Here is a 96,477-nt window from a genome sequence, read left to right as displayed (position 1 = left end):
CCTGCGCCGGCCGCGCTGGCCCTGCCGCCCGCGCCGGGCCTGCCGCCCGCACCGCCTGCACCGTCTGCGCCCGCACCGCCGGCACCGCCCGCCCCCGCCGCCGGGGGAGTGGCCGTCAGCACGGCGTCACGCGCCGCGTTGCGGAACTCGGCGTAGCCCGAGAACCCCAGCGCCGTCGCGATGCGCGTGACCGTGGGCTGGCTGACGCCCGCCGCCTCGGCCATGTCGATGGTCGACGCGAAGGCCACCTGCGGCAGCGAGTCGAGCATGTGCTGCACCACACGGCGTTGAGTGGGCGACAGCCGGTGCTGGTGCACCAGGTCGATCAGCCAGCCGCGGACGCCGTCGAGCTGGTGGTCGTCCAGATGCGGCGTGCTCACGGGTGGGGCCTCTCGGTGGGGTGCTCGCCACGGTAGCGGCGCACGGGGCCGGAACCGCGCCTCCTGAACATCATTAAACACAACCGTCACACAGCGCATGGAACAATTCACGCAAGCATCGTCACGCCAGCACGCCAGCACGCCAGCACGCCAGCACGCCAGCACGCCAGCACGCCAGCACTACAAGCACGTCCCGCGCACCCGACCCGAGGAGAACCGTGACCACACCGACCCGCCCGATCTGGCTGCGATACCTCTCGGGGCCCGACATCGACTCCCTCGACATCCCCTCGGCGGCGATCGTCGACGCGATCGACTCGGTCGTCGCCGCCCACGGTCGCGGCGAGACGGTCTTCGAGCCGCGCATGCACCTCGTGCCCGACAACGGCGGGGTGGGTCACTTCAACGTGCTGCGTGGGCACGTGTCGACCCTCGGCGAGCGGGGCGTCAGCGGCGTCAAGGTCGTCGGCGACTTCGTGCCGAACTACCTCGAGGGGCTGCCGAGCGAGATGGCCATGGCGACCCTCTTCGACCCCTACAACGGCACGCCGCTCGCCGTGATGGACGCCACGTTCGTCACCGAGGCCCGCACCGGTGCGATGACGGCCGTCGGCGCCCGGTACCTCGCCCGCCCCGATTCGAAGGTGCTGGCCCACGCCGGCGCCCGCGGCACCGCGTTCTCGAACGTCACCATGCTCGACGGCCTGTTCGACCTCGACGAGATCCGGGTCACGAGCCGTCGCGTCGAGTCGCGCGAGGCGTTCGGCGAGCAGCTGCGGGCCGTGACCGAGACGCCCGTGGTCGTCGTCGAGGCCGCCGACGAGGCGTTCGACGGGGCCGACATCATCGTCGAGGCGACGCGGCTGACCGAACCCGCGCCGCTCCTCCGGCGCGAGCACATCCGACCCGGCGCGTTCGTGGTGCCCTACGGCACGGTCAGCGCGGTCGAGCCCGAACTGCTCGACGTGATCGACAAGGTCGTGGTCGACGACTGGGCCGAGTCGCGGTCGGGCCGGTTCGGTGCCCTGCGGCACCACGTCGACACCGGGCTGCTCAGCCCCGAGACGCTCTGGGCGCAGCTCGGCGAGATCGCCTCGGGCGCGAAGGCCGGGCGCGAGTCCGCCGACGAGCGGATCCTCTTCTGGCACCGCGGCCTGTCGATCCTCGACGTCGCGCTCGCGCACCTCGTGCTGCGCACCGCCGAAGAGGCCGAGGTCGGCACGATGCTGCGGTACCGCTGACGTGGCTGCGGAACCGCTCGCATCGGCCGCACCGCTCGAACCGCGTCGATCGGTCGGACCGCTGGTCGTCGACCGGCCGACCGATCTCGACGCCGCCGCCGTCCTCGAGGTGGCCGACGGCCGCGAGCTGCGCCTCACCGACCGTCTCGTGGCCGAGCTCGACGCCGCGCGCGTCGAGACCCTCGCCGCCCTCGACGCCGGCGGTCCCGTCTACGGAGTCACCACCGGCATGGGCGCCGCCAGCACCATCGCCCTGGACGAGGAGGCGCGGGCCGGTCACCAGGCGCGCCTCCTGATCGCGCGCGCCACGGGATCGGAGCCCTGGCTCGCTCGACGCGAGGTGCGGGCGTCGCTCGCGGTGCGCCTCCGGACGTTCCTGTCGGGCGACGCGGGGGTCTCGTCGGCCCTCTGCCTGCGGCTGGTCGACGTGCTGCGGCTCGACCTCGTGCCCGCCGTCCCGGCCACGCGACTCGGCACCGCCGGCGAGATCGTGCCGCTCGCACACCTCGGCGCCGCCGCGACGGGTGCCGCCACCGGCGAGCTGCTGACGGCGGAGGGCGCGGTGGTGCCCGCCCAGGAGGCGCTGGTCGCGTCGGGACTCGACCCGCACCTCCTCGGCCCGAAAGAGGGTGTCGCCCTGATCGAGGGCGTGCCGGTCACGACCGCGCGCGCGATCGTGCTGGCCGACTGCGCACGACGGGTGGCCGACCAGGCGCTCGCCGTGCTCGCGGCGGAGCTCGAGCTGGTGGGGGCGAACCGCGATCCGTTCCGGGTGTCGACGGCTCGGGCGGACGACGCGCTCGCGGCCGTGCTGAGGCGGCTCGACGGGCTGCTGGGGCCCGAGCGGGAGTCGGCGGCGTTGCAGTCGCCGGTGTCGTTCCGGGTGAGCGGGCCGGCGTTGGCGCATCTCGCCAGGGTGCTCGAGGCGCTCGACGCGGCGGTGCTGCGGGCCCTCGACGGCGTGACGGACTCGCCCGCGCGACTCGACGGCGCGTTCGTGGGCACGGCGGGGTTCGACGGCTTCGACTTCGCGGCATCGCTCGACGCGGTCCGTTTCGCGGTGCTGCACCTGGCCGAGCTGGGCGCCGCTCGGCTGCACCGGCTGCTCGACGGGGCGGTGTCGGGGCTGCCGCGGCAGCTGTCGTCGGCACCGGGTGTCCAGGCCGGCATGGTGACGGTGCACAAGCGCGCGGTGGGCACGGTGCACGGGCTGCTGACGGCCGCCCGACCCGCGTCGCTGGGCATCATCGAGACGTCGCTCGGACAGGAGGACGCCCAGTCGTTCTCGCTCGAGGCCGCCGAGCTGCTGGCGGGGGCGCTCGACGGGGCGACCGACGTCGCGGCGTGCGAGCTGCTCGCGGTGCTGCACGCGCGGCGGTTGCGCGGGGTGCTGGCGGGTGCTGGTGCGGGGGCCGGTGCTGGTGCGAGTGGGGGTTCGGGTGCCGGTGCTGCTGTGACGCCGCTCGACGACGAGCTCGCCGGCGCGGATGCGCTGCTGCCGCCCGGTGTGGTCGACCGGCCCTTCGGACGCGACGTCGCGACGCTGGTGCGGACGCTCGAGGCGGGGTCGTTCTCGAGGAGGACATCGGCCGTCTAGAGAGTGATCCGTCGCTCGCGGGCACGTCGGCGCGGCCATCGACGGTCATGCTGACCTCATGAGGAGAACCGTCGGATCCGCACTCGCCTGGTGGGCGGTCGCCGTCGTCGTGGGGCTGCTGCTCGGCGGTGCGACCTCGTTCGGGCAGCAGCACCTGCCCGACGGGCTCAGGTCGTTCGCCAACTCGAACAGCGGGTGGACGCTGCTCGCGTTCGCGGTGACCGTCGTCTGCACCCGGTGGGCGAGCGCCCGACGCTGGTGGATCGCGGCGGGAATGGGGCTGCTCGTCTTCCACGCCCTGCTCCAGGGATACGTCGTCGTGTCGACGCTGCGGGGGTTCCCCGACTCGTACGGGCCGGGCGACCTCTACTTCACCATCGCGACGCTGGCCGGCCCGGTGACCGGACTCGCCGGGCTGTGGTGGCGGGCCGAGCGACGGCTGCTGCGGGCCGTGGGGGTCGCGGTGTTCGCGGCCGTGATGATCGGCGACGGCGTCTCGGGCCTGCTGCGGGTCGTCGAGACGACGGGCTGGCTGTACTGGACGATCAGCATCGCGATCGGCGTCGGCGTGCTGGGGTGGGTCCTGATCCGGCGTCTCGATCGACCGCGGGAGCGCGTGGTGGCGACGGCGCTGACGGCGGTCGGTGCGGGTGCGTTCGCCGGGCTGTTCGGGGTCCTGTCCGGCGGGGTGTGACCCGGCTCGGTGCGGCCTGGCCGACTGCGACCGTGACCGTCGGGGCACCCCGCCCGGCCGGTGCCGGGTGGAGTGCCCCGAGGGCGAAGACCTCTAGTCGCGGTCGTCGTCCTTGCCGCTGCCGGGGACGGCGCCCTCCGCGACGGTGGCGTCGTCGTCGGAACCTTCGGAGGCCTCCGACGCCTCGGCCGCGTCGGCCTCGGCGGCCGCGTACGACGCGCTCAGACCCTCGTCGGCGTCGTGCTCGACCCAGGCGAGGTCGTCCTTCGAGTGGTCGTACGCGGCCGGCACGAGCGCGAAGTCGTCGCCGAACTCCTCGAGGCCGTTGCGCACGCTGTGGCGCACGACGCGCTCGGCGTACTGGTCGCGGAGGATGAGCGGATCGCGCCGCAGGTCCTTCAGGAACGCGATCATGATGAACGCCATGATGATCGCGAACGGCAGCGCCGCGATGATCGTCACGTTCTGCAGCGCGCTCAGCCCCGCGCCGTCCTCACCACCGGCGACGAGCAGCACCGCGGCGATCGCGCCGACGAGCACACCCCAGGTCACGGTGACCCACCGCGACGGCTCGGGGCGGCCCTGCTGCGACAGCGTGCCCATGACCAGCGAGGCCGAGTCCGCACCCGTGACGAAGAAGATCGCGACGAGCACGGCGGCGATGACCGTGGTGACCCCGGCCAGAGGCAGGCTGCCCAGCATGCCGAACAGCACCTCCTCGGGCGGGCTGCTGGGCAGCGGGGCGTCGTTCATCCGCTGGTCGATCGCCGTCACCCCGAAGATCGCGAACCAGATGAACGAGACGATCGACGGGACGACCACGACGACCGAGACGAACTGGCGCAGCGTGCGGCCGCGCGAGATCTTGGCGATGAACATGCCGACGAAGGGGGACCACGAGATCCACCACGCCCAGTAGAAGATCGTCCAGCTCGACAGGAAGGCCTGCGCCTCCTCGCCCTGCGAGCCGGAGCGCCCGATCATCATCGGCAGGTCGCCGACGAACTGGGCGGCCACCGACGGGATCACGTTGAGGATCAGCATCGACGGGCCGACGAAGAACACGAAGAGCGCCAGCAGGAGCGCCACGACCGTGTTGATGTTCGAGAGGGCCTGGATGCCGCGCGAGACCCCCGAGACCGCGGAGATGATGAAGGCGATGGTCAGCACGGTGATGACCCCGACGAGCAGGGCGTTGCCGGCCTGGCCGATGCCGCTGATCAGCTCGACTCCGTGGCCGATCTGCAGGGCGCCGAGGCCGAGCGAGGCCGCCGTGCCGAAGAGCGTCACGATGATGGCGAAGATGTCGATGGTCTTGCCGAGGGGCCCCTGGGTGCGGCCCTCGCCCAGCAGCGACGCGAAGATCGACGAGATGAGCGGGGTGCGGCCGCGGCGATACGCGCCGTAGGCGATCGCGCCGCCGATGAGGGCGTAGAACGACCACGCCTGAGGCCCCCAGTGGTAGAGGACCTGCGTCAGGGCGGTGTGCATCGCCTCGACGGTCTCGGCCTCGTCTGTGCCGGGGGGCGGGCTCTCGAAGAAGGTCAGCGGTTCGGCGGCGCCCCAGAAGACGAGGCCGATGCCCATGCCGGCGGCGAAGAGCATCGAGATCCACGAGAACATCGAGAACTCGGGCGCCTCGTCGTCGCGCCCGAGGCGGATGCGCCCGAAGCGGCCGAAACCGACCCAGAGCATGAAGACCATGATCACGGTCGCGATCGAGGTGAAGAACCAGCCGGTGTACTCGATCACCCAGGCGAGGACCGCCGAGGCGGTGGAGGCGAGGCTCCCGCCGCCGAGGACGCCCCACGCCAGGAACGCGACCGCGAAGAGGATCGCGACGCCGAAGACGGTTCTATCCGTTCGGAACACACGGCCGGTCTGCTCGACTCCGAGGCCGGGGATCAGCGCCGGGTGCACACCGCTGGGCGGTGGTTCGGTGAAGTCGCGGACGAGGCGCCTGGCACCGCCTGGGGTGCGATCGTGCTGCGGATCGCCGGACGGCTCGGTCGATCGGGGGCCCTGCTCGTTTCCTTGCATGGGAAGCAATTGTCTGATGATTGCCGGGAAAGGTCCAATCAGAGGCCCATCATGCGACGCCGTCAGCTCGACGGATCGAGGAACCCGTCCGTCTCCGCGGCGATCCGCGGCGACTGCGTGTGGTGCAGGTAGTGGTCTCCCTCGAGCGGGACGACCCGGCCGCGCTCGACGCTCGCCGCCTGGCGTTCGTGGAGCCCGATCCAGCCGTCGACGTCCGAGTCGTCCTGCACGACGAAGAGGAGCACCGGGAGGTCCGCCGGGAACGTCGCTCCGCTGACCGAGGCGAAGTTGCTCGGGGTGCGCTCCATCTCGTCGAGCAGCGTCGGCGCCGTCGAGTTCTTCGTCGTGAGGAGGCGCATCTGCTCTTTGGTTCCCTCGTCGTAGGGCATCCCCTCGTACGGGTCGCCGGCGAGGGCGGACGCCACCCGGAGAAGACCCAGGTCGCGGAGCTGGACGAGCCCGTCGGTCGGCACGGGTTCATCCCACCCCGGCTGATCGGGGACGCTGCTGTCGATGCCGATGAACGCCGTGAGCTCGCCCGGGTGGAGTCGGCTCAGCTCGAGGGCGTAGACGCCGGCGATGGAGTGCCCCATGACCGCGTAGCGATCGACGCCCAGACTCTGCAACGCCTGGTGCGCCTCCTCGGCGATGTTCTCCGCGGTGCGTGGAGCATCGGTCTGGTCGCTCAGCCCGGTGCCGAAGGGCTCGAGGGCGATCACGCGATGGGTGTCGTCGAGCTCGGAGATGAGCGGCTGGAAGTCGAGACCCGGGGCCGCCGTGCCGAGACCGGGCAGCAGGACGATCGTGTCGTCGCCCGTGCCGCTGACGACGGCGTTCATCTCCCTGCCGTCGACGGGAACGCGCTGCCCGTAGGGCGTGATGGCGGCGAGGTCCGACTCGGTGGCGACCACGTTGACGATCGACGTCGTGGCCAGTGCGAGAGCGGGCAGGGCGACCAGGGCGCCGACCACCCACAGCGTCGCTTTCAGGGGCTTGCGCATGGAGTCCTCTCGGTGCGGCTCGGGGCCCGCACGGTCTCCGAGAAGCACACCAGAGGTCGGCGGTCACGAGAAGTGCCGACGCGTCACCTGTCGCCCGTTACGGATGTCATGACCGCCCCGTCCGGCCATCGTCGAGCGGTAGGAGGCGCGCGAGATCCGGTCGGTCGCCCCGGCACGACCTGCTCAGTCGACCGGTCCGCTCGGTCGCCCCGGTCCGCTCAGTCGTCCGTCGCAGGAGGCGCGGGGCGGGGATGCCGGATCGTCGCGACCGTCCCGACGACGCAGACAGCAGTCGCGATCACGAGGGCCCCGATCACCAGGCCGCCGAGGACGGACGTACCCCCGTCTCGCACCGCGACGTAGAGACTCTGTGCGATGCAGGACAACCAGAAGACCGCGCCGATGCCCCACCCCACGGAGGACCCGCGGAAGGTCGGCCACTGAAGTCGCAGCCTGCCCCGCTGCTCTTTCCCGTTCTCCTCCATGCTCACCCCTTCGTCGTCGTCGACCTCTTCACCGTACGTCGAGGTCGAGGAGGACTCAAGGAGCTCGGCCTCGTCGGCCCGCTCTCGAGTCTGAGTGCGAGCCCCGGAGGGTGACGGACGGCAGGTATATCGTTCGGGTATCGCTCGACCCTCGACAGGAGATCATCATGGGCACCTCGCGTACACCCGGTTCTTTCACCGTCGACCTCGACGGGATGTGGCAGGCGATGGACCAGCTTCGCTCGACGTTCGACCGTCGCGACGGCTCGCGCGCCCCGCGCGGCGAGATCCGCACCGCCATCCTCGCGCTGCTCGCCGAGCGGCCGATGCACGGCTACCAGGTCATCCACGAGATCGACGAACGCAGCGGCGGCGACTGGAAGCCCAGCGCCGGCTCGGTCTACCCGACCCTGCAGCTGCTCGCCGACGAGGGCCTGATCGAGGCCGAAGAGACCGAGGGCCGCAAGGTCTACTCGCTCACCGACGCGGGTCGCGCCGCCGCCGGCATCGACTCCGCCGACCCGTGGGCGCCCTCCCGCTCGACCGGCGACCGCCGGACTGCCCTGCCCAAGGCCGGCATCGACCTCGCCCGTGCGACCGCCCAGGTCGGCCGCACCGGCACCTCCGCGCAGGTCGACGAGGCGGTGGCGGTGCTCGACGACGCCCGTCGACGCATCTACTCGATCCTCGCTCGAGACTGACGCGGGTGGCGTCGCCCCGTCTCGACGAGGCCCACCCCGCGGTGCGCGACCGGGCCGGTCGTGCCCGCTACCGCCGCATCCTGCGGTTCGCGTCCCGTCACCTCGCCGTGACCTGGTGGTTCGAGCTCGTGCTGCCCCGGTTCGGCCTGCGCTGGGTCGCCGAGCGCACCCGCGCGAAGCGGATGCAGCGCTTCGCCCGGGGCTTCCACGCGCTCGCGCTCGATCTGGGCGGCCTGATGATCAAGGTCGGCCAGTACCTGTCGTCGCGCCTCGACGTGCTGCCGCCCGAGATCACGAAGGAGCTGGAGGGGCTCCAAGACGAGGTCACGCCCGTCCCGTTCCCCGAGATCCGGGCGCTCGCCGAAGCCGAGCTCGGCATGCCGCTCGACCGCGTATTCACGTCGGTCTCGCCCGAACCGATCGCCGCCGCCTCCCTCGGTCAGGCGCACCGGGCGACGCTCGGCCCCGTCGACTCGGCCGACACGGGGCTCGTCGACGTCGTGCTGAAGGTGCAGCGACCCGGCATCGACCTTATCGTCGACGTCGACCTCGCCGCCCTCCGCAAGGTCGGCGGCTGGCTCAGCCACGTGCGACTCGTCTACGACCGCGTCGACGCCCCCGCGCTCGTCGAGGAGTTCGCGCGCACCAGCCTGGAGGAGATCGACTACCTCAACGAGGCCGCCAACTCGGCGCGCTTCGCCGCGGACTTCGCCGACGACGACCGCGTGGGGGTGCCCGACGTCGTCTGGGAGCGCTCGACCCGTCGCGTGCTCGTGCTCGAAGACGTCTCGGCGATCAAGATCACCGACGTCGAGGGTCTGCGCGGCGCCGGCATCGACCCCGCCGAGGTCGCGCCGGTCTTCGCCGCCGTGATGTTCGACCAGCTCTTCACCAACGGGTTCTTCCATGCCGATCCGCACCCGGGCAACATCTTCGTCACGCCGATCGCGGCGGCCGAGGGCGAGCGACCGTGGCGTCTCACGTTCATCGACTTCGGGATGATGGGCGAGGTGCCGACGGGCACGCGCAACGGCCTCCGGCAGCTGCTGATCGCGGCGGCTTCGCGCGACGGCAGCGGCATGGTCGGGGCGATGCGCGACCTCGGGGTGCTGCTGCCCAGCGCCGACACCAACGAGCTCGAACGCGCGGTGAGCGCCACGTTCGCCCGATTCGGCGGCATGGGCTTCGCCGAGTTGCGGCAGGTCGACCCTCGGGAGTACCGCGAGTTCGCGGGTCAGTTCGGCGACCTCATCCGCTCGCTGCCGTTCCAGCTGCCCGAGGACTTCCTGCTCGTCCTGCGGGCGGTGACCCTCACCTCCGGCGTGTCCAGCGCCCTCGACCCCGTCTTCAACCTGTGGGACTCCGTCGAGCCCTACGCCGCGCAGCTGGTGCGCGACGAGCGGGGCAACGCCGTGCAGGACGTCGCCCGTCGGGCGCTCGGAGCCGCGGAGGTGGCGGTCCGGTTGCCGGGACGCCTCGACCACCTGGTCGGTCGCCTCGAAGACGGGACCCTCGAGGTGGGCAGCCCGCGCATCGAGAAGCAGCTGGGGCGCATCGAGCGGACGGCCCGTCGGGTGCTGGCCGCGGTGATCTTCGGCGCGCTGCTCGTCGCGGGGGCGGTGCTGCGCGCCGACGACGACGGGCTCGGCACCGCGCTGATGATCGCGTCGGCGCTGCCGCTGCTGTACGCGCTCTTCGCGGGCCGCCGGCCCTAGCCGCGCGGCGCTGGGCGCGCCACGCCTTGCACGGGTGTGGCGGGTTCCTGTCATCCGCGGCGGGTCAGCGCTGACCCGCCCCCGATGACGGGAACCCGCCGCAGCTGGCGGTGGCCGCGCTGGCGTCCATCCGGCCGGGCGTTCAGGGGCGGTAGTCAGCCCGCTCGTCGCCCGTGGGCTGAGGCCCGGGATGCGGCTTGTTCCCCAGCAACGCGCCCATGGCCGTGAGGCCCGCCGCGATTCCCGTCGCGACGTGCTTCAGCACGCTCGCAGCGACCGATCTCGATGTCATGGGGTCCTCTCGGGTTCGGCGATCGTCGCGTCGTCGCCGCGCGACCGCCGACGTCCGCGGTCCTCCGCGCGCAGGACGACGCAGAGCCCGACGAAGCCGGCCCCGAGGAGGAGCGGCGCGAGATAGTAGATCACCCTCATAGTGTGTCGCGGCGAGGGTCTGTGGCCAAGCGATCAGCGGCGGAGAGGCACCGGGCCGCCTGGTTCGGCGGGTTCCTGTCATCCGCGGCGGGTCAGCGCTGACCCGCCCCCGATGACGGGAACCCGCCGCAGTCCTACTCGGCGGCGCTCGGGGCGCTCGGGTCGGGGGCGCCGAGCTCGAGGGCGAGCTCCATGCACCTCCAGCGGGCGGGGGAGTAGTCGTAGGGCATCTTGCTGATCGCCTCGGCGACGCTCATGCGCCTCGGCCCCGCACCGCGACCGTCGGCCTCGACCGCGCCGCCGACCGCGTCGTCCGCGGCAGGGTGCAGCTCGTCCCAGGCGTCGAGGATCGCGTCGTCCTCCGCGTCCTGGCCGGACGCCTCGATGGCGGCCTGCAGCGCCTCCTCGAAGGCGTGACGTTCGGCCGCGACCTGCGCCACCCGGGGGTCGTCGACCGCGACCGTGTCGTCGAGGGCCTCCTCGGCGGCGTCGACGCGGTCCGACCCCTCGCGCAGCACGGGGTGGGTGGCCAGGGCGACGAAGCGACCCGCCTGCATCGCGGCGGCGAGCGGACCGAGCATCCGCTCCGTGACCAGCAGGGTGTCCAGATCGTCTCGGCGCACCGAGCCCTCGGGCAGGGACTCGAGACGACCGGCGACGATGTCGTCGAGCAGGCCGAGTCGGCTGCCCCGGGTCCGCATGCGCTGCACCGCGGCCCGTTGCCGCCGCAGCTCCGCCTCCTTGGCGACGAGAGTCGACTCGAGCCTGTCCAGCACCCGCGTGACCTGCGGATCGATGGGAGCACGGTCCCCGTCCGCGCCGCCGTCACCGCCGGCACCGCCGTTCCCGGCGGCATCAGCGTCCCCGCCCGCATCGTCGGCGAAGGCCCCGCGGATGTCCTCCAGGGCGACCCCGGCGTCGGCCATCTTGCGGATCCAGAGCAGCCGGATCATCGCGTCGTATCCGTAGCGTCGTCGGCCGTCCGAGCCGCGCTCGGGCTCGGGCAGCACTCCGATGTCGTGGTAGTGCCTGATCGCCCGGGGGGTGGTGCCGGCGAACGCGGCGGCGTCCCCGATCTTGACCTGACGCGGCGAGACGAACGACGAGAACATGAGCTGAGCCTTCTTCGGTGGGTGGGAGGTGAGTCCACCAGACCACATGACGCTACGGCACCTGCAAGTCGCGCTCGCCGTCCACGCCGCCACCGACTCGACACGCCGCCACCGGATCGGGTGGCGGCATGTCGAGAACGTGGCGGGATGGCGAGCTCAGCCGGCGGGCGAGGCGAGCTCAGCCGGCGTGCGAGGCGAGCTCAGCCGCCGGGCGCAGCCGTCGACCCGCGCGGCATGAACACCGGCCGGAACGTCTGCCGCCGCGCCCCGCCGTCGAGCTCGTCCCCCGGGGTGTGCAGCGCGTCGACGGCGGCGTCGACGATGGCCGCCTCGTCCCACGCGAACGTGCTGAGCTGCGGCTCGACGAGCGGCGCCATCGCGCTGTCGTCGTAGCCCAGCACCGACAGCTCGCGCGGCACCTCGAGTCCGACCCGCCGGGCCGCCGCGTAGGCGCCGAACGCGATCGAGTCGCTGAGGCAGAGCAGCGCGGTGGGTCGCGACGTCGAGCGCAGCAGTCGCTCCGTCGCGTCGGCCGCCTCGCCGACCGCGGCGGGCGTCGCGGTCACGGTCACGTCGAGGCCGAGCTCCGAGCCGAGCGAGGTCGCGAGCATCTCGGCCGGTCGCCCGGGGGTGGCGGGCAGCGCGGGGGCGAGCACGCCGACCGTCTGATGGCCGAGCCCGGCGAGGTGCCGCAGACCCGTGCCGACGCCGGACGCGTTGTCGAACAGCACGACGGGGGAGTCGGGGCGGTGGGTGAGCGCGTCGCCGATCGACACCACGCGGATCTCGTCGGGCACGTCGGCCCAGTACTCCGCCGACGGGTCGACCGGCAAGACGACCACGCCGTCGACCTGGCGGCTGTTCAGGGCCGCGAGCACCGCCTCCTCGCGGGTGGGCGACGCGTCGACGTCGGCGATCGAGGCGTTCAGCGCGAGGCGGCCGAGCGCGCGGCTGAGCATCACGGCGAGATCCTGCTGCCAGAGGTCGCGGAGCGTGCCGACGATCACGACGTTGCTGCTGCGCCCGCCGGCCAGCGCCCGGGCCACCGGGTCGACCGTGTAGCCGAGCTCGGCCGCGACCCGCAGCACCCGGGCCTGCGTCTCGGTCGAGCCGCGCAGCCCGCGCAGCGCGTACGACGTCGCGGACTTCGACAGGCCGGCCGCGTCGGCGACGTCCTGGAGCGTACGACGACGAGGCTCCTTCACCCGCACAGCATACGTGGCAGGGGGTCGCCGCCCCGGGTCGCGCCTCGATCGTTCGCAGAACGGCCAGCGTGCCGCCGCCTTGACAAAACGCGCTGTGAACCGGTTCACTACTCACATGAGTGAACCGGTTCACAGCGAGATGGCCACCGAGGAGGCGCGGGTCGGCGACCCCGCACCCGTCGCGTCGTCCGCCGCCCCGGCTCCGTCGTCGCGGGTCGCCGTCTCGCGCCGCATCGCCTCCGGCCGCACCGACACCCACCAGCACGTCTGGCCCGCCGCCTTCGTCGAGGCCCTGCGCGCCCGCACGACCGAGCCGCGCCTCGTCGACGACTGGACGTTGCTCACCGCCGGCGAGGCCCCCTACGCCGTCGACCCGGCCGCCCACGACGTCGAGCGCCGCCGGGCGCGCGAGATCGCCGAGGGCAAGGACGACGTGCTCGTGTCGCTGTCGAGCCCGCTCGGCATCGAGCATCTGCCGGGCGCCGAGGCCCGCGAGCTGATCGACGTCTGGCACCGTTCCGCCCTCGGTCTCGGCGACCCCTTCCGCGTCTGGGCGGCGACGCCCGTCGTCGAGCACGACCTCGTCGGGCTGTCGGAGATCCTGCGCGACGACCGGGTGGTCGGGCTGCAGCTGCCGGCCACGTGCCTCCTCGATCCCGCCGCCGTGCAGCGGATGGCCCCCGTGCTCGACGTCGTCGCCGTCTCGGGCAAGCCCGTCATGGTGCACCCCGGGCCGGCCCCGGCCGTCGCCGACACCCCCGCCTGGTGGCCCGCCGTCGTGCCCTACGTGAGTCAGCTGCAGTCGGCCTGGTTCGCCTGGCACCAGGGCGGCCGCGCCGCGCACCCGACCCTGCGCATCGTCTTCGTCGCCCTCGCCGGTCTCGCGCCGCTGCACCACGAGCGCCTCGTCGCCCGTGGCGGCGAGTTCGGCTCGGTCGACCCCAACGTGTTCTACGAGACCTCGTCGTACGACACCCGCGCCATCGACGCCGTCGTGCGCGTCGTGGGCGTCGACCCCGTCGTGCACGGCTCCGACAGGCCGTACGCCCAGCCGCGCGACCCCGGGCTCGGTCACGCCTTCACCCACGCCCATGTCCACGCGAACCCCCGCGCCCTGCTGACCGGAGAACCCCGATGACCGTCACCGCTCCCGACTCGACGACCCGCTCCTCCTCTGCTCCGCTCGACGGTGCCGGTGCCGCCGACGCGTCCGCAGTGCTCGACGCGTCCGCACTGCTCGCCGCGCCCGCCGCACCCGCCCTGCCCGCGCTGCCGGGCCGCGACCTCACCCGCCCCGAGCTGAAGGCGTGGGTCGACGAGATGGCGACCCGCCCCGAGGCCTGGCGCCACCTCGTGCAGCACGGCGGCGGCCAGCGGCACTTCGCCTCGCTGTACCGCGACAGCCACATCGACGTCTGGCTGCTCTGCTGGGATACCACCGACGACACCGGCTGGCACGACCACGACATCTCGTCGGGGGCTGTCGCCGTCGTGGAGGGCGCGGTGAACGAGGCGAACCCCCGCATGGGCGGCGAGGCGGTCAGCCGCGTGGTCGAGGCGGGGCGCTCGTTCCACTTCGGGCCCGACCACATCCACCGCATGGGCGGGAACGTCGACGGGTCGGTCTCGATCCACGCGTACTCGCCGCCGCTCTGGCGCATGGGGCAGTACTCGATCGGCTCGAACGGCGTGATGCGCCGCCAGTCGGTCAGCTACGCCGACGAGCTGCGCCCGATGGACGACATCAGCGTGATCGAGCAGTACCGCGACGAGCAGGCCGCGGCCGACGCGCTCGCCGCCCGCGACGCCTAGAGCCCCAGCCGCCCGAGCCCACGCTCGTCGCATCGAGTGGTCCGAAGATGCTCTTCCCCGCTCGAGGAAGAGCATCTTCCGACCACTCGATCCGCGAGGAGGGGCGGCGCGGATGCGCTCGGCCCTACGCGGGGCAGTCGCGGAGGGCCGCCCCGAGCGTCGGCAGCTCGGCCTCCATCCGGGCGATGTCGGCTCCGAGCGGCCGGTCGTCCGTCGACGGGTCGATCAGGGCGACGAGTCGCTCGAACACCGGCCGGAGGCGCGTGCCGGCCACCCGGTCGGGCGCCATCTGCAGGGCGCGCACCGCGGCGAACAGCTCCACCGCGAGCACCGCGCCCGACGAGCGCACCAGGCTGGTCAGGAGGCGCGTGCTCTGGATCGCGAAGCTCGCGTGCTCCTCGAGGCCGAGCGACACGCTGATGCTGGCGTTCGTGACCGGCGTCGCGTCGATGCGCATGTGGGCGAGGGCGTCCTGGGCGACGTACTCGACGATCATCAGGCCCGAGCTCGTCGCGTTCCGCCGCGCGTCGGCGAGGAACGGCGGCAACCCGGTCATGTCGGCCCGCATCAGCAGCCCGAGTCGACTCGTCGACAGGCTGAACACGGGGTGCAGCCCCATGCGGGCCGCGTCGAGCGACCACGCGAGCGTCGCGAGGTGGAACTGCCCGTGGTGCCGCACGCCGTCGTCGACGACGAGCGGGTTCTCGGCCGGGCCGCCGAGCTCGCGGTCGAGAGCGTCGAGCAGCACCCCGAGCGCGGTGCGGGCCGGCGCGTGCACCTGCGGCGAGGCCCTCAGTCCGAAGGGATCCTGGAGGCGCGCCACCGGAAGCGGGTCGCCCTCGACCGCCTCGGTCAGCCAGCGCAGGCGGGCGGCCTCGCGCACCTGCCCGGGATGAGGTCGTGCGGCGTGCACCTGGGCGTCGAACGCCTCGGGCGACCCGCGCAGCGCCCTGAAGCTGAGAGCCGCGACGACCGTGGCGGCGTCGAGCTGGCGGGCGGCGACGTCGGCCGCGAGCGCTGTGGTCGCGAGGGTCACGGCGCTCGAGCTCATGAACGGCAGGGAGTCGGTCTCGGCGAACACCACGGGCGGCACGCCGCCGCTCCGCCACGGGAACTCGCCGATGAGGGTGAGTGCCAGCTCGGCCAGCGCGGTCAGGTCTCCGGTGCCGATCGAACCGGTGCGGTGCAGGGTCGGCAGCGAGTCGTTCCGCACCGCGGCGAGCAGACCCTGCACGACGCCCGGGCTGATGCCCGATCCGCCGGCCAGCAGCTGATTCAGTCGGACGACCAGGGCGGCCCGGGTGACGCGGTCGTCCTCCACCTCGCCGATGCCCGACGCGTGGCTGCGCAGCAGGCGCAGCCCGTGGGCCGCTTGCTCGCGGTGCTCCTCCTCCGGGGTGAGGTCGACGGCGTCGTCGACGACCGAGATCCCGCGGTTCGCACCGACACCCGTGTTGGCGCCGTAGACGATGCCGGAGTCGCGCGCGGCGAGCAGGGTGCGATGCGATTCCTCCACCGTCGCCAGGGCGTATCCGGGCACCGACACGCGGGCGCGACGGTCCGCGAGGGCCACGAGATCGGCCACTCGTAACGGAGTGCCGTCTAGGGTGACCGGGGGAAGGTCGTCGCTGGCGTGCATGTCGGTCACTGTGCCTCCCTCGTGTTTCGGTCTCGTAAACAGGCCGTAGCGCTTATTGACGAAGTATTCATCGATTCCGCATGATGAATCAACTTATTCACGAATCGCCGGGAGCGCGCTCCTCAGAGCCCGGCATCGCGACAGGAGAACGCCCCATGATCACCTTCGACGGCGTCAGCAAGGTCTACCCCGACGGGACGGTGGCCGTCGACGGTCTCGACCTCGAACTGCCCACCGGCGAACTGACCGTGTTCGTGGGTCCGTCGGGCTGCGGCAAGACGACGTCGCTGCGGATGATCAACCGCATGGTGGAGCCCACGAAGGGCCGCGTCCTGATCGACGGGAAGGACGTCGCGACCGGCGACGCGGCGTCGCTCCGCCGCGGGATCGGCTACGTCATCCAGGCCGCGGGGCTGTTCCCGCACCGCACGATCGTCGAGAACATCATGACCGTGCCCGGCCTCGTCGGCACGAGCAAGAAGAAGGCGCGCTCGACGGCCGTCGAGCTCATGGAGCGCGTCGGGCTCTCCGAGTCGATGGCCGACCGCTACCCCGTGCAGCTCTCGGGTGGCCAGCAGCAGCGCGTCGGCGTCGCCCGGGCGCTCGCCGCCGACCCGCCCGTGATGATCATGGACGAGCCGTTCAGCGCCGTCGACCCCATCGTGCGCGAGGGTCTGCAGGCCGAGTTCCTCCGTCTGCAGCGCGACCTGGGCAAGACCATCGCCATGGTCACCCACGACATCGACGAGGCCATCAAGATGGGCGACCGGGTCGCCGTCTTCCGTGAGGGCGGGCACCTCGCCCAGTTCGCCACACCGCGCGAGCTGCTCTCGAACCCCGCCGACGACTTCGTGGCCGGCTTCGTCGGTCGCGACCGCGGGTTCCGCAGCCTGTCGTTCGACTCCGCCGCCGGTCTCGAGGTCGAGCCGGTCTCCGTGGCGCAGGCCGGGCCCGAGCGCCTCGTGCTCGACGACGCCGGTCGACCGATCGGCTGGACGGGCCCCGGCCTCGGCTCCGAGACCGCTCCCACGCACCCGGGCGGCTGGTACACCAGCACCGACTCGCTGCGACTCGTCACCGACCTGGCGATCACGTCGCCGGTCGGCATCGTCATCCGCGTCGACGAGCACGGGGTCGTCGACGGCGTGATCCGTCACACCAGCCTGATGAAGCAGCTGGAGGCGCGCCGTCGTCGCGAGGTGGACGTCGCGTGATCCAGTACCTCCAGAACAACGGGCCGGTCATCCAGGCCGCCCTGTCGCAGCACGTGTACCTCGCGCTGCTGCCCGTGCTGCTCGGCATCGTGGTGTCGCTGCCGATCGGCTATCTGGCCGTGCGCTTCAACTTCCTGTACCACCCGCTGCTCAACCTCAGCGGCATCCTCTACGCCGTCCCGTCGCTGGCGCTGATCGTGCTGGTGCCGTCCGTCCTCGGCATCCGCATCCTCGACCCGCTCAACATCATCGTCGCGCTGACCGTCTACACGGTCGCCCTGCTCGTCAGGGTCGTCGCCGACGGTCTCAAGTCGGTCGACCCGCTGGTCGCCGAGGCGGCCTCGGCGATGGGCTACCGGCGCCTGCGTCGTCTCGTCAGCGTCGAGCTACCGATCGCGCTGCCGGTCATGCTGGCCGGCCTCCGGGTCGCGACCGTCGCCAACGTCAGCCTCGTCAGCGTCGGCGCCCTGATCGGCGTCGGCGGTCTCGGCACGCTCTTCACCCGCGGGCAGCAGCTCAACTACGCTCCGCCGATCATCGTCGGCATCGTGCTCTCGGTCGTGCTCGCCGCGATCCTCGACGGCATCATCGTGCTGATCCAGCGTCGTGCGACGCCCTGGGTCCGAGCGGCGGGGAGGATCGCCTCGTGAACGACGGACTCCTCTCGTACCTGCTCGACGGCGACAACTGGCAGTTCGGCGCCACCGGGTCCATCCCGTCGCTGATCCTCACGCACCTCTGGTACACGATCCAGGCGGTCGCCGTGGCCGCGGCCATCGCCCTCCCGCTCGGTCTGTACATCGGGCACACCGGCAAGCTCTCGTTCATCGCGATCAACGCGGCGAACGCCGGCCGGTCGCTGCCGACCCTGGGTCTGATCATCCTGCTGGTCGTGCTGATGGGGCGCGGGTTCCTGCCCGTGCTGATCGCCCTGGTGATCCTGGCCATCCCGCCCATCCTCACGACGACCTACGCCGGCATCCGCGCCGTCGATCCGGCGGCCATCGACGCGGCCAAGGGCATGGGCATGCGCCCGATGCAGGTGCTCTTCAAGCTCGAGGTGCCGATGGCGCTGCCGCTCATCTCGAGCGGTCTGCGCAACGCGCTCCTCCAGGTGATCGCCACGTCGACCGTCGCTGCCTACGTCGGCATCGGCGGCCTCGGCCGTCTGCTCGTCGACGGCATCGCCCTGAACGCCTACGAGCGCGTCGTCGCCGGCGCCGTCGTCGTCGCGGCGCTCGCCATCGTCGTCGACCTGATCGCCGCGGTGATCCAGCGCTCCGTCATCTCGCCCGGCCTCACCGGCCGACGCGTCACCCGCCGTACCACCAAGACCGTCCCCGCACCCTCCACCTCACCCGCCCCGACCGGACAGCCCGGTCCCGGCACCCGAACGAAAGCCCCCACATCATGAAGAAGAAGAACCTCCTCGGCGCCGTCGGCGTCCTCGGCGTCGGCATGCTCGTGCTCGCCGGCTGCTCCGACCCCACCGAGTCGACCGGCGGCTCGGCCTCCGGCGACAGCGAGACGATCACCGTCGGCTCCGCGAACTTCCCCGAGAGCGAGCTGCTCGCCGAGATGTACGCGCAGGTCCTCGAGGCCAACGGCGTCGACGTCGAGCGCAGCTTCAACATCGGCGCCCGCGAGGTCTACCTCCAGGCCCTCGAAGACGGCTCGATCGACCTCCTCCCCGAGTACAACGGCGCCCTGCTCGCCGCGCTCTCCGACGACGGCGCGCCCGAGGGCGTCACTTCGCCCGACGACGTCTACGACGCTCTGCAGGATGTCCTCCCCGAGGGCATCGTCTCGCTGCCGCAGTCCGACGCCGAAGACAAGGACACGCTCAGCGTGACCAGCGAGACCGCCGACGAGTACGACCTCGAGACCATCGAGGACCTCGAGCCCGTCGCCGACCAGCTCCGCATCGCGGCCGGCCCCGAGTTCGCCGAGCGCATCCAGGGCATCAAGGGCCTCGAGTCCGAGTACGGCCTGACCTTCAAGGAGTTCGTGCCCCTCGACGCCGGCGGACCCCTGACCCTCGCCGCCCTGACCGACGGCGACGTCGAGGTCGCGAACATCTTCTCGACCGACTCGGCCATCGAGACGAACGACCTCGTCACCCTCGAGGACACCAAGCAGCTGTTCCTCTCGGAGAACATCCTCCCGATCGTCCGCGAGGACAAGAGCGACGACACCGTCGAGGACGCCCTCAACTCCGTGTCCGAGGCGCTGACCACCGAGAACCTGACCGAGTACCTCGCCAAGGTCCAGGTCGACAAGCAGGACTCGGCGAGCGTCGCCAAGGAGTTCCTCACCGAGTACGACCTCCTCTAGGTCGTCCCGCCGGCGACCGGGCACCCGCCCGGTCGCCGGCACCGCACCACGGCACCACCTGCATCACGGCACCATCCGCATCACCCGCAGCACCCGCACCACCGCACGACCACAACCGAACAGCCCCGACCGGTGCCCCTCAGCGGGCACGCGGCGACTCGTCGCGCCCGCACGGCGTGCCGCGCGACGTCGCCGCCTCCTCCTGAACCGCAGATCGACCTCGAACGGAAGCCCCCTCGTGACCCTCGACACCGAGACCACCGGCACCACCGCCTCCTCCACCACCGGCACCGACGCGACCGACACCGACGCGACCGGCGCCGCCGACGCGACCCGCGCCTCCTCGGGGCCCCGCCCGGTCCGGGCCCCGCGCGGAACCGAGCTCAGCTGCCTCGGCTGGCAGCAGGAGGCCGCGCTGCGCATGCTGATGAACAACCTCGACCCCGAGGTCGCCGAGCACCCCGACGACCTCGTCGTCTACGGCGGCACGGGCAAGGCCGCCCGCAGCTGGGAGGCGTTCGACGCGATGGTCGAGACGCTGAAGACCCTGAAGGACGACGAGACGATGCTCGTGCAGTCGGGCAAGCCGGTCGGCGTGTTCCGCACGAACGAGTGGTCGCCGCGCGTGCTGATCGCGAACTCGAACCTGGTGGGCGACTGGGCCAACTGGGAGGACTTCCGCAAGCTCGACGCCATGGGCCTGATGATGTACGGCCAGATGACGGCCGGCTCGTGGATCTACATCGGCACGCAGGGCATCCTCCAGGGCACCTACGAGACGTTCTCGGCGGTCGCGAACGCCGACTTCGGCGGCACCCTGGCCGGCACGATCACGCTGACCGCGGGCGTCGGGGGCATGGGAGGCGCGCAGCCGCTGGCCGTGACGATGAACGACGGCGTCGCGATCTGCATCGACGTCGACCGCACGCGCATCGACCGCCGGGTCGAGCACCGATACCTCGACGTCGCCGCGTCGAGCCTCGACGAGGCGCTCGAGCTGGCGATCGCCGCCCGCGACGAGAAGCGCCCCCTGTCGATCGGCGTGGTCGGGAACGCCGCCGAGATGGTGCCCGAGCTGCTGGCCCGCAAGGCCCCGATCGACATCGTCACCGACCAGACCTCGGCGCACGACCCCCTGTCGTACCTGCCGATCGGCACCCGCTTCGAGGACATGGCCGCCGAGGCCGCCGCCGACCCCGCCGACTTCACCCGCCGCTCGCAGGCCGCCATGCGCGCCCACGTCGAGGCGATGGTCGGGTTCCAGGACGCCGGGGCGGTCGTCTTCGACTACGGCAACAGCATCCGCGGCGAGGCCCGCACGGCCGGCTACGACCGCGCCTTCGCGTTCCCCGGCTTCGTGCCCGCCTACATCCGCCCGCTGTTCGCCGAGGGCAAGGGCCCGTTCCGCTGGGCGGCGCTCTCGGGCGACCCCGCCGACATCGCGGCGACCGACAAAGCGATCCTCGAGCTGTTCCCCGAGAACGAGTCGCTGAAGAAGTGGATCACCATGGCGGGTGAGCGCGTCGCCTTCCAGGGGCTGCCGGCGCGCATCTGCTGGCTCGGCTACGGCGAGCGTCACCTCGCCGGGCTGAAGTTCAACGAGATGGTCGCGTCGGGCGAGCTGTCGGCGCCGATCGTGATCGGTCGCGACCACCTCGACTCCGGCTCGGTCGCGTCGCCGTACCGCGAGACGGAGGCCATGCTCGACGGCTCGGACGCCATCGCCGACTGGCCGCTGCTGAACGCGATGGTCAACGTCGCGTCGGGAGCCACCTGGGTGTCGATCCACCAGGGCGGAGGCGTCGGCATGGGCCGATCGATCCACGCCGGTCAGGTGATCGTCGCCGACGGCACCGATCTCGCCGCCGAGAAGCTCGGCCGCGTGCTCGTCGCCGACCCCGGCATGGGCGTCATCCGCCACGCGGATGCCGGCTACGAGATCGCGATCGACGTCGCCGCCCAGCGCGGCGTGCGCGTGCCGATGCAGGAGCACCGCGGTGGCCGAGGAGGCGCGGGTCGGGTCTCCGAGGATGCCGCCGGCGAGAGCACCGCGACCGGCGAGAGCACCGCGACCGAGAGCACTGCGACCGAGAGCTTCGCGGGCGACACGGCCGAGGGCACCGTCGATGGCCCCCGCCCGTAGCGGGGCGACGGCCGACCGCCCGCTGCTGCGCGCCTCCTTCGACGGGGTCTGGAGCGACCTCGAGGGCGTCGGTCGCGACCCGCGCTCGGGCGGCTACGACCGCTTCTCGTGGACGGGCGTCGACCTGGGCCTGCGCGAGTGGTTCGCCGCCGAGGCGACCCGTCGCGGGCTCGAGGTCGAGGTCGACCGCAACGGCAACCAGTGGGCCTGGTGGGGCGCGCCGGCCGACGGTGCCGTCGTCACCGGCAGTCACCTGGACAGCGTGCCCGGCGGCGGGGCGTTCGACGGGCCGCTCGGCGTCGTCAGCGCACTGCTCGCGGTCGACGCGCTGAAGGCGGCGGGCGTCGTGCCCGTGCGCCCGCTCGCCGTGGTCAACTTCGTCGAGGAGGAGGGCGCCCGCTTCGGTCTCGCGTGCCTCGGCTCGCGCCTGATGACCGGCGCCGTCGACTCGTCGCACGCCCTGTCGCTCACCGACGACGACGGCACGACGCTGGCCGACGCGATGTCCGCGGCCGGTCACGCGCCCGAGCACGTCGGTCTCGACGAGACCGCGCTGGCGCGCATCGGCGTCTTCGTCGAGCTGCACGTCGAGCAGGGTCGCCACCTGGCGCTCGGCGACGAGTCGGTGGGCGTCGCGAGCTCGATCCACCCGCACGGCCGCTGGCACTTCTGCTTCGAGGGCGAGGGCAACCACGCCGGCACCACCCGGCTCGACGATCGCCACGACCCGATGCTGCCGTTCGCCGAGGTCGTCGGCGCCGCCCGCCGTCTCGCCGTCGAGGCGCAGGCGGTCACCACGTTCGGGCGCGTGCGCGTCGACCCGAACGGCACGAACGCGATCCCGTCGCGGGTCGACGCCTGGCTCGACGCCCGCGGGGCCGATCAGGGCGGTGTCGTCCGTCTGGTCGACGACCTGCAGCGGATCGCCGAGGAGGCGGCGGCCGGCCACGGCGTCGGCCTCACCGTCACCCGGGACAGCTTCACCCCCGTGGTCGACTTCGACGCCTCGCTGAGCGATCGGCTGCGGTCGTCGCTCGGAGCGGCGTCGATCAGCGCGCCGACCCTGCCGACGGCCGCCGGGCACGACGCGGGGATCCTCGCGTCGCGGGTGCCGACGGCCATGCTGTTCGTGCGGAACCCGACCGGCATCAGCCACAGCCCCGTCGAGCACGCCGAGGCGGACGACTGCGTCGACGGCGTCGAAGCCCTGACGGTGGTGCTGCGCGACCTGCTCGTCGCACCGCTCGAGGTCGTGCCCGCCGCGGGCGGACAGCCCGGGGCCGGGGCCCGGCGATGACCGGCGCCGGCACGTCGACGTTCTGGGCCGAGCATCTGTGGACCGGGGTCGGCGACGTCCGGCACGGTGCGGTCGTCGAGGTCGTGGGCGACCGGATCGTGTCGGTGGTCGACGACGTGGCCGCGCCTCCCACCGGTTCGATCGAGCTGCGCGGCGTGACGCTGCCGGGTCTCGTCAACGCCCATTCGCACGCGTTCCACCGGGCGCTGCGGGGGCGGACCCAGGTCGGCAGCGGCAGCTTCTGGACCTGGCGCGACGTCATGTACTCGGTCGCCGGGCGGCTGACGCCCGAGAACTACGAGACCCTGGCCACGGCCGTCTTCACCGAGATGGTGCTCGCCGGGGTGACGACGGTGGGCGAGTTCCACTACGTGCACCACACCGCCGACGGCACGCCGCACGACGACCCGCTCGCCATGTCGCGGGCGCTCGCCCGGGCCGCCGCGACGGCGGGCATCCGCCTGACGCTGCTCGACACCTGCTACCTGGTCGGCGGGTTCGCGCCGGCGTCCGAGCCGGCTGCCGAGCCGGCTGCCGAGGCCTCCGCCGAGCCGGTCGTCGACCCCTCCGCCGAGCCGGTGCACGTGCCGCTCTCGCCGGCGCAGATCCGCTTCGGCGACGGCACGGTCGCGGCCTGGGCCGAACGGGCGACCGCCGTGCGCGAGGCGCTCAGCGGCCCGACCGTCGTCGTCGGCGCGGCCGTGCACTCGGTGCGAGCCGTGCCCGAACGAGACCTGGCCACGGTCGCCGGGTGGGCTCGTGGGCGCGACGCCCCGCTGCACGTGCACGTCTCCGAGCAGCCGGCCGAGAATGCGGACTGCGCGCGCCTCCTCGGCTCCACCCCCGTCGCGCTGCTGCGCCGACACGGCGTGCTCGACCACCGGGCCACCGCCGTGCACGCCACCCACCTGACCGAAGACGACGTCGCCGATCTCGCGGCCGGCGACGCCTGGGCCTGCTTCTGCGTCACGACCGAGCGCGATCTCGCCGACGGCGTCGGCCCCGCGGGCGAGCTGGTCGAGGCGGGCGTGCCGCTCACCGTCGGCAGCGACAGCCACGCCGTCATCGATCTGTTCGAGGAGGCGCGGGGCATCGAGACCGGACAGCGTCTCGTCAGCAACCGGCGCGGCTGGTTCGGCGCCGCACGGCTGATGTCCGCCGCGACCGTCGAGGGCGCCCGTTCGCTCGGCTGGGACGACGCGGGGCTGCTCGAACCCGGAGCCCTCGCCGACCTCGTGACGGTGTCGCTCGACTCGGTGCGTCTGGCCGATGCCCGGCCCGATTCGCTGCTCGAGTCGATCGTGTTCGGCGCCACGGCGGCCGACGTGTCGACCGTCATGGTCGGAGGCGAGATCGTCGTGCGCGACGGGGTGCATGCGCGGGTCGCCTCCCCGGGTGCCGCCCTGCGGTCGGCGATCGAGGCGGTGCTGCCGCCTGTGGACGAGCCCCTGTCAACCCTCCGAGAGGATCCCTCCGCATGACCGTCACCGCCCTGACCGGCATCTCGCAGCTGGTCACGAACGACCCCGTGCACGAGTACGCCGAGGCGTCGAGCGGGCCGCTCGGTGTCGTGCTCGACGCCGCCGTGGTGATGGACGGCGATCGGGTGCGGTGGACGGGCTCGGCCACGCGCCTCCCCTCGGGCGTCGACCAGGTCGTCGACCTCGGCGGGCGGGCCGTCGTGCCCGGCTTCGTCGACAGTCACAACCACCTCGCGTTCGCGGGCGACCGGTCCGACGAGTTCGCGGCGCGGATGGCGGGGGAGTCGTACTCGGCCGGCGGCATCCGCAGCACCGTGGCGCACACGCGGGCGGCGAGCGACACCGACCTGGCGCGATCGGTGCGGCGTCTCGCCGGCGAGGCCCTGCGGCAGGGCACCACCACGATCGAGAGCAAGTCGGGCTACGGGCTCAGCGTCGACGACGAGCGGCGGAGTCTCGAGGCCGTCCGCACCGTGACGACCGAGTCGACCTTCCTGGGGGCGCACGTCGTGCCGGCCGAGTTCGCGGGGCGGGCCGACGACTACGTCGCGCTGGTCATGGGCGAGATGCTCGACGCGTGCGCGCCGCTGTCGAGGTGGATCGACGTGTTCTGCGACGTCGGCGCGTTCGACGTCGACCAGACGCGGGCGATCCTCACGGCGGGGATGGCGGCGGGGCTGACGCCGCGCCTCCATGCCGGTCAGCTGGCGCCGGGTGGCGGGATCCAGCTCGCGGTGGAGCTCGGGGCCGCGTCGGCCGATCATGTGACCTACGCGAGCGACGAGGACGTGGAGGCGCTGGCCGGGTCCACGACGGTGGCCACCCTGCTGCCCGGGGCCGAGTTCTCGACCCGAGCCGTCTACCCCGATGCGCGGCGACTGCTCGCGGCCGGGGCCACGGTGGCCCTGGCGGCGGACTGCAACCCCGGGTCGAGCTACACGACGAGCCTGCCGTTCTGCATCGCGGTCGCCGTGCGCGACATGCGGATGACCCCGGCCGAGGCGCTCTGGTCGGCGACCGCCGGGGGAGCGGCCGCCCTGCGCCGCACCGACGTCGGGCGCCTCGCGGTGGGTGCGGCGGCAGACCTGATCGTGCTCGACGCGCCGTCGTACGTGCACCTGGCGTACCGGCCGGGGGTGCCGCTGGTCGAGGCGGTCTGGCGCGGCGGGGAGCGCGTGTCGGGGCGGGCGTTCTGATGGGGAGCGAGGGGGCTGCCGGCGAGCCGTCTGTGCTGCGGGCGTCGGCCCGGGACGTCGTACCGTGGCGGAACGGGGCCGGGACGACGACCGTCGTAGCCGAGGGCCCGCCCGCAGAGGGCGGACCTGCGACCGAGCCGGCCTGGCGGATCAGCATCGCGACGATCGACCGTTCGGCCCCGTTCTCGGAGTTCGCCGGAGTCGATCGCCTGCTGATGCCCCTGTCACCCGCCGGTCTCGATCTCGTCATCGACGGGCGGCGGGTGCGCGGTGAGGCGTTCGATGTGCTCCCCTTCGCGGGCGAGTCGGCCGTCGAGGCCGTCGACGTGCGGGGGACGGGTCTCGACCTCAACCTGATGACGTGGCGAGGTTCGGCCGCCGGCACGCTCGTCGCGCGGCACCTCGACGGCGAGCTGACGCTCCGCTCGCCCGGCACGCCCGGCACGCCCTCGTCCTGGACGGTGGCGGTGGTCGTCGAGGGAGACGTCACGTCGCCGACTCACGGTGCGCTGGCCCTGCACGACGCGGTCGTCATCCCCTCAGGAGGTGCGGTGCAGCTCACCGGCCGGGCCGCGGTGATCGCGCTGGCCGTGATCGAGCCGACCCGCGCCTCCTAGGCGGAGTGCCTGCTCGCGGGCCATTACGCGTGAGTGCGTAAGAGCGCCGCGCGGATCTGCCTGCCTCGTCTCGCCCCGGGCCCGAGATCGAGTGGTCAGAAGAGGTCGTTCTCCCTCGTACGAAGAGCGTCTTCTGACCACTCGGCGCCCTCGTCCAGCCCGTCGCCGAGCAGGGCGGGTCAGCTCCGACTGCTGAGGCGCTTCCAGACCGAGACGAGGTCGGGTCGGGCGCCCGGCGTCGCCCCGAAGCCGATCAACAGGTATCCGGTGCTGTCGGCGAGCACCACGATCGACTCGGCACCCCACTCCTCGAGGGATGATCCGACGACCGAATCGTCGGTGCTCGGAGACAGGGCCAGGTCGACGACCGCCTCGGGGGGCATCGAGCCGTCGGGCACCGAGACCACCGCCTGCAGGTAGTCGATCCCCTTGAACGAGCTCGGAACCGCACTCGACGACACGACCACCGAACCCGCCGGGAAGTCGACGCCGCTCGCGTCGGCGATGGTCTCGAGGGGAATGTCATGGCACGTCGGGGCCAGGCCGTTGCAGACTCCGTACCGGCCGGGCTCGTCGATCTCCGCCTGCACGACCAAGATCGGGACGACGACGAACGCGGCGATGATCGAGGCGGAGACGAGCACGAGCGCCCCGAACCAGAGGAGCTGACTGCGGAGGGTCGGATCGACGGTCTTCATCGATCAAGATTCGCTCCCGGCAGGCGGAGGCGAATCCCTCGCGAGTCGTCTCCGGCGCGACTGCAGAGTGAGTCGGCGCTGGGGCTTGGCCGGGCCGGAGGCGCGAATCGCTTCGCGCGGACCGGCCCGGAGACCACGCCGAACCCGAATCGACGTGGTGTGCCCGTTGCATTGCTTACCCGTCATGCATTCGCCACCGCCGGGGGTGCGGTTTGTGCCCACTTCGGGGCGGCCGCGCGCACCGCCCGCTCGACGCCAGGAGATGGACACGACGCCAGTCTTAACCGTGGCGTCGTGTCCATCTCCTGGCGTCATGGCTCGGCGGCCGGCGATAGCATCGCCGAGGCCCCCGCGGGCTCGCCCCGCTCGCCCGCACAGCCCCGCCCGCCCCGCCCGCCCGCCCGCGACCAGGAGGAACCATGGCCCCGCACACCGTCCACGTCGTCGGCAGCATCAACGACGACCTGCGGCTCACCGTGGTCGAGCACGCCGCGCCGGGCCAGACCATCACCGCCACCGGCGCTCGCCGCGAGCTCGGCGGCAAGGGCGCCAACCAGGCCGTCGCCGCGCGCCGTGCCGGGGCGGTCGTGCGCTTCGTCGGAGCGGTCGGCACAGACCCCGCCGGCGACGAGCTCGTCGCCGCCTTGGAGGCGGAGGGCATCGACACCTCGGGTGTCGCCCGCATCGAGCACGAGCTGACCGGCCGGGCCATCGTCTCGGTCGACTCGTCGGGCGAGAACCTGATCACCGTCGTCCCCGGCGCGAACGGTGCGATCGACGCCGACGCCGTGCGCGCCTCCTTCGAGGAGGTGCGCGAGGGGGACATCGTCGTCCTGCAGCTCGAGGTGCCCTTCGAGATCACCGCGGCCGCCGCCCGTGCCGGTCAGGAACGCGGCGCCCTCGTGGTGCTCAACTCGGCGCCGTCCGACCCTCGCGTGCTGACGATCGTCGACGACCTCGACCTGCTCGTCGTCAACGGCAGCGAGCTCGCCGACCTCCTCGAGGCCGAGGCGCAGGGCGCCGCGGGGCACGACGCCGACCCGCAGAGCGCCGCGGGGCACGGCCCCGACCCGCAGGTCGCCGCCGCCCAGGCCGACACCGCCGCGCGCGCCGACCCCCGCGACACCGCCGTGCCCGACGACCCCCGCGCCGCCGCCGCAGCCCTCGCCGATCGGCTCGGCGTCCGCCTGCTCTGCACGTTCGGCGGCGACGGGTCGATGCTCGTCGGCGAGGGCCACCCCGTCGAGCAGCCGGCCCACCGGGTCGAGGTCGTCGACACGACCGCGGCCGGCGACACGTTCATCGGCTACATCGTCGCGTCGCTCGCCGACGACGACCTCTGGAGCGACGCGCTCGAGACGGCGTCCCGGGCGGCGGCCGTCGCCGTCGGGCGCGAGGGGGCCGCACGCTCGGTGCCGACCCGGGCCGAGGTCGACGCGCTCGACTGACCGGGGCGACCCGCGCCTCCTCGGCTCCCCGTGCCTCCTCGGCCGAGCACCAGGCCGGGCTGCGGCGGGTCCCTTTCATCCGTGGCGGGTCAGCGCTGACCCGCCGTCGAGGACACCGACCCGCCGCACTCGACCCCCTCCCGTACCCGTACGCTCACTCGAACCCCGCACCACACGACCACCACCCCCACCACCCCACCCCACCCAGGAGGCGCACCATGGCACGCACCGTCGATCTCGTCGTCGTCGGAGGAGGCGCGATGGGCCTCGCCACCGCCTGGCAGGCGGCGGTCCGCGGGCACGACGTCGTGCTGCTCGAGCGCTTCGAGCGCGGCCACCACCACGGCGCCTCGCACGGCACGACCCGCAACCTCAACATCGCCTACGACGACGGCGAGTACGTCGACCTCGTCGCCCGCGCCCGCACCCTGTGGGACGAGCTCGCGGTCGTCACCGACACCCCGCTGCTCGATCTCGTCGGCGTCGTCAACCACGGTCGCCCCGACATGCTGCGCCGCATGCGCGAGCTGCACGCCGAACGGGGCGTCGACAGCGAGTTCGTCGCGCCCGGCGACGCGGGTCGCCGCTGGACGGGCCTCCGCTTCGAGACCGACGTGCTCTGGGTGCCCGACAGCGGTCGCATCCGCGCCGCCGACGCGCTGGCCGCCTTCGAGCGCGTCGCGACCGAGCTGGGCGCCGAGGTCCGCTGGTCGACACCCGTCACCGGCATCGAGATCGAGGGCGACGACCGGGCCCGCGTCGTCACCGCCGACGAGGAGTACCTCGCGCCCCGCGTCGTCGTGACCGCCGGTGCGTGGACGGAGGGGCTCGTCAGCGGTCTCGCGCGCCTCCCTCGCCTCGTCGTGACGCAGGAGCAGCCGGCGCACTTCCGGGTGACCGACGACGACGCCGTCTGGCCCGGCTTCAACCACCGCCCCGACCCCGACGGCGGCGACGACGCGTGGTGGTACGGGCCGGTATACGGCATGCTCACGCCGGGCGAGGGGGTCAAGGCCGGCTGGCACAGGACGGGCCCGGTGACCGACCCCGATGCGCGCAGCTACCGGCCCGAGCCCGTGCAGTTCGAGGCGCTGCGGCGCTACGCCCGCGAGTGGCTGCCCGGGGTCGACGCCGAGACGGCCGACCCGATCAGCTGCACGTACACGTCGACCGACACCGAGGACTTCGTGCTCGACCGCGTCGGCCCGCTCGTGGTGGGGGCCGGGTTCTCGGGGCACGGCTTCAAGTTCACGCCGCTGGTCGGCGAGCTGCTGGTCGACCTGGTCGAGGACGGCGAGGTGCCCGCGCGATTCCGCCAGCTCGGATCGGCCTGAGCCTCAGAGCACGCAGCCGAGGAGGCGCGGTGCCGGGAACGCTCGCAGCCTCCGCCGCGTTGACTGTCACCATGAGCCCCGCCACGCCCGAGTCGAAGACCTGCCGCTCGTGCGGCCGACGCATCGAGTGGCGCAAGAAGTGGGCGTCGAACTGGGACGACGTGGCCTACTGCAGCGACGCGTGCCGCAAGCACAAGGTGACCGCCCACGATCGCGAGCTCGAGCAGCGGATCCGCGACCTGCTGGCGCAGCGGGCCGCGACGTCGAGCATCTGCCCGTCGGACGTCGCGCGCTCCCTGCACCCCGACGACGAAGACGCCTGGCGCGGCCTCATGGAGCCCGTGCGGCGCGCCGCCCGACGGCTCGTCGCGGCCGGCGAGGTCGACATCACGCAGGGCGGCTCGGTCGTCGACCCGTCGACCGCCAAGGGCCCGATCCGCATCCGCCGCCACCGCCCCTGAGCCGCGGGGCCGCGCGCCCCGCGTCGGCGCCCGCCCCGCGCGCCGCGCCGCCTGCCACGTCGAGGTGACCCGAAACGCGCACTCCGAGCCGCCCAAGCCACCGTTCGCGTCACTTCGATCAGGGCCGCCCGCGCCTCCGCCCGCATCGTCGAGGTGACCCGAAACGCGCAGTCCGAGCCGCCCAAGCCCCCGTTCGCGTCACTTCGATCAGGGCCGCCCGCGCCGCGCCGCGCCTGCGCCATCGACGTGACCCGAAACGCGCACTCCGAGCCACCCAAGCGCCCGTTCGCGTCACTTCGACGCGGTTCGCCCGAGCCACACCCCCGTTCGCGTCACCTCGATGCAGCCGCCGATCGGCGCACATCGTGCAGGTGGTGCACCGGGTCGTGCACGAAGTACCGGGCGAGCGTGTCGACGGTGAACGCCGAGCCGTCGCTGCGCAGACCCGTGCGGTCGAGCTGGTCGTCGCGCACCCCGGCGAACGCGGCCGCGACGGTCTCGGCCGAGGCGACGAGCTCCGCCGCGACCTCGTCGGGCCGCTGCGCGGCGTAGTCGTCGTCGACGGCGGTCGCATCCTGGTCCCAGTTCGCGAACGCCGGAGCCTCCTCGGCGAGCATCAGCGCCAGGCGCCCCTCGAACACCCGGAACACGTCGCGCACATGCGCCCCGTACTCGAGGGTCGACCACGTCGTCGCATCGGGGCGATCGCGAGCGTCGGGGCGGGCCAGCTCGGCGGGCCAGACGGCGGCGTTGTCGCGAACGAGCCCGGGAACGTCGCGGAACTCGATCCGTCGCGAGTCGTAGCCGCACTCGTCGCAAGGGCGTTCGAGCACCCAGGTCCAGTTCTTCGTGTCGGGTGAGATGGCCATGGCTCGACATTAGGCGAGGCCGTCGCCCCGCCACCATCGCCATCCAGCCGTCGTCGCGCCAATCGCCGTCATCGAAGTGACCCGAAAGGAGTCATAAGACGCGCGCGGGGCACCGTTCGCGTCACCTCGATGCGGCACGCGGGGAGTCGACGTCGTGACCGCTCCAGAGGTCGCGGCAGTCCACCTCGAGAGCGCCGTTCTCGCGCAGGTACGCGCCGGCCCCCTGATCACCCGAGATCGACTGGGCGAGGTCCGACCAGTGGGCCCGCCCGACGACCACCGGATGCCCCGGCCGTCCGCCGAACACGGAACGCCTGAGAGTGCTCGCCCCGAGCGGCGACCCGGCACCGACCGGCGACCCGGCACCGGCGGGCGTCCCGGTGACAGACAGGAGGCGCGCCACGGCGGACGCGGGCAGCCCCGGGTAGTCGACCAGCGTGATGAGGGCGACCCGCGCCTCCTGCAGGTCCGGATCGGCGCCGAGCGCACGGAGCCCCGCCCGCAGCGACGCCGAGAGCCCGTCGGCCCAGTCGTCGGCGACGACGGTCGAGACCTGCGAGCCGAGGAGGCGCGGGTCGCCCGCCAGAAGATCCTCCGCCTCGGTCGCGCCCGCGCCGAGCACGACGACGACGCGGTCGCACCCGCCGGCGAGCAGGTTCGCCACGCCCCGAGTCAGCCAGGGTCCGCGTGCGTCGGCGACGAGCGCCTTGGGGCCACCCATGCGGGAGCCCGCGCCCGCCGCGAGCAGGAGCCCCACGATCGGGCCGGGTCGTGCGCGAGCCATGTCCACAGGCTAGCCGCCGGGTGTCGCGCGGGGGCTGCCGGCCGCTCTACGATTGACGCCACCCGGGCGGGCGCTGCCCCCACCACGCTCACCCCGCACCACGCACCGCACCCGCCCCACCCCGAGGAGCCCCGTGTTCGAGATCGCCGACCGCCTGCTGGCCCGGCTCGACGCGGGCGAACGGCTCGCGGTCGCGACGGCCGTCTCGATCGACGGCAGCGCGCCGCGCACCGTCGGCACGTCGATGGCCGTGACGGACGACGGCACCGTCATCGGCAGCATCTCGGGCGGCTGCGTCGAGGGAGCCGTCTACGAGAGCTGCCGGCAGGTGCTCGACGACGGGGCCGCCCAGCTCGACACCTTCGGCTTCAGCGACGAGACCGCGTTCGAGGTCGGGCTGAGCTGCGGTGGGCGCATCGAGGTGCTCGCCCGACTCGTCACCGCCGACGACGCCGTGACGGTCGCCGCCCTGCGCGAGGCGGCGGCGGGCCGCGAGGCCGTGGCGCACGTCGTGGTCGGACCGGTGCGGACCGGCGACGTCGTGGCGAGCCCCGACGACTGCGAGGGACTGCGGGTGTTCAGCGAGCGGTCGGTCCCGCCGCCGCGCCTCCTCGTCTTCGGGGCCGTCGAGTTCGCCGTCGCCCTCTGCAACGCGGGGGCCGTGCTGGGTTACCGCGTGACGGTGTGCGACCCGCGGCCGGTGTTCCTGACGCGCGAGCGGTTCCCGGCGGCCGAGCAGGTCGTCGTCGAGTGGCCGCCGAACTACCTCGCCCGCACCGAGGTCGACGAGCGGACGGTCGTCGCGGTGCTCTCGCACGACGAGCGGTTCGACGCCGATCTCGTCGCCGCGGCGCTGGCGTCGCCGGCCGTCTACGTCGGCGCGATGGGTTCGCGGACGACGCATGACCGGCGGGTCGCGTCGTTGCGTGAGCGGGGCGTGGACGAGGAGGCGCTGGCCCGGTTGCATTCGCCGATCGGACTCGATCTCGGGGCCAGCACTCCGGAGGAGACCGCAATGTCGATCCTGGCCGAGGTGCTGGCGGTGCGGTCGGGGGCGTCGCGCTCGCCGCTGCGGGAGCGCTCGGGCAGCATCCACGCGCCGATGCGGTGGGTTCCCGTCCTCGGCGGCGGGTCAGCGCCGACCCGCCGCGAGTGACACGAACCCGCCCGAACCCCCGCCCCCGCGCGTCACGAACCGGTCACGAGTGCACCGCGGCTCTTGCCGTCGGCGTCGAGCGCTTGGTTCCCTGAGCGGAGAGGGGGAGTCATGCCAGTCGAACCAGCCCGCAGATCCGCCACGCTGCTCGTCGCGCCCGGGATCGCACTCGCGCTCCTCACCGCGGGCTGCGCCTCGAGCGTCGGTCCGACGCCTCCGCCCGACGACCCGATCACCGCCGCGCGGCAGCTCCCGAACGCCGGGGGCATGGTGAAGTCCGGCGATGCGACGCCGACCTGCGGCGAGTTCGCCCTCCCGCAGGGCGTCCAGCTCGATCCGGAGGCGCTCGACTGCCTCGCCGACGCGTCCGCCGCGGGGGCGTCGGCCGAGCTCGCCTGGTCGACCCCGACGACGGAGGGCGACCCGATCGTGTCGTTCGCCTTCGTCGGGCCGGGAATCGACGGGGTCGAGACGTACACGACCACGGCGTTCGACTCGTACGGCGGGGGAGTCGACGGCTCGTGGTCGGGAACCCTCTGCCCCGACCCGCGCGACGTCCGCGGCGAGGGCGACTGCCGCCTCCTGCTCGAGGGCTGAGCGCGGTCCGTGCTGCGGGTGCGGCGGGTTCCCGTCATCGGCGGCGGGTCAGCGCTGACCCGCCACGAGTGACACGGACCCGCCGAACCCCGGAGCGAGCACCGAGCAGGCCCGCCTCACCCCGCCGAAGACCCCCCGCGCGCCGTGCTCTCGCGCACCACGAGCTCCGGTTCGAACACGATCTGGCGGGGCGCCCGCGCGGGGTCGTCGGCCTCGTCGCGGAGGATCTCGACGGCCGTCTGCCCGATCAGCGCGCTCGGCTGCCGCACCGAGCTGAGCGGCACGACGGCGGCGCGGGCGAAGTCGATGTCGTCGTAGCCGATCAGGGCGACGTCGTCGGGTACGCGCAGGTCGCCCTGCATGACGAGGGCCTGCAGCACGCCCATGGCGGCGAGGTCGTTGGCGGCGAAGATCGCGTCGGGGCGGTCGGCGGCGGGGCGTCGCACGATGGCGGCGGCGGCCTCGCGTCCGTTCTGCACGGTCAGCGCGGGGATGTCGACGACCTCGAGCGTGGCGCCGGGGGCGACGGCGACCGCGGCCCGTGCGCCGGCCAGGCGGTCGGCCACCTGCTGCAGGTCGGCCGGTCCGCCGACGAACGCGATGCGTCGACGCCCGAGACCGAGGAGGTGCTCCGTCGCCAGGTACCCGCCCCGCACGTCGTCGACGGAGACCGACGAGAACTCGGTCAGGTCGGCTCGCCGGTCGACGAGCACCGCGGGCATGCCGCGCAGGCGCAGTCGGCGGAGCCGGTCGGAGACGTCGCCGACGGGCGAGATCAGGATGCCCATCACGCGCCGCTCGTCGAAGAGGTCGAGGTAGTGCGCCTCGCGTTCGACCAGCTGGTCGCTGTTGCCGAGCAGGATGACGCGGCCCGACTCCTCGGCGGCGGCCTCGGCGCCGCGGGCGACGTCGGTGAAGAACGGGTTGCCCCCGTCGAGGATGATCAGGCCGATCACCCGGCTGTCGCCGCCGCGCAGCTGCCGGGCGGCGTCGTTGCGGACGAAGCCGAGGCTCGCGATGGCGTCGCTGACCCGGGCGATGGTCGACTCGCTGACCTTGGCGGGGTTGTTGAGCACGTTCGAGACGGTGCCGACCGAGACGCCGGCGGTCTCGGCGACGTCGCGGATGCTCGCCTGCCTCATCGCGCCTCCTGGTCCGTGCCGTGGTCTCCGACGAGTGTGCCACGCCCGTGATCGAGCTGTGATCCACAGCCGCGGGGCGCCCCTTGACGTCGAACCGAGTCTGCCCCTACAGTCGGCACGAACAGAAGTTGAAACGATTCACTTCTCTCGACGACGAGAGCGATTAGGAGAACGATCGATGACGATCGACCCCACATCCGACGGGCCGTCTCCGACGGCGACCGTGCTCGAGCTGCGCGGCGCACGCAAGACCTTCGGCGCCGTCGTGGCCCTCTCGAGCGGCAGCGTGCGGCTGCGTGCCGGCGAGATCAACGCGCTCGTCGGTGAGAACGGCGCCGGCAAGTCGACCATGGTGAAGATCCTCGCGGGGGTGCACCAGCCCGACAGCGGCGACTTCCTGTTCGACGGCCACCCGATCGTGTTCCGCAGCCCGGCCGAGAGCAAGGCGGCGGGTGTCAGCGTCATCTACCAGGAGCCGACGCTCTTTCCCGATCTGACCGTCGCCGAGAACATCTTCGTCGGGCGTCAGCCCACCACCCGTCTCGGGTTCATCGACCGGGCCGCGATGCGCGCCGACGCCCGCGCGCTCTTCGACCGGCTCGGTGTGCCGATCGACCCCGACCGCGTCGCCGAGGGCCTGTCGATCGCCGATCAGCAGATCATCGAGATCGCCAAGGCCATCTCGCTCGACGCCAAGGTGCTCATCATGGACGAGCCGACGGCGGCTCTGAGCGGCGTCGAGGTCGAGCGCCTCTTCGGGGTCGCCCGGGCGCTGCGCGACCGCGGCAGCGCGATCATGTTCATCTCGCACCGGTTCGACGAGGTCTTCGGTCTCAGCGACCGCATCACCGTCATGCGCGACGGCGCCTTCATCTCCGAGCACACGACCAGCGAGGTCAGCACGCCCGAGATCGTGCGGGCGATGGTCGGTCGCGACGTCGACCAGCTGTTCCCCAAGCAGGAGGCGCGGGTCGGCGACACCGTCGTCCGCGTCGACGGGCTGACCCGGGCGGGCGTCTTCCACGACGTGTCGTTCGAGGTGCGCGCCGGCGAGATCGTCGGGCTCGCCGGTCTCGTCGGGGCGGGTCGCACCGAGGTGGCGCGGGCGCTGTTCGGCATCGACCGCTACGACGCCGGCTCCGTGACGATCGGCGGCCGCAGGCTCGCGCCGCGCGATCCGATGGCCTCGATCAGGGCGGGCATCGGCTTCGTCCCCGAAGACCGCCGCAAGCAGGGTCTCGTGATGGACATGTCGGTCAGCCGCAACACGACGCTGACCCTCCGCACGACGCTCAGTCGTCTCGGGCTGGTCAGCGCGCGGCGCGAGCGCGAGGCGGCGGCCGACTGGTCGCGGCGACTGCAGGTCAAGACCGGCAGTCAGGAGCTCCCCGTGTCGACCCTCTCGGGCGGCAACCAGCAGAAGGTGGTGCTGGCCAAGTGGCTGGCGACCGACCCGACGTTCCTCATCGTCGACGAGCCGACGCGCGGCATCGACGTCGGCACGAAGAGCGAGGTGCACCGGCTGATCAGCGATCTCGCCGGTCGCGGCATCGCGGTGCTGATGATCTCGTCCGAGCTGCCGGAGGTGCTGGGTATGGCCGACCGCGTGCTCGTCATGCGCGAGGGGCGGCTCACGGCCACCTTCGACCGCGACGACGCCACTCCCGAGACGGTCATCAACGCCGCCACCGGCGCCGAGCCCGCGCACACCACCACGACGACGGAGACCCGCCGATGACGACCTCGCACGCCCTCGCCCCCGCGCTCGGCACCGGGCGCAGCCCGTTCGCCTCGCTCGTCCGTCAACGCGAGGTGCCGGTCGCCTCGGCGCTCGTGGTGCTCGTGATCGTGACGACGATCGCCAACCCGCTCTTCGTCTCGGCGCAGGGTGTCAAAGACCTGATGCTGAACGCCACGATCACGGTGATCATGGCAGTCGGCCTCGGTGCCGTCATCATCACGAACAACATCGACCTCTCGGTGGGGTCGATCCTCGGGCTCGTCGCGTTCGGCACGGGCTCGGTGTTCGCCGCGGCGCCCGACATCCCCATCGTCTTCGTCTTCGCGATCGGTCTGGCGCTGGGTGCCCTCCTCGGTGCGATCAACGGGTTCCTGGTGACGGTCGCGCGGGTGCCGTCGCTCGTGATCACCCTCGGCATGCTCTACATCTACCGGGGCGTGAACAACGCCTGGGCCGGCGGTCAGCAGTACTTCGCCGGCGACCGCCCGGCCGCCTTCGGCCGACTGTCGGTCGACACGGTGCTGGGAATCCCGATCATCACGGTGATCGCGATCGTCGTCGTGGTGCTCGTCGCGGTGTTCCTGGCCCGCACCCGCCCCGGTCGCGATCTGTACGCCATCGGCTCCGACGACGAGGCGGCCCGACTGTTCGGCATCCCGGTCAGCAAGCGCGTGCTCACGGCGTTCGTGCTGAACGGCACGCTCACGGGTCTCGCCGGCGTCCTCTACGCGTCGCGCTTCAACTCGGTCGGCGCGACCACGGGCACCGGTCTCGAGCTCGACATCGTGGCCGCGGCCGTCGTCGGCGGCATCGCGATCTTCGGCGGCTCGGGCAGCGTCGTGGGCGCCGCGATCGGCGCGGTGCTGCTGACCACCATCACGAGCAGCCTCACAGCGCTCAACGTCGACAAGTTCTGGCAGCAGGCCATCGTCGGCGTCCTCATCCTGACCGCCATCCTCGTCGAACGGATCGCCTCGATCCGCAAGGCGCGGAGACTCCGCACGAGCGAGGCCACCAATGCCTGAGCAGACGACCACCCCCTCGGCCGCGGGCTCCGCGATCGACCCGCGCCGCGCCTCCTCGGCGTCCCGCGACACCGCCGGCACCGCCGGCGACCGCGACGCCGCCCGCCGCGACCCCGAGTCCGCCGCCGAGAGGACGCTGCGCCGTCGCCGCCTGCTGACCGGCCGCGGCGCGATCATGATCTACGCGCTGCTCGGCACGCTGCTCGTCTGCGCGCTGACCGTGCCGCGGTTCGCGAGCGTGCAGACGACCGGGTTCCTGCTGCTCGACGCGATCCCGATCCTGATGATCGCGATGCCGATGGCCCTCGTGATCATCACCGGCGAGATCGACCTCTCGGTGGCCAGCACGGCGGGTCTCACCAGCGCCGCGATGGGCGTGCTGTGGGCGGCCGGCTGGGGCATCCCCGAGATCTTCGTGGTCTGCGTGCTGATCGGCATCGGCTGCGGGGCGCTGAACGGGCTGCTCGTCACCACCGTCGGGCTCCCGTCGCTCGCCGTGACCATCGGCACCCTCGCGCTGTACCGCGGCCTCGCCCTCGTCGTGATCGGCGACAACGCGGTCGCGAACTTCCCGCCCGGGCTCACGGCCTTCTTCACGTCGAAGATCGGCGGGACGGGCATCCCCACCGTCATGATCGGCGTCGCCGTCGTCATCGCCTTCTTCGGGGTGCTGCTGCACTTCAGCTCGTTCGGCCGCACGCTGCCGGCCATCGGCTTCAGCAAGGAGGCCGCGAGCTTCGTCGGCGTGCACGTCGGCCGCGCCAAGTTCTGGATGTTCGTCGCCACCGGCGTCGTCTCGGCCCTGGTCGGCATCTACTGGACGCTCCGCTACTCGAGCGCTCGCAGCGACAACGCGACCGGCATCGAGCTCGCGGTCATCGCGGCCGTCCTGCTCGGCGGGGTCTCGATCTTCGGCGGACGCGGCTCGATCCCCGGTGTCGTCGCCGGTGTCCTGATCATCTCGAGCGTCAGCTACGCGCTGCGCCTCGGCGGCATCAGCGACGTCGTCCTCAACGTCGTCACCGGTCTGCTGCTCGTCGGCAGCGTCGTCACGCCGAGTCTGATCGCGGTCGTCCGCGAGAAGCGCCGGGCGAGGCGGGCCGCGCGAGACGTGCTCGCCGCCTCGGCGGCCGACGCGGCCTGACCACCCCGGCCACCCCGGCCGCACCCCCGACCCCCGCCCCCACCTCGACCACACAGACCACCCCACGCACCATCCCCCACAGCAAAGGACGGAACGATGATGTTCACCACCTCCACCAGGCGCAGCGTGCGCCGGGCCGTGTCGACCGCGGCGGCCCTCGCCGGCGTCGCGCTCGTCGCCTCCGGCTGCGCCCTCACGGCCGGCTCGAGCGACGGCGACGCGACCACGGGCTCCGGCTCCGACGGCGAGCAGTCGATCGCGTTCGTGCCGAAGCAGCTCAACAACCCGTACACGGACGTCGTGCTCGGCGGCGGCGAAGAGGCGTCGAAGGCGATCGGCTACGACTACAGCGTCGTCGGTCCGCTGGAGGCCAGCGCCTCGTCGCAGGTCACCTTCATCAACACGCTCACGCAGCAGGGTGCGAACGTCATCGTCATCGCGGCGAACGACCCGGACGCGGTCGGGCCGGCCCTGCAGGAGGCGCGCGACGGCGGGGCGAAGATCGTCGCCTTCGACTCCGACACGAACCCCGACTACCGCGATGTGTTCATCAGCCAGGTCGAGGCGAAGGACGTCGCGCTGATCCAGATCCGCCAGATGAGCGAGCAGATCGGCGGCGAGGGCGACATCGCGATCCTCTCGGCGACGGCGAACGCCACGAACCAGAACGAGTGGATCAAGTACATCGAAGAGGAGGTCGACACAAACCCCGACTACGCGGGGATCGACATCGTCTCGAAGGTCTACGGCGACGACGACGACGCGAAGTCGTTCCAGGAGGCCCAGGGGCTGCTCCAGGCGAACCCCGACCTGAAGGGCATCATCTCGCCCACCACGGTCGGCATCGCCGCGACGGCCCGTTACCTCTCGACATCGGAGTACAAGGGCAAGGTCGCGCTGACCGGGCTCGGTCTGCCGAACGAGATGCGCGAGTTCGTGAAAGACGGAACCGTCACGGCGTTCGCCCTCTGGGACCCTGCGCAGCTCGGCTACGTCGCGGCCTACGCCGGTCAGGCGCTCGTCGACGGCACCATCACGGGCGCCGAGGGCGACACCTTCGAGGCCGGCGACCTCGGTGAGCGCACCGTCGGCGCCGACGGCATCGTGATCGTCGGCCCGCCGACCGAGTTCGACGCCGACAACATCGACGACTACGACTTCTAGTCGTCACCGCGGGGCCGCCGGGGTGACCACCTCGGCGGCCCCGCCCTCCCTCGGGGCGCGCACCGCGCCTCCTCGGCCCATCGGGCGCGCGAGCGCCCCCGTCGACACCGGAGTCGTCACCCCATGAGCACCAGCACCTCCGCCGTGCACGATCTGCTGCCCCCGATCCGCCGCCGCCGCACCCGCGTCGGGCTCGTGGCCGGCGGTCTCGGCACCTACTGGCCGCAGTTCCCCGGCCTGCTGCCGCAGCTGCAGGAGTCCACCCGCTACGTGGTCGACCGCTTCGGCGGTCTCGACGCCGAGGTGATCGACACCGGCTTCATCTCGGACGCCCAGGAGGCGCGGGTCGCCGCCGACACGCTGCGCACCGCCGACTGCGACCTGATCGTCGTCTTCCTCACGACCTATCTGACGTCGTCGATGGTGCTCCCGATCGCGCAGCGGGCCGGGGTGCCGGTGCTCGTGATCGATCTGCAGCCGACCGAGAGGATGGACCACGAGCGGTTCGACACGGGCATGTGGCTCGCCTACTGCGGGCAGTGCCCGGTGCCCGAGGTCGCGAACGTGTTCCGTCGGGCCGGCATCGAGTTCCGGTCGGTCTCGGGTCATCTGCGGAGCGAGCGTGCGTGGCGGCGCATCGAGCGGTGGGTGCACGCCGCCGGGGTCCGGGCGCGGCTGAGGGAGGCGCGGCACGGCCTGATGGGGCATCTCTACCCGGGCATGCTCGACGTCTCCACCGACCTCACCCTCTTGTCGACGCACTTCGGGTCGCACGTCGAGGTGCTCGAGTTCGACGACCTGCGGGTGCGGGTCGACGCCGTCACCGACGCCGAGGTGCGCGAGCGCGTCGCCCTCGCCCGCGAGGTGTTCGAGGTCGACGCGTCGGTCGGGCAGCAGGACTTCGACTGGGGCGCGCGCGTCTCGGTCGGGCTCGACCGGCTGGTGGCCGACTTCGACCTCGACTCGCTCGCGTACTACCACCGGGGTCTCGAGGGCGAGCAGCACGAGCGGCTCGGGGCCGGGATGATCCTCGGGGCGTCGCTGCTCAACGCGCGGGGGCTGCCGACGGTGGGGGAGTACGAGCTCCGCACGTCGGTCGCGATGCTCGCCGCGCAGGCCCTCGGCGTCGGCGGCTCGTTCACCGAGATCCAGGCCATCGACTTCGACGACGGGGTGGTCGAGATGGGTCACGACGGGCCGGCCCACCTGGCGATCTCGTCGTCACGGCCCGTGCTGCGGGGTCTCGGGGTCTTCCACGGCAAGCGCGGCTACGGCGTCAGCGTCGAGTTCGACGTGCAGCCCGGCCCGGTGACGACCTTCGGTCTCGGGCAGGATCGCGACGGCGCGCTGTCGTTCGTCACGAGCGAGGGCGAGGTCGTGCCCGGCCCGCTGCTCGCGATCGGCAACACGACGTCGCGCGTCGACTTCGGCGGCGACCCGGGCGAATGGGTCGACGAGTGGTCGCGGAGCGGCATCGGTCACCACTGGGGACTCTGCGTCGGGCACGTCGCGCGAGACGTCGCGGCGGCGGCCTCGCTGCTCGGCATCGAGCACCGGCACGTCTCCGCCCCCTTCGACGACGCCGACGGCTTCGCCGCCAGCCTCGGCTCGGCGCACCCGTAGACCCTCTTGTCCGCACCACCGGCACTTGCTACGCTCGTGCCATTGAAACGATTCAACGACGAACCGGAGAACACCCCATGACCGCCGACGAGCACGAGCGCTACGCGTTCCGCCTCCAGGTAGCCCCCGATCGACTGGCCGACTACACCCGGCGCCACGCCGAGGTCTGGCCAGAGATGCTGCAGGCCCTCCGCGACAGCGGCTGGCACGGCTACTCGCTCTTCGCCGCACCCGACGGGCTGCTGATCGGCTACGTCGAGGCCGAGTCGCTCGAAGCCGCGCAGGCCGCGATGGCGCGCACCGACGTGAACTCCCGCTGGCAGGCCTCGATGGCCGAGTTCTTCACCTCGCTCGACGGCACCCCGCCCGACGAGGGCTTCGAGCTGCTCACCCAGGTCTTCAACCTCGAGGCGCAGCTCGGCCTGCCGGGCGCCGGCCGCCGCACCACCACCGACACGATCACGGAAGAAGCATCATGACCACCTTCGAGTCCATCGCCCCCACGCTCGAGCGTCAGGCGATCGAGCTGCCCAGCTGGGCCTTCGGCAACTCGGGAACCCGGTTCAAGGTGTTCGGCACCCCGGGCACCCCGCGCAGCGCCGAGGAGAAGATCGCCGACGCCGCGACCGTGCACGAGTACACCGGTCTCGCCCCGAGCGTCGCCCTGCACATCCCCTGGGACGAGGTGAGCGACTTCACGGCCCTCCGGTCGTTCGCCGCCGACCACGGCGTCGCGCTCGGCACGGTGAACTCGAACACCTTCCAAGACGAGGCGTACAAGTTCGGCAGCCTGGCGCACAGCGACGCCGCCGTGCGACGCAAGGCGATCGACCATCACCTGCGCTGCCTCGAGATCATGCGCGAGACCGGCTCTCGCGACCTCAAGATCTGGCTCGCCGACGGCACCAACTACCCCGGTCAAGACAGTCTGCGCCAGCGCCAGGACCACCTCGCCGAGTCGCTGGCCGAGATCTACGCCGGGCTCGACCCCGAGCAGCGGCTCGTGCTCGAGTACAAGTTCTTCGAGCCGGCGTTCTATCACACCGACGTGCCCGACTGGGGCACCAGCTACGCCCAGGTGAGCGCCCTCGGCGACCAGGCGCTGACCTGCCTCGACACCGGGCACCACGCCCCGGGCACCAACATCGAGTTCATCGTCATGCAGCTGCTGCGACTCGGCAAGCTCGGCTCGTTCGACTTCAACTCGCGCTTCTACGCCGACGACGACCTGATCGTCGGCGCCGCCGATCCGTTCCAGCTGTTCCGCATCCTGTTCGAGGTCGTCGACGGCGGCGGGCTCGAGGTCGGCTCGCCGGTGCAGTTCATGCTCGACCAGTGCCACAACGTCGAGGACAAGATCCCCGGCCAGATCCGCAGCGTGCTCAACGTGCAAGAGATGACGGCGCGGGCGCTGCTCGTCGACCGGCCCGCGCTCGACTCCGCTCGCGCCGCCCACGACGTGCTCGGCGCCAACGCCGTGCTGATGGACGCCTTCTACACCGACGTCCGCCCCGCCCTCGCCGACTGGCGCGAGGGCCGGGGTCTGCCCCGCGACCCGATGGCGGCGTATCTGGCGAGCGGCACTCAGGAGCGCCTCGCCGACGAGCGCGCCGGCGGCACCCAGCTCAGCTGGACCTGAGCCGCGATCGTCCCCGCCCCTCCTCTGCGAACCGAGAACGGACCCATGAACCAGACCCGCACCTCCTCGTCCACCAGCACGACCCCCGCCGCCGCGGCCGACCTGATCGCGCGCAGCAACCGGCTCGGAGCCGACCCGCGCGTGACGAACTACGCCGGCGGCAACACCTCGGCCAAGGGCACCTCGATCGACCCGGCCACGGGCGAGCCCGTCGAGCTCCTCTGGGTGAAGGGCAGCGGCGGCGACCTGGGCACGCTCACCGAGCAGGGCCTCGCGGTGCTGCGGCTCGACCGGCTGCGCGGTCTCGCGAACGTCTACCGGGGCCCCGAGCACGAAGACGAGATGGTCGCCGCGTTCGACTACGCCTTGCACGGCAAAGGGGGAGCGGCACCCTCGATCGACACGGCCATGCACGGTCTCGTCGAAGCCGCGCACGTCGATCACCTTCACCCCGACAGCGGCATCGCCATCGCGACCGCCGCCGATGGCGAGCGCCTCACCGCCGAGATCTTCGGCGGGCGCGTCGTCTGGGTGCCGTGGCGCCGACCGGGCTGGCAGCTCGGGCTCGACATCGCCGCGATCAAGGCCGAGAACCCCGACGCGATCGGCACGATCCTCGGCGGGCACGGCATCACCGCCTGGGGCGACACGAGCGACGAGGCCGAAGCCAACTCGCGCTGGATCATCGAGACGGCCGAGGCGCACATCGCCGAGCACTCGCGGGCCGACCCGTTCGGCCCCGCTCTCGACGGCTACGCGGCCCTGCCCGAGGCCGAACGTCGCGCCCGGGCTGCCGCGCTCGCCCCGACGATCCGCGGGCTGGCCTCGCACGACGCCCCGCAGGTCGGGCACTTCAGCGACGACCCCGCCGTGCTCGAGTTCCTCGCGAGCGCCGAGCATCCGCGGCTGGCCGCCCTCGGCACCAGCTGCCCCGACCACTTCCTCCGCACGAAGGTCACGCCGCTGCTGCTCGACCTGCCCGCCACCGCCTCCGTCGAGCAGTCCATCGCGCGCCTCCGCGAGCTGCACGAGCAGTACCGCCTCGACTACCAGGCCTACTACGACCGGCACGCGACCCCCGACAGCCCGGCGATCCGCGGGGCCGACCCGCTCATCGTGCTCGTGCCCGGCGTCGGCATGCTCTCGTTCGGCAAAGACGCGCAGACCGCCCGGGTCGCCGGCGAGTTCTACATCAACGCGATCAACGTCATGCGCGGCGCCGAGGGGCTCTCGACCTACGCTCCGATCGACGAGGCCGAGAAGTTCCGCATCGAGTACTGGGCGCTCGAAGAGGCCAAGCTGCGTCGCCTCCCGGCCCCGAAGCGCCTCGCGACCCGCATCGCGCTCGTCACCGGCGCCGCCTCGGGCATCGGCAAGGCCATCGCCACGCGCCTCGCCGCCGAGGGGGCCTGCGTCGTCATCGCCGACCTCGATCTCGCGAAGGCGCAGGCCGCGGCGGCCGAGATCGGCGGGCCCGACGTGGCACGTGGCGTCGCGGCCGACGTGAGCGACGAGGCGGCCGTCAAGGCCTCGATCGACGAGGTGCTGCTGGCCTTCGGCGGTCTCGACCTCGTCGTCAACAACGCCGGGCTCAGCCTGTCGAAGTCGCTCTTCGACACGACCGAGGCCGACTGGGATCTCCAGCACGACGTCATGGCCAAGGGGTCGTTCCTCGTGGCGAAGAACGCCGCGCGCGTGCTCGTCGACCAGGGGCTCGGCGGCGACATCGTCTACATCTCGTCGAAGAACTCCGTCTTCGCCGGCCCGAACAACATCGCCTACAGCGCCACGAAGGCCGACCAGGCCCACCAGGTGCGGCTGCTCGCGGCCGAGCTGGGCGAGCACGGCATCCGGGTCAACGGCATCAACCCCGACGGGGTCGTGAGGGGCTCGGGCATCTTCGCCAGCGGCTGGGGCGCCAATCGGGCCGCGACCTACGGCATCGACGAGCAGGATCTCGGGGCCTTCTACGCCCAGCGCACGATCCTCAAGCGCGAGGTCGTGCCCGAGAACGTCGCCGCCGCCGTCTTCGCCATCTGCACGAGCGACTTCTCGCACACGACCGGGCTGCACGTGCCGGTCGACGCGGGCGTCGCCGCGGCGTTCCTCCGCTGAGTCGACGATGACGACCAGAACCCCGATGGGCGGCGGCACGGTCGCCGCGGTCGACCTCGGCGCCACGAGCGGTCGGGTCATGCTCGGCCGGGTCGACCGCGACGGGGTCCGGCTGCGCCCGGTGGCCCGATTCGCGAACGACCCCGTGACGGTCCCCGAAGGAGGCGCGGGTCGTCTCGGTCTGCACGGTGTCGGTCTGCACTGGGACGTCCTCGGGCTCTGGCGGTCCGTCACCGCGGGGCTGGCCGCCGCCGTGCGCGACGAGCCTGGGCTGCGGTCGATCGGGGTCGACTCGTGGGCGGTCGACTACGCGCTGCTCCGCGACGGCCGACTGCTCGGCACGCCGTACCACTACCGCGACGGGCGCACCGCGGCGGGGGTCGAGGCGGTGCACGCCGCGGTGTCGCCCCGTGAGCTGTTCACGCGGGCGGGGCTGCAGCATCTGCCGTTCAACACGGTGTTCCAGCTGGCGGCCGATCGCGCCTCCGGAACCCTGGCCCTCGCCGACCGCGCCCTGCTCGTGCCCGACCTGTTCTCGTGGTGGCTGACCGGGGTGGCGGCGACCGAGTCGACCAACGCGTCGACCACCGGGCTGCTGTCGCCCGTCGAGCGGGCCTTCGACGTCGATCTGATGAACCGCGTCGGCGTCCCCCTCGATCTCTTCGCCCCGCTCGTCGACCCCGGTGCCGCCCTCGGTCCGCTGCTGCCGTCGGTCGCCTCGGCGATCGGGGCGCCGACGTCGCTCGGGGTCACGGCCGTCGGGTCGCACGACACCGCCTCGGCCGTGGTCGGCGTGCCGCTCGCCGGCGACGACGCGGCATACGTCTCGAGCGGCACCTGGTCGCTCGTCGGGCTCGAGCTCCCCGCACCCCTCGTCACCGACGAGGCGCGCCTCGCGGGGTTCACCAACGAGGGCGGGGTCGACGGCCGCACCCGGTTCCTGAAGAACGTGTCGGGGCTGTGGCTGCTGAGCGAGTCGATGCGCACCTGGGACGGCGCGGGGGCCACGGCCGCCGAGCGCAGCAGCGACCTCGCCGCCCTGCTCGCCGAGGCGGCCGACGTCACCCGCGCAGTCCCGGTCTTCGACGCCACCGACCAGCGCTTCGCGCCGCCCGGCGACATGCCCGCGCGCATAGGGGCCTGGTGCGTCGAGCACGACGTCGAGCCGCCGCGGGGGAGGGCCGAGGTGGTGCGCAGCATCCTCGAGTCGCTGGCCGCCGCCTACGCCGAGACCCTGCGCGACGCCGAACGCCTCTCGGGTCGCCGCATCCGCACCGTGCACGTCGTCGGCGGCGGGTCGCAGAACGCGCTGCTCTGCCAGCTCACGGCCGACCGGACGGGCTGCACCGTGCTCGCCGGGCCGGTCGAGGCCACCGCGCTCGGGAACATCCTCGTCCAGGCCCGCGCGGTCGGCATCGTCGACCCGTCGTCGTCGCTCGAGGCGCTGCGGGCCCTGGTCTCGGCGTCGTCCGCTCCCGTCAGATACCTGCCCCGGGTGCCGTCGCGCGCCTCCTGAACTCCCTCACGCTCCTCTCGAAAGGACCACCATGGTCGACCGCAGAATCCCGAACCTCCACGACCTCGCCCCGCTGATGCAGTTCAAGAGGCCGACGTTCGACCTCAAGGCCAAGCGGCTGCGCGAGGCGCTCACCATCGAAGACCTGCGGCGGATCGCGAAGCGACGCACGCCGACGGCCGCGTTCGACTACACCGACGGCTCCGCCGAGGCCGAGATCTCGCTGCGGCGGGCGCGGCAGGCGTTCCGCGACGTGCAGTTCAACCCGGCGATCCTGCACGACGTCGCCACGGTCGACACCGGCTGGGACGTGCTGGGCAAACGGGTCGAGCAGCCGTTCGGCATCGCGCCGACCGGGTTCACGCGCATGATGCAGACCGAGGGCGAGAAGGCGGGGGCGGCGGCCGCCGCGGCGGCCGGCATCCCGTTCAGCCTCTCGACGATGGGCACCGCGTCGGTGGAGGACGTCGCCCAGGCGGCCCCGGGCGGCCGCAACTGGTTCCAGCTCTACATGTGGAAGGACCGCGACCGCTCGATGGCCCTCGTCGACCGGGCCGCCGCGGCCGGGTTCGACACTCTGCTGGTGACGGTCGACGTGCCGGTGGCGGGTGCGCGGCTCCGCGACTCGCGCAACGGCATGACGATCCCGCCGTCGCTGACGCCCAAGACGATCATCGACGCGCTGCCGCGCCCGTGGTGGTGGGTCGACTTCCTCACCACCGAGCCGCTCGCGTTCGCCTCGCTCGACCGCTGGTCGGGCACCGTCGCCGAGCTGCTCAACACGATGTTCGATCCGACCGTGACCTACGACGACCTCGCGTGGATCAAGTCGCAGTGGCCCGGCAAGCTCGTCGTCAAGGGCGTGCAGACCGTCGACGACGCCCGGCGGGTGACCGACCTCGGGGTCGACGCGCTCATCCTGTCGAACCACGGCGGGCGTCAGCTCGACCGGGCGCCGATCCCGTTCCACCTGCTGCCCGACGTCGTCCGCGAGGTCGGAGGCGACACCGAGGTGCACCTCGACACGGGCATCATGTCGGGCGCCGACATCGTGGCGGCGGTCGCCCTCGGCGCGCGCTTCACGCTGATCGGGCGGGCGTACCTGTACGGGCTCATGGCCGGCGGACGCGAGGGGGTGGACCGGGCCATCGAGATCCTGTCGGTCGAGATCGCCCGCACGATGCGCCTCCTCGGGGTGAACTCGCTCGACGAGCTCGAGCCGAAGCACGTCACGCAGCTCGAGCGGCTCGTGCCCCGCGCCCGCGGCTGAGCGCCTTCGTGCCCGTGCCCGCGCTCGTGCCTGCGCTCCTGCCCGTGCCCGTGCCCGTGCCCGTGCTTGCGCTCGTGCCCGTGCTTGCGCTCGTGCCCGTGCCCGCGCTCGTGCCCGTGCCTCGGCCTGCGGCGGGTTCCCGTCATCCGTGGCGGGTCAGCGCTGACCCGCCACGGATGACACGGACCCGCCGCACGCCGCGACGCCGAGCGAACCCGAGGCGAGCCGAGGAGGCGCGGTGTGCGTCACACGCCCCCGCATCGTCCACAATGGGGCCGTGACCGACATCGAGACATCGAGACGTGCCGACGGCAGCAGCCGTGACGACATCCGCGGGGCCGTCGACGGCGACCTGCGCGGCGACGTGAGCTTCCTCGGCAGCCTGCTCGGCAGGGTGCTGCGCGAGTCCGGCTCCGACGACCTCTTCCGCGACGTGGAGGCGGTGCGCGCCGCCGTCATCGCCGCGTACGAGGGGGCGGGCGGGGCCTCGCTCGACGACGCGCAGACCATCGTCGACGGTCTCGATCAGGAGCGCGCCGAGCAGGTCGCCCGGGCGTTCACCTGCTACTTCCACCTCAGCAACCTCGCAGAAGAGCACCACCGCGTGCGCGTGCTGCGTCGCCGCGGCAGCGCCCAGCGCACCGCCTCCGACTCGGTCGCCGACACGCTGCAGCAGCTCGTCGCCGAGGTCGGCGCCGACGAGGCCTCGAAGCGCCTCAGCGATCTGCGGTTCCACCCCGTGCTGACGGCGCACCCCACCGAGGCGCGGCGCCGCGCCGTCGCGTCGACCATCCGTCGCATCAGCGACCTGATGGACGAGCGCGACCGGCTGCAGAACGACATCGCCGTCGCCGAGGCCGAGCGCCGTCTCCTCGAAGAGGTCGACACCCTCTGGCGCACATCGCCGCTCCGCACCACGCGCCCCACCCCGCTCGACGAGGTGCGCACGGCGATGAGCGTCTTCGACCAGACCCTGTTCGAGATCGTGCCGCAGGTGTACCGCCTGCTCGACGACCGCCTCCTCGGCGACCGGGCCGGCCGCGAACCCGCCGTCGCCCCCGCGTTCCTCCGACTCGGCAGCTGGATCGGCGGAGACCGCGACGGCAACCCGCACGTCACCGCCGAGGTCACCCGCCAGGCCGCCGACATCGCGGCCGAGCACGTGCTGCTCGGGCTGCACCGGGCCGCATCCCGCGTGGGCGCCACCCTCACCCTCGACGAGGCCGACACGCCCGCCGATGCGACGCTGATCGCCCTCGCCGACGCGCAGCGGGCCCTCGACCCCGAGCTCGCGTCGAGCATCGGTGTCCGCTCGCCGAACGAGACCCACCGCCGCGTGCTGCTATTCGTCGCGGCGCGCATCGAGGCCACACGCCGCGACGGCGACCCGCTCGGCTACGACGCGCCCGAGCAGCTACTCGCCGACCTCCGCGTGGTGCAGCACTCGCTGCGTGCGGCCGGTGCGCATCGTGCCGCGAACGGCGAGCTGCAGGGCCTCGTCTGGCAGGTCGAGACCTTCGGGTTCCACCTCGCCGAGCTCGAGGTCCGTCAGCACTCGCAGGTGCACCGCACGGCGCTCGCCGAGCTGCGCGCCGGGGGCGAGACGAGCCCGATGACCGACGAGGTCCTCGCCGTCTTCCGCACCATCAAAGATCTGCAGGTGCGCTACGGGGTCCGTGCCGCCTCCCGCTACATCGTGTCGTTCACGCAGTCGTCCGCCGATCTCGCGAACGTGCACGAGCTCGCCGCGTACGCCCTCGGGTCGGCCGAGGCCGCGCCCGTGCTCGACGTGGTGCCGCTGTTCGAGACGTTCGCCGACCTCGAGGCGAGCACGCGCATCCTCGAGGAGGCGCTGGCCACCGAGGTCGTGCAGCGTCGCCTCTCCGAGACGGGCCGCCGCCTCGAGGTGATGCTCGGCTACTCCGACTCGTCGAAGGACGTCGGGCCGGTGTCGGCGACCTTCGCCCTGTACGACGCGCAGGCGCGCATCGCCGACTGGGCGGCTGCGAACGACATCACGCTGACGCTCTTCCACGGTCGGGGCGGGGCCCTCGGTCGCGGCGGCGGGCCGGCGAACGAGGCCGTGCTGGCCCAGCCGCCGCACTCGGTCGACGGGCGCTTCAAGATCACCGAGCAGGGCGAGGTCATCGTCGCCCAGTACGGCAACCAGGCGATCGGCGCCCGGCACCTCGAGCAGATGGCCGCCGCGACGCTGCTGGCGTCGAGCCCGTCGAACGAGGCCGAGAACGCCGAGGCCGCCACCCGCTTCGCCGACGTGGTCGCCACGATGGACGAGGCGTCACGGGCGACCTTCTTCAGACTGGTCAAGGCCGAGGGCTTCGCCTCGTGGTTCGCCGCCGTCACCCCGATGGAGGAGGTCGGCCTGCTCGCACTCGGCTCACGCCCGGCCCGTCGTGGTCTCTCGGTCGAGTCGCTCGAGGACCTGCGGGCGATCCCGTGGGTGTTCGCCTGGACCCAGGCCCGCATCAACCTGGCCGGCTGGTACGGACTCGGCTCGGCCCTCGCGGCCGTCGGCGACGTCGACCTGCTGCGCGATGCGTACAAGACGTGGCCGCTGTTCCGCACGATGGTGAAGAACGTCGAGCTGTCGCTCGCGAAGACCGACGGCCACATCGCCCGCGAGTACCTCGGGCTGGCCGAGCGCGACGACCTCGCCGGCGCCGTGCTCGACGAGATGGCGCTCACCCGCGAGTGGGTGCTGAAGGTCAGCGAGCACGCCGAGGTGCTCGACGGGCGCCCGGTGCTGAGCCGCTCGGTGCGTCTGCGCAGCCCGTACGTCGACGCGCTGTCGCTGCTGCAGCTGCGGGCGCTCCGCTCGATCCGCGTGAACGGCGGGGGCGACCCGGCCGATGCCGACCACCGCCTCCTGCTGCTCACCGTGAACGGGATCGCCGCCGGCCTGCAGAACACGGGCTGATCCGACGAGCGGGCTCGCGAGCGCCGGGCGCCCTGCCCGCCCGGCCCGCCGTGCTCGACAGTGGTCAGAAGTCGCCCTTCTCCGCGACGCGAAGGGTGGTTTCTGCCCACCCTCGAGCGTGCGCTGAGGCTCGGGCCTGACGGTGGTCCGAAGTCGCCCTTCTCGGCGATGCGAGGGGCGGGTTCTGCCCACCCTCGAGCGTGCGCGGAGGCAGCCGGCGTCAGCCCACGCGCGTGTACGTCGTCTCGGCGTCGTACGACTTGGCCGGGCCGCGCACCGTCCAGCGCTCGACGAACGACGTGGGCGTCAGAACGCGCGTCTCGACGAGGTAGTCGTCGGGGGCGCACGGGTGCCGCGCCTCCCAGGCTCCGGTCCGCAGGTCGAGGTCGACGAAGTGCCGACCGTCGGCGAACCGGACGTCGAGCGACCCGTCCGCCCGCCGGTGATACGTGAGCCGTCGACCCGCGGAGGCGCGGTGCGAGCCCCGCACGACCTCCCCCTCCTCGACGTACGAGGCGGGTCGTTCGGGGTCGTCGCCCGCCGCCTCGACGGTCGCGGTGCCGGTGAAGACGGTCTCGTCGCCGACGAGCCGGTCGACGATGCGGCGTTCGACGCGCCAGCGACCGAGCAGCAGCGGGAGGGTGTCCATCCGTCCAGTGTCGCGCACGGCCCGTCGCGCACGGCCCGTCGTCCGGTCGGACGCCGCGAAACGGCCGTCGCCCCGCCGGATCCCGCGCACGCGCGATCCCGTGGTTCCGCGGTCGGTCCGCGGTGCCACGCAGGGGCCGGTGCCGTCGAGCCGCCCGCGCGCCAACTCCGACCTTCGGTCGATCCGGCGGGCCGGGCGCCCTCCTTAGGCTCGGGGCATGACCTCCTCGGCATCGACCCCCCACGCGGCGCCGGTCGCGCCGTCGCTCCCGGCGGCGCCGCCGGCCCCGGCGCCCGTCTCGCCGGCCCCGCCGCGGCGTCCCGCGACCGGTGCGGGGCCCGGCCGCGCGCACCTGTCCCGGGCACGGCGCGTCTGGGCCGAGACCTGGAGACTCGGCCTCGCGACGCTGGTGGGCCTCCTGGCCTTCGCGCTCGTCTGGCCCGAGACGGCCACCGCCGACTGGAGCGACGCCCGGCTCGGGCTCGGCATGATGGGCGATCTCGCCGTCGGTGTCGCCACCCTGGTGCTCGTCGCGTTCCGGCATCGCGCACCTTTCGTCATCGCGCTGATCCTGGCGCTCTGCGGGGGCGTCTCGACCCTCGCGACCGGTGCCGCCGTCCTCGGCCTCGTCTCGCTCGCGACTCGTCGCCGCGCTCGCGAGCTGGCGACCGTCGGGCTCGTGTACCTCGCTGCGGGCTGGTTCTCGGAGTCGGTGATGTTCCCCGCGATGGGCGACTCCCTGCCCGCCTGGCAGCTGCTGCTCAGCGGCGTCGTCCTCTACGCCCTCGTCGTGGCCGTCGGCGTCGCCATCGGAAGCCGTCGCGACCTGATCGCCTCGCTGCGCGACCGGGCGGTGCTCGCCGAGCACGAGCAGGCCCTCAGGGAGGAGCGCATCCGCGACCACGAACGCGCCCGGATCGCCCGTGAGATGCACGATGTCCTCGGCCACCGTCTCTCGCTCGTGGCCCTCCACGCCGGTGCCCTCGAGTACCGGGGTCGCGATCTGAGCCCCGACGAGGTCGTCGAGACGGCGGGCGTCGTCCGCGACAACGCGCAGTCAGCCCTCAGCGAGCTGCGCGACGTGCTCGGGGTGCTGCGCGACCCGTCGGCCACGGGGGAGTCCGAGGTCACGCAGGTCGCGCCTCCTCAACCGACCCTCGCCGATCTGCCGGGTCTGCTCGACGAGGCCCGGGCGGCGGGCGCCGTCGTCGCCTGCACCATCGACGACCGGACGACGAGCGCCCTGGTCGATCTGCCGACCTCGCTGAGTCGGCACGCGTACCGCATCGTGCAGGAGTCGTTGACGAACGCGAGGAGGCACGCCCCGGCTCAACCGGTCGACATCGCCTTCACGGGCGGGGCCGGCGGAACACTCCGCATCGTCGTCGGCAACCCGTCGATCGAGCACCGCGCATCGGCGCCGGGGCACGGTCTCACCGGTCTGGCGGAGCGCGTGCGACTTGTCGGCGGCACGTTCCAGGCGGGGCCCGACGGGCACGGGCGGCACGTCGTCGAGGCGGTGCTCCCGTGGAGCTGACCGCCGCCGCCTCCACCGCCACCGCACCGGTCCGCGTCGTGATCGTCGACGACGAGACCCTCGTCCGCACCGGTCTGCGCCTCCTGCTCGGCGGCGACCAGGGCATCGAGGTGGTCGGCGAGGCCTCCGACGGTCTCGAGGCCGAAGCGGTGATCGATCGGACCGAGCCCGACGTCGTGCTGATGGACATCCGGATGCCGCGCTGCGACGGTCTCGTCGCCACCGAGCGAGAGCTCGCGAGGCGACCCGACCTCGCCGTCCTCGTGCTCACCACCTTCGACGCCGACGAGCTCGTGCTCTCGGCTCTGCGGCTCGGCGCCCGGGGGTTCCTGGTGAAGGACACACCGCCGCACGAGCTCGTGCAGGCCGTGCGGACCGTCGCGTCGGGGCGCTCGATCCTGTCGCCGTCGGTGCTCGACCGCGTGATCGGGGTCGCCGCCGGCCGGATCGGCGCCGAGGCGCAGGCGCACGCGCAGGCGCCGACGGTCGGCCGGGTCGAGCGCGAGCGCTTCGACCGGCTGACCGACCGCGAGGCCGAGGTCGCCCTCGCGGTGGCCCGAGGTGCGACGAACGCGCAGATCGCTGCCGACCTGTTCGTCAGCATCGCCACGATCAAGACGCACGTCGGGCACGTCTACGAGAAGCTCGAGGTCGACAACCGGGTGCAGGTGGCGCTGCTCGTGCACGCCGCCGGGCGGGGCTCGGCGACGATCTCGTAACAGCGTCGCCGGGAGGTCGACCCCGGCGAGGGCTGCTGCCATGATCATCGGAGGGCCGCTCGCCGATCGGGTGCCTCGTCTCGAGAGCTCCTCTCGCCCGACCAGGAGGTCACCGCCGTGTCTGCCCGCACGAAACGTCCGTCGTCCCGTCTCCGCCACCCGCGCCTCCTCGGCTCCGCGGCTCTGTCGGCCGTCGCCCTGCTGGCGCTCGCCGCATGCGCCTCGGCCCCCGAGCCCTCCGTCGACCCGGCCTCGACCGATTCGACGCACTGCTCGCGCATGGTCACGAACTCGGGCGGCCTCGACGACCGCTCGTTCAACCAGTCGAGCTGGGCGGGCTTGCAGAAGGCCGAGAAGGAGGACGGCATCGCGGCCGAGGTGCTCGTCTCGACCAACGAGACCGACCTCGCGCCGAACGTCGCGCAGGCCGTCGCCTCGGGGTGCGGCTTCGTGCTGACCGTGGGTTACGAGCTCGCTCCGGCGACGGAGGAGCAGGCGGCGGCGAACCCCGACATCGACTTCGCGATCGTCGACGAGACCGTCGAGGGCGAGAACGTCAAACCGATCGTGTTCGACACGGCGCAGGCGTCGTACCTCGCGGGCTATCTCGCCGCGGGCGTCTCGAAGACCGGCACCGTGGCGACGTTCGGCGGTGGCAACCAGCCCCCGGTCACGCTGTTCATGGACGGCTTCTCGGACGGCGTCGACGCCTATAACGAGGCTCACGGCACGACGGTGAAGCTGCTCGGCTGGGACAAGGCCGCGCAGGACGGCTCGTTCACGGGCGACTTCGAAGACGTCAACAAGGGCAAGCAGCTGGCGCAGGCGCTGATCGACCAGGGCGCCGACGTCATCATGCCGGTGGCCGGTCAGGTAGGCGAGGGGGCCGCGTCGGCCGCGCTCGACGCCGGCGACGTGTCGGTGGTCTGGGTCGACAACGACGGGTACGACACGCTGCCCGCCGAGTACCGGCCCATCCTGCTGACCTCGGTCATCAAGGACACCGAGCAGGCCGTCCAGGACATCGCGATCTCGTCGGCGGACGGGTCGTTCACGAACGAGCCTTACGTCGGCACGCTCGAAAACGACGGCGTCGGGCTGGCGTCGTTCCACGACCTGGAATCGTCGGTGCCGGCGGAGCTGAGCGGCGAGCTCGACGCGCTCCGCGCCGACATCGTCAGCGGGGCCGTGACGGTGGAGTCGCCCAGCGCGCCCTAGCCCGCCGCGTCGATGAGTCACGACACGCCGTGCCCTTCAGGAGGAGCGCGGCATGTCGTGACTAATCGAGCGACGCCGTCTCAACCCTCAGGAGGAGCGGGTCGGCCAGGTCTTGACCTCAAGGCATAACAGTCGGTAGCATTTCGCACGTCGCACCCACCGTGCGGCCTCGGAAGCCGACTGACGAACCGCAGCGGCTCTCGCTGCGCTCGCGGTTCATTCGAGGTGTTATTCATGATCCTGCCACGCAAAACGCTGTCGACCCTGCTCGTGACCGCGAGTCTCGTTCTGGGCTCCGTCGCCGTGATGACCCCCGCGCCCGCATCGGCCGCCCCGGCTGGATGCCCCGTCCGCGGACTGGGCTGCACCTACGAGAACAATAACTACGGTGGCGGCAACATCAACTTCTATGAATACGTCAGAAACTTCGAGAGTGTCGGTTACTGGGCGCGGACCTTCCATACGCGGACCAATGACGCGGGTTCGTCCGGATTCAACAACGGGCAGTCCGGGATGGCGGCTCGTTGGTACAAGCATGCGAATTACACGGGTCCGTACATCCATGCTGATAAAGGCAAGGGAGTCAATTTCAGTGCCAAGGGCCTGAATGATCAGATCTCTTCTGCGTGCTTCAGGGCTTACTGCTGATGGAGAGCCTCCGCGGAGGGCTCTCACGTGCACTCGGGGTCGGAATCATAGCCGTCTCAGTCGTCTTCGTGTCTTCTTGCTCGACTGCCTCGGTGAATGAGTCTCAACTGACGCTGCCCGAGAAGAACGAACAGAGGTGGGTCCTGCCTCTCGACCAGTACCAGTGGCCTCTTGTGGATCCTGTCTTCGATGCAGAGCAGGTCATCGTCGCATCATGCCTTGCGAAGGCCGGATACGAGTGGCGCGTCGTACTGAATGAGGATGGAGCGATTCCACAAGATTCCTGGAGCGACGCCGGCCGCAAACTCTTCTCCGTCGGGCTCGCCGAGAAATTCGGCTACGGAAACTCTCCAATGCTCGATCAGGCCCAGGCTCGAATGGACGCGGATCGCGCGAACCGCGCAGTCTCGCAACAGCACCCTGAGGCGGTCGACGCGTGCTTCGAAGAGACTGCTCCGATTCTCGGTGTCGCGGACGGTTCTGCGTACGACTTGGCTCAACAGATCGGCAACCTCGCTTACGCCGAAGCAGAGCAGGCGCTCGAGGTCCGCGAAGCCGCAGGGGACTGGCGGGCGTGCATGAGGGATGTCGGCCTGCCTGATCTGCCGGAGGTGCCCGAGGAGATGCCCCCGGCGTCGGTCGACATGGGTGACGGCGGAGATGCCATCGATGCTCCGTTCCGGAGTGGTGACGAACTCGATGTGCCCACCGAGGTGCGTCGCGTCGCTGTCGCCGATGCCAGCTGCCGAGACTCCACCGGCTACACGACGACCTTCTACGACGCCGAATGGGACGCCCAGGTAGAAGCCATGGACTCCCGAATCGACGATCTGGAGCGGTTCGGGCAGCAGGCTGAAGAGCAGCGCGCTCTCGCCGAGAGGTACCTCGCAGAGAACGCTGTCTCGCCGTGAGGGGACGTCCACGATTCGTTCTGATCGTCCCCGCGGCGGCAGTCGTGTCGGCGGCCCTCGCGGGGTGTGCGACCGATGCTGCCCAGCGCACGGACCTCGACCTGCCCGCAAAGAACCAGTCCCAGTGGCGACTCCCGCTCGACCAGTACATGCCACCGCTGTTAAACGTCGAGTATGACGCCCAGCAGGTGTTCGTCCACAAGTGCATGGCGGAGGCTGGGCACGAGTGGGTGGTCCGTCTCGACCCTCCGGGTACCACGACCGGCGAGTCCTGGAACGCTGCGGGCCGCAAGCTCTTCTCAGTCGAGCTCGGCGAAACGTTTGGTTACGGGAACTCTGGCGAGATCGCGAGATCGCCGGAAGCTGAACAGGCTTGGCTCGATGGCGAGAGATCCAGACGGGCTGTGGCTGACCAGGCGCCGGAAGCCGCCGAGAGTTGCTTCGATCAGAGCACGGCGGTCCTGGATGACGAACCGAGTTGGCAGGTCTACGACCTGGCGATGGAGATCGCGGGTGGCGCTTCTGGTGATGCGCAAGAGTCTCCGGAGGTCGGAGAGGCGGCCTCTCGATGGCGCGAATGCATGGCGGAGGTCGGGCTCCCCGACCTTCCGGCCGTGCCCGAGGAGATGCCACCCGCATCTGTCGATGACGGTGGTGGCCCGGCCATCGACGCGCCGTACTCGGTCGGCGACGAGTTCGACGTCTCCGCGGAGGAGCGCCGGGTGGCGGTCGCCGATGCGACGTGTCAGGACTCCTCTGGTTATGCCAGGGCGCTGTACGACGCGGAGTGGCATGCGCAGGCGGAAGCCATGAAGTCGCATGCGGACGACCTCGTGCGGTACGGCCATCAACTCGAAGAGCAACGAGCTCGCGCCGAGGCCTATCTCGCGGAGAACGCGCCCGAGGCCCGATGAGCTCCGCGCGCCCCCTCGTGATGAGAGGTGAAGGATGACCCTCATCCGTTCCCGCAAGGCCCTCGCCGTCGGCGGGAGCGTGGCGATCGTCGCGCTCCTCGCCGGCGGCTGGGGGCTGGCCCACGCGTTCGAGTCGCCCGCCCAGCGCGAGGCGGCCGCGACCGCCCCGTCACCGCTCCCGGTGACGAGCGAGGTCCGAGTCGGCGACCTAACACGCCGCATCACCTTCCAGGCGACGGTGGGTCGCACCGGCCTCATGTCCGTCGCGTTGCCCTCCCCAGCCGCCGAGCCGGCCTACGTGACCGGGAAGCCCACGTCGTCGGGCGCCCCCGTCGCCGCGGGCCAGATCGTGACCGAGGTCAACGGTCGCCCGGTCTTCGCCGTCACCGGCGGCTTCCCCTTCTACCGCGAACTCCGTCGAGACCACACGGGCCCCGACGTGCGACAACTGCAGGCGGCCCTGCGCGACGCCGGCATCCCCACGACCGTCGACGGTGTGTTCGGCGCCGGTACCGAACGATCGCTGACAGCGCTCTACTCGCGAACCGGACACGCGCCTCCTACCGTGGTCGACGTCGAGGAGGACCGCGGCGTCCCCGGCACGGACGCCACCCCCGGCACGGACGCGGCCGTCGACGCGACAGGCGCTCAGCCCGCACCGGCAGGCACCTCTGCAACCGCACCCTCCCCGAGCGCCGCCCCCTCCGCCTCCTCCGCGGCTGACACGAGCGACACCGACCCGACCTCCGACCGCCCCGTCACGCGACGAGTGGTCGCTTCACCGGCCGAGTTGGTCGTCGTGCCGACCCTCCCGGCCGTCGCGGCCGAGACGCCCGCGGTCGGAACCGCCGCCGGGTCGGAGGTCGAGCTCCGCCTGGAGTCCGGCCGTCTGCGCATCGCCGCCGATGTTCCCGTGCTCATCGCCGAGACCCTGATCGAGGGCTCCACCGGCACCTTCACCGCGGCCGACGGCGCGACCACTCCGATCACTCTCGAGACCGTGGTGCCCGGGGGCGACGACGACGCCGAGTCCCGCGTGATCCTCGACGCGGCGAACGGCGAGCTCGTGCCCGACCTGCTCGGGGCCGAGGGCCTCGTCGCCCTCGACATCGAGACCGTGCAGACCGGGAGTCTCATCGTCCCCACGGTCGCGGTCGCCGGCGGCGGCGGATCAGGTGAGGCGCACCTCCTCGTCGAACAGGACGACGGGACGTTCCGTCGCATCCCCGTCGTCGAGACCGGCCAGCTCGACGGTGAGAGCGCCGTCGAGCCGACGGACCCCGACGATCTCGGCGAGGGCGACCGGGTGCGGGTCGACTGATGGCGCTGCTGCAGCTTCGCGGGGTCGGACGCACGTTCTCGGGCGCCGTCGAGGTCACCGCCCTCGACGGCGTCACCCTCGACATCGAGGCGGGCGAGTTCTTCGCCATCATGGGCCCCTCCGGCGGCGGCAAGTCGACACTGCTCAACACCATCGGCCTGCTCGACCACCCCACCACGGGCACGTACACGATCGCCGGCGACGACATCGGCGGATCCACCTCGCGTCGGCTCGCCGAGACGCGGTCCGAGACCTTCGGATTCGTGTTCCAGGGCTTCCATCTGCTCGACCACCGCCCGGTCCGCGACAGCGTCGAACTGGGCCTCCTGTATCGCGCGGTGCCTGCCGACCGGCGCCGCGTCCTCGCCGATCGAGCCCTCGAGCAGGTGGGCCTCGGCGGGCTCGGCGATCAGCTCGCCGCGAAGCTCTCCGGCGGGCAGCGGCAGCGCGTGGCCATCGCGCGGGCCCTCGCCGCCGGCACACCCGTCGTCGTCGCCGACGAACCCACCGGCAACCTCGACTCCGAGAACGGCGCTTCGGTCGTCGAGACCCTTCTCGCCCTCCGCGACGAGGGCACCACGGTCGTGCTGGTCACGCACGACCCGACCGTCGCCCGCGCGGCCGACCGGGTGGCGCACCTCCGCGACGGGCGCATCGAGTCGGTCGCGACGAACGAGGTCGCCGTGGCCTCCGCGCTCGGGACGGGAGGCCCTGCCGACGCGACGGTCGTCACGGAGCCGACCCGCGCCTCCTCGGCTCCCCGATCCACAGGCGAAGGAGGCGCGGGTCACCGACCCGAGAGACCGGGTCGCCCGTCACGCCTGCGGTTCCGAGACCTCGCGGACGACGCCGTGCGCTCCGTCACGTCGCGGCTCGGCAAGACCGCGGGGCTCGTGGCCGCCGTCGCCGTGGCGGTGGCGCTCGCCGTCGCCAGCCTCGGGCTCTCGGTGTCGGCCGGCGCCCAGGTCGGCGACACCTTCGATCTGCACACCAACCGCGACGTCGGCGTCTCGTGGGACTCCCCGGTCGATCCGACGGCTGAGGGGGAGGCCCCGGGGGCGATCGGCGCGGGCGCGGTCGTCGCTCCGTTCGGGAGTCCCGAGGCCGCGGCCGATGTGGCCGGCAGGCTCGCCCGTGTGGCGGAGCTCAGCGGTGTGGAGTCGGTCGGGGCGCTGCACGAGCGCGGGTCGGCCGTCGTCCGGGCGACCGCCGTGCGCGACGCCCTGCAGGCGCCGGTCGTGAGCATCGAGGGGAGCCTCCTCGCGGCCGCCCGCGTCGACGTCGAGTGGCTCGCCCGCCACGGCCCGACGCTCGGCGACCGGGAGGTGCTGATCGGCCGTGGTCTCGCCGCCCAGCTGCCCCTCGGTCCGCTCGCCGCGGCGCCCGTCATCACCCTGGGCGACGCCGAGGTCGCCGTCGTCGGCATCGTCGACGAGTCGCCGCGCGTGCCGAGCCTCGTCGGAGCCGTGACGACCGGTGCGCACTCCCTGCCAGGAGTCGAGACCCCCTCTCAGACATCCGTGCTGATCCGGACCGGTGCGGGCGCGGCTCAGCAGGTCGCCCGACAGGCGCCGCTCGCCATCGACCCCGTCGCCGCCGAGACGTTCCGGGTCGATGCGCCGATCGACCCGACCACGCTCCGCGCCGAGATCGAATCGGACGTCGAGTCGACCCTGTTCGCCTTCACCGGGGTGGCTCTGCTCGCCGCCGTGGCGGGTCTCGGCAACTCGATGGTGCTCGCCGTGCTCGAGCGCCGCAAGGAGTTCGGTCTGCGCCGGGCGCTCGGCGCCCGCCCGAGTCACATCGCCGGGCTCGTGCTCGCCGAGTCGGTCGTGATCGGCGCCCTCGGCGGCTTGCTCGGTCTCGCTCTGGGACTCGCCGCCGTGCTCGTCATGACCGTCGCGCGGCAGTGGATCCCCGTGTTCGATCTGAGACTCGCCCCCGCGGCGCTGATCGGCGGTGTCGTCGTCGGGGCAGCGGGCGGGCTCGTGGCCGCCTGGCGGGCGAGCCGCATCGAGCCGCACGAGGCGCTGCGCCTCTGAGAGCCGAGGAGGCGCGGCGCCCCTCAGTCGCGCAACGCACCCACCGCGAACCGCTGATTCGCCAGCACCGGCAGCGACCCGCGCGCGGCATCGACGGACGCGAGGTCGACGTCGACGACGACCAGCTCGGGCTCGGCCCCCAGCTCGTGCAGCACCACCCCGAACGGCGACACCACCATGCTGTGCCCGACGCCGGTCGGTGCCGACCCCGCCGTCTCGACGCCCTGCGACGCGGGGTCGCCCTGCCCCACGGCGACCACCACAGTCGTCGTGTCGACCGCCCGGGCGCGTGCGAGCAGCTCCCACTGCTCGACCTTGCCCGGCCCCGCACCCCACGACGCGCACACGACGCTCAGCTGCGCGCCCGCCGCCGCGTTCGCCACGAACAGCGACGGGAAGCGGATGTCGTAGCACGTCGCCAGGCCGACGAGGGTCTCGCCGACCGTGACGGTCACGGCGCGCTCACCGCCCTCGACCGAGTCCGACTCGGCGTAGCCGAAGGCGTCGAACAGGTGCATCTTGTCGTACGAGTCGTCGGTGTCGGCGGTCGGCCCGGCGACGATCAGGGTGTTGCGCACCCGCCCGCCCGACCCCGGTGTGAAGGCACCCGCCACGATCGTGGTGCCGAGGCGGCGGGCCAGCGCCCGCACCCCTGTGGCCCACGGCCCGTCGAGCGGCTCGGCGATCGCGCCGAGGTCGTTGCCGAAGGCGCACATGGCGGCCTCGGGGAACACGACCAGCTCGGCGCCCTGGGCGACCGCCGCCTCCGTCGTCCTCGTGATCTCGGCGAGGTTCGCCCGGGGGTCGGCCGAGCTGATGATCTGGGCGAGCGCGATGCGCATGGTTTCTCCGATCGGTGGTGTATACGTATGGTATGCAGATGAGCCCCGAATCGCCCGTCCCCGCGGCCTCGGGTCGCGACCGGGCCTACGAGTACCTCTACTCGCAGGTGCTCGTCGACCCCGCCATGCAGGGGGCGTTCCTCAGCGAGCAGGACATCGCCGAGCGGGTGGGCGTCTCGCGCACCCCGGTCCGTGAGGCGCTGCTGCTGCTCGCCTCCGACGGGCTGGTGCAGATGATCCCCAAGCGGGGCGTGCGGGTCCCCGTGATCAGCGGCCGCGAGATCGCCGAGCTGATGGAGCTGCGGGGCGTGCTCGAGCGTCACGCCGCCACCACGACCCTCGCCGCCGGGCGCGTGCCCCTCGCGGCGATGCGCGCCGTCCTCGCGCGGCAGCACGAGCTGAAGGACGTCGACCCCCGCGAGAGCGGCCAGCGGTTCATCGAGCACGATCGCGAGTTCCACCAGCTGCTCGTCGACGCCGCCGGCAACGACCTCATGTCGCGCAGCTACGAGAAGCTCCGCGCCCGGCAGGTCATGGTCGGCGTCGAGGCCCTCTTCCGCCGGACCGACCGGCAGGAGCGGGTGTGCGCCGAGCACGACGAGATCGTGGCCGCTCTCGAGTCGGGCGACGCCGAGGCCGCGCGAGACGCGATCGACCGTCACCTCGGGGTGACGCTCGACCTGCTCCTCCGCAGCTGACGGCACGGCGTCACCCGGGTCGACGGGCGTCAGTCGCTCGACGAGCGTCAGTCGCTCGACGACGTCGTCCCCGAGGAGGCGCGGGTCGCGTCGACCCCGTCCGTCGCCGGGGCGTCGGCCAGGTAGTCGGCGTCCTCCTGCACGTTCGAGTCGCGACCGAGCGCCAGCCCCACGAGGGTCAGTGCGACCGCCACGGTGAGGTAGATCGCCACACCGAGCCCGCTGCCCGTCTCCTCGAAGATGATGGTGAACATCAGCGGAGCGATCGCGCCGCCGAAGACGCCGGCGATCGTGTACGCCAGCGAGCTGCCCGTCGAGCGCAATCGCGGCGAGAACTGCTCGACGATGAAGGCCGCCTGCGGTCCGTACATGAACGAGTGGAAGACGAGGGCCAGCACGATGCCGATGGTCAGCACGACCGTCGACGACCCGTCGGTGATGGCGAAGAAGACGTAGGCCCAGATCGCCGCGCCCACGGCGGCGACGGCGTAGAGCAGTCGACGGTTGATGCGATCGGAGAGCGCGCCGGCGAGGGGGATGCACGCGAGCTGGAACGCCGAGCCGATCAGCACGGCGACGAGCACCTGGCTGCGCTCGAGACCGAGGGTGACCGTGCCGTAGGTCAAGGTGAAGACGGTGAACAGCGCGTAGGTGACGTCGGGTCCGATGCGGCTGAGGATGGCGGCGATCAGGGGGCGCAGCTGCGTGGTGAACACCTCGCGGACGGGAGCGGCCGGGGCGTCGCCCCGCGCCTCCAGCGCCTGGAAGACCGGGGTGTCCTCCAGCTTGAGGCGGATCCAGAGGCCGAAGCCGACGAGCACCGCCGACGCCAGGAACGCGACGCGCCAGCCCCAGTCGAGGAACGCCTCCTCGGTGAGCACGGCCGTGAGCACCGCGAGCGCGCCGTTGGCGAGCAGGTTGCCGGCCGGGGGACCGACCTGGGCGGCGGACGACCAGAAGCCGCGCCTCCTCGGATCTCCGAACTCGCTCGAGAGCAGCACCGCGCCGCCCCACTCGCCGCCCACGCCGACGCCCTGGGCGAAGCGCAGCAGGACGAGCAGGATGGGCGCTGCGAGCCCGATCGTCGCGTAGCTCGGCAGCAGGCCGATCAGGAAGGTCGCGAGGCCGATGATCAGCAGGGTCGTGACGAGCACGGGCTTCCGGCCGATCTTGTCGCCGAGCCGACCGAACACGAACCCGCCGACCGGTCGTGAGACGTAGCCGACGGCGTAGGTCGAGAACGCGAGGATGGTCGCCGTGTAGGGGTCGCTCGCCGGGAAGAACACGACGGGGAAGACGACGGCCGACGCCGCGGAGTAGACGGCGAAGTCGTACCACTCGAGGGAGGTGCCGGTCAGCGAGGCGGTGAAGGCCTTCGCGAGCGAGCGGCGGCTGACCGGCGCCGTGTCGACTGCGGTGTCGGCTGCGGTTCCGGGCGTGGATTCGGGCCCGGAGGTCGGACCGGGGGCCTGGGGATCGGTGGTCATGGGCTGTCCTGTCGAGTTCGGGGGGGATCGGTCGGAGGGGTGGTGCCACGGCGATACCGTGTGTATACAGTAGGTGTACGACGGCCCCCGGCGACAGTGTCGAGGGCCGGAACGGCGCACTTTTTACCCGGCCGAAACACGCGACCACCCTCGAGGAGACCACCATGAGCACGCTCCGCTTCACCCTGCCCGACGGCTCGACCGAGACCGTCGAGGTCACGCGCCTCCTGAACGCCGGCTACGCCGGGCGCGAGCAGGACGAGGTGCAGGCGCACATCGCCGAGCTGGCCGAGCTGGGCGTGCCCGGCCCGACGACCACCCCGGCGCTCTACCCCGTCTCGCCCTACCTGGCCTCGCAGGCGACCGAGGTCGACGTGCAGCACGGGCGCACCAGCGGCGAGGCCGAGTGGGCCCTGGTCATCACCGACTCGGGCGTGCTGCTCACCGTCGCCTGCGACCACACCGACCGTGCGCTCGAGGTGCACGGCGTCGCGTGGAGCAAGAACGCGAGCCCCGACGTGCTCGGCACCCGGGCCTGGCGGCTGGACGACGTGCGCGACCACCTCGACGAGATCACGCTGCGCGGCTATGTCGGGTCGGGCGATTCGCGCGAGCTCATCCAGGACTCCACGCTCGGCGCCCTGCTGACCCCCGACTACTGGCTCGACGTGCTCGCCGAGCGCGACCTCGCGACCCCCGGCACCGTTCTCATCTCGGGCACCGTGGCGATGCTGCCGGGCGTCGACCAGTTCGCGGACTCGTGGTCGGTCGAGATGCACGACCCGACCACCGGCGACACCCTCGAGGCGGCGTACCGCGTCGTCCCGATGCCCGCGCCGATCGGCTGAGGCCGACCCGCGCCTCCTCGGGCTCGGGCCGTCTCCCGTCAGCGGGCGAGGCGCCAGAGGCGGTCGCGCGACATGGGCAGCTCGTGCGGCCGCACCCCGAGCGCGTCGCGGATCGCGTTCGCGAGGGCCGGGGCGACGGGGTTGTACGGCGCCTCGCTCATGCTCTTCGCGCCGAGCGGGCCGAGCTCGTCGTGGGTGGTCGCGAAGTGCACCTCGGTCTCGGGGACGTCCGAGAACTTCGGCAGCCGGTAGTTGCGCAGCGCCGTCGTCAGCACCCGCCCCTCGCCGTCGAGCATCATCTCCTCGTAGAGGGCCGTGCCGATCGCCTGGGCAGTGCCGCCCTCGATCTGCCCGCGCAGCTGCTCGGGGTTCAGCACGGTGCCGGCGTCGGCCGCCTGGATCGAGCGCAGCATCCGCACCTCGCCGGTCGACCGGTCGACGGCCACCTTGAACGCGTGCACGTTGAACGCCACCGATCGGGGCGTGCCGTCGTGACTGCCGTCGGCCACGAGCGGGCCGTAGGCCAGGAGCTCGTCGACCGTCACGAGACGGGTCGCCGCCGGCCCGGCCGCCGACCCAGCCGACCCCGCCGAGGAGGCGCGGGTCACCACGACCCCGCCGGGCACCACCTCGGGGGCGGTGCCGCCGTCGACGACGTCCGCCGCGCCTCCGGCAAGGGTCAGCGCACGGTCGATCATGGCGGCGCGCAGCTTGTGCGCCGCGGCCCAGAGGGCCTTGCCCGCCACGACGACGCCGGCCGACCCGAAGGCCCCCGAGTCGTAGCGGGCGACGTCGGTGTCCGACTGGCGGACGGAGACCCGGTCGGGTGTCGTGCCGAGGGCCGTCGCGACCAGCTGGGTGTGCACCGTCGTCGTGCCGTTGCCGAACTCGGCCGTGCCGACGCCGATGTCGTAGCCGCCGTCGGGTCGCAGCTCGACGGTGGTGTCGGCGAAGTGCCCTCGGGGCGGCATGGTGGCGATCATGGCGAGGGCCATGCCGGTGCCGGTCGACCAGGTGGGGCCTTCGGGGGCGGGCTGCGCGTCGGGGCCGGCCAGCGCCTCCTCGACGAGATCGAGGCACTGGTCGAGGCCGTAGCTGCCCCAGATCAGATCGGTCTCCTCGTCCGGGTCGGTGACGACCATCGCGTCGCCCGGCACGACGACGTTCTTCCGGCGCAGCTCGAACGGGTCGATGCCGAGCCTGATCGCCAGCTCGTCCATCGCGGATTCGATCGCGAAGATCACCTGCCCGAGGCCGTACCCGCGGAACGCGCCCGAGGGCAGGTTGTTCGTGTACACCGACTCGGCGTCGACCCGCTTCGAGGCGCAGCGGTAGACCGCGACCGACTCGTGCACCGAGTGGTACATGACGCCGACGCCGTGGTTGCCGTAGGCGCCCGTGTCCATCAGCTGGTCGACGTGCAGCGCGGTGAGCGTGCCGTCGGCCGTCGCGCCGAGTCGCACGCGCACCCGCATCGGGTGCCGGGTCGGCGCGATCGTGAACTCGTCGTCGCGGGTGAACTCGTACTGCACCGGGTGGCCGGTGGCCAGCACGGCGAGCGTGACGAGGTCTTCGGTCAGCAGCTCCTGCTTGCCGCCGAAGCCGCCGCCGACGCGCTTCGTGAAGACCCTCACCCGGTCTTCGGGCAGACCGAACACGTGCGCGATCTCGTCGCGCACCAGGAACGGCACCTGGCTCGAGGTGCGGAGCACGAGGCGCCCGTCGTCGTCGAGCCAGCCGCGGGTGGCGTGCGTCTCGAGCGAGCCGTGGCTGACCCGCTGCGTCGTCCAGGTGCCCTCGACGGTCGCGTCGGCCGCGGCCAGCGCCGCCTCGACGTCGCCGGTCTCGCCGTGCATGGCCGCGACGGTGTTGCGCTCGGGGAACGCGATGCGCGAGACCTCGCTGGTCTTCTCGCCGTGCAGCAGCGGGGCCCCGGGGCGCCGCGCCTCCTCCGGGTCGAAGACCGCGGGCAGCTGCTCGTACTCGACGACGATCGCGTCGCGGGCGAGCTCGGCCTGCCGGCGCGACTCGGCGACGACCGCGGCGACCCGCTGACCGCGGAACCTCAGCACGGGGTCGAGCACCAGGCCGTCGTCGGGGTCGTCTTCCCGGTCTTCGTGGCGACCGGTCGAGAACAGCGTGGCCGGCGAGTCGTGATGCGTCAGCACGGCGTGCACCCCCGGCAGGGCCAGCGCCGCCGCGGTGTCGATCGCGACGATGCGGGCGTGCGGGTGCGGGCTGCCGAGCACGGCGACGTGCAGCAGGGCGGTGGGGGCGGGGGAGTCGAGGGTGAACTCCTCGCGGCCCGTCACGACGCGCAGCCCGGCGGGCGCCTTGACCGAGCGGCCCGCCGCCTCGCCGACCGCCGGTGCGACCGTGTTGCCGACCCCGCAGATCGCGTCGCGGATCGACCGGTACCCCGTGCACCGGCAGATGTTGCCCTTCAGGAGGCGCGGGAGATCGTCGCGATCGGCCTCCGTGAACGTCGAGGCCGTCACGACCATGCCCGCCGTGCAGAAGCCGCACTGGAACCCGGCCGCGTCGACGAACGCCTGCTGCATCGGGTGCGGGGCGTCGGGGGTGCCGAGCCCCGCCGCGGTCGTGACCGCCCGGCCGTCCAGCCGGTGGGCCGGATACACGCACGAGTGCACGGGGTCGCCGTCGACCAGCACCGAGCAGGCGCCGCAGTCGCCCGCGTCGCAGCCCTTCTTCACCGAATGGACGCCGGCGTCGCGCAGCACCGTCCGCAGCACCTGCCCGGGCGCCACGGGGGCGTCGAGTGTGTCGCCGTCGACCTCGAAGACGACCCGGCGGCCGTTGTTCGTGATGCCCTGCACCCCTGTGGAGCCGTGCCGGCCCCGGGTTCCCTCGTCGTCTCTGCTCACCAGGAGCCCCCCAGTTCTCGTCGGATCTCCTCGGCGAAGCCCGTGCTCGTGGCCCGCCGCCAGTCGGGTGCCCCGTGCGGGTCGTCGTACCACTCGTCGACCCCGTCGAGCGCGGCCGACAGAGCCCTCTCGCTCGGCACCTCGTCGAAACGGAGCTGCACGGGCCTGATCGTGCCGGCCGTCACAGTGACGACGAACTCGCCCGCCTCGGCCAGGCGCCCGGTGACCAGGGTGCCCGAGCGACCGAGCGGGCTCAGCGCGATGCGCCGGAAGGCCGTCCGCGACTCGAGCGACGCGGTCGGGATCTCGAGGGCTCGCAGCACCTCGCCCGGGGCCAGCGCCGACTCGCGCACGCCGGTGACGAACTCGGCCACCGGGGTGCGGCGCTCGCCGCCGTCGCTCGTCCAGACGACGGCGGTCGCGTCGAGCGTCGACATCAGCGACGTCATGGCGCCGGCCGGCAGGCCGAGCGCGACGTTGCCGCCCACGGTCGCGACGTTCCAGATCTTGAACGAGGCGAGCAGGCTCTCGGCGCACTGACGGATCAGCGGCGCCGCGGCCCACTCGGGTCGGGCCCGCAGCCGGGTGAGCTCGGCGATGGTGCAGGTGGCGCCCACGGTCACCCCGTCGGGCGTCTCGTCGAGAGGCGACCAGCCGAGCGAGGTGAGGTCGACGAGACCCGTGAGCCCCGGCTGCGCCTCGGAGTAGAGCCAGGTGCCGCCGCCCATCGGCCGCTCGCCCGGCCCGAACGACAGCTCCGCACGGGAGGAGGGCGTGCGGACGTCCGTCACCGTCACGAGGTCCATGCGATGCTCCCGCCTGTGGTCGTCGGCGTGCAGCCAGTCGTGGATACAGTGTCGTCCATGATCGACGTCTCCGAGAGCCAGCTGCGCGACCACCTCACGACCGCGCTGTCCGTCCAGCGCTGGGTCGACGAGGTGGCGTCCGGTGCCCCGTACTCCGACGTCTCCGAACTGGTGGCCGTCGCCGAGCGCGCCGGGGCCGAGCTGACGGGCGACGAGATCGACGAGGCCCTCGCCCACCACCCCCGCATCGGCGAGGCGCCGGTCGGAGAGGGCTCGGCACAGGAGTTCAGCCGCCGCGAGCAGCAGGCGTCGCAGCTGACCGACGACCCCGCCGAGGTGAAGGCGCTCGCCGAGGGCAACGCGACGTACGAGGCGCGCTTCGATCGCGTCTTCGTCATCAGGGCCGCGGGGCGCAGCAGGCAGGAGATCATCGACGAGCTCGAACGGCGGCTCAAGCTCGACGACGAGACCGAGAAGCGCGAGGCGGGCGCCCAGCTGGTCGAGATCGCGGTGCTGCGACTGCGGCAGACGTTCGGTGAGACCAGCGCCGAGTCGGGGCGCTCGGCGGAGACGGCGTCGCCGCGCGCGACCGGACCCACGGCCGACGCCGGCACGCGCCTCGCATGAGCCACGTCACGACGCACGTGCTCGACGCGGCGCTGGGTCGCCCGGCGGCCGGGGTGCCCGTGGTGCTCGCCGACGAGACGGGCGCGGTGCTCGCCTCGGCCGTGACCGACGCCGACGGCCGGGTCGGCGAACTCGGGCCCGACGCCCTCGCGGCCGGCGCCTACCGGTTGACCTTCGACACGGCCGCCTACTTCGCGGCCTCCGAGCGTCAGTCGTTCTACCCGCGGGTGACGATCGACTTCGACCTCGCCGATGAGGCCGCGCACTACCACGTGCCCCTGCTGCTCAGCCCCTTCGCGTACTCGACGTACCGGGGCAGCTGACCCGCCCCTCCTGCGCTCCGCCGCCGGCACCGGCCTAGTAGTCCGTCCGGTGGTCGTGGGCCAGCCAGGCGTCGAACGGCGCCGGGGCGTTCTCGGGTCGGACGGCGTCGACGGGGAGATCCCACGTCGCGCGGTCGCGACCGAAGAGCTCGTAGAACTCGAGGTCGTCGAAGCCGCCGCGCGCCGCGTCGTGCCGGTCGGCGGCGTAGACGACGCGGTCGACACGAGCCCAGAGCGCCGCCGAGAGGCAGAGCGGGCACGGCTCGCACGAGGTGTACAGCGTCGCCCCGGCGAGCGAGAAGTCGCCGATAGCCGAGCAGGCGGCTCGGATCGCGACGACCTCGGCGTGCGCCGTCGGGTCCAGATCGCGGGTGACCCGGTTCTGTCCCTCGGCGAGCACCACGCCGTCGCGGACGATCAGCGCACCGAACGGGCCACCGCCGTCGGCGACGTTCGCGACCGCGAGGTCGATGGAGCGGGCGAGCCACTGGGCGTCGTCGGTGCCGGGCATGGCGCCTCCTGGGGTGTCGGGTTCGGGTGTCGGGGTGCGGACGAGAGACCGGTGCGTCAGGCCAGACCGGCGGAGGCGCGCCAGGCCTCGCCGGCCGGGGGAGCGTCGTCGCGGATGAGGGTCGCTTCGATCAGACCGTAGGGCCGGTCGGCCGCCCAGAACACCTCGTTCTGATTCTCGAGACCGAACCGGTCGAGATCGTAGGCGAAGTGGTGCCTGTTGGGTGCGACGAGGCGCACCTCGGCGATCTCGGGCACGGCCTCGAGCACCGCGCGGCCCATGTGCCAGAGCGTCTGCTGCAGAGCGAGCGACTGGAGGGTCGCGAAGTGCGCGACGAGCAGTCTCTTCACCTCGGCGTAGACGGAGTCCCACTCGACCTCGGTCGATGTGAACCGCCACTTCGCGTCGAGCGCCGTCGCCATCACGCGATCGTGGGTCTCGGGCAGGGTGGTGAAGTCGTCGCTGAGGAACCCTGCGAACTCCGACCCGGTCGACTTCAGCAGCACGAGGTCTTTCAAGCCGCCGATCACGTGCTCGCCGGTGGCGTCGACGGTGACGGCGGCCGTGCGGACCTCCTGACCGGTGCGCAGCCAGGTGTGGTCGTGCTCGACGCCGTCGACGACGGCGCGCTGCCAGGCGAATTCCTCGATCTCGATGCGGGCGCCCTCGACGGGCCCCACGTCGCGGACGAAGTGCCGGGCGAGATCGAGCCCGAAGCCCTCGATCGACTGGACGCCGTGCGACTTGGCGAACGCGAACGCCGTGTTCTTCTGGGTGTCGGTGGGCAGCACGGCCGACTGGTCGCCCTCGAGGTAGGCGGCCTCGAACGGGCCGCGCAGCGCGGTGGTCACGTTGAGGTCGCGGATCTCGTGCCGAGGGGCGTCGCGCACGATGCGCACGAGCCGTGACTCCGCTTTGCCGTACTGGTTGTCGCCGAGGATGATCGCCATGCGGTGATCCTCACACGGTCGTGTGAACGGCGTGTTTCACGATCGGCCGTTTGTGAACTGATTGTTTCAGGGTCGCCCTCGGGAGGGGAGGTCGGGTCACTAGGGTCGGAAGGGCCCCGGTGAAGACCGTCCCGGGCGCGCGAGATCGAGAGGCCCCGCATGACCGACCCCCAAACCGCCGCACCCGCCGCAGCCGACGCACCCGCCGCCCCCGTCGTCCCCGTCCTGCAGCCGGGCGAGGGCGACCTGCCCGGCGACGCCTATCTACCGGCCACCCCCGAGACGACGCTCTGGGGTCGACTGCCCTGCGCCTCCGACGCTCCGGTGCTCTCGATCGAGTCGGGCTCGACGGTCACGATCGACACCGTCAGCCACGAGGGCGTGCTCGACGACCAGGGCCGCGACCCGCTCGCCTTCTTCGCGTCGCACGGGGTGCCCGCCGACGCGGTGCTGCGTGACGCGATCGAGATCGCCGCCTCCGACGCCTCGGGTCGCGACGCCTCCGTCGACGGTCCGCACGTGGTCACCGGCCCCGTCGAGATCCGCGGCGCGCGACCGGGCGACCTCCTCAAGATGACCGTCGTGACGGCGACGCCGCGCGTGCCGTACGGCGTCGTGTCGAACCGGCACGGGCGGGGCGCCCTCGCCGGCGAGTACCCGCTCGGCGACGACTCGGTCAGCGTCTTCGCGGCCGTCGACGCGGGCCCCGACGGTCTGGTCGGCACGATGCCGGTCGTGCCCGGCGGCCCGCATGCGGTGCGGTTCCCGCTGCGGCCGTTCCTCGGCATCATGGGCGTCGCGGTCGCGGGCGACGAGCGTCCGCACTCGGTGCCGCCCGGTCCGCACGGCGGCAACATCGACATCAACCTGCTCACCGAGGGCGCATCGCTCTACCTGCCCGTGCAGGTCGACGGGGCCCTCGCCTACGTCGGCGACCCGCACTTCGCGCAGGGCGACGGCGAGGTGGCGCTGACCGCGATGGAGGCGTCGCTGCGGGTCACCCTCCGCTTCGACGTCGTGCCGCACGACGTCGCCGTCGCGGAGTTCGGCGAACTGGTCGGCCCGCTCGCCGAGACGCACGAGCACCTCGTCCCCACCGGCATGGACCCCGACCTCGACGAAGCCGTCAGGGCCTGCGTCCGTGCCGCGATCGCCCTCCTCCGCGCCCGCTGGGGCATGGACGAGACCCTCGCCTACGCCTATCTCAGCGCCGCCACCGACTTCGACATCTCGCAGGTCGTCGATCTCGTCACCGGGGTGCACGCCCGCATCCGCGTCGCCGACTTCGACGGGGTCGACCGTGGCTGAGGGCGTCCCCGAGGAGGCGCGGGTCGACCCGGTCACCACCCTCGCCTCGGTCGAGGGGTCGCCGCCCGACGGTCTGCTCGCCGCCTTCGACGCGTACGAGCGCGCGCTCGCCGCCGACGACCAGGCGGCGCTCGCGGCGGCGTTCGAGCCGACCGCGACCGTGCTGCGCGCCGACGCCGGCGGGCTCCTCGTCGGGCACGAGGCGATCACGGCGTTCCGTGGTCGACGGGGCTCGGGGCCGGTGCGTCGGGTGGTCGAGGTGCACGCTCGGGTGCTCGACGACGACACCGCGCTGATCGTCTCGGTCAACGCGCCGGCGGGTGGCGGGCGCGGGGTCGTCACCCAGCTCTGGCGCCGCGATGCCGACGGCGGCGCCGGTGCCGACGCAGAGGCCCCTGCCGGCGGCACCTGGCGCGTCGCGTCCGCGCAGGTCCAGGCGCCGGCGCCCGCCGTCGACCGACGGGTGTGGCGCGTGGTGGGGGAGCCGCTCGTGCCGGGTCGGCGAGGCGACGGAGCGACCGGCACCGCGCCTCCTGCAGATCAGGGGGGCGGTGAGCCCGACCGGTCGCTCGTCGGCGAGACCGTCGCCGTGAAGGACCTCTTCGCCGTCGCCGGTCATGCGATCGGCGCCGGTGTGCCCGCGTTCCTCGACGAGGCCGCCCCCGAGACGGAGCACGCGTCCGCGGTGCGGCTCCTGCTCGAGGCGGGGGCGTCGGTGACCGGCATCGCCCAGACCGACGAGTTCGCGTACAGCATCGCCGGCCGCAACTCCGCGTACGGCACCCCGCCCAACCCCGCGGTGCCCGGTGCGATCTCGGGCGGATCGACCAGCGGACCGGCCGCGGCCGTCGCACTCGGCCAGGCGAGCATCGGTCTCGGCACCGACACGGGCGGTTCGTTGCGCGTGCCGGCCTCGTACCAGGGGCTCTGGGGTCTCCGCACGACGCACGGAGCCGTCGACCGCGCGGGGCTGCTGCCGCTCGCCCCGACCTTCGACACCGTCGGCTGGCTGGCGCGCGACGCCGACACCCTGTTGCGGGCGGCTGCGGTGACGCTGCCCGCCGTCGATCGTCCGGGTGTCGATCAGCGCGGCGTCGACCCGTCGTACGTCGTCGACCCCTCGCTGCTCGCGGCCGTCACGCCCGAGGTTCGGACGGCCTTCACCCGGTCGATCGACGAGGCCGTGTCGGCAGGGAGCATCGCCCGCCCCGAACCCGTCGCGCTCGGCGACGTCGCCGAGCTGTTCGAGCTGTTCCGCGTGCTGCAGGCGTACGAGGCGTGGCAGTCGAACGGCGCGTGGATCACCGCTCACCCGGGGTGCCTGGCCCCCGACGTCGCGGCGCGCTTCGCGTTCGGCTCGACGGTGTCGCCGCAGCGGGCCGAGGAGGCGCGGGTCGCCCTGGCCGACGAGCGTCGCCGTCTCGAGTCCCTCCTCGCCGACCGGGTGCTGCTGCTGCCGAGCGCGTCGTCGGCGGCACCGTCGCTCAGTGCGTCGGCGGCCGAGGTCGACGCGGTGCGGTCGGCGACCCTCGGGCTGACCTGCGTGGCCGGGGTGCTCGGCGCGCCCGCTGTCTCGGCGCCGAGACTCGAGGTGCCCGTCGCGGGGCCCATCGAAGTGACGCAACGGGGGCAGTCGGGCCCGTCGAGGGCGCCGTTCGAGGCATCTCGACGCCTGGCGCCGGTCGGACTCTGCTTCGTGGGGCCGCGGGGGTCGGACCTCGCGCTGCTCGGGCTCGCGGCGGCGTGGCCGGGCTGAACCGTGCCTCCTGCACCGCGCCTCCTGCACCGCGCCTCCCGAGCCGTGCCTCCTGAGTGCGCCGTGCTCCCGCGCAGCACGAGTTCATCCGCCTGAAACACGGGTTGCGTAAGATGGGCCGGGTGAAACGAGTCTTCCAGCAGATCGATCCCCCCGCTCGACTGTTGATGGGCCCCGGCCCGATCAACGCCGATCCGCGAGTGCTGCGCGCCATGTCGGCGCAGCTCGTCGGTCAGTACGACCCGGCGATGACCGCCTACATGGACGAGACGCAGGCCCTCTACCGCGAAGTGTTCCGCACCGCGAACGAGCAGACCGTGCTCGTCGACGGCACCTCGCGCGCCGGCATCGAGGCGGCCCTGGTGTCGCTGATCGAGCCGGGCGACCGCGTGCTGGTGCCGGTGTTCGGGCGCTTCGGGCACCTCCTCCGCGAGATCGCCGAGCGCTGCGGCGCCGAGGTGCACACCATCGAGGTGCCGTGGGGCGAGGTGTTCACGCTCGAGCGGATCACCGCCGCGATCGATCGGGTGCGCCCGAAACTTCTCGCCGTCGTGCACGGCGACACGTCGACCACAGTGGCCCAGCCGCTCGAGGGCCTCGGCGAGGTCTGCGCGAAGCACGGCGTGCTGTTCTACACGGACGTCACCGCGTCGATCACCGGCAACGCCTTCGACACCGACGCGCTCGGCCTCGACGCCGTCACCGCGGGGCTGCAGAAGTGCCTGGGCGGTCCGTCGGGCTCGGCGCCGGCCACGTTCTCGCCGCGTGCGGTCGAGGCGATCCGGTCGCGGACGTCGATCGAGGCGGGCATCCGCGGCGACGGCGACGTCACGAGCAGCCGGCGCATCGCCTCGAACTACTTCGATCTCGCGATGATCTTCGACTACTGGGGCCCACAACGGCTGAACCACCACACCGAGGCGACGACCATGCTCTACGGCGCCCGCGAGTGCGCCCGGCTCGTGGTCGACGAGGGCCTCGAGCAGACCATCGCCCGGCACGCGCTGCACGGCTCGGCCATGCTCGCCGGCGTGCAGGGCCTCGGTCTCGAGGTGTTCGGCGATCTCGCGCACAAGATGAACAACGTCGTCGCCGTGGTGATCCCCGACGGGGTCGACGGCGACGCGGTGCGCGGCGCGATGCTGACCGACTTCGGCATCGAGATCGGCACCTCGTTCGGTCCGCTGCACGGCAAGGTGTGGCGCATCGGCACCATGGGCTACAACGCCCGTCGCGACACCGTGCTGACCACTCTCTCCGCGCTCGAGGCCGTGCTGCGCCGGGCCGGAGCGCCGATCACGACCGGCGGCGGAGTGGGCGCGGCCTACGACGTCTACACCGACGCGGACCGCGCGGCGGCGACCGCAGCGACAGCGGCGGCTGCGACCGAGGCGGCGGCGACCACAGCGGCCGCGACCGAGGCAGCGGCGACCGAGGCGGACGGCGTAGGAGGCGCGGCGTGAGTCCCGAAGAGGCCTCCGGCATCGCCCCCGACGCGCGCACGGTGCTCGAGCGCTGCGACGTGCTCGCCGCCGTGTCGTCGAGCAGCACCGGTCTCACCCGCGTCTACCTCAGCCCCGAGCACGCGCGGGTCAACGAGCTCGCCGGTCGGTGGATGGAGCAGGCGGGCATGACGACCTGGCTCGACGCCGCCGGCAACCAGCGGGGCCGCTACGAGGGCCGGGAGCCCGGGGCGCCCGCCCTGCTGCTCGGCTCGCACCTCGACACGGTGCCCGACGCGGGGCGCTACGACGGCATGCTCGGCGTGCTGCTCGCGATCGCGGTCGTCGAGCGTCTCAGCGCCGCCGGCGTCCGGCTGCCCTTCGCCGTCGAGGTGCTCGCGTTCGGCGACGAGGAGGGCACCCGCTTCGGCACGGCCCTGCTCGGATCGCGCGCCGTCGCCGGCACCTGGGACGACGCGTGGTGGCAGCTCGTCGACTCGGAGGGCGTGAGCCTGCGCGACGCGTTCGTCGCGTTCGGGCTCGACCCCGAGGCCGTGGGCGACGCCGCGCCTCCTCGGGGCTCCGTCATCGGGTATCTCGAGACCCATATCGAGCAGGGGCCGTACCTCGAAGAGGCCGATCGGGCGCTCGCCGTCGTCTCGTCGATCGCCGGGGCGCGGCGGTTCGAGCTGACCATGACGGGAGTCGCCGGACACGCCGGCGGTGTGCCCTTCCATCGGCGGCACGACGCCCTGGCCGGGGCGAGCGAGGTCGTGCTCGCCGTCGAGCGCATCGCCCGCGACGCCGGCTGCATCGCCACGGTCGGGCGTCTCGAGGCGTTCCCCGGCGGGGTCAACGTGATCCCCGGGCTCGTCGAGTTCAGCCTCGATCTGAGGGCCGAGCACGACGACCGGCGCGACGAGGTCTGGGCCGCCATCGAGGCCGCCGCAGCCCGCACCTGCGCCGAACGCGGGCTCGTCTTCGCCGCCCACGAGACCCACTCGGCACCGGCCGTCGTCGCGTCGGCGGCGCTCGCCGACGCGGTGCGCACCGGCATCGTCGCGACCGGCGACGCCGAACCGATGACCCTGTTCTCGAAGGCCGGGCACGACGCCATGGCGATCGACGCCCTGACCGACTGGGCCATGCTCTTCGTCCGCTGCGGCAACGGCGGCATCAGCCACCACCCCGACGAGACCGTCACCGCGGCCGACGTCGCCGTCGCGCTCGACGCGTTCGAGGCTGCCGTCCGCGAACTCGCCGCCCGGCACGTCTCCGCCGAGACGACCGCATGAGCGACGCCCCCGCAGGAGGCGCGGGTCGGGTCGACCCCGCCGCCACCGCCCCCGGGTCGCCGGCCCCCGACCCGGCCCCCGGTTCGTCGCTCGACCCGGCCCCCGACCCGGCCCCCGAGGGCATCCGCGACCGCATCGACTCGGGTTACGGGGCGCTGAGCCCGAGCGAGCAGCGTGCGGCGGACTTCATCCTCGATCACCTCGACGACCTCGCCGTCTACACGGCGACCGAGATCGCCGAGCAGAGCGGGGTGTCGAAGGCGACGGTGTCGCGGCTGTTCCGGCGCCTCGGGTTCACCGACGCGCAGGAGGTCCGCGATCAGGCGAGGGCCTCACGGAGCCGAGGGGTCCCGGTCGGGTCGGCCAGCGCCTCCTCGGATCTCGTGCGTCACGCGGCGGCGGAGCACCGCAACCTGCAGCGCATGCTCGACGGTCTCGCCGACGGTCGGCTCGAGCGGGCGGCGACGCTGATCGCCGGGGCCCGCCGGGTGGTCGTCGCGGGGTTCCGCAACAGCTACCCGGTCGCCTCGCACCTGCGGCAGCAGCTCGTGCAGGCGCGCGACGACGTGCGTCTCGCGCCGCAGCCCGGGCAGTCGGTCGGCGAAGAGCTCGCCGGGCTGGGCGAGCGCGACGTCGTCGTGCTCGTCGGGTTCCGTCGGCGACCGGCCGGTTTCGCGGGGCTTGTCAGCGCCCTCGGGCGGCAGGGCGTGCCCGTGGTGCTGATCGGCGACGTGACGGCCCGCGCCCCCGGTGCGCTGCGGCTCGAGTGCCCGGTCGACAGCGAGTCGCCGTTCGACAGCTACGCCGCGGCGATGAGTCTCGCGGCGCTGCTCGCCTCCGCTGTGCTCGCCGAGCATCCGCGGGCGGGGCGGACGCGGGTCGGTCAGATCACGTCGCTCTACAGCGACCTCGCCGAACTCGAGTAGCGGATGACGGCCAGCGTCGCAGCGGCGGAGACGGAGAGTCCCCTAGGGTCGAAGTCATGGTGAGCACCGCCGACGCCCCCGGTTCGCGGCCCCGCAAGGCGGAGGTGCGAGAACGGCTGCTGGTGGCCGCGGCCCGGCTCTTCTCGACCGGCGGGGTCCACACGACCACGCTCGACGAGGTGGCCCGCGAGGCCGGCTTCAGCAAGGGCGCCGTCTACTCGAACTTCGCGTCGAAGGCCGATCTCGTGGTCGAGCTGCTGCGCCGCGAGACCGACGGGGCGCTGAAGGCCCTCGACGACATGATGCTGCCCGGCACCGAGCTGACCTCGCTGCCCGACGCCGTGCGCCGGGCGTTCGAGCCGTACGGCCCCGGCACGGCCGAGGACTTCGCGCTCATGTCCGAGTTCCGTTCGCAGGCGCTCGCCGACGAGCAGGTCATGGCGGTCTTCGTCGAGCAGCGTCGGGCCGTGCTCGAGAAACTGCGCGGGCTGATCGACCAGGTGTTCGCCGGAGGCACGGTGCAGGTCACGGGACTGACCTCCGACACCCTCGCGCGCCTCCTGATCGACATCGCCCTCGGGTCGGCCTTCGACTCGCCCGCCACCGGCGAGGTGTCGCCGGGTCAGGTGATGGGCGAGGTGGTCGAGGCGCTGACGAGATCGCGGCGGATCGCCACCACGGTCACGTCGTCGGGGTAGTCGCCCTCGGCGGCCAGACGCGTGATGCTCGTCACCGCGCCCGACGCGGTGGGTTCGGCGGCGGTCGCGACGTCGGCGGCCCTGCTGAGCGCCGACACGTCGTCGTCGAAGAGGTCGAGGACCCCGTCGCTGCAGATCAGCAGCAGATCGCCGGGATCGAGACGCGCCGTGGTCGTCACCCAGGTCTGCGTGCCGAAGACGCCCATCGGGAGGTTCTCGGAGGCGATCACCTCGCGGGTGCCGTCGGCTCGGCAGATGACGCCCAGACCGTGACCCGCGTCGACCGCCGTCACCACGCCGCTCTCGGCGTCGAGCTGCAGGTGCAGCAGCGTGACGAAGGCGTCGACGGCCTCGAGATCCGTCTCGACCGCGCGATCGACGATGGACATCGTCTGATCGGGCTCGTGAGACGGGGTCGCGGCGCGGAGCGACGCCCGGACGGTCGCCGCGATCATCGCCGCGCCCACCCCCTTGCCCATGACGTCGGCGAGGGTGACCACGAGGCCGTCCGGTGTCCGCTGCCAGTCGAAGAAGTCACCGCTGACCGCACCGCTCGGGATGCAGGTGCCGGCGACGTCGTAGCCCGGCAGATCGGGGGTCGACTGCGGCAGCAGCCGGCGCTGCACCCCGCCGCCGTCGAGCAGCTCCTGACGCGAGCGGGCCGCGCGGGCGGCGAGCACCTTGGTGGTCTGCTCGCCGCTGAGCGACGCCATGCTGAACGACACCACGACGAGGAGGACGAGGGTGATCAGCGTCGTCGAGGGGGTTCCGAAGAACGTGACGAAGAGGTCGCTGCGCGGGCCGGCCGCCAGGAAGACCCCGAAGCGGACGAGGTAGTAGAGACCGAGGGCCCCCGAGGCCAGGATGAGCGGCCAGCGGGTTCGCGACAGGTGGGCGTCGAGCAGCACGATCTCGCGGGTGGAGAGACTGATCAGAGTGCCCATCAGGGCCAGATAGAAGGGTCCGCCCGACCAGTCGTTCGTCGCCGGCGAGTCGAAGGCCGACACGGACGTGACGAAGGCCGCCGGTGCGACGACGAGCCACCACGGCGTCGGTCGGCCCCGCAGGGATCTGCTGCCCATCCAGACCGATGCGGCGCCGGCGACCACGACGCCGTTGCCGAGTGGATTGCCCCACACCTGATCGGCCGTGCCGTCTCGCAGGTAGGCGAAGGACCCGGCCATGAAGAAGACGAGCGCCGCGCACCACCAGAAGCTGAAGGCGGATCTCGTGCTGCGGTAGGTGACGAACGCGAAGAGCAGGAACAGGGTGAGGGTGATGACGCCGAACGCGATCCGCAGAGTGATGGAGTCGAGCAAGGAGGATCTCTGTTCCTTCGTAGTCGGGCGACCGGAGAACTCGACCTCGGCGGGTCGTATCGGCGGCCTCGCACGCCTCGGACCCCCACGGTATTTTAAGCCGCCGGAGGGGGCGGCAGGGCACCCCCAGTTGGGGAACGACCCGTCCTGGTCACGGGGAGAAGATCAGCAGGGCGAACACGCCGAACAGGACGAGGTGGGCGACCCCGTGCAGCGCGTTGGTGCGCTTCGACGTGAAGGTGACGATGCTCAACGCGAGCGTCGCCGCGATGAGCACCGTGTTCGCGGCCGACTCGCCGAGAACGACCGTCTCGCCGGTGATCAGGCCGATGACGAGCACCGCGGGGAGGGTCAGGCCGACGGTGGAGACGAAGGCGCCTAGCCCCAGGTTGATGGTCCGCTGGGTCTCGTTGCCCAGGGAGGCGCGGATCGCCGTCACAGCCTCGGGAGTGAAGACGATGAGGGCGATCAGGACGCCGCTCAGGGTCGCGGGGGCGCCGAGGAGGGCGATCCCGACGTCGAGCAGAGTGGCCAGATCGTGCGAGAGCAGCACGATGGGGAGGACGGTGACGACGAGCAGGGCCGAGTGGGTGATGACGATGGATCTGCTCGGATGGGCCGCGGACTCGTTCTCCGTGCCGCCCGTCGTCGCCTCCGACATCGCCCCGGACGTCGTCTCCGACATCGTCGCCGCTGTGGGGGAGGGCTGCGTGAACAGCTCGCGGTTCTTCGTGGTCTGCAGGCCGAGGAAAGTCGCGTAGGCGGCGGCCGCCAGGACGGCCACGCCGACCGCCTGCACGTCCGAGAACGACCCGGCGGCGGCCGAGGTCGTGGCATTCGGCAGGACGAGCGCGAGCAGCGTGAAGACGACGATCATGCCGAGGTACTGCGCCGTGCCCTCCCGGTTGTAGCGCTGGGGGCCGTGCCGCAGTCCGCCCACCAGGAGGGCGGCACCCAGCACGCCGTTGATGATGATCATCATCACGGCGAAGAGGGAGTCGCGGGCGATGGTCGTCGACTCACCCGGCCCGAGCATGACCGAGGCGATCAGGATGACCTCGATGATCACGATCGACAGGGTCAGGATCAGGGTGCCGAAGGGCTCTCCGAGGGCTCTCGCCAGATGCTCGGCCTCGTGGACGACGCGGAACGCCGCGACCACGATCGCCGCGAGGATCACGACGAACGACACCGCGGCCACCGGGGGATCGACGGGGTCGCCGAGCAGACCCGGTCCGACGATGACGGAGGCGGCGACGACCAGCCACACGGCGATCAGCGGCACGAGGGTCGAGGGGGCGAGGACTACGCCGAGGGGCGTCGCCGGGGCCGTCGTCGGTGCCTCTGTCGAGGGGTGTGGACGAGTCGTGTGGGGCATGGTCACCTCCGCGAGGTCGTCCCCGAGAGCTGCCGACCCGCGGAGGTCGTCCCCCGGGGTGCGTCGATCAGCCGACGATACCAGCGCCGCCCGAGCATCCCCGGTGCAGAACGCACGATCAGTGGCTGGCGCCGAGTTCGATGAGGAGCACGCCGCCGACGATGATGACGATGCCGAGGCTCATCAGCCAGGTCAGCGGCTCCTCGAACAGGAACCTCGAGATGATCGCGGTGACGGCGACCCCTGCCGCGGCCCAGATGCCGTAGGCGACTCCGAGGGGGATGCCGCCGGCGAGGGCGAGGGCGAGCATGGAGAAGGCGACGACGTAGCCGGCGGCGACGCCGCCGTACCAGCGCCTGTCGTCGATGGCGAGGCGGAGGGACGTCGTCCCGGCGACCTCGAAGGCGATGGCGAGGAGGAGGAACAGGTAGGCCATCAGTCGGTCTCCGGCTTCTTCGCAGCCTGGGCGCCGAGCTCGACGCAGAGGACGCCGACGATGACGATGACGATGCCGATGCCCATCAGGAACGTGATCGGCTCGCCGAAGAAGAGACTCGATGCGACCGCTGTCAGGGCGACGCCGCTGGCACCCCAGATGCCGTAGGCGACCCCGAGGGCCATCCCGGTGCGGAGCACCAGGGCCAGGAGGATGAACGCGGCGAGGTAGCCCACGGCGACCACGGCGTAGAAGGCGGGCTGCTCGAGGGCGGCTTTGAGCGACAGCGACGCGGTCACCTCGGACAGGATCGCCGCCGCGAGGAGCAGCCAGCCCTTCGTGGTCTCGTTCATGAGTCGGTCCCTTCGTCGATCGGGTGCGGAGAGATGTCACGGAGGGGCGCGGTGCCGACGTCCGGTTCGAAGACGGCGAGGGTGAACGCGGCCCGCTCGGTGGTCGTGTTCGCGTACGAGTGGGGCTGGTCGCCGTCGAAGGCGCAGGTGTCGCGGGTGCCGAGCGTGGTGCTGGCGGGGCCCGTCCTCAGGGTCACCGTGCCGGCGGTCACGTGCAGGATCTCCCTCGTGCCCGGTGCGTGGGGGAGGCTGTCGTGCTCGTCGCCCGGCTCGAGGCTCCACTGCCAGAGCTCGAGGACGTCCGGCGACGGCGTCCCTGCCAGCAGCACCCCCGATCCGCCTCCGGGGCTGCGCCAGAGGGTCGTCCCCTCGCCGTCGCGGGTGAGGGCCGCGGGCACGCCCTCCCGCTCGGCGACCAGGGTGGGCAGTCCGATCCCGAGCGCGTCGCTCAGCAGCAGCAGCGTCGTCACGCTCGGGTTCGTGTCGCCCTTCTCGACCTTGACGACCATCCGCCGGCTGACCCCGGATCGCTCCGCCATCTGGTCGAGCGTCCACCCGTTCGCCTGGCGCGACGCCCGGACGCGTCCGCCGATCAGTGCCGCGAGGTCGCCCATTCCGTTCACCATAGAGTGCACCGTAGTGCACTACCGTGGGCGCGAGGCGAAGACGGCCTCGAGCTCAGCAACTCGTCGTCGTCCATGATCAGATCATTTGACTGATTGACAGGACATGAGAACATGATTAGCCTCATCCTGTCGCCGGCATCAGGGTGGCACCCCGCGGCAGAGCGGGGAGCAGTCACCACAACCAATGGAGGAATCGTGGTCACGAACGCATCCGGAGGCTCTCCCCGAAGAGCGCTTCCCGCCCTGGTCTCAGGGCCTCACACCAGACGACTCGGCACCGTCGCGGTCATCGCGACGTTCGGCGGGCTGCTCTTCGGCTACGACACCGGTGTCATCAACGGCGCCCTCGACTCCATGGAGGAGAGCCTCGGGCTCACGCCCGCCAGCGAAGGCGTCATGGTGTCGGCGATCCTCATCGGAGCCGCCGTCGGCGCGTTCTTCATCGGACGCATCTCGGACGCCTTCGGCCGGAAGCCCACCATCAACACCCTGGCGATACTGTTCTTCTTCGCCGCTCTCGCGTGCGTCCTCGCCCCCACTTGGGAGTTCCTCACCGGGGCTCGGTTCTTCCTCGGGATCGCGGTCGGCGGCGCCTCCGTCACGGTCCCCGTCTTCCTCGCCGAGCTCGCCCCGACGGAGCAGCGCGGCGGTCTCGTCAGTCGCAACGAGCTCATGATCGTCTCGGGCCAACTCGCCGCGTTCACGATCAACGCCGTCATCGGCAGCATCTGGGGTGAGCACGACGACGTCTGGCGATACATGCTCTCCGTCGCCGTGCTCCCCGCCATCGCGCTCTTCATCGGCATGTTCCGTGTGCCCGAGAGCCCCCGTTGGCTCATCGCGAAGGGCCGCGACGACGACGCCCTCGCAGTCCTCAAGCAGATCCGCGCCGACGACCGCGCCGTGGCCGAGATGGCCGAGGTCCGCGAGCTCGCCGAAGAGGAGAAGGAGGCGAAGAGCGCCCGCCTCTCGGATCTCGTCGCCGAGCCATGGCTCCGCAAGATCCTGCTCATCGGGATCGGCCTCGCCGTCACCCAGCAGCTCACCGGCATCAACTCGATCATGTACTACGGCACTCAGGTGCTGCAGCAGTCGGGCTTCTCGCAGAGCGGCGCCCTGATCGCCAACGTCGGCGCCGGTGTGATCGCGGTCGTCGCCATGCTCGTCGCCCTCCGAGTCATCAACAGGGTCGGCCGACGCAACATGCTCATGTTCGGCTTCGCCGGCGTCGCGATCTTCCACCTGCTCATCGGCCTGTCGTCCCTCCTGATCCCCGAGGGCCTCGGCCGTGCGATCGTCGTCCTGATCTTCGTCATCTGCTTCGTCGGCACCATGCAGGGCACGATCGGGCCGCTCGTGTGGCTCATGCTCAGCGAGATCTTCCCTTTGAAGCTCCGCGGAGTCGGGATGGGCCTCACCGTGCTGATCCTGTGGCTCACGAACTTCGCCGTCAGCCTGCTCTTCCCGATCCTGGTCGCCGGCATCGGCATCTCGACGACGTTCTTCATCTTCGCGGTGCTGAACACCGCCTCCTTCGTCTTCGCCGCGACACGCGTCCCCGAGACCAACGGCCGCTCGCTCGAGCAGCTCGAGGAGGACTTCAGCACAGGGGCCATCTACATCGTGAAAGAAGGCAGGAAGTGACCGACAGCAGCTCTCTCGAGGTCCTCACGATGGGTCGTGTCGGCGTCGACATCTACCCTCAGCAGTCCGGGGTCCCGCTCGAAGAGGTCGAGACGTTCAGCAAGTCCGTCGGCGGCAGCGCCACCAACGTCGCCATCGCCGCCGCTCGTCATGGGCGTCGCTCCGCCGTCCTCACCCGCACCGGCGACGACCCCTTCGGTCGCTACGTCGTCCGTGAGCTCGAACGACTCGGCGTCTCCACCCGGCTCATCTCGACGGTCGACGGTCTGAACACGCCCGTGACCTTCTGCGAGATCTTCCCGCCCGACGACTTCCCGCTGTACTTCTATCGGCAGCCCAAAGCCCCCGACCTGATGATCACGGCCGGCGGTCTCGACCACGCGGCGATCGAGCAGGCGAGCGTCTTCTGGGCCACCGTGACGGGTCTCAGCGAAGAGCCCAGCAGGCAGGCGCACCATGTCGCGTGGCAGACCCGTGACCGCCGCCCGCTGACCATCCTCGACCTCGACTACCGGCCCATGTTCTGGAGCAGCCCCGAGGTGGCGACCCGCGAGGTGGGTCGGGCGCTCGAGCACGTGACCGTCGCCGTCGGCAATCGCGAGGAGTGCGAGATCGCGGTCGGCGAGACCGAACCCGAACGCGCTGCGGACGCCCTCCTCGATCGAGGCGTCGAGATCGCCATCGTCAAGCAGGGGCCTAAGGGCGTCCTCGCCAAGACGCGAGACGAACGCATCGAGGTGCCCGCGCATCGCGTCCAGGTCATCAACGGCCTCGGGTCCGGCGACGGCTTCGGAGGGGCGCTCTGCCACGGTCTGCTCTCCGGCTGGTCGCTCGAACGCACCCTGAGGTTCGCCAACGCCGCCGGGGGCATCGTGGCCACGCGCTTCGAGTGCTCCACCGCCATGCCGACCACCGACGAGGTGGAGGCAGTCCTCCAGGAGGCGCACCATGTCTGATCCCATCGCACCCACCGTCGACTTCGAGCGACTCCGGAGCATCCGCGCCGCCGCCCCGCACCGGATCGCCGAGCTCCTCGCATCGAGAACGCGGCCCGCACCGCTGGCGGCCGACGGGCGCCTGTTCATCATCGCCGCCGATCACCCCGCCCGGGGCGCCCTCGGAGTGCGGGACGACGCCACCGCCATGGCCGATCGTTACGACCTCCTCCGGCGACTGGTCGTCGCCCTCGACCGACCCGGCGTCGACGGGGTGCTCGGCACCCCCGACATCCTCGAAGACCTGGCGCTGCTCGGAGCACTCGACGGCAAGGTCGTCGTCGGCAGCATGAACCGCGGCGGACTCCAGGGCGCCTCGTTCGAGATGGACGACAGATTCACCGCCTACTCGGCCTCGTCCATCACGGAGTCGAACCTGGACTTCGCCAAGCTGCTCGTCCGCATCAACCTCGACGACGCCGGCACCGCAGCGACCCTCGACGCGACGGCGCGCGCGGTGACCGAGTCGGCAAGGCTGCGCCTGCCGATCATGCTCGAACCGTTCATGAGCAGCTGGGTCGACGGGCGGGTGAAGAACGACCTCACCGCCGACGCCGTCATCAAGTCGGTGGCGATCGCCTCAGGGCTCGGAGAGTCGTCCGCCTACAGCTGGCTGAAGCTCCCCGTGGTCGAAGACATGGAGCGCGTCATGGCGGCCACGACCCTCCCCACGCTGCTCCTCGGCGGAGACCCCGGCGGAGACCCGGCCGACACCTACCGTCGCTGGGCCGAGGCGCTCGCCCTCCCCGGCGTCCGAGGTCTCGTCGTCGGACGAACCCTCCTCTACCCGGGCGACGACGACGTCGCCGCCGCCGTGGACCTCGCAGCAGGCCTGGTCCACACGCCCGCCCACACGAACGGATCGACAGAACGATGACCTCCACGCCCACGGACCTCCCTCTCGTCGCGCACTGGATCGACAACGCCGAAGCACCCGGCGCCGGCGGACGCACCGCGCCCGTCTACGACCCGGCTCTCGGCCGCGTCACGAAGAACGTGTCGCTCGCCGACCGGTCCGAGATCGACGCCGCCGTCGCCTCCGCCGCCAAGGCCTTCCCCGCCTGGCGCGACCTCTCGATCACGAAGCGGCAGCAGATCATGTTCCGATCCCGCGAGCTGCTCAACGAGCGGAAGGGCGAACTCGCCGAGATCCTCACGAGCGAGCACGGCAAGGTCCTCTCCGACGCTCTCGGCGAGATCACCCGTGGCCTCGAGGTGGTCGAACTCGCGACCGGGTTCCCGCACCTGATCAAGGGCGAGTTCTCCCAGCAGGTCTCGACCGGTGTCGACGTGTACTCGACGAAGGCTCCGCTCGGCGTCGTCGGGATCATCAGCCCGTTCAACTTCCCGGCGATGGTGCCGATGTGGTTCTTCCCGATCGCCATCGCGGTCGGCAACACCGTCGTGCTGAAGCCGTCCGAGAAAGACCCGTCGAGTGCGATGTTCCTCGCCCGCCTCTTCGCCGAGGCCGGCCTGCCCGAGGGTGTGTTCAACGTCCTCCACGGCGACAAGGAGGCCGTCGACGGTCTGCTCGAGCACCCCGAGGTGAAGAGCATCTCGTTCGTCGGGTCGACGCCGATCGCGCAGTACATCTACGAGACCGCCGCGAAGCACGGCAAGCGCGTCCAGGCTCTCGGCGGTGCGAAGAACCACATGCTCGTGCTGCCCGACGCCGATCTCGACCTCGTGGCCGACAGCGCGATCAACGCGGGGTTCGGTTCGGCGGGCGAGCGCTGCATGGCGATCAGCGTCGTCGTCGCGGTCGAGCCCGTGGCGGACGAGCTGATCGAGAAGATCACGTCGCGCATGTCCGGCCTCACCGTCGGCGACGGGCGTCGCAGCTGCGACATGGGCCCGCTCGTCACCGAGCAGCACCGCGACAAGGTCGCCGGCTACATCGACATCGCTATCGAAGACGGTGCCGACGTCGTCGTCGACGGCCGCGGCATCGAGGTCGACGGCGAGGCCGATGGCTTCTGGCTCGGCCCGACGTTGATCGACCGGGTGCCGCTGACGAGCCGGGTCTACACGGAGGAGATCTTCGGCCCGGTCCTCTCGGTGGTGAGGGTCGCCTCCTACGAAGAGGGGGTCGCCCTGATCAACGCCGGCGCGTACGGCAACGGCACCGCCATCTTCACCAACGACGGAGGCGCGGCGCGGCGATTCCAGGCCGAGATCGAGGTCGGCATGATCGGCATCAACGTGCCCATCCCCGTGCCCGTCGCCTACTACTCGTTCGGCGGCTTCAAAGACTCCATCTTCGGGTCCGACAAGGCGTACGGCATGCAGGGGTTCGAGTTCTTCACACGCGAGAAGGCGATCACATCGCGGTGGCTCGACCCGAGCCACGGCGGGGTGGACCTGGGATTCCCCCAGAACTGACCCGACGGAGGATCTCTCCCCAGGCTGCAGGCTCGCGACCACGGTGTCGCGGCACTCGATGATGAGGTGGACGACATGGACGACGACACACGCTGGTTCTTCCCCCGCGGCGACCTCGCCCGCCACGACTGGCAGACGGTGGTCGATGGCGAGGTCTACGGCTGGCAGCACACCGGGCTGAGGGTCGGCGAGCTGGCCGGCACCGGGGCGCGGCTGCCCGCGGTCGGCGTCGAGCGGATGATCGTGCCGCTGTGCGGCGACGTCGTGGTCGAGTGGAGCGATGCCCGCGGCGGCTCGGGCACCGTCGAGCTGGCGGGTCGCTCCTCCGTCTTCGAAGGCCCCGCCGACGTCGTCTACCTCGGCATCGACACGGAGGCGCGCCTCACCGGCGAAGGCCGGGTCGCGGTCGCCGAGGCCCCCGCCGACCAGGTGCTCGACGTGCAGGTGCTGCGAGCCGCCGACATCCCGGTCGAGATCCGAGGGTCGGGCCGCTCCACCCGCCAGGTGCACAATTTCGGCACGCCGGCGGGCCTCCACGCGCAGAAGCTCATCGTCTGCGAGGTCGTGACCCCGGCCGAGAACTGGTCGTCGTACCCCGCCCACAAGCACGACGAGTCCATCCCCGGCGTCGAGTCCCGACTCGAGGAGATCTACTACTTCGAGTCGGCCGTCAGCCGCGGTCTCGACGCCCCCGAGCAGGCCGACCCCTTCGGCCTGTTCGCCACCTACAGCTCACCGGCGGGGCGGATCGACGTGAACCAGTTCGTCCGCACGGGCGACGTCGCCCTGGTCCCCTTCGGCTATCACGGCCCGGCCGTCGCGGCTCCGGGCTACGACCTCTACTACCTGAACGTCATGGCAGGCCCGGATCCCGAGCGTGCCTGGCTCATCACCGACGACCCGGCGCACGGCTGGGTCCGCACGCAGTGGGAGTCCCAGGCTCCTGACCCCCGACTGCCTTACCTCCCCGCAGCAGCACCGAAAGGACCACGTCGATGACGACGAGACGACTCACCGTCGGCCAGGCTCTGGTCGAGTTCCTCGCGAACCAGTGGACGATCGACGGAGACGTGCGCGAGCGCACGATCCCCGGCATGTTCGGCATCTTCGGCCACGGCAACGTCGCCGGCGTCGGCCAGGCCCTGAAGCAGTACCACGTCGACCGGCCCGGCCTCATGCCCTACCTGCAGGCGCGCAACGAGCAGGCGATGGTCCACGAGGCCGTCGGGTACGCCCGGATGCACCGGCGGCGCGCCACCTACGCGAGCACCGCCTCCGTCGGTCCTGGCGCGGCCAACATGCTCACGGCCGCCGCTCTGGCGACGACCAACCGCCTCCCTGCGCTTCTGCTGCCGAGCGACACCTTCGCGACCCGGGTCAGCGACCCCGTGCTGCAGCAGATCGAGCTGCCGCACGACACCTCTCTGCAGGTGACCGACGCATTCCGGCCGCTGTCGCGGTTCTTCGACCGGGTCGATCGACCCGAGCAGCTGTTCTCGATCGCTCTCGCCGCCCTGCGCGTGCTGACCGACCCGGCCGAGACCGGAGCCGTCACGATCGCCTTGCCCGAAGACGTGCAGGCCGAGTGGGTCGACGTGCCCGAGGAGTTCCTGCAGCCGCGCGAGTGGCACATCCGACGGCCCGTCCCCGAACGCGGGCCGCTCGAGCGGGCGATCGCGGCGATCCGTTCGGCGGAGCGGCCGGTGATCGTCGCCGGCGGGGGAGTCCTCTACTCAGGGGCGGAACAGCGTCTCGACGAGTTCGCCCGCGCCACGGGCATCCCCGTGGGCACCACGCAGGCCGGTGGCGGCTCCCTCGCCTGGGATCACCCGCAGTACCTCGGCGGCATCGGGGCCACCGGCACCACGGCCGCTAACCGCATCGCGGCCGACGCCGACCTCGTCATCGGCATCGGCACCCGGTGCAGCGACTTCACCACCGCCTCCCGAACCGCCTTCCAACACGCCGACGTCCGATTCGTGAACATCAACATCGCCTCGTTCGACGCCTACAAGCACGGCTCGCAGCTACCCGTCGTAGCCGACGCGCGCGAGGCCCTCGACGCACTCCTCGAGGCCCTCGCCGGGCACGCCGTTCCCGCCGAGCACGCCGCCCGCGTGGCGTCAGAGAAGACGGCATGGGATGCCCTCGTCGACGAGGCGTTCCTCCCGTCGGGGCTCGCCCTGCCCGGTCAGCCCGAGATCATCGGCGCCGTCCAGGCCGCCAGCGACCCCCGCGACGTCGTCGTCCAGGCGGCCGGGTCGCTGCCCGGCGACCTGCACAAGCTGTGGCGGGTCCGCGACCCGCTCGGCTACCACGTCGAGTACGCGTTCTCGTGCATGGGCTACGAGATCGCCGGTGGACTCGGCGTGAAGCGGGGCGCTCCCGATCGCGACGTCATCGTCATGGTCGGAGACGGCTCGTACCTGATGCTGCACACCGAGCTCGTGACGGCCGTGGCGGAGGGCATCAAGATCATCGTCGTCCTCATCCAGAACCACGGCTACGCCTCCATCGGGCATCTCTCCGAGAGCGTCGGCGCCGAGCGCTTCGGCACCCTGTACCGCCGACTGGACCCCGAGTCGCTCGACTTCCAGGGCACCGAGGTGCTCCCGGTCGATCTGGCCATGAACGCCCGCAGCTACGGGGTCGACGTGATCGAGGTGCAGCCGACCGAGAACGCCGTGGCCGACCTCTCCGCCGCCCTCGTCACGGCCAAGGCATCGTCGACGAGCACGCTCATCCACATCAACAGCGATCCGCTGGTCTACGCCCCCGACGGCGAAGGCTGGTGGGACGTCCCGGTCGCGCAGGTCTCGACCCTCGACAGCACCCGTGCCGCCCTCGTGGACTACCGCGACCACCAGGCCGGTCAGCGCCCCCTGCTGGGCTGACCCGCACCTCCACCTCGAACTCGACGACATCCTCTCGAAAGGCACCGCCGCCATGACCGACACCGTCACCGATCCCGACACCACGCCGTCCGCCGCCTCGACCGCGCCCGGGCTCCGCATCGGCACCGCCCCCGACTCGTGGGGCGTCTGGTTCCCCGAGCACCCCAGCCAGATCCCGTGGCCGAGGTTCCTCGACGAGGTGCAGCACGCCGGCTACCGGTGGATCGAGCTCGGCCCCTACGGCTACCTGCCCACCGACCCTCACCAGCTCGAGGACGAACTCGGCAAGCGCGACCTGCTGCTGTCGGCCGGGACCGTCTTCACCGGGTTCCACAAAGGCGACGACCAGTGGCAGCGCGCGTGGGACCAAGCGCTCGCCGTCGCGGGGCTCGCCTCGCAGCTCGGCGCCGAGCACCTGGTCGTCATCCCCGACCTCTGGCGCAGCGACTCGACCACGGAGGTACTCGAGGCCCGCACACTCACCGACGACCAGTGGGCCAAGCTCGGCGCCGGCCACGACAAGCTCGGCAAGGCGCTGCTCGAGGAGTTCGGGGTGAAGCAGCAGTTCCACACCCACGCCGACAGCCACGTCGGCACGTATCAGGAGACCGAGCGGTTCCTCGCCGAGACCGACGCGCGCTACACGAACCTCTGCCTCGACACCGGCCACTTCGCCTACTACGGCGGCGACAACGTGCGCCTCATCGAGGCCCACCCCGACCGCATCGGCTACCTGCACCTCAAGCAGGTCGACAGCGACCTCCGCTTCACCGTGCTGAAGAACGACGTGCCCTTCGGCGACGCCGTCGCGATGGGCGTGATGGTCGAGCCCCCGAAGGGCGTGCCCGAGCTGGCGCCCGTGCTCGAGGCGGTCAGCCGCATCGATCCCGACATCTTCGCCATCGTCGAGCAGGACATGTTCCCGGTCGCGTCGATCGACCTGCCCCTCGGCATCGCCACCCGCACCCGCGAGCACATCCTCAGCTGCTCGCCCCGCGCCCGCCTCGTCTGACGACACCCCTGTTCGAAGGAGAACCAGCCATGACCCCCATCACCCACGATCTCCGCGTCGCCGTCGTCGGCGCCGGCATGATGGGCGCCGACCACGTCGCCCGCATCGCCTCGACCATCAGCGGCGCCACGGTCGTCGCCGTCGTCGACCCCGACACCGCGCGAGCGACCGCAGCCGCCGCCCAGGCGCCCGGCGCCATCACCGCGGCCGACTTCGAGGAGGCGCTCGACGCGACAGAGATCGACGCCGTCATCATCGCGACCCCGGGCTTCCTTCACGAGGCCGTGCTGATGCCCGCCCTCGAGCGTGGTCTCGCGATCCTGTGCGAGAAGCCGCTCACCACCGACGAGGCCGCCTCCCTGCGCGTCCTCGAGGCCGAGGAGAAGCTCGACCGACCGCATATCCAGGTCGGATTCATGCGCCGCTTCGACCAGGGCTACCAAGACCTCCGGGCGCTCGTGGCCTCGGGCGAGCACGGCGCCCTGGTCGCGCTGCACTGCGCCCACCGGAACGCGACGACCCCGCCCAGCTACTCGGAAGAGATGCTGATCCTCGACTCCGTCATCCACGAGATCGACGCCGTGCCCTTCATCGCCGGCGAGCCGATCGTCGCCATCGAGGTGAAGAAGCCGCGCCGCAACTCCCTCGCCCCCGACGGTCTCCGCGACCCGCAGTTCGTCCTCCTCGAGACGGTGTCGGGCACACTGGCCGTCGTCGAGATCAACGTCAACATCCAGTTCGGCTACCAGGTGACCACCGACGCCGTCTTCGAGAGCGGTGTGGCCTCGATCGGTCGCGACACGGGCCTCCAGCTGACCAGCGCCGGTCGCGTCGGCGCGCCGGTCCCGCCGACGTTCAAAGAGCGCTTCGGCGCCGCCTACGACACGCAGGTGCAGCGCTGGGTCGACGCCGCCCGCCGGGGGACCATCGACGGGCCGAGCGCCTGGGACGGCTACCTGGCCAGCGTCGTCGCGACCGCGGGCGTCGAGGCCCAGCGGACGGGGCGCCGGGTCGAGGTCGACTACGCGATCGAGAGACCGACGTTCTACGACCTGCCCGCCGGTGCCGACGCCGCCATCGAGGCCTAGTCCGTGGTCAAGATCGCACTCGACCCCACGCCGTTGCACCACAGCCACTCCCTGCTCGAGATCCCGGCGAAGGTGGCCGAGCTGGGTTACGACCACCTCCAGCTCACGCCCCACCGGGACTTCATCCCGTTCTTCCGTCACCCGAAGGCCGACGACGACCTCGTCGACGCCTTCGCCGCCGCCTGCCGGGAGGCGCGGGTCGAGATCGCATCGGTGCTGCCGGTTCTCCGCTGGTCAGGCCCCGACGAGGAGTCCCGTCGGGCCGCCGTCAAGCAGTGGAAGCGCGTCATCGAGATCACCGCCCGCCTCGGCGTCGGCGTGATCAACACCGAGTTCAGCGGGCGCCCCGAGCTGCAGGAGGAGTCGGAGCGCCAGTTCTACTGGTCGATGGAGGAGCTGCTCCCGATCATCGAGCGGGAGGGCATCCAGGTCTACATCGATCCGCACCCCGACGACTTCGTCGAAGACGGACTCGAGGCTCTGCGCGTGATCCGAGGGCTCAACTCCTCGAACGTGGGTCTGGCCTACGTCGCCTGCCACACGTTCCACTACGGCGGGGACATGACGGAGATCATGGCCGCCGCGGGGCCGACACTCGGGTTGGTCCACATCGCCGACACCTTCGACCACCGCCGGTCGCACGGTCTGCGCTACATCACGAACCCGCCCGGGACCGCGGCCCGGGTGCACCAGCACCTGAAGATCGGCGACGGAGACGTCGACTGGGACTCCTTCTTCGACGGTCTCGGGCAGCTCGGCTTCTTCGACCGCTCCGACACGATCGCCGTGTCCAGCGTCTTCGCCGAGGACGAAGACGTCGACGCCGTCAGCCGCTACCAGCGAGAGCAGATCCGGAACCGGATCATCGCCGCGTCCCGCGCCTGACCGCGCTCAGCCCAGCAAACCGACGACCCCTCCAGGAGGAGACCGATGACGACCGTCACCGAAGCCGCAGTCACACCCCTCGACGACCGCCCCCCTCTGCTCAGAGCAGCGCAGGACACCCCCACCAGCCTGTGGAACGACTCGGCCGATCCCGCCGAGCTGGCCGCCTCCATCGGATTCGGTGCGGTCGGTGCGACCTGCAACCCGGTCATCGCCTACACGGCCATCAAGAACGACCTGGGCACTTGGGTTCCCCGCCTCCGCCAGATCGCCGAGGAGCACCCCAGCGCCGGCGAGTCCGAGATCGGCTGGCTCGCCGTCGAGCGGCTCAGCATCGAGGCGGCGGCACTGCTCGAAGGCGAGTTCGAGGCCTCGGGCGGTCGCAACGGTCGGCTGTCGATGCAGACCGATCCGCGCCTCCACCGAGACGCCGACGCGCTCGTCGAGCAGGCCGTGCACTTCTCGTCGTTGGCGAAGAACATCATCGTGAAGATCCCCGCCACGCGGGTCGGCATCGAGGCCATCGAGGAGGCGACCTATCGGGGTGTCAGCATCAACGCGACGGTCTCCTTCACCGTCGCCCAGGCCGTCGCGGTGGGCACCGCCATCGAACGGGGTCTCGATCGTCGCACGGCCGAGGGGATCGAGAACCACGAGTTCGGATCGGTCGTCACGATCATGGGCGGGCGCCTCGACGACTGGCTGAAGGCCGTGGTCAAGCGCGACCACATCATGATCGACCCGGGGCACCTCGAATGGGCCGGTGTCGCCGCGCTGAAGAAGGCGCACCACGAGTTCGTCGCCCGGGGTTTCCGTTCGCGCATCCTGTCGGCGGCGTTCCGCAATCACCTGCAGTGGTCCGAGCTCGTCGGCGGAGACCTCGTCGTGTCGCCCCCGTTCGCCTGGCAGGTCGACATGAACGCGGCCGAGCTGCCTGCGGAAGACCGGATCGACGTCCCCGTCGACCCGCGCATCCTCGACTCGCTGGCCACGAAGCTGCCCGAGGAGTGGCACCGTGCCTACGACGTCGACGGCATGACGCTCGACGAGTTCGAGCGGTTCGGCGCCGTCGTCAGGACACTGCGGCAGTTCCTCGAGGCGGACGCCCAGCTCGACGCCCTCGTCCGCGACGTGCTCGTGCCCGCCGTGTGATCCGACGGCGAAGACGCGCAGGAGGCGCGGTGTCCGCATCAGGGCACCGCGCCTCCTGCTGTCCGGGCTGGTGCGATCCGTCGCCCGTTGTTAGTATGTAATGACATTTGCCCTGACGTTAGGACGACCACCATGCCCCTCGTTCGCATCGACCTGATGACCGGCCGGACACCCGAACAGATCACCTCGATCGCCGACGCGATCCACCAGGCGATCGTCGATGTCTACGGCATCCCCGTCCGTGACCGCTTCCAAGTCGTCAACGAGCTGCCCGCAGGGCGCATCATCGCCGAAGACGCCGGGCTGGGCTTCGAACGGACCCGCGGCGTCGTGATGATCCAGATCTTCACGCAACGGGGGCGGAGCGATGAGACGAAGCAGGCCCTCTATGCCCGCATCGCCGCGGGCCTCGACGCGGTCGGCGTCGCGGGGGAGGACGTCTTCATCGGCTACGTCGAGAACGGCCCGCAAGACTGGTCGTTCGGGTTCGGGGTCGCTCAGTACCTGAACGGCGAGTTGAGAGTGCCCGCCGCGGCGCCGACCCTCGGCTGACGGATCGTCTTGTCGACGAGCGTCACTCGTCGACGGGCGTCACCTGTCGAGGAGGGTCACTTGTCGACGAGGGTGATCGAGAACGAGTAGAGGTCGGGTCGGTAGCAGTGGTGCCCGACCTCCACGGCGCGACCAGAGGCGTCGTACGCGGTACGGGTCATCGTCAGCACGGCGCCCCGGGGCTCGATCTCGAGCAGGTGCGCTTCGTCGAAGTGGGCGGCGCGAGCGCCGATCTGCTGCTTGGCGACCCGCATGGTGACGCCGTGTGCTCGCAGCAGCTGGTACAGGCCCCGGGTGCTGAGGTCGTCGTCAGAGAACTGCGCGAGATCGAGTGGGAGGAAGTTCTCCAGGATCGCGACGGGCACACCATCGGCCAGACGGAGACGCCTCACGTTGCTCACCTGGTCTCCGACTCCTATGCCGAGCGCGAGGGCGGTCTTCTCATCGGCGGGCACGACGGCGTGCGCGAGAAGGCGTGTCGTGGGGGCCTGGCCGCTCTCGGTGAGATCCTCGAACAGGCTCGTCAGTTCGACGTTGCGCGTGACGGGGCCGTGCACCACCTGTGTGCCGATGCCTCGTCGACGGACGACGAGGCCCTTGTCGACGAGCTCCTGGATGGCCCGACGGATGGTCGGTCGAGAGAGTCCGAGTCTCTCGCCGAGACCGACCTCGTTCTCGAGTCGGGCCCCCGCGGGGAGTCGGCCGCTCAAGATGGAGGCTTCGAGACGCGTGGAGATCTGATACCAGAGCGGGACGGGCCCGTGCCGGTCGAGATCTGCGAAGAGGTCGGCTGGGAGCTGCGTATCAGTCACTCGCCACCTCGCCCCTCCGACATGTCTTGACAATAGTAGGCAGGAGCCGAGCCCGGTGGCTACTCGTGCGCTCGGGGTGCGGCGGGCGCAGAGGAGAAGCCCCCTCCCGCACGAGGTGCGAGAGGGGGCCCACCGGGAACACCGGCCCCGCCCGGGTGGGCGAGGCCGGCTGTCGTCACGGATTCACCAGAGGGTGTTATTCCGTGGCGACGGTGATCTTCGCGACGCCGACGAGCATCTCGTCCTGGACGGCGTCGGTGCTGAAGGTCTCGTTCAGCAGCGCGGCGGCGTCGGGGCTTCAGGGTGCCGCCCCAGAGGTTGAACAGGTAGGCGTCTTCGACGACGACCTCGCCGTTGGCGGACACGGTGCCGTAGAGCTTGGACTCGCCCGGGTCGATGCGGAAGTCGGTGAGCTCGACGGTGGTGTCACCGGCGGTCAGCGACAGGCCCGAGCCGTCGTGGTCGAGCTCGCCCTGGACGTAGGGGCGCACGTCGGAGGAGGGGTCGTAGTAGTCGACGTTGCCGCCGGTGATCGGGAACGCGAACGTGCCCGTGGCGCCGTCGAAGGTGCCGGTGCCGACCGGGGCC

At 71.9% G+C, this 96,477-nt stretch carries 87 protein-coding genes and 1 pseudogene; 61 read left to right on the top strand and 27 right to left on the bottom strand.

The annotated features are described in order from the left end of the window. A partial coding sequence (locus SOM11_RS12990) for a MurR/RpiR family transcriptional regulator (RefSeq protein WP_414655464.1) occupies positions 1–380 on the bottom strand: 380 nt, incomplete at its 3' end. A 218-nt stretch (positions 381–598) separates the two neighbouring features. On the opposite strand from SOM11_RS12990, the gene SOM11_RS12985 reads away from it, so the two are divergent. From SOM11_RS12985 to SOM11_RS12975, 3 genes are read left to right on the top strand one after another with little or no spacing between them, the layout of a single operon-like run. Then, complete coding sequence (locus SOM11_RS12985; RefSeq protein WP_320478294.1) at positions 599–1,621, top strand: ornithine cyclodeaminase family protein; 1,023 nt, start codon at positions 599–601, stop codon at positions 1,619–1,621. Position 1,622: 1 nt separating this feature from the next. Further along, the gene (locus SOM11_RS12980) at positions 1,623–3,218 is read left to right on the top strand and encodes an aromatic amino acid lyase (protein ID WP_320478293.1); all 1,596 of its coding nucleotides are present in this window, start codon (positions 1,623–1,625) and stop codon (positions 3,216–3,218) included. Between the two features lie 58 nt (positions 3,219–3,276). Further along, positions 3,277–3,912: a DUF6518 family protein gene (locus SOM11_RS12975; RefSeq protein ID WP_320478292.1), complete on the top strand. Its 636-nt coding sequence runs from the start codon at positions 3,277–3,279 to the stop codon at positions 3,910–3,912. A 93-nt stretch (positions 3,913–4,005) separates the two neighbouring features. Here the strand turns inward: SOM11_RS12975 and SOM11_RS12970 are convergent, their stop codons facing one another. From SOM11_RS12970 to SOM11_RS12960, 3 genes are all read right to left on the bottom strand, one after another. Then, positions 4,006–5,952: a BCCT family transporter gene (locus tag SOM11_RS12970; protein WP_320478291.1), complete on the bottom strand. Its 1,947-nt coding sequence runs from the start codon at positions 5,950–5,952 to the stop codon at positions 4,006–4,008. A gap of 62 nt (positions 5,953–6,014) precedes the next feature. Then, positions 6,015–6,953, bottom strand: coding sequence for an alpha/beta hydrolase (locus tag SOM11_RS12965; protein WP_320478290.1), 939 nt, complete (start codon positions 6,951–6,953; stop codon positions 6,015–6,017). Positions 6,954–7,171: 218 nt separating this feature from the next. Continuing rightward, positions 7,172–7,438, bottom strand: coding sequence for a hypothetical protein (locus SOM11_RS12960; RefSeq protein WP_320478289.1), 267 nt, complete (start codon positions 7,436–7,438; stop codon positions 7,172–7,174). A 167-nt stretch (positions 7,439–7,605) separates the two neighbouring features. On the opposite strand from SOM11_RS12960, the gene SOM11_RS12955 reads away from it, so the two are divergent. Together SOM11_RS12955 and SOM11_RS12950 are read left to right on the top strand one after the other, a co-directional pair. Further along, positions 7,606–8,139 carry a PadR family transcriptional regulator gene (locus tag SOM11_RS12955; protein ID WP_244637286.1) on the top strand — a complete coding sequence of 178 codons (534 nt, stop codon included), beginning with the start codon at positions 7,606–7,608 and terminating at the stop codon, positions 8,137–8,139. 5 nt (positions 8,140–8,144) lie between these two features. Continuing rightward, the gene (locus SOM11_RS12950) at positions 8,145–9,854 is read left to right on the top strand and encodes an ABC1 kinase family protein (RefSeq protein ID WP_320478288.1); all 1,710 of its coding nucleotides are present in this window, start codon (positions 8,145–8,147) and stop codon (positions 9,852–9,854) included. Positions 9,855–9,996: 142 nt separating this feature from the next. Here SOM11_RS12950 and SOM11_RS12945 read toward each other — a convergent pair whose 3' ends face one another. The 4 genes from SOM11_RS12945 to SOM11_RS12930 form a co-directional block, all read right to left on the bottom strand. Then, positions 9,997–10,146 (bottom strand): hypothetical protein, encoded by a 150-nt coding sequence (locus SOM11_RS12945; RefSeq protein ID WP_320478287.1) that lies wholly within the window; start codon positions 10,144–10,146, stop codon positions 9,997–9,999. Beyond that, positions 10,143–10,280, bottom strand: coding sequence for a hypothetical protein (locus SOM11_RS12940; RefSeq protein WP_192061494.1), 138 nt, complete (start codon positions 10,278–10,280; stop codon positions 10,143–10,145). The genes SOM11_RS12945 and SOM11_RS12940 overlap by 4 nt, the downstream gene beginning before the upstream one ends. Before the next feature lie 140 nt (positions 10,281–10,420). Next, positions 10,421–11,398, bottom strand: a complete 978-nt coding sequence (locus SOM11_RS12935; RefSeq protein ID WP_320478286.1) for a MerR family transcriptional regulator — start codon at positions 11,396–11,398, stop codon at positions 10,421–10,423. Positions 11,399–11,598: 200 nt separating this feature from the next. Then, positions 11,599–12,603, bottom strand: a complete 1,005-nt coding sequence (locus SOM11_RS12930) for a LacI family DNA-binding transcriptional regulator (RefSeq protein WP_320478285.1) — start codon at positions 12,601–12,603, stop codon at positions 11,599–11,601. A gap of 115 nt (positions 12,604–12,718) precedes the next feature. Between SOM11_RS12930 and SOM11_RS12925 the strand changes: the two genes are divergently transcribed. Together SOM11_RS12925 and SOM11_RS12920 are read left to right on the top strand one after the other, a co-directional pair. Further along, entirely contained in the window at positions 12,719–13,741 is a 1,023-nt protein-coding gene (locus SOM11_RS12925) for an amidohydrolase (protein WP_320478284.1), read from the top strand. Continuing rightward, positions 13,738–14,415, top strand: coding sequence for a cysteine dioxygenase family protein (locus SOM11_RS12920; protein ID WP_320478283.1), 678 nt, complete (start codon positions 13,738–13,740; stop codon positions 14,413–14,415). The genes SOM11_RS12925 and SOM11_RS12920 overlap by 4 nt, the downstream gene beginning before the upstream one ends. Positions 14,416–14,539: 124 nt before the next feature. On the opposite strand, the gene SOM11_RS12915 is transcribed toward SOM11_RS12920, so the two are convergent. Continuing rightward, positions 14,540–16,054: an aromatic amino acid ammonia-lyase gene (locus tag SOM11_RS12915; RefSeq protein WP_192061529.1), complete on the bottom strand. Its 1,515-nt coding sequence runs from the start codon at positions 16,052–16,054 to the stop codon at positions 14,540–14,542. Positions 16,055–16,209: 155 nt separating this feature from the next. Between SOM11_RS12915 and SOM11_RS12910 the strand changes: the two genes are divergently transcribed. The 9 genes from SOM11_RS12910 to SOM11_RS12870 all read left to right on the top strand — a co-directional run bounded on the left by SOM11_RS12910 (position 16,210) and on the right by SOM11_RS12870 (position 26,336). After that, the gene (locus SOM11_RS12910; protein ID WP_320478282.1) at positions 16,210–17,268 is read left to right on the top strand and encodes an ABC transporter ATP-binding protein; all 1,059 of its coding nucleotides are present in this window, start codon (positions 16,210–16,212) and stop codon (positions 17,266–17,268) included. Next, positions 17,265–17,918 (top strand): ABC transporter permease, encoded by a 654-nt coding sequence (locus tag SOM11_RS12905; RefSeq protein WP_320478281.1) that lies wholly within the window; start codon positions 17,265–17,267, stop codon positions 17,916–17,918. Before SOM11_RS12910 ends, SOM11_RS12905 begins: the two co-directional genes overlap by 4 nt. After that, entirely contained in the window at positions 17,915–18,682 is a 768-nt protein-coding gene (locus SOM11_RS12900; RefSeq protein ID WP_192061488.1) for an ABC transporter permease, read from the top strand. The genes SOM11_RS12905 and SOM11_RS12900 overlap by 4 nt, the downstream gene beginning before the upstream one ends. Then, the gene (locus SOM11_RS12895; RefSeq protein WP_243214777.1) at positions 18,679–19,602 is read left to right on the top strand and encodes an ABC transporter substrate-binding protein; all 924 of its coding nucleotides are present in this window, start codon (positions 18,679–18,681) and stop codon (positions 19,600–19,602) included. Before SOM11_RS12900 ends, SOM11_RS12895 begins: the two co-directional genes overlap by 4 nt. Before the next feature lie 238 nt (positions 19,603–19,840). Beyond that, positions 19,841–21,745 carry a urocanate hydratase gene (gene hutU / locus SOM11_RS12890; protein WP_320478280.1) on the top strand — a complete coding sequence of 635 codons (1,905 nt, stop codon included), beginning with the start codon at positions 19,841–19,843 and terminating at the stop codon, positions 21,743–21,745. After that, positions 21,729–23,042 carry an allantoate amidohydrolase gene (locus tag SOM11_RS12885; protein ID WP_320478279.1) on the top strand — a complete coding sequence of 438 codons (1,314 nt, stop codon included), beginning with the start codon at positions 21,729–21,731 and terminating at the stop codon, positions 23,040–23,042. The genes hutU and SOM11_RS12885 overlap by 17 nt, the downstream gene beginning before the upstream one ends. Next, positions 23,039–24,523, top strand: coding sequence for a formimidoylglutamate deiminase (gene hutF, locus SOM11_RS12880; RefSeq protein WP_320478278.1), 1,485 nt, complete (start codon positions 23,039–23,041; stop codon positions 24,521–24,523). Before SOM11_RS12885 ends, hutF begins: the two co-directional genes overlap by 4 nt. Continuing rightward, complete coding sequence (gene hutI, locus SOM11_RS12875) at positions 24,520–25,719, top strand: imidazolonepropionase (protein ID WP_320478277.1); 1,200 nt, start codon at positions 24,520–24,522, stop codon at positions 25,717–25,719. The genes hutF and hutI overlap by 4 nt, the downstream gene beginning before the upstream one ends. Then, the gene (locus tag SOM11_RS12870) at positions 25,719–26,336 is read left to right on the top strand and encodes a HutD family protein (RefSeq protein ID WP_320478276.1); all 618 of its coding nucleotides are present in this window, start codon (positions 25,719–25,721) and stop codon (positions 26,334–26,336) included. Before hutI ends, SOM11_RS12870 begins: the two co-directional genes overlap by 1 nt. Positions 26,337–26,515: 179 nt before the next feature. On the opposite strand, the gene SOM11_RS12865 is transcribed toward SOM11_RS12870, so the two are convergent. After that, on the bottom strand, positions 26,516–27,034 hold the full coding sequence (locus tag SOM11_RS12865; protein ID WP_320478275.1) for a hypothetical protein: 519 nt from the start codon (positions 27,032–27,034) through the stop codon (positions 26,516–26,518). 419 nt (positions 27,035–27,453) lie between these two features. Between SOM11_RS12865 and SOM11_RS12860 the strand changes: the two genes are divergently transcribed. The 3 genes from SOM11_RS12860 to SOM11_RS12850 all read left to right on the top strand — a co-directional run bounded on the left by SOM11_RS12860 (position 27,454) and on the right by SOM11_RS12850 (position 30,277). Further along, on the top strand, positions 27,454–28,482 hold the full coding sequence (locus SOM11_RS12860) for a ribokinase (RefSeq protein WP_320478274.1): 1,029 nt from the start codon (positions 27,454–27,456) through the stop codon (positions 28,480–28,482). Between the two features lie 218 nt (positions 28,483–28,700). Beyond that, positions 28,701–29,816 (top strand): FAD-dependent oxidoreductase, encoded by a 1,116-nt coding sequence (locus SOM11_RS12855; protein ID WP_320478273.1) that lies wholly within the window; start codon positions 28,701–28,703, stop codon positions 29,814–29,816. A 71-nt stretch (positions 29,817–29,887) separates the two neighbouring features. Next, positions 29,888–30,277: a DUF2256 and DUF3253 domain-containing protein gene (locus SOM11_RS12850; protein WP_192061479.1), complete on the top strand. Its 390-nt coding sequence runs from the start codon at positions 29,888–29,890 to the stop codon at positions 30,275–30,277. Between the two features lie 332 nt (positions 30,278–30,609). On the opposite strand, the gene SOM11_RS12845 is transcribed toward SOM11_RS12850, so the two are convergent. Both SOM11_RS12845 and SOM11_RS12840 read right to left on the bottom strand, forming a co-directional pair. After that, positions 30,610–31,146, bottom strand: coding sequence for a DinB family protein (locus SOM11_RS12845; RefSeq protein WP_320478272.1), 537 nt, complete (start codon positions 31,144–31,146; stop codon positions 30,610–30,612). A gap of 121 nt (positions 31,147–31,267) precedes the next feature. Further along, positions 31,268–31,930 carry a nucleotidyltransferase family protein gene (locus SOM11_RS12840; RefSeq protein ID WP_320478271.1) on the bottom strand — a complete coding sequence of 221 codons (663 nt, stop codon included), beginning with the start codon at positions 31,928–31,930 and terminating at the stop codon, positions 31,268–31,270. Between the two features lie 133 nt (positions 31,931–32,063). On the opposite strand from SOM11_RS12840, the gene SOM11_RS12835 reads away from it, so the two are divergent. After that, entirely contained in the window at positions 32,064–33,086 is a 1,023-nt protein-coding gene (locus SOM11_RS12835) for an XdhC family protein (RefSeq protein WP_320478270.1), read from the top strand. Positions 33,087–33,197: 111 nt separating this feature from the next. Continuing rightward, positions 33,198–33,683, top strand: a complete 486-nt coding sequence (locus tag SOM11_RS12830) for a hypothetical protein (RefSeq protein WP_320478269.1) — start codon at positions 33,198–33,200, stop codon at positions 33,681–33,683. Between the two features lie 116 nt (positions 33,684–33,799). Here the strand turns inward: SOM11_RS12830 and SOM11_RS12825 are convergent, their stop codons facing one another. Continuing rightward, complete coding sequence (locus tag SOM11_RS12825) at positions 33,800–34,825, bottom strand: LacI family DNA-binding transcriptional regulator (protein ID WP_320478268.1); 1,026 nt, start codon at positions 34,823–34,825, stop codon at positions 33,800–33,802. Positions 34,826–35,003: 178 nt separating this feature from the next. Here SOM11_RS12825 and SOM11_RS12820 point away from each other — a divergent pair, with 178 nt between their 5' ends. The 11 genes from SOM11_RS12820 (at position 35,004) to SOM11_RS12770 (ending at position 51,000) form a co-directional block, all read left to right on the top strand. Beyond that, positions 35,004–36,563, top strand: coding sequence for a sugar ABC transporter ATP-binding protein (locus tag SOM11_RS12820; RefSeq protein WP_243215383.1), 1,560 nt, complete (start codon positions 35,004–35,006; stop codon positions 36,561–36,563). Then, positions 36,560–37,591 (top strand): ABC transporter permease, encoded by a 1,032-nt coding sequence (locus SOM11_RS12815; protein ID WP_320478267.1) that lies wholly within the window; start codon positions 36,560–36,562, stop codon positions 37,589–37,591. The genes SOM11_RS12820 and SOM11_RS12815 overlap by 4 nt, the downstream gene beginning before the upstream one ends. Further along, positions 37,584–38,735 carry an ABC transporter permease gene (locus SOM11_RS12810; protein WP_320478266.1) on the top strand — a complete coding sequence of 384 codons (1,152 nt, stop codon included), beginning with the start codon at positions 37,584–37,586 and terminating at the stop codon, positions 38,733–38,735. Before SOM11_RS12815 ends, SOM11_RS12810 begins: the two co-directional genes overlap by 8 nt. A gap of 96 nt (positions 38,736–38,831) precedes the next feature. Beyond that, complete coding sequence (gene rhaS / locus SOM11_RS12805; RefSeq protein ID WP_320478265.1) at positions 38,832–39,899, top strand: rhamnose ABC transporter substrate-binding protein; 1,068 nt, start codon at positions 38,832–38,834, stop codon at positions 39,897–39,899. 123 nt (positions 39,900–40,022) lie between these two features. Then, positions 40,023–41,522 (top strand): L-fucose/L-arabinose isomerase family protein, encoded by a 1,500-nt coding sequence (locus tag SOM11_RS12800; protein WP_320478264.1) that lies wholly within the window; start codon positions 40,023–40,025, stop codon positions 41,520–41,522. A gap of 77 nt (positions 41,523–41,599) precedes the next feature. Continuing rightward, complete coding sequence (locus SOM11_RS12795; protein WP_320478263.1) at positions 41,600–42,001, top strand: L-rhamnose mutarotase; 402 nt, start codon at positions 41,600–41,602, stop codon at positions 41,999–42,001. Beyond that, entirely contained in the window at positions 41,998–43,161 is a 1,164-nt protein-coding gene (rhaI, locus tag SOM11_RS12790; protein ID WP_192061470.1) for an L-rhamnose isomerase, read from the top strand. The genes SOM11_RS12795 and rhaI overlap by 4 nt, the downstream gene beginning before the upstream one ends. A 45-nt stretch (positions 43,162–43,206) precedes the next feature. Next, the gene (locus tag SOM11_RS12785; protein ID WP_320478262.1) at positions 43,207–45,276 is read left to right on the top strand and encodes a bifunctional aldolase/short-chain dehydrogenase; all 2,070 of its coding nucleotides are present in this window, start codon (positions 43,207–43,209) and stop codon (positions 45,274–45,276) included. Between the two features lie 7 nt (positions 45,277–45,283). Then, the gene (locus tag SOM11_RS12780; RefSeq protein WP_320478261.1) at positions 45,284–46,792 is read left to right on the top strand and encodes a rhamnulokinase family protein; all 1,509 of its coding nucleotides are present in this window, start codon (positions 45,284–45,286) and stop codon (positions 46,790–46,792) included. A gap of 31 nt (positions 46,793–46,823) precedes the next feature. Continuing rightward, complete coding sequence (locus SOM11_RS12775) at positions 46,824–48,062, top strand: alpha-hydroxy acid oxidase (protein WP_320478260.1); 1,239 nt, start codon at positions 46,824–46,826, stop codon at positions 48,060–48,062. 277 nt (positions 48,063–48,339) lie between these two features. Next, a complete protein-coding gene (locus SOM11_RS12770) occupies positions 48,340–51,000 on the top strand; it encodes a phosphoenolpyruvate carboxylase (RefSeq protein ID WP_374231419.1) in 2,661 nt (886 codons plus the stop codon). A 220-nt stretch (positions 51,001–51,220) separates the two neighbouring features. Here SOM11_RS12770 and SOM11_RS12765 read toward each other — a convergent pair whose 3' ends face one another. Continuing rightward, positions 51,221–51,649, bottom strand: coding sequence for a DUF6314 family protein (locus SOM11_RS12765; protein ID WP_320478259.1), 429 nt, complete (start codon positions 51,647–51,649; stop codon positions 51,221–51,223). Positions 51,650–51,866: 217 nt separating this feature from the next. On the opposite strand from SOM11_RS12765, the gene SOM11_RS12760 reads away from it, so the two are divergent. The 8 genes from SOM11_RS12760 to SOM11_RS12725 all read left to right on the top strand — a co-directional run bounded on the left by SOM11_RS12760 (position 51,867) and on the right by SOM11_RS12725 (position 60,959). Then, positions 51,867–53,186: a sensor histidine kinase gene (locus SOM11_RS12760; protein WP_192061465.1), complete on the top strand. Its 1,320-nt coding sequence runs from the start codon at positions 51,867–51,869 to the stop codon at positions 53,184–53,186. Beyond that, positions 53,177–53,905 carry a response regulator transcription factor gene (locus tag SOM11_RS12755; RefSeq protein WP_320478258.1) on the top strand — a complete coding sequence of 243 codons (729 nt, stop codon included), beginning with the start codon at positions 53,177–53,179 and terminating at the stop codon, positions 53,903–53,905. Before SOM11_RS12760 ends, SOM11_RS12755 begins: the two co-directional genes overlap by 10 nt. A gap of 117 nt (positions 53,906–54,022) precedes the next feature. Then, positions 54,023–55,123 carry a BMP family ABC transporter substrate-binding protein gene (locus tag SOM11_RS12750; protein WP_192061463.1) on the top strand — a complete coding sequence of 367 codons (1,101 nt, stop codon included), beginning with the start codon at positions 54,023–54,025 and terminating at the stop codon, positions 55,121–55,123. A 234-nt stretch (positions 55,124–55,357) separates the two neighbouring features. Beyond that, on the top strand, positions 55,358–55,771 hold the full coding sequence (locus SOM11_RS12745) for a peptidase inhibitor family I36 protein (protein ID WP_320478257.1): 414 nt from the start codon (positions 55,358–55,360) through the stop codon (positions 55,769–55,771). Further along, positions 55,771–56,682 carry a hypothetical protein gene (locus tag SOM11_RS12740; protein ID WP_192061461.1) on the top strand — a complete coding sequence of 304 codons (912 nt, stop codon included), beginning with the start codon at positions 55,771–55,773 and terminating at the stop codon, positions 56,680–56,682. The genes SOM11_RS12745 and SOM11_RS12740 overlap by 1 nt, the downstream gene beginning before the upstream one ends. Positions 56,683–56,726: 44 nt before the next feature. Then, positions 56,727–57,596 (top strand): hypothetical protein, encoded by an 870-nt coding sequence (locus SOM11_RS12735; RefSeq protein WP_243215435.1) that lies wholly within the window; start codon positions 56,727–56,729, stop codon positions 57,594–57,596. A gap of 34 nt (positions 57,597–57,630) precedes the next feature. Next, positions 57,631–58,917 carry a peptidoglycan-binding domain-containing protein gene (locus SOM11_RS12730; RefSeq protein ID WP_320478256.1) on the top strand — a complete coding sequence of 429 codons (1,287 nt, stop codon included), beginning with the start codon at positions 57,631–57,633 and terminating at the stop codon, positions 58,915–58,917. After that, positions 58,917–60,959, top strand: coding sequence for an ABC transporter ATP-binding protein/permease (locus SOM11_RS12725; protein WP_320478255.1), 2,043 nt, complete (start codon positions 58,917–58,919; stop codon positions 60,957–60,959). Before SOM11_RS12730 ends, SOM11_RS12725 begins: the two co-directional genes overlap by 1 nt. Before the next feature lie 23 nt (positions 60,960–60,982). Here the strand turns inward: SOM11_RS12725 and SOM11_RS12720 are convergent, their stop codons facing one another. Next, positions 60,983–61,801: a carbon-nitrogen hydrolase family protein gene (locus SOM11_RS12720; RefSeq protein ID WP_320478254.1), complete on the bottom strand. Its 819-nt coding sequence runs from the start codon at positions 61,799–61,801 to the stop codon at positions 60,983–60,985. A gap of 38 nt (positions 61,802–61,839) precedes the next feature. Here SOM11_RS12720 and SOM11_RS12715 point away from each other — a divergent pair, with 38 nt between their 5' ends. Next, positions 61,840–62,499: a GntR family transcriptional regulator gene (locus tag SOM11_RS12715; RefSeq protein WP_243215439.1), complete on the top strand. Its 660-nt coding sequence runs from the start codon at positions 61,840–61,842 to the stop codon at positions 62,497–62,499. Positions 62,500–62,546: 47 nt separating this feature from the next. On the opposite strand, the gene SOM11_RS12710 is transcribed toward SOM11_RS12715, so the two are convergent. Then, positions 62,547–63,986, bottom strand: coding sequence for an MFS transporter (locus SOM11_RS12710; RefSeq protein ID WP_320478253.1), 1,440 nt, complete (start codon positions 63,984–63,986; stop codon positions 62,547–62,549). Between the two features lie 164 nt (positions 63,987–64,150). On the opposite strand from SOM11_RS12710, the gene SOM11_RS12705 reads away from it, so the two are divergent. After that, positions 64,151–64,834 (top strand): DUF2848 domain-containing protein, encoded by a 684-nt coding sequence (locus SOM11_RS12705; RefSeq protein WP_320478252.1) that lies wholly within the window; start codon positions 64,151–64,153, stop codon positions 64,832–64,834. Between the two features lie 38 nt (positions 64,835–64,872). Here SOM11_RS12705 and SOM11_RS12700 read toward each other — a convergent pair whose 3' ends face one another. Both SOM11_RS12700 and SOM11_RS12695 read right to left on the bottom strand, forming a co-directional pair. Then, on the bottom strand, positions 64,873–67,671 hold the full coding sequence (locus SOM11_RS12700) for a molybdopterin-dependent oxidoreductase (protein ID WP_414655465.1): 2,799 nt from the start codon (positions 67,669–67,671) through the stop codon (positions 64,873–64,875). A gap of 44 nt (positions 67,672–67,715) precedes the next feature. Further along, positions 67,716–68,525 (bottom strand): FAD binding domain-containing protein, encoded by an 810-nt coding sequence (locus SOM11_RS12695; RefSeq protein ID WP_320478251.1) that lies wholly within the window; start codon positions 68,523–68,525, stop codon positions 67,716–67,718. Positions 68,526–68,582: 57 nt separating this feature from the next. Between SOM11_RS12695 and SOM11_RS12690 the strand changes: the two genes are divergently transcribed. Both SOM11_RS12690 and uraH read left to right on the top strand, forming a co-directional pair. After that, complete coding sequence (locus SOM11_RS12690; protein WP_320478250.1) at positions 68,583–69,152, top strand: 2-oxo-4-hydroxy-4-carboxy-5-ureidoimidazoline decarboxylase; 570 nt, start codon at positions 68,583–68,585, stop codon at positions 69,150–69,152. Then, positions 69,149–69,475, top strand: coding sequence for a hydroxyisourate hydrolase (gene uraH, locus SOM11_RS12685; protein WP_320478249.1), 327 nt, complete (start codon positions 69,149–69,151; stop codon positions 69,473–69,475). The genes SOM11_RS12690 and uraH overlap by 4 nt, the downstream gene beginning before the upstream one ends. 34 nt (positions 69,476–69,509) lie before the next feature. Here uraH and SOM11_RS12680 read toward each other — a convergent pair whose 3' ends face one another. Continuing rightward, entirely contained in the window at positions 69,510–69,986 is a 477-nt protein-coding gene (locus SOM11_RS12680; protein WP_320478248.1) for a nucleoside deaminase, read from the bottom strand. A gap of 56 nt (positions 69,987–70,042) precedes the next feature. Continuing rightward, on the bottom strand, positions 70,043–70,936 hold the full coding sequence (gene pucL / locus SOM11_RS12675) for a factor-independent urate hydroxylase (RefSeq protein WP_192061449.1): 894 nt from the start codon (positions 70,934–70,936) through the stop codon (positions 70,043–70,045). Positions 70,937–71,095: 159 nt separating this feature from the next. On the opposite strand from pucL, the gene SOM11_RS12670 reads away from it, so the two are divergent. The 6 genes from SOM11_RS12670 to SOM11_RS12645 all read left to right on the top strand — a co-directional run bounded on the left by SOM11_RS12670 (position 71,096) and on the right by SOM11_RS12645 (position 78,361). Continuing rightward, positions 71,096–72,244 carry an acetamidase/formamidase family protein gene (locus SOM11_RS12670; RefSeq protein WP_320478247.1) on the top strand — a complete coding sequence of 383 codons (1,149 nt, stop codon included), beginning with the start codon at positions 71,096–71,098 and terminating at the stop codon, positions 72,242–72,244. Beyond that, a complete protein-coding gene (locus SOM11_RS12665; protein ID WP_320478246.1) occupies positions 72,237–74,000 on the top strand; it encodes an AtzH-like domain-containing protein in 1,764 nt (587 codons plus the stop codon). The genes SOM11_RS12670 and SOM11_RS12665 overlap by 8 nt, the downstream gene beginning before the upstream one ends. Before the next feature lie 122 nt (positions 74,001–74,122). Next, entirely contained in the window at positions 74,123–75,463 is a 1,341-nt protein-coding gene (locus tag SOM11_RS12660) for an alanine--glyoxylate aminotransferase family protein (protein ID WP_320478245.1), read from the top strand. Beyond that, positions 75,460–76,737 (top strand): allantoate amidohydrolase, encoded by a 1,278-nt coding sequence (locus tag SOM11_RS12655; RefSeq protein ID WP_320478244.1) that lies wholly within the window; start codon positions 75,460–75,462, stop codon positions 76,735–76,737. The genes SOM11_RS12660 and SOM11_RS12655 overlap by 4 nt, the downstream gene beginning before the upstream one ends. Continuing rightward, positions 76,734–77,663: a MurR/RpiR family transcriptional regulator gene (locus tag SOM11_RS12650; protein WP_320478243.1), complete on the top strand. Its 930-nt coding sequence runs from the start codon at positions 76,734–76,736 to the stop codon at positions 77,661–77,663. Before SOM11_RS12655 ends, SOM11_RS12650 begins: the two co-directional genes overlap by 4 nt. 56 nt (positions 77,664–77,719) lie before the next feature. Then, positions 77,720–78,361 carry a TetR/AcrR family transcriptional regulator gene (locus tag SOM11_RS12645; RefSeq protein WP_192061447.1) on the top strand — a complete coding sequence of 214 codons (642 nt, stop codon included), beginning with the start codon at positions 77,720–77,722 and terminating at the stop codon, positions 78,359–78,361. Here the strand turns inward: SOM11_RS12645 and SOM11_RS12640 are convergent. The 5 genes from SOM11_RS12640 to SOM11_RS12620 all read right to left on the bottom strand — a co-directional run bounded on the left by SOM11_RS12640 (position 78,286) and on the right by SOM11_RS12620 (position 82,473). Then, a complete protein-coding gene (locus SOM11_RS12640) occupies positions 78,286–79,680 on the bottom strand; it encodes a PP2C family protein-serine/threonine phosphatase (protein ID WP_320478242.1) in 1,395 nt (464 codons plus the stop codon). The genes SOM11_RS12645 and SOM11_RS12640 overlap by 76 nt on opposite strands. Positions 79,681–79,831: 151 nt before the next feature. Continuing rightward, positions 79,832–81,058: a calcium:proton antiporter gene (locus SOM11_RS12635; RefSeq protein ID WP_320478241.1), complete on the bottom strand. Its 1,227-nt coding sequence runs from the start codon at positions 81,056–81,058 to the stop codon at positions 79,832–79,834. 118 nt (positions 81,059–81,176) lie between these two features. Then, the gene (locus SOM11_RS12630; protein WP_320478240.1) at positions 81,177–81,494 is read right to left on the bottom strand and encodes a DMT family transporter; all 318 of its coding nucleotides are present in this window, start codon (positions 81,492–81,494) and stop codon (positions 81,177–81,179) included. After that, positions 81,494–81,847 carry a DMT family transporter gene (locus SOM11_RS12625; RefSeq protein WP_320478239.1) on the bottom strand — a complete coding sequence of 118 codons (354 nt, stop codon included), beginning with the start codon at positions 81,845–81,847 and terminating at the stop codon, positions 81,494–81,496. Before SOM11_RS12625 ends, SOM11_RS12630 begins: the two co-directional genes overlap by 1 nt. Further along, positions 81,844–82,473 (bottom strand): XRE family transcriptional regulator, encoded by a 630-nt coding sequence (locus SOM11_RS12620; RefSeq protein WP_320478238.1) that lies wholly within the window; start codon positions 82,471–82,473, stop codon positions 81,844–81,846. Before SOM11_RS12620 ends, SOM11_RS12625 begins: the two co-directional genes overlap by 4 nt. A gap of 195 nt (positions 82,474–82,668) precedes the next feature. Between SOM11_RS12620 and SOM11_RS12615 the strand changes: the two genes are divergently transcribed. The 11 genes from SOM11_RS12615 to SOM11_RS12565 all read left to right on the top strand — a co-directional run bounded on the left by SOM11_RS12615 (position 82,669) and on the right by SOM11_RS12565 (position 95,077). Then, positions 82,669–84,117, top strand: coding sequence for a sugar porter family MFS transporter (locus tag SOM11_RS12615; RefSeq protein WP_320478237.1), 1,449 nt, complete (start codon positions 82,669–82,671; stop codon positions 84,115–84,117). Beyond that, positions 84,114–85,073 (top strand): 5-dehydro-2-deoxygluconokinase, encoded by a 960-nt coding sequence (gene iolC, locus SOM11_RS12610; RefSeq protein WP_320478236.1) that lies wholly within the window; start codon positions 84,114–84,116, stop codon positions 85,071–85,073. Before SOM11_RS12615 ends, iolC begins: the two co-directional genes overlap by 4 nt. Continuing rightward, the gene (locus SOM11_RS12605; RefSeq protein ID WP_320478235.1) at positions 85,066–85,989 is read left to right on the top strand and encodes a Cgl0159 family (beta/alpha)8-fold protein; all 924 of its coding nucleotides are present in this window, start codon (positions 85,066–85,068) and stop codon (positions 85,987–85,989) included. The genes iolC and SOM11_RS12605 overlap by 8 nt, the downstream gene beginning before the upstream one ends. Further along, a complete protein-coding gene (locus SOM11_RS12600) occupies positions 85,986–87,494 on the top strand; it encodes a CoA-acylating methylmalonate-semialdehyde dehydrogenase (RefSeq protein WP_320478234.1) in 1,509 nt (502 codons plus the stop codon). Before SOM11_RS12605 ends, SOM11_RS12600 begins: the two co-directional genes overlap by 4 nt. A gap of 75 nt (positions 87,495–87,569) precedes the next feature. Further along, positions 87,570–88,493 carry a 5-deoxy-glucuronate isomerase gene (gene iolB / locus SOM11_RS12595; protein ID WP_320478233.1) on the top strand — a complete coding sequence of 308 codons (924 nt, stop codon included), beginning with the start codon at positions 87,570–87,572 and terminating at the stop codon, positions 88,491–88,493. Continuing rightward, positions 88,490–90,388, top strand: a complete 1,899-nt coding sequence (gene iolD, locus SOM11_RS12590; RefSeq protein WP_320478232.1) for a 3D-(3,5/4)-trihydroxycyclohexane-1,2-dione acylhydrolase (decyclizing) — start codon at positions 88,490–88,492, stop codon at positions 90,386–90,388. The genes iolB and iolD overlap by 4 nt, the downstream gene beginning before the upstream one ends. Before the next feature lie 52 nt (positions 90,389–90,440). Next, the gene (locus SOM11_RS12585; RefSeq protein ID WP_320478231.1) at positions 90,441–91,400 is read left to right on the top strand and encodes a sugar phosphate isomerase/epimerase; all 960 of its coding nucleotides are present in this window, start codon (positions 90,441–90,443) and stop codon (positions 91,398–91,400) included. A 38-nt stretch (positions 91,401–91,438) separates the two neighbouring features. Further along, entirely contained in the window at positions 91,439–92,488 is a 1,050-nt protein-coding gene (locus SOM11_RS12580; protein WP_320478295.1) for a Gfo/Idh/MocA family oxidoreductase, read from the top strand. Positions 92,489–92,491: 3 nt separating this feature from the next. Then, positions 92,492–93,373 (top strand): sugar phosphate isomerase/epimerase family protein, encoded by an 882-nt coding sequence (locus SOM11_RS12575; protein ID WP_320478230.1) that lies wholly within the window; start codon positions 92,492–92,494, stop codon positions 93,371–93,373. Positions 93,374–93,418: 45 nt separating this feature from the next. Further along, positions 93,419–94,525 (top strand): transaldolase family protein, encoded by a 1,107-nt coding sequence (locus SOM11_RS12570; RefSeq protein ID WP_320478229.1) that lies wholly within the window; start codon positions 93,419–93,421, stop codon positions 94,523–94,525. A gap of 132 nt (positions 94,526–94,657) precedes the next feature. Beyond that, entirely contained in the window at positions 94,658–95,077 is a 420-nt protein-coding gene (locus SOM11_RS12565) for a tautomerase family protein (RefSeq protein WP_320478228.1), read from the top strand. A 56-nt stretch (positions 95,078–95,133) separates the two neighbouring features. Here the strand turns inward: SOM11_RS12565 and SOM11_RS12560 are convergent, their stop codons facing one another. Then, entirely contained in the window at positions 95,134–95,889 is a 756-nt protein-coding gene (locus SOM11_RS12560; RefSeq protein WP_320478227.1) for a GntR family transcriptional regulator, read from the bottom strand. A gap of 59 nt (positions 95,890–95,948) precedes the next feature. Beyond that, a pseudogene (locus tag SOM11_RS12555) lies at positions 95,949–96,477 on the bottom strand (hypothetical protein); the annotation flags it as partial.

The organism is Frigoribacterium sp. CFBP9029, assembly GCF_034045305.1.
GTDB lineage: Bacteria > Actinomycetota > Actinomycetes > Actinomycetales > Microbacteriaceae > Frigoribacterium.
This window is presented reverse-complemented; position numbering and strand designations above follow the sequence as displayed.

Bases quoted from the DNA above. Each gene is read 5' to 3' on its own strand.
- SOM11_RS12975 (WP_320478292.1), top strand. From the start codon at position 3,277: ATGAGGAGAACCGTCGGATCCGCACTCGCCTGGTGGGCGGTCGCCGTC.
- SOM11_RS12970 (WP_320478291.1), bottom strand. From the start codon at position 5,952: ATGCAAGGAAACGAGCAGGGCCCCCGATCGACCGAGCCGTCCGGCGAT.
- SOM11_RS12965 (WP_320478290.1), bottom strand. From the start codon at position 6,953: ATGCGCAAGCCCCTGAAAGCGACGCTGTGGGTGGTCGGCGCCCTGGTC.
- SOM11_RS12960 (WP_320478289.1), bottom strand. From the start codon at position 7,438: ATGGAGGAGAACGGGAAAGAGCAGCGGGGCAGGCTGCGACTTCAGTGG.
- SOM11_RS12955 (WP_244637286.1), top strand. From the start codon at position 7,606: ATGGGCACCTCGCGTACACCCGGTTCTTTCACCGTCGACCTCGACGGG.
- SOM11_RS12945 (WP_320478287.1), bottom strand. From the start codon at position 10,146: ATGACATCGAGATCGGTCGCTGCGAGCGTGCTGAAGCACGTCGCGACG.
- SOM11_RS12935 (WP_320478286.1), bottom strand. From the start codon at position 11,398: ATGTTCTCGTCGTTCGTCTCGCCGCGTCAGGTCAAGATCGGGGACGCC.
- SOM11_RS12925 (WP_320478284.1), top strand. From the start codon at position 12,719: ATGAGTGAACCGGTTCACAGCGAGATGGCCACCGAGGAGGCGCGGGTC.
- SOM11_RS12920 (WP_320478283.1), top strand. From the start codon at position 13,738: ATGACCGTCACCGCTCCCGACTCGACGACCCGCTCCTCCTCTGCTCCG.
- SOM11_RS12915 (WP_192061529.1), bottom strand. From the start codon at position 16,054: ATGCACGCCAGCGACGACCTTCCCCCGGTCACCCTAGACGGCACTCCG.
- SOM11_RS12910 (WP_320478282.1), top strand. From the start codon at position 16,210: ATGATCACCTTCGACGGCGTCAGCAAGGTCTACCCCGACGGGACGGTG.
- SOM11_RS12895 (WP_243214777.1), top strand. From the start codon at position 18,679: ATGAAGAAGAAGAACCTCCTCGGCGCCGTCGGCGTCCTCGGCGTCGGC.
- SOM11_RS12885 (WP_320478279.1), top strand. From the start codon at position 21,729: ATGGCCCCCGCCCGTAGCGGGGCGACGGCCGACCGCCCGCTGCTGCGC.
- hutF (WP_320478278.1), top strand. From the start codon at position 23,039: ATGACCGGCGCCGGCACGTCGACGTTCTGGGCCGAGCATCTGTGGACC.
- hutI (WP_320478277.1), top strand. From the start codon at position 24,520: ATGACCGTCACCGCCCTGACCGGCATCTCGCAGCTGGTCACGAACGAC.
- SOM11_RS12870 (WP_320478276.1), top strand. From the start codon at position 25,719: ATGGGGAGCGAGGGGGCTGCCGGCGAGCCGTCTGTGCTGCGGGCGTCG.
- SOM11_RS12865 (WP_320478275.1), bottom strand. From the start codon at position 27,034: ATGAAGACCGTCGATCCGACCCTCCGCAGTCAGCTCCTCTGGTTCGGG.
- SOM11_RS12860 (WP_320478274.1), top strand. From the start codon at position 27,454: ATGGCCCCGCACACCGTCCACGTCGTCGGCAGCATCAACGACGACCTG.
- SOM11_RS12855 (WP_320478273.1), top strand. From the start codon at position 28,701: ATGGCACGCACCGTCGATCTCGTCGTCGTCGGAGGAGGCGCGATGGGC.
- SOM11_RS12850 (WP_192061479.1), top strand. From the start codon at position 29,888: ATGAGCCCCGCCACGCCCGAGTCGAAGACCTGCCGCTCGTGCGGCCGA.
- SOM11_RS12845 (WP_320478272.1), bottom strand. From the start codon at position 31,146: ATGGCCATCTCACCCGACACGAAGAACTGGACCTGGGTGCTCGAACGC.
- SOM11_RS12840 (WP_320478271.1), bottom strand. From the start codon at position 31,930: ATGGCTCGCGCACGACCCGGCCCGATCGTGGGGCTCCTGCTCGCGGCG.
- SOM11_RS12830 (WP_320478269.1), top strand. From the start codon at position 33,198: ATGCCAGTCGAACCAGCCCGCAGATCCGCCACGCTGCTCGTCGCGCCC.
- SOM11_RS12825 (WP_320478268.1), bottom strand. From the start codon at position 34,825: ATGAGGCAGGCGAGCATCCGCGACGTCGCCGAGACCGCCGGCGTCTCG.
- SOM11_RS12820 (WP_243215383.1), top strand. From the start codon at position 35,004: ATGACGATCGACCCCACATCCGACGGGCCGTCTCCGACGGCGACCGTG.
- SOM11_RS12815 (WP_320478267.1), top strand. From the start codon at position 36,560: ATGACGACCTCGCACGCCCTCGCCCCCGCGCTCGGCACCGGGCGCAGC.
- SOM11_RS12810 (WP_320478266.1), top strand. From the start codon at position 37,584: ATGCCTGAGCAGACGACCACCCCCTCGGCCGCGGGCTCCGCGATCGAC.
- rhaS (WP_320478265.1), top strand. From the start codon at position 38,832: ATGATGTTCACCACCTCCACCAGGCGCAGCGTGCGCCGGGCCGTGTCG.
- SOM11_RS12800 (WP_320478264.1), top strand. From the start codon at position 40,023: ATGAGCACCAGCACCTCCGCCGTGCACGATCTGCTGCCCCCGATCCGC.
- SOM11_RS12795 (WP_320478263.1), top strand. From the start codon at position 41,600: ATGACCGCCGACGAGCACGAGCGCTACGCGTTCCGCCTCCAGGTAGCC.
- rhaI (WP_192061470.1), top strand. From the start codon at position 41,998: ATGACCACCTTCGAGTCCATCGCCCCCACGCTCGAGCGTCAGGCGATC.
- SOM11_RS12785 (WP_320478262.1), top strand. From the start codon at position 43,207: ATGAACCAGACCCGCACCTCCTCGTCCACCAGCACGACCCCCGCCGCC.
- SOM11_RS12780 (WP_320478261.1), top strand. From the start codon at position 45,284: ATGACGACCAGAACCCCGATGGGCGGCGGCACGGTCGCCGCGGTCGAC.
- SOM11_RS12775 (WP_320478260.1), top strand. From the start codon at position 46,824: ATGGTCGACCGCAGAATCCCGAACCTCCACGACCTCGCCCCGCTGATG.
- SOM11_RS12765 (WP_320478259.1), bottom strand. From the start codon at position 51,649: ATGGACACCCTCCCGCTGCTGCTCGGTCGCTGGCGCGTCGAACGCCGC.
- SOM11_RS12760 (WP_192061465.1), top strand. From the start codon at position 51,867: ATGACCTCCTCGGCATCGACCCCCCACGCGGCGCCGGTCGCGCCGTCG.
- SOM11_RS12745 (WP_320478257.1), top strand. From the start codon at position 55,358: ATGATCCTGCCACGCAAAACGCTGTCGACCCTGCTCGTGACCGCGAGT.
- SOM11_RS12740 (WP_192061461.1), top strand. From the start codon at position 55,771: ATGGAGAGCCTCCGCGGAGGGCTCTCACGTGCACTCGGGGTCGGAATC.
- SOM11_RS12730 (WP_320478256.1), top strand. From the start codon at position 57,631: ATGACCCTCATCCGTTCCCGCAAGGCCCTCGCCGTCGGCGGGAGCGTG.
- SOM11_RS12725 (WP_320478255.1), top strand. From the start codon at position 58,917: ATGGCGCTGCTGCAGCTTCGCGGGGTCGGACGCACGTTCTCGGGCGCC.
- SOM11_RS12720 (WP_320478254.1), bottom strand. From the start codon at position 61,801: ATGCGCATCGCGCTCGCCCAGATCATCAGCTCGGCCGACCCCCGGGCG.
- SOM11_RS12715 (WP_243215439.1), top strand. From the start codon at position 61,840: ATGAGCCCCGAATCGCCCGTCCCCGCGGCCTCGGGTCGCGACCGGGCC.
- SOM11_RS12710 (WP_320478253.1), bottom strand. From the start codon at position 63,986: ATGACCACCGATCCCCAGGCCCCCGGTCCGACCTCCGGGCCCGAATCC.
- SOM11_RS12705 (WP_320478252.1), top strand. From the start codon at position 64,151: ATGAGCACGCTCCGCTTCACCCTGCCCGACGGCTCGACCGAGACCGTC.
- SOM11_RS12695 (WP_320478251.1), bottom strand. From the start codon at position 68,525: ATGGACCTCGTGACGGTGACGGACGTCCGCACGCCCTCCTCCCGTGCG.
- SOM11_RS12690 (WP_320478250.1), top strand. From the start codon at position 68,583: ATGATCGACGTCTCCGAGAGCCAGCTGCGCGACCACCTCACGACCGCG.
- uraH (WP_320478249.1), top strand. From the start codon at position 69,149: ATGAGCCACGTCACGACGCACGTGCTCGACGCGGCGCTGGGTCGCCCG.
- SOM11_RS12680 (WP_320478248.1), bottom strand. From the start codon at position 69,986: ATGCCCGGCACCGACGACGCCCAGTGGCTCGCCCGCTCCATCGACCTC.
- pucL (WP_192061449.1), bottom strand. From the start codon at position 70,936: ATGGCGATCATCCTCGGCGACAACCAGTACGGCAAAGCGGAGTCACGG.
- SOM11_RS12670 (WP_320478247.1), top strand. From the start codon at position 71,096: ATGACCGACCCCCAAACCGCCGCACCCGCCGCAGCCGACGCACCCGCC.
- SOM11_RS12650 (WP_320478243.1), top strand. From the start codon at position 76,734: ATGAGCGACGCCCCCGCAGGAGGCGCGGGTCGGGTCGACCCCGCCGCC.
- SOM11_RS12645 (WP_192061447.1), top strand. From the start codon at position 77,720: ATGGTGAGCACCGCCGACGCCCCCGGTTCGCGGCCCCGCAAGGCGGAG.
- SOM11_RS12635 (WP_320478241.1), bottom strand. From the start codon at position 81,058: ATGCCCCACACGACTCGTCCACACCCCTCGACAGAGGCACCGACGACG.
- SOM11_RS12630 (WP_320478240.1), bottom strand. From the start codon at position 81,494: ATGGCCTACCTGTTCCTCCTCCTCGCCATCGCCTTCGAGGTCGCCGGG.
- SOM11_RS12625 (WP_320478239.1), bottom strand. From the start codon at position 81,847: ATGAACGAGACCACGAAGGGCTGGCTGCTCCTCGCGGCGGCGATCCTG.
- SOM11_RS12620 (WP_320478238.1), bottom strand. From the start codon at position 82,473: ATGGTGAACGGAATGGGCGACCTCGCGGCACTGATCGGCGGACGCGTC.
- SOM11_RS12605 (WP_320478235.1), top strand. From the start codon at position 85,066: ATGTCTGATCCCATCGCACCCACCGTCGACTTCGAGCGACTCCGGAGC.
- SOM11_RS12600 (WP_320478234.1), top strand. From the start codon at position 85,986: ATGACCTCCACGCCCACGGACCTCCCTCTCGTCGCGCACTGGATCGAC.
- iolB (WP_320478233.1), top strand. From the start codon at position 87,570: ATGGACGACGACACACGCTGGTTCTTCCCCCGCGGCGACCTCGCCCGC.
- iolD (WP_320478232.1), top strand. From the start codon at position 88,490: ATGACGACGAGACGACTCACCGTCGGCCAGGCTCTGGTCGAGTTCCTC.
- SOM11_RS12585 (WP_320478231.1), top strand. From the start codon at position 90,441: ATGACCGACACCGTCACCGATCCCGACACCACGCCGTCCGCCGCCTCG.
- SOM11_RS12570 (WP_320478229.1), top strand. From the start codon at position 93,419: ATGACGACCGTCACCGAAGCCGCAGTCACACCCCTCGACGACCGCCCC.
- SOM11_RS12565 (WP_320478228.1), top strand. From the start codon at position 94,658: ATGCCCCTCGTTCGCATCGACCTGATGACCGGCCGGACACCCGAACAG.